This is a genomic window from Variovorax sp. dw_308 (genome assembly GCF_019207085.1).
Classification (GTDB): domain Bacteria; phylum Pseudomonadota; class Gammaproteobacteria; order Burkholderiales; family Burkholderiaceae_C; genus Variovorax.
This window is the reverse complement of the sequence record NZ_JAATOM010000015.1, coordinates 57,672-151,070: the sequence shown is the minus strand read 5'-3', so window position 1 is coordinate 151,070 and position 93,399 is coordinate 57,672. Positions and strand designations below refer to the sequence as shown.

81 protein-coding genes, 4 tRNA genes, 6 rRNA genes and 4 pseudogenes (1 of these 95 cut by a window edge) are annotated in these 93,399 nt (G+C 65.4%); 40 read left to right on the top strand and 55 right to left on the bottom strand.

The window, feature by feature from the left end; all coding sequences use genetic code 11:
• From HCU76_RS25060 to HCU76_RS25015, 10 genes are all read right to left on the bottom strand, one after another.
• The coding region (locus tag HCU76_RS25060) for a VTT domain-containing protein (RefSeq protein ID WP_218510911.1) at positions 1–803 on the bottom strand (803 nt) is incomplete at its 3' end.
• Between the two features lie 31 nt (positions 804–834).
• Positions 835–1,680: a DUF3047 domain-containing protein gene (locus tag HCU76_RS25055; RefSeq protein WP_213957435.1), complete on the bottom strand. Its 846-nt coding sequence runs from the start codon at positions 1,678–1,680 to the stop codon at positions 835–837.
• Between the two features lie 231 nt (positions 1,681–1,911).
• Positions 1,912–2,316 carry a YchJ family protein gene (locus tag HCU76_RS25050; RefSeq protein WP_213957436.1) on the bottom strand — a complete coding sequence of 135 codons (405 nt, stop codon included), beginning with the start codon at positions 2,314–2,316 and terminating at the stop codon, positions 1,912–1,914.
• A gap of 321 nt (positions 2,317–2,637) precedes the next feature.
• Positions 2,638–3,768, bottom strand: coding sequence for an acyl-CoA dehydrogenase family protein (locus tag HCU76_RS25045; protein WP_213957437.1), 1,131 nt, complete (start codon positions 3,766–3,768; stop codon positions 2,638–2,640).
• A 58-nt stretch (positions 3,769–3,826) separates the two neighbouring features.
• Positions 3,827–4,456 carry a pyridoxamine 5'-phosphate oxidase family protein gene (locus HCU76_RS25040; RefSeq protein ID WP_213957438.1) on the bottom strand — a complete coding sequence of 210 codons (630 nt, stop codon included), beginning with the start codon at positions 4,454–4,456 and terminating at the stop codon, positions 3,827–3,829.
• A gap of 2 nt (positions 4,457–4,458) precedes the next feature.
• Complete coding sequence (locus HCU76_RS25035; RefSeq protein ID WP_213957439.1) at positions 4,459–5,715, bottom strand: glutamate carboxypeptidase; 1,257 nt, start codon at positions 5,713–5,715, stop codon at positions 4,459–4,461.
• A 64-nt stretch (positions 5,716–5,779) separates the two neighbouring features.
• On the bottom strand, positions 5,780–6,964 hold the full coding sequence (locus HCU76_RS25030; RefSeq protein WP_213957440.1) for an acetyl-CoA C-acyltransferase: 1,185 nt from the start codon (positions 6,962–6,964) through the stop codon (positions 5,780–5,782).
• A gap of 137 nt (positions 6,965–7,101) precedes the next feature.
• Positions 7,102–8,922 (bottom strand): bifunctional isocitrate dehydrogenase kinase/phosphatase, encoded by a 1,821-nt coding sequence (gene aceK / locus HCU76_RS25025; RefSeq protein ID WP_213957441.1) that lies wholly within the window; start codon positions 8,920–8,922, stop codon positions 7,102–7,104.
• Positions 8,923–8,928: 6 nt separating this feature from the next.
• Positions 8,929–9,660, bottom strand: coding sequence for a carbonate dehydratase (gene can, locus HCU76_RS25020; protein ID WP_218510910.1), 732 nt, complete (start codon positions 9,658–9,660; stop codon positions 8,929–8,931).
• Positions 9,661–9,717: 57 nt separating this feature from the next.
• Positions 9,718–10,122, bottom strand: a complete 405-nt coding sequence (locus HCU76_RS25015) for a MerR family DNA-binding transcriptional regulator (RefSeq protein ID WP_218510909.1) — start codon at positions 10,120–10,122, stop codon at positions 9,718–9,720.
• A gap of 101 nt (positions 10,123–10,223) precedes the next feature.
• Between HCU76_RS25015 and HCU76_RS25010 the strand changes: the two genes are divergently transcribed.
• The gene (locus HCU76_RS25010) at positions 10,224–11,288 is read left to right on the top strand and encodes an MBL fold metallo-hydrolase (RefSeq protein WP_218510908.1); all 1,065 of its coding nucleotides are present in this window, start codon (positions 10,224–10,226) and stop codon (positions 11,286–11,288) included.
• Between the two features lie 3 nt (positions 11,289–11,291).
• Positions 11,292–12,614 carry a leucine-rich repeat-containing protein kinase family protein gene (locus HCU76_RS25005; protein ID WP_218510907.1) on the top strand — a complete coding sequence of 441 codons (1,323 nt, stop codon included), beginning with the start codon at positions 11,292–11,294 and terminating at the stop codon, positions 12,612–12,614.
• On the opposite strand, the gene HCU76_RS25000 is transcribed toward HCU76_RS25005, so the two are convergent.
• Entirely contained in the window at positions 12,589–13,269 is a 681-nt protein-coding gene (locus HCU76_RS25000; protein WP_218510906.1) for a GNAT family N-acetyltransferase, read from the bottom strand. The genes HCU76_RS25005 and HCU76_RS25000 overlap by 26 nt on opposite strands.
• A gap of 177 nt (positions 13,270–13,446) precedes the next feature.
• Between HCU76_RS25000 and HCU76_RS24995 the strand changes: the two genes are divergently transcribed.
• From HCU76_RS24995 to HCU76_RS24985, 3 genes are read left to right on the top strand one after another with little or no spacing between them, the layout of a single operon-like run.
• Positions 13,447–14,109, top strand: coding sequence for a response regulator transcription factor (locus HCU76_RS24995; protein WP_256354422.1), 663 nt, complete (start codon positions 13,447–13,449; stop codon positions 14,107–14,109).
• 7 nt (positions 14,110–14,116) lie between these two features.
• Positions 14,117–15,907: a hybrid sensor histidine kinase/response regulator gene (locus HCU76_RS24990; RefSeq protein WP_213957447.1), complete on the top strand. Its 1,791-nt coding sequence runs from the start codon at positions 14,117–14,119 to the stop codon at positions 15,905–15,907.
• Between the two features lie 27 nt (positions 15,908–15,934).
• On the top strand, positions 15,935–16,705 hold the full coding sequence (locus HCU76_RS24985; RefSeq protein ID WP_213957448.1) for an SDR family oxidoreductase: 771 nt from the start codon (positions 15,935–15,937) through the stop codon (positions 16,703–16,705).
• A gap of 132 nt (positions 16,706–16,837) precedes the next feature.
• Here the strand turns inward: HCU76_RS24985 and HCU76_RS24980 are convergent, their stop codons facing one another.
• The 8 genes from HCU76_RS24980 to glyQ are packed head-to-tail and all read right to left on the bottom strand — an operon-like array spanning position 16,838 to position 23,517.
• Positions 16,838–17,572: an alpha/beta fold hydrolase gene (locus HCU76_RS24980; RefSeq protein WP_213957449.1), complete on the bottom strand. Its 735-nt coding sequence runs from the start codon at positions 17,570–17,572 to the stop codon at positions 16,838–16,840.
• 28 nt (positions 17,573–17,600) lie between these two features.
• Entirely contained in the window at positions 17,601–18,572 is a 972-nt protein-coding gene (locus HCU76_RS24975) for a M48 family metallopeptidase (protein ID WP_213957450.1), read from the bottom strand.
• Between the two features lie 29 nt (positions 18,573–18,601).
• Positions 18,602–19,336 carry a 1-acyl-sn-glycerol-3-phosphate acyltransferase gene (locus HCU76_RS24970; protein WP_213957451.1) on the bottom strand — a complete coding sequence of 245 codons (735 nt, stop codon included), beginning with the start codon at positions 19,334–19,336 and terminating at the stop codon, positions 18,602–18,604.
• A 30-nt stretch (positions 19,337–19,366) separates the two neighbouring features.
• Positions 19,367–19,957, bottom strand: a complete 591-nt coding sequence (gene gmhB, locus HCU76_RS24965; protein WP_213957452.1) for a D-glycero-beta-D-manno-heptose 1,7-bisphosphate 7-phosphatase — start codon at positions 19,955–19,957, stop codon at positions 19,367–19,369.
• Positions 19,954–20,115: a hypothetical protein gene (locus HCU76_RS24960; RefSeq protein ID WP_213957453.1), complete on the bottom strand. Its 162-nt coding sequence runs from the start codon at positions 20,113–20,115 to the stop codon at positions 19,954–19,956. Before HCU76_RS24960 ends, gmhB begins: the two co-directional genes overlap by 4 nt.
• Complete coding sequence (locus tag HCU76_RS24955; protein WP_213957454.1) at positions 20,112–20,444, bottom strand: hypothetical protein; 333 nt, start codon at positions 20,442–20,444, stop codon at positions 20,112–20,114. The genes HCU76_RS24960 and HCU76_RS24955 overlap by 4 nt, the downstream gene beginning before the upstream one ends.
• A 25-nt stretch (positions 20,445–20,469) precedes the next feature.
• Positions 20,470–22,602 (bottom strand): glycine--tRNA ligase subunit beta, encoded by a 2,133-nt coding sequence (gene glyS, locus HCU76_RS24950; RefSeq protein WP_213957455.1) that lies wholly within the window; start codon positions 22,600–22,602, stop codon positions 20,470–20,472.
• Positions 22,603–22,611: 9 nt separating this feature from the next.
• Positions 22,612–23,517 (bottom strand): glycine--tRNA ligase subunit alpha, encoded by a 906-nt coding sequence (gene glyQ, locus HCU76_RS24945; protein WP_213957456.1) that lies wholly within the window; start codon positions 23,515–23,517, stop codon positions 22,612–22,614.
• Between the two features lie 124 nt (positions 23,518–23,641).
• Between glyQ and HCU76_RS24940 the strand changes: the two genes are divergently transcribed.
• Together HCU76_RS24940 and HCU76_RS24935 are read left to right on the top strand one after the other, a co-directional pair.
• Positions 23,642–24,520: a bile acid:sodium symporter family protein gene (locus tag HCU76_RS24940; protein ID WP_218510904.1), complete on the top strand. Its 879-nt coding sequence runs from the start codon at positions 23,642–23,644 to the stop codon at positions 24,518–24,520.
• Positions 24,498–26,264, top strand: coding sequence for an amidohydrolase family protein (locus tag HCU76_RS24935; protein ID WP_213957458.1), 1,767 nt, complete (start codon positions 24,498–24,500; stop codon positions 26,262–26,264). The genes HCU76_RS24940 and HCU76_RS24935 overlap by 23 nt, the downstream gene beginning before the upstream one ends.
• 221 nt (positions 26,265–26,485) lie before the next feature.
• Here the strand turns inward: HCU76_RS24935 and lnt are convergent, their stop codons facing one another.
• The 4 genes from lnt to HCU76_RS24915 form a co-directional block, all read right to left on the bottom strand.
• Positions 26,486–28,066: an apolipoprotein N-acyltransferase gene (gene lnt / locus HCU76_RS24930; protein ID WP_218510903.1), complete on the bottom strand. Its 1,581-nt coding sequence runs from the start codon at positions 28,064–28,066 to the stop codon at positions 26,486–26,488.
• Positions 28,063–28,941 carry a transporter associated domain-containing protein gene (locus HCU76_RS24925; RefSeq protein WP_213957460.1) on the bottom strand — a complete coding sequence of 293 codons (879 nt, stop codon included), beginning with the start codon at positions 28,939–28,941 and terminating at the stop codon, positions 28,063–28,065. The genes lnt and HCU76_RS24925 overlap by 4 nt, the downstream gene beginning before the upstream one ends.
• A gap of 98 nt (positions 28,942–29,039) precedes the next feature.
• A complete protein-coding gene (locus HCU76_RS24920; RefSeq protein ID WP_218510902.1) occupies positions 29,040–29,768 on the bottom strand; it encodes a GNAT family N-acetyltransferase in 729 nt (242 codons plus the stop codon).
• A gap of 109 nt (positions 29,769–29,877) precedes the next feature.
• Positions 29,878–30,351: an Lrp/AsnC family transcriptional regulator gene (locus HCU76_RS24915; protein WP_213957462.1), complete on the bottom strand. Its 474-nt coding sequence runs from the start codon at positions 30,349–30,351 to the stop codon at positions 29,878–29,880.
• A 191-nt stretch (positions 30,352–30,542) separates the two neighbouring features.
• Here HCU76_RS24915 and HCU76_RS24910 point away from each other — a divergent pair, with 191 nt between their 5' ends.
• On the top strand, positions 30,543–30,734 hold the full coding sequence (locus HCU76_RS24910) for an ATP-binding protein (RefSeq protein WP_305729957.1): 192 nt from the start codon (positions 30,543–30,545) through the stop codon (positions 30,732–30,734).
• An 81-nt stretch (positions 30,735–30,815) separates the two neighbouring features.
• Here the strand turns inward: HCU76_RS24910 and HCU76_RS24905 are convergent.
• Positions 30,816–31,357: pseudogene (locus HCU76_RS24905) on the bottom strand (transposase); the annotation flags it as partial.
• Between the two features lie 63 nt (positions 31,358–31,420).
• Between HCU76_RS24905 and HCU76_RS24900 the strand changes: the two are divergent.
• Positions 31,421–31,540, top strand: a pseudogene (locus HCU76_RS24900) (transposase); the annotation flags it as partial.
• 102 nt (positions 31,541–31,642) lie between these two features.
• Positions 31,643–31,889 (top strand): annotated as a pseudogene (locus HCU76_RS24895) (transposase); the annotation flags it as partial.
• 233 nt (positions 31,890–32,122) lie between these two features.
• Here HCU76_RS24895 and HCU76_RS24890 read toward each other — a convergent pair.
• The 14 genes and pseudogenes from HCU76_RS24890 to HCU76_RS24830 form a co-directional block, all read right to left on the bottom strand.
• Positions 32,123–32,704: a plasmid pRiA4b ORF-3 family protein gene (locus HCU76_RS24890; protein WP_218510901.1), complete on the bottom strand. Its 582-nt coding sequence runs from the start codon at positions 32,702–32,704 to the stop codon at positions 32,123–32,125.
• Between the two features lie 2 nt (positions 32,705–32,706).
• Positions 32,707–34,269: an IS66 family transposase gene (locus HCU76_RS24885; protein ID WP_371319898.1), complete on the bottom strand. Its 1,563-nt coding sequence runs from the start codon at positions 34,267–34,269 to the stop codon at positions 32,707–32,709.
• A 106-nt stretch (positions 34,270–34,375) separates the two neighbouring features.
• Positions 34,376–34,720, bottom strand: a complete 345-nt coding sequence (tnpB, locus tag HCU76_RS36790) for an IS66 family insertion sequence element accessory protein TnpB (RefSeq protein WP_256354419.1) — start codon at positions 34,718–34,720, stop codon at positions 34,376–34,378.
• Between the two features lie 171 nt (positions 34,721–34,891).
• A pseudogene (locus HCU76_RS37270) lies at positions 34,892–35,044 on the bottom strand (transposase); the annotation flags it as partial.
• A 375-nt stretch (positions 35,045–35,419) separates the two neighbouring features.
• Positions 35,420–35,532, bottom strand: a 5S ribosomal RNA gene (gene rrf, locus HCU76_RS24875).
• A gap of 146 nt (positions 35,533–35,678) precedes the next feature.
• Positions 35,679–38,551: ribosomal RNA gene (locus HCU76_RS24870) — 23S ribosomal RNA — on the bottom strand.
• Positions 38,552–38,883: 332 nt separating this feature from the next.
• Positions 38,884–38,959, bottom strand: a tRNA-Ala gene (locus tag HCU76_RS24865).
• Between the two features lie 13 nt (positions 38,960–38,972).
• Positions 38,973–39,049: transfer RNA gene (locus HCU76_RS24860), tRNA-Ile, on the bottom strand.
• A 103-nt stretch (positions 39,050–39,152) separates the two neighbouring features.
• Positions 39,153–40,689: ribosomal RNA gene (locus HCU76_RS24855) — 16S ribosomal RNA — on the bottom strand.
• Positions 40,690–41,247: 558 nt separating this feature from the next.
• Positions 41,248–41,360, bottom strand: a 5S ribosomal RNA gene (gene rrf / locus HCU76_RS24850).
• Positions 41,361–41,506: 146 nt separating this feature from the next.
• Positions 41,507–44,379 (bottom strand): 23S ribosomal RNA (locus HCU76_RS24845).
• Positions 44,380–44,711: 332 nt separating this feature from the next.
• Positions 44,712–44,787: transfer RNA gene (locus tag HCU76_RS24840), tRNA-Ala, on the bottom strand.
• A 13-nt stretch (positions 44,788–44,800) separates the two neighbouring features.
• Positions 44,801–44,877 (bottom strand) — tRNA-Ile (locus HCU76_RS24835).
• A 103-nt stretch (positions 44,878–44,980) separates the two neighbouring features.
• A 16S ribosomal RNA gene (locus tag HCU76_RS24830) occupies positions 44,981–46,517 on the bottom strand.
• The 16S, 23S and 5S rRNA genes sit together here with 4 tRNA genes alongside, the layout of an rRNA operon.
• Before the next feature lie 707 nt (positions 46,518–47,224).
• Here HCU76_RS24830 and HCU76_RS24825 point away from each other — a divergent pair.
• Both HCU76_RS24825 and HCU76_RS24820 read left to right on the top strand, forming a co-directional pair.
• The gene (locus HCU76_RS24825; RefSeq protein ID WP_218510898.1) at positions 47,225–49,141 is read left to right on the top strand and encodes an ATP-binding cassette domain-containing protein; all 1,917 of its coding nucleotides are present in this window, start codon (positions 47,225–47,227) and stop codon (positions 49,139–49,141) included.
• Positions 49,142–49,219: 78 nt separating this feature from the next.
• Positions 49,220–50,980 (top strand): phospholipase D family protein, encoded by a 1,761-nt coding sequence (locus tag HCU76_RS24820; RefSeq protein ID WP_218510897.1) that lies wholly within the window; start codon positions 49,220–49,222, stop codon positions 50,978–50,980.
• A 197-nt stretch (positions 50,981–51,177) separates the two neighbouring features.
• Here the strand turns inward: HCU76_RS24820 and HCU76_RS24815 are convergent, their stop codons facing one another.
• From HCU76_RS24815 to HCU76_RS24805, 3 genes are read right to left on the bottom strand one after another with little or no spacing between them, the layout of a single operon-like run.
• Positions 51,178–52,146: a tripartite tricarboxylate transporter substrate binding protein gene (locus tag HCU76_RS24815; RefSeq protein WP_213958533.1), complete on the bottom strand. Its 969-nt coding sequence runs from the start codon at positions 52,144–52,146 to the stop codon at positions 51,178–51,180.
• 47 nt (positions 52,147–52,193) lie between these two features.
• On the bottom strand, positions 52,194–52,550 hold the full coding sequence (locus tag HCU76_RS24810) for a hypothetical protein (protein WP_218510896.1): 357 nt from the start codon (positions 52,548–52,550) through the stop codon (positions 52,194–52,196).
• Positions 52,547–53,959: an acyclic terpene utilization AtuA family protein gene (locus HCU76_RS24805; RefSeq protein ID WP_218510895.1), complete on the bottom strand. Its 1,413-nt coding sequence runs from the start codon at positions 53,957–53,959 to the stop codon at positions 52,547–52,549. Before HCU76_RS24805 ends, HCU76_RS24810 begins: the two co-directional genes overlap by 4 nt.
• A 94-nt stretch (positions 53,960–54,053) precedes the next feature.
• On the opposite strand from HCU76_RS24805, the gene HCU76_RS24800 reads away from it, so the two are divergent.
• The gene (locus HCU76_RS24800; RefSeq protein WP_218510894.1) at positions 54,054–54,968 is read left to right on the top strand and encodes a LysR family transcriptional regulator; all 915 of its coding nucleotides are present in this window, start codon (positions 54,054–54,056) and stop codon (positions 54,966–54,968) included.
• A 256-nt stretch (positions 54,969–55,224) separates the two neighbouring features.
• On the opposite strand, the gene HCU76_RS24795 is transcribed toward HCU76_RS24800, so the two are convergent.
• Complete coding sequence (locus HCU76_RS24795) at positions 55,225–56,640, bottom strand: PLP-dependent aminotransferase family protein (protein ID WP_213958537.1); 1,416 nt, start codon at positions 56,638–56,640, stop codon at positions 55,225–55,227.
• Positions 56,641–56,742: 102 nt separating this feature from the next.
• Here HCU76_RS24795 and HCU76_RS24790 point away from each other — a divergent pair, with 102 nt between their 5' ends.
• The 13 genes from HCU76_RS24790 to HCU76_RS24730 all read left to right on the top strand — a co-directional run bounded on the left by HCU76_RS24790 (position 56,743) and on the right by HCU76_RS24730 (position 67,230).
• Complete coding sequence (locus HCU76_RS24790) at positions 56,743–57,342, top strand: LysE family translocator (protein ID WP_213958538.1); 600 nt, start codon at positions 56,743–56,745, stop codon at positions 57,340–57,342.
• A complete protein-coding gene (locus HCU76_RS24785; protein WP_213958539.1) occupies positions 57,339–58,277 on the top strand; it encodes a DMT family transporter in 939 nt (312 codons plus the stop codon). The genes HCU76_RS24790 and HCU76_RS24785 overlap by 4 nt, the downstream gene beginning before the upstream one ends.
• The gene (locus tag HCU76_RS24780; protein ID WP_213958540.1) at positions 58,274–58,882 is read left to right on the top strand and encodes a LysE family translocator; all 609 of its coding nucleotides are present in this window, start codon (positions 58,274–58,276) and stop codon (positions 58,880–58,882) included. Before HCU76_RS24785 ends, HCU76_RS24780 begins: the two co-directional genes overlap by 4 nt.
• A gap of 26 nt (positions 58,883–58,908) precedes the next feature.
• Positions 58,909–60,135 (top strand): PLP-dependent aminotransferase family protein, encoded by a 1,227-nt coding sequence (locus HCU76_RS24775; protein WP_213958541.1) that lies wholly within the window; start codon positions 58,909–58,911, stop codon positions 60,133–60,135.
• Positions 60,136–60,157: 22 nt separating this feature from the next.
• On the top strand, positions 60,158–60,790 hold the full coding sequence (locus HCU76_RS24770; protein ID WP_218510893.1) for a DJ-1/PfpI family protein: 633 nt from the start codon (positions 60,158–60,160) through the stop codon (positions 60,788–60,790).
• Positions 60,791–60,803: 13 nt separating this feature from the next.
• Positions 60,804–60,947, top strand: coding sequence for a hypothetical protein (locus tag HCU76_RS24765; RefSeq protein WP_213958543.1), 144 nt, complete (start codon positions 60,804–60,806; stop codon positions 60,945–60,947).
• Between the two features lie 38 nt (positions 60,948–60,985).
• Positions 60,986–61,633 carry a glutathione S-transferase gene (locus HCU76_RS24760; protein WP_213958544.1) on the top strand — a complete coding sequence of 216 codons (648 nt, stop codon included), beginning with the start codon at positions 60,986–60,988 and terminating at the stop codon, positions 61,631–61,633.
• 7 nt (positions 61,634–61,640) lie between these two features.
• Positions 61,641–62,546: a PhzF family phenazine biosynthesis protein gene (locus tag HCU76_RS24755; RefSeq protein ID WP_218510892.1), complete on the top strand. Its 906-nt coding sequence runs from the start codon at positions 61,641–61,643 to the stop codon at positions 62,544–62,546.
• A 4-nt stretch (positions 62,547–62,550) separates the two neighbouring features.
• A complete protein-coding gene (locus HCU76_RS24750) occupies positions 62,551–63,258 on the top strand; it encodes a VOC family protein (protein ID WP_218510891.1) in 708 nt (235 codons plus the stop codon).
• A gap of 2 nt (positions 63,259–63,260) precedes the next feature.
• Complete coding sequence (locus tag HCU76_RS24745) at positions 63,261–63,893, top strand: LysE family translocator (protein ID WP_213958547.1); 633 nt, start codon at positions 63,261–63,263, stop codon at positions 63,891–63,893.
• On the top strand, positions 63,890–64,879 hold the full coding sequence (locus HCU76_RS24740; protein WP_213958548.1) for a threonine dehydratase: 990 nt from the start codon (positions 63,890–63,892) through the stop codon (positions 64,877–64,879). The genes HCU76_RS24745 and HCU76_RS24740 overlap by 4 nt, the downstream gene beginning before the upstream one ends.
• Before the next feature lie 248 nt (positions 64,880–65,127).
• Positions 65,128–65,802 (top strand): histidine phosphatase family protein, encoded by a 675-nt coding sequence (locus tag HCU76_RS24735; RefSeq protein ID WP_218510890.1) that lies wholly within the window; start codon positions 65,128–65,130, stop codon positions 65,800–65,802.
• A 45-nt stretch (positions 65,803–65,847) separates the two neighbouring features.
• Complete coding sequence (locus HCU76_RS24730; protein WP_218510889.1) at positions 65,848–67,230, top strand: L-serine ammonia-lyase; 1,383 nt, start codon at positions 65,848–65,850, stop codon at positions 67,228–67,230.
• Positions 67,231–67,352: 122 nt separating this feature from the next.
• Here HCU76_RS24730 and HCU76_RS24725 read toward each other — a convergent pair whose 3' ends face one another.
• The 3 genes from HCU76_RS24725 to HCU76_RS24715 form a co-directional block, all read right to left on the bottom strand.
• On the bottom strand, positions 67,353–67,634 hold the full coding sequence (locus tag HCU76_RS24725; RefSeq protein ID WP_213958551.1) for a DUF4124 domain-containing protein: 282 nt from the start codon (positions 67,632–67,634) through the stop codon (positions 67,353–67,355).
• A gap of 29 nt (positions 67,635–67,663) precedes the next feature.
• Positions 67,664–68,758, bottom strand: a complete 1,095-nt coding sequence (locus HCU76_RS24720) for an ABC transporter substrate-binding protein (RefSeq protein WP_256354418.1) — start codon at positions 68,756–68,758, stop codon at positions 67,664–67,666.
• A 216-nt stretch (positions 68,759–68,974) separates the two neighbouring features.
• Entirely contained in the window at positions 68,975–70,276 is a 1,302-nt protein-coding gene (locus HCU76_RS24715) for a D-amino acid dehydrogenase (RefSeq protein ID WP_218510888.1), read from the bottom strand.
• Positions 70,277–70,406: 130 nt separating this feature from the next.
• Between HCU76_RS24715 and HCU76_RS24710 the strand changes: the two genes are divergently transcribed.
• A complete protein-coding gene (locus HCU76_RS24710) occupies positions 70,407–70,874 on the top strand; it encodes a winged helix-turn-helix transcriptional regulator (protein WP_218510887.1) in 468 nt (155 codons plus the stop codon).
• A 192-nt stretch (positions 70,875–71,066) separates the two neighbouring features.
• Here the strand turns inward: HCU76_RS24710 and HCU76_RS24705 are convergent, their stop codons facing one another.
• From HCU76_RS24705 to HCU76_RS24695, 3 genes are read right to left on the bottom strand one after another with little or no spacing between them, the layout of a single operon-like run.
• The gene (locus HCU76_RS24705) at positions 71,067–71,390 is read right to left on the bottom strand and encodes a hypothetical protein (protein WP_213958622.1); all 324 of its coding nucleotides are present in this window, start codon (positions 71,388–71,390) and stop codon (positions 71,067–71,069) included.
• A 27-nt stretch (positions 71,391–71,417) separates the two neighbouring features.
• Positions 71,418–71,924, bottom strand: coding sequence for a hypothetical protein (locus HCU76_RS24700; RefSeq protein ID WP_213958556.1), 507 nt, complete (start codon positions 71,922–71,924; stop codon positions 71,418–71,420).
• Positions 71,925–71,969: 45 nt separating this feature from the next.
• Positions 71,970–72,221 (bottom strand): GlsB/YeaQ/YmgE family stress response membrane protein, encoded by a 252-nt coding sequence (locus HCU76_RS24695; RefSeq protein WP_213958557.1) that lies wholly within the window; start codon positions 72,219–72,221, stop codon positions 71,970–71,972.
• Positions 72,222–72,368: 147 nt separating this feature from the next.
• Here HCU76_RS24695 and HCU76_RS24690 point away from each other — a divergent pair, with 147 nt between their 5' ends.
• Positions 72,369–73,004: a YbhB/YbcL family Raf kinase inhibitor-like protein gene (locus tag HCU76_RS24690; RefSeq protein WP_218510886.1), complete on the top strand. Its 636-nt coding sequence runs from the start codon at positions 72,369–72,371 to the stop codon at positions 73,002–73,004.
• Between the two features lie 93 nt (positions 73,005–73,097).
• Here HCU76_RS24690 and HCU76_RS24685 read toward each other — a convergent pair whose 3' ends face one another.
• Both HCU76_RS24685 and HCU76_RS24680 read right to left on the bottom strand, forming a co-directional pair.
• Positions 73,098–73,841 (bottom strand): ProQ/FINO family protein, encoded by a 744-nt coding sequence (locus HCU76_RS24685; protein WP_213958559.1) that lies wholly within the window; start codon positions 73,839–73,841, stop codon positions 73,098–73,100.
• Positions 73,842–73,868: 27 nt separating this feature from the next.
• Positions 73,869–74,651, bottom strand: coding sequence for a GntR family transcriptional regulator (locus tag HCU76_RS24680; protein ID WP_218510885.1), 783 nt, complete (start codon positions 74,649–74,651; stop codon positions 73,869–73,871).
• 97 nt (positions 74,652–74,748) lie between these two features.
• Between HCU76_RS24680 and HCU76_RS24675 the strand changes: the two genes are divergently transcribed.
• The 5 genes from HCU76_RS24675 to HCU76_RS24655 all read left to right on the top strand — a co-directional run bounded on the left by HCU76_RS24675 (position 74,749) and on the right by HCU76_RS24655 (position 79,397).
• Entirely contained in the window at positions 74,749–75,621 is an 873-nt protein-coding gene (locus tag HCU76_RS24675; protein ID WP_218510884.1) for an oxaloacetate decarboxylase, read from the top strand.
• A 155-nt stretch (positions 75,622–75,776) separates the two neighbouring features.
• The gene (gene leuC / locus HCU76_RS24670; protein WP_218510883.1) at positions 75,777–77,207 is read left to right on the top strand and encodes a 3-isopropylmalate dehydratase large subunit; all 1,431 of its coding nucleotides are present in this window, start codon (positions 75,777–75,779) and stop codon (positions 77,205–77,207) included.
• A 2-nt stretch (positions 77,208–77,209) separates the two neighbouring features.
• Positions 77,210–77,842 (top strand): 3-isopropylmalate dehydratase small subunit, encoded by a 633-nt coding sequence (gene leuD / locus HCU76_RS24665; RefSeq protein WP_218510882.1) that lies wholly within the window; start codon positions 77,210–77,212, stop codon positions 77,840–77,842.
• Positions 77,839–78,417, top strand: coding sequence for a YbhB/YbcL family Raf kinase inhibitor-like protein (locus HCU76_RS24660; RefSeq protein ID WP_218510881.1), 579 nt, complete (start codon positions 77,839–77,841; stop codon positions 78,415–78,417). The genes leuD and HCU76_RS24660 overlap by 4 nt, the downstream gene beginning before the upstream one ends.
• Positions 78,414–79,397: a tripartite tricarboxylate transporter substrate binding protein gene (locus tag HCU76_RS24655; protein ID WP_213958564.1), complete on the top strand. Its 984-nt coding sequence runs from the start codon at positions 78,414–78,416 to the stop codon at positions 79,395–79,397. Before HCU76_RS24660 ends, HCU76_RS24655 begins: the two co-directional genes overlap by 4 nt.
• A gap of 45 nt (positions 79,398–79,442) precedes the next feature.
• Here the strand turns inward: HCU76_RS24655 and HCU76_RS24650 are convergent, their stop codons facing one another.
• Positions 79,443–80,267 (bottom strand): creatininase family protein, encoded by an 825-nt coding sequence (locus HCU76_RS24650; RefSeq protein WP_218510880.1) that lies wholly within the window; start codon positions 80,265–80,267, stop codon positions 79,443–79,445.
• Between the two features lie 155 nt (positions 80,268–80,422).
• Here HCU76_RS24650 and HCU76_RS24645 point away from each other — a divergent pair, with 155 nt between their 5' ends.
• Together HCU76_RS24645 and HCU76_RS24640 are read left to right on the top strand one after the other, a co-directional pair.
• Entirely contained in the window at positions 80,423–81,220 is a 798-nt protein-coding gene (locus tag HCU76_RS24645) for an SDR family oxidoreductase (RefSeq protein WP_218510879.1), read from the top strand.
• 11 nt (positions 81,221–81,231) lie between these two features.
• Positions 81,232–81,648 (top strand): VOC family protein, encoded by a 417-nt coding sequence (locus HCU76_RS24640; RefSeq protein ID WP_218510878.1) that lies wholly within the window; start codon positions 81,232–81,234, stop codon positions 81,646–81,648.
• On the opposite strand, the gene HCU76_RS24635 is transcribed toward HCU76_RS24640, so the two are convergent.
• The gene (locus tag HCU76_RS24635; RefSeq protein WP_256354417.1) at positions 81,609–82,118 is read right to left on the bottom strand and encodes an SET domain-containing protein; all 510 of its coding nucleotides are present in this window, start codon (positions 82,116–82,118) and stop codon (positions 81,609–81,611) included. The genes HCU76_RS24640 and HCU76_RS24635 overlap by 40 nt on opposite strands.
• Before the next feature lie 60 nt (positions 82,119–82,178).
• The gene (locus HCU76_RS24630) at positions 82,179–83,510 is read right to left on the bottom strand and encodes a sorbosone dehydrogenase family protein (RefSeq protein ID WP_218510877.1); all 1,332 of its coding nucleotides are present in this window, start codon (positions 83,508–83,510) and stop codon (positions 82,179–82,181) included.
• Between the two features lie 128 nt (positions 83,511–83,638).
• Here HCU76_RS24630 and HCU76_RS24625 point away from each other — a divergent pair, with 128 nt between their 5' ends.
• The 5 genes from HCU76_RS24625 (at position 83,639) to priA (ending at position 91,466) form a co-directional block, all read left to right on the top strand.
• Positions 83,639–84,379 carry an alanyl-tRNA editing protein gene (locus HCU76_RS24625; protein WP_218510876.1) on the top strand — a complete coding sequence of 247 codons (741 nt, stop codon included), beginning with the start codon at positions 83,639–83,641 and terminating at the stop codon, positions 84,377–84,379.
• Between the two features lie 54 nt (positions 84,380–84,433).
• Complete coding sequence (locus HCU76_RS24620; protein ID WP_218510875.1) at positions 84,434–86,644, top strand: protein-disulfide reductase DsbD; 2,211 nt, start codon at positions 84,434–84,436, stop codon at positions 86,642–86,644.
• Positions 86,645–86,769: 125 nt separating this feature from the next.
• Complete coding sequence (locus tag HCU76_RS24615; protein ID WP_213958577.1) at positions 86,770–87,465, top strand: redoxin domain-containing protein; 696 nt, start codon at positions 86,770–86,772, stop codon at positions 87,463–87,465.
• 293 nt (positions 87,466–87,758) lie between these two features.
• Positions 87,759–88,880 (top strand): uroporphyrinogen decarboxylase, encoded by a 1,122-nt coding sequence (gene hemE / locus HCU76_RS24610; protein WP_213958578.1) that lies wholly within the window; start codon positions 87,759–87,761, stop codon positions 88,878–88,880.
• A gap of 363 nt (positions 88,881–89,243) precedes the next feature.
• Positions 89,244–91,466 (top strand): primosomal protein N', encoded by a 2,223-nt coding sequence (gene priA, locus HCU76_RS24605; protein ID WP_218510874.1) that lies wholly within the window; start codon positions 89,244–89,246, stop codon positions 91,464–91,466.
• An 80-nt stretch (positions 91,467–91,546) separates the two neighbouring features.
• Here priA and HCU76_RS24600 read toward each other — a convergent pair whose 3' ends face one another.
• Both HCU76_RS24600 and HCU76_RS24595 read right to left on the bottom strand, forming a co-directional pair.
• Positions 91,547–92,767, bottom strand: a complete 1,221-nt coding sequence (locus tag HCU76_RS24600) for an OmpA family protein (RefSeq protein WP_213958580.1) — start codon at positions 92,765–92,767, stop codon at positions 91,547–91,549.
• On the bottom strand, positions 92,764–93,399 hold the 3' end of the coding sequence (locus HCU76_RS24595) for a serine/threonine-protein kinase (RefSeq protein WP_213958581.1). The gene runs 1,590 nt beyond the window's last position; the window shows 636 of its 2,226 coding nt (coding positions 1,591–2,226); its start codon lies beyond the right edge, outside the window — the gene reads right to left on this strand; it ends in the stop codon at positions 92,764–92,766. Before HCU76_RS24595 ends, HCU76_RS24600 begins: the two co-directional genes overlap by 4 nt.

The window sequence follows — 93,399 nt, the reverse complement described above, 5'->3', positions numbered from 1 at the left end:
TCGCAGAACACCACCAGTTCGCGCCCGTCCGCCAGGGGCCCGAGCCGTTGCGGCAAGTGCTTGAGTTCGATGCCGACCGCGCCCGGTATGGTCCGCGTGTCCAGCGCGCGAGCCGCTGCGCCGCGCACGTCGATCACCGACGGCGCACTGGCGCCGGCCAGCGCCGCGCGCAGCACATCGACCGCGATGTGCTCGATACCGTCCGCCGCCAGCGCGGCCCGGCGCAGGCGGTAGCGCCATGCCATGAACAGACCCAGCAGCGCGCCGCAGATCGCAGCCGCGGCAAGGCCGATCTCCGACAGCACCGCCAGCACGTCCTTGATGGCCGCATGGAAGACCACGCCGACCAGCAGGAAGCCCAGCGTCCAGATCAAGGCCCCCGCCGTCTCGTACGACAGGAAACGCGCATTCGACATGCCCAGCGCGCCGGCCATCGGCGGCGCCACCACCGACACGCCCGGCACGAACTTGGCGGCAACCAGCGACAGCCCACCCCAGCGGCCGAGGATCGATTCGCTGCGCTGCACGCAGGTGTCCGCCGAGAGCGATATGCGGCACAGCAGCCGCATCACCCGGTAGCCCCAGCGCCGCCCGGCCAGGAACCAGGCACCGTCGCCCAGGACGTTGCCGACCACGGCGGCCGCCGTCACCGCCGCGAAGGAGACCCCTCCGCCCACCGACAGCCCGCCCGCCACGATCAGGAACGGCACCGCCGGCACCGGCGCGCCCAGGCGAGCCGCGAGCGTGGCGAGGAACACCACGGCGGCGCCCTGGCTGGCGAGGAGTGCGAGGAGATCGTTCATGGTTCGGTACGGAAAAGCGGTTCGCCCGCGGTTATTCGGCTGCGCCCGGTGCCGGGGCCGACTTGGCGCCGACGATTTCCGCCGGCGCATTGGCGCGCAGGTCGATGTCGGAGAAGAAGGACAGGCCGTGGCCCTGCGTGTTGTCCGAATCCGCCGCCACCGCGACCGCCGCCACGTCCGGCACCGTCGTGCCCGCCTCGCGGCCGAAGGCGCGCCGGTAGTCCTCCAGCACATTGCGCTTCTCGCTCACCCAGCCGCCGGACGCGGTGGTGGGGCCGGACTGCAGCACCAGCATCTGCATGCGGTTGGTAAAGGCATTCACGAACTGGCTGCCCTTGGGCTCCCTGGCGTCCCAGACGTAGCAGAGGATCTCGGTCGGCACATCCTCCCCGCTCAGCGCGCGGGCCAGCTTCAACTGGGCGCGCTCGGTCACCGATAGCCTTTCCGACGGCAAGTTGAAGAACAGGCAGAGCTTGGCCGCGCTGTCGTCGCCGGATTTGGCATGGAGGTCGGTGCCCTGCACGAACTGCTCGACGCGCCAGCGCCAGGTCAACGTGGGATCGCGCTGCAGCGGAACCAGCGTGCGATGGACCAAGGTGCCGTAGGACTTGTCGGATTCCACCTTGAGCACGCGCTGGCTGCCCTGCTGCACTATTTCGAACCTGGTCGGCACCTTGTTCGGCAAGCCGCTGAAATGCCAGGGTGCGGGCGGCTGGTCGCCGATCGCGTTGGAGAACGCGCGGATCGATTCCTCCGCCTGCGCAAGGGCGGCGAACCCGATCAGGCACAAGGCTGCCGCCACCGCCGGCCCATGCCGCAGCCCCTGTTGCTGTTGCTGCCGCAGCGGGATACCGGAGGATCCTTCCGTGGAGAACATCGTGATGTGCCTTTCGAGTCTTGCTGCAAGGGTGGACCGGCAAGCGCGCAACGCGGCTGAATCACCGGAGCCTCAGAGTGTGCCGCTCGCGCACCCGGAGATAAATACGTCAGATGGAATCAGTCTGTCACCGCCTTGCGGACAATCGCGCGGCCTGCTCCTGAGTTGATAGCGCATCACGCAAGCCTGGCGCGCCGGGGCCGCTCTTTTGGCCACCCGTGCTCCAGCCCTTCAGCCCAGGTCGCCATCGACGTAAAACCAGCGCCCACCCTCGCGCACGAAGCGACTGTGCTCGACCAGCCGGCTCGCGCGGCCGGAGGCATCGCGCTGGCGCGCCACGAACTCGACCTCGGCATGCGCGTCATCGACCAGCCGCCGCGCCCGCACCTCCAGGCCGAGCCAGCGCGCGCCCGCATCGAAAGTCACCCGCGACGGCCGCCTGCTCGCGTGCCAGGTCGCCAGCAGGTAGTCGGCCCGCTCGCGCACGAAGGCCGTGTAGCGCGAGCGCATCAGCGATTCGGCATCCGGCGCGGGCGTGGCGTCGAAGTCGTCGAGGTAGCGGCCGCAGCACTGGGCGTAAGGCAAGGGCTGCTTGCGCGCATCGGCGAGGCCGCAAGGGCATGGAAGGTCGGCCATTGGGATGGATCGCGGTCAAAGGAAGCGATTCTGGCGCCGTCGCCGGCAGAGGACCACCGGCGTTGGCATCGACGTGGCGGATACCTATCATGTCCTTTTCAGGGGAACATCATCATTCGTCACGGCCGACGTCCCGGCCGCCCATGCCAGGGCAGTCGCTGCCGGCGCCAGGGGCTTGCGGCGCCATGTCCGTTGCCGGGACGGGGTGCTGGTCGAACTCTGCATGCCGGTCGGCCACCGAGGGGCCAAGCCAGCAGGCCCGCGCAAGGCCGAGCCGACCCGCTCCTCAGCCGAACTTTCCGCAGTCGTTCCCGGGCGGCGTCAGGCCAGCGCGCGCTGGATCAACAGCTTCTGGATGTCCGAGGTGCCCTCGTAGATCTGGCACACCCGCACGTCGCGGTAGATGCGCTCCAACGGGAAGTCGTTGACATAGCCATAGCCGCCCAGCGTCTGGATCGCGGCGCTGCACACCTTCTCGGCCATCTCGCTGGCAAACAGCTTGGCCATGGCGGCCTCCTTCAGGCAGGGCCGGCCGGCGTCGCGCAGGCTGGCCGCATGCCAGATGAGTTGCCGGGCCGCCTCCAGCTGAGTCGCGCATTCGGCCAGCCGGAAGCCCACCGCCTGCTGATCAAAGATGGCGCCGCCGAAAGCTTGCCGCTCCTTGGCATAGGCCAGCGCCACCTCGAAGGCGCTACGGGCCATGCCCACGCTTTGCGCGGCGATGCCGATGCGCCCGCCTTCCAGCGCGCCCAGGGCGATCTTGTAGCCCTCGCCCTCCTGGCCGACCAGGTTTTCCGACGGAATGCGGCAAGCGTCGAAATTGATCTGCGCCGTGTCGCTGCTGTGCTGGCCGAGCTTGTCCTCCAGCCGCGCCACGTTGTAGCCGGGCGCGTTGGTGGGCACGATGAAGGCGCTCATGCCCTTCTTGCCGGCGGCCTTGTCGGTCATGGCGATGACGATGGCCACCTGGCCGTTCTTGCCGCTGGTGATGAACTGCTTGACGCCGTCGATCACATAGCCATCGCCATCGCGCCTGGCCGTGGTGCGCAGGGACGATGCGTCGCTGCCGGCCTGCGGTTCCGTCAGGCAGAAGGCGCCGAGCATCTGGCCCTGCGCCAGCGGATGCAGCCACTGCTTCTTCTGCTGCGCGTTGCCGTAGCGCATGAGGATGGCGTTGACCGGGCAGTTGGTGACGCTGATGGCAGTGCTGGTGCCCCCATCGCCGGCGGCTATTTCCTCGAGCACGAGCGCGAGCGTGAGGTAGTCGAGTCCGGCGCCGCCGTCTTCCTCGGGCACGCAGATGCCGTACGCGCCGAGCGCGGCCAGGCCCTGGTGCACGGCCTTGGGGAAGCTGTGGTCGCGGTCCCACGTGGGCGCGTGCGGCCACAGCTCGGCTTGGGCAAAGTCGCGGACGGCGTCGCGGATGGCTTCCTGGTCGGGGGTCAGCAGCATGGCGTTGTATCTCGTGGTAGACCCGGAATCGGCAGCTGTGCCGAAACCAGGTTGTTGTTCAGGGCGCAGTCGTGCGCTCGTCGGCGAGTTGCGCACGGTAGCGCGCGAGCATCTCGGCTTGGGATTCAGGCGCTGCATCGGCGCGCATCTGGTCGTGGATCATCTGGCCCATCGTCGGCAATGCATCGCGCGCGGGCCAGGTGCGCGGCTGCCACAACTCGGAGCGCATGAAGGCCTTGGCGCAATGCAGGTACGCCTCCTGCACGCACACCTCGATCACGAGCTTCGGCCGCTGGCGTTCCTGCGCGAACAGGTCGACGAAGGCAGGTTCGTCACGCAGGCGCCCGGTGCCGTTGACCCGCAGCGTCTCGTCAACGCCCGGGACCATGAAAATCACGCCGATGCGCGGGTCGGCCAGCAGGTTCTCCAGCGTGTCGAGGCGGTTGTTGCCGCCGCTGTCGGGCAGCAGCAGGGTGGAAGCATCCGGCACCTTGACGAAGCCCGGTGCGCCACCGCGTGGCGACGCATCGAGCAGGCAGTCCGAGGTGCCCGCGCTCGCCACCACGCAGAACGGCGACAGTTCGATGAACCGCCTGCAATGCACGTCCAATTGCGCCAATTGCTTGCGCACGGCCCGTTCGCCCGGTGCGGCATACAAGGCGCGCAGTTCGGAGAGCGTGCCGATCATGCCTACTTGCCTTGCCCCAGGTCCATGATCATTCGTGCAGCCATGTAGAGCCGGCGCGGGATCGAATCGACCACCACGTATTCCGCCTTGTCGCTGTGATAGCCGAAGCCCGGCAGGCCCATGCTTTCGATCACCGGCCTGCCGGACAGCGACGCATAGGACGCGTCGGTGCCGCCGCCGGTGATCTTCTCGTCCACCTCGACCGTGCCACCGGCTTCCCTGTAGAAACCCACGGCCTTGTCGATGAGCTTCCGGCCACCCTCGCCGCCGTAGAACGCGGGGCGTCCGCGCGTGACGACGATCGAGACTTCGGCGCCCGGCACCTTCTTCTTCTGCGCGCGCTCTTCCAGCGTCTTCATCGCTGCTTCGAAATCTTCGTTGCGCGCGTAGCGCACGTCGGCGTTCACCGTCGCGCTTTCGGGAATGATGTTGTTGGCCGGGCCACCGCCCTTGATGATGGTCCAGTTGAAGCGCAGGCCCTTCGATTTGTCGTCCAGGTCCATGGTTCGCAGCACCAGGTCCGATGCCTCGACCACCGCGTTCACGCCAAGCTCGGGCGCGGCGCCGGCGTGCGAGGCCTTGCCCTTGACGTTGGCTTGCACGTAGGCGATGCCCGAGGTGCCGCTCGGGAACACCTCCGCTTCGGCCGGGCTGGGCTCGAAGGAGAGCACGTAGTCGGCCTGTTTCGCCTCTTCCTGGATGAGGTCGCGCGAGCCGAAGGAGCCCTTTTCCTCGTCGGTGTTGAACAGCACCGTGATGCTGCCGTAGTCGCGTACGCCGTAGGCCTTGAGCAGCTTGAGCGTGTGCAGGATGACGGCATTGCCGCCCTTGTCGTCCGCGATGCCGGGGCCGTAGGCCTTGTTGCCCTCGATGCGGAACGGCGCCTTGGCCAGCGTGCCCTTGGGGTACACGGTGTCCATGTGCGAGATCAGCAGCAGGTTCTTGCCGCCCTTGCCCTTGATCTTGCCGACGATGTTGTCGCCGACCACGAGGCCCGCGGACTTGCTCCGCGCGACGGTGAAGCCCAGGGCCTTGAGTTCCTCTTCGAGAAACCTGCCGGCGGCGGCGATGCCATCCGCGTCGCCCGTGCCGGTTTCGATGTTGACGAGTCTTTCCAGCGTCTTGAGCACGGCCGGCTGCTCGGCGGTGGCGGCGTCGAACAGCGCGTTGTCGCGCTTGGGTTGGGCAAGGGTGGCCGGGGCCAGGAAGGCCGAGGCAAGCACCATCGCCAGGGTGGTGCGGAAAAAGGTCGGGCGCACGGGATCTCCTCGCTCGTGAATCGTTGTCTGCACAAAGCCCCCTGCGCACAGGCGGCAGTCTGCCTCAAAGCACTTCGAGCGCCACGGCCGTGCCTTCGCCGCCGCCGATGCAAAGCGTGGCCACGCCGCGCTTCAGGCCGCGCGACTTCAGCGCATGGATCAGCGTGACCATGATGCGCGCGCCGCTGGCGCCGATCGGGTGGCCCAGCGCGCAGGCGCCGCCATGCACGTTGACGATGTCGTGCGAGACGCTGAGCTCATGCATCAGCGCCATCGGCACCACGGCAAAGGCCTCGTTGACTTCCCACAGGTCCACGTCCTTCACGCTCCAGCCGGTCTTCTTGAACAGCTTGCCCACGGCGCCCACCGGCGCGGTCGAGAACCATTCGGGCTGCTGTGCGTGCGTGGCATGGCCGACCAGGCGTGCAAGCGGCTTCGCGCCGATCTTCTTCGCATGCGACTCGGTCATCATCACCAGCGCGGCGGCGCCGTCGTTGATGGAGGAACTGGATGCGGCCGTGATGGTGCCGCCGTCTTTCTTGAACGCGGGCTTCAGCGTCTTGATCTTGTCGAGCTTGACCTTGCCAGGGCCTTCGTCGATCGAGACGACCGTGTCGCCACCGCGGCCCTTCACCGTGACCGGCGTGATCTCGTCCTTGAACAGCCCGGTGTCGGTCGCCTTCTTCGCGCGCTCGACGCTGGCGATGGCAAACGCATCCTGCTGCTCGCGCGTGAAGCTGTACTTGGCCGCGCAGTCCTCGCCGAAAGTGCCCATCGAGCGGCCCGGCTGGTACGCGTCTTCGAGGCCGTCAAGCATCATGTGGTCGAAGATCCGGTCGTGGCCCATGCGGTAGCCGCCGCGGCCCTTGAGCATGAGGTAGGGCGCATTGGTCATGCTCTCCATGCCGCCCGCGACCATCACATCGTGCGTGCCGGCCAGCAGCATGTCGTGCGCCATCATCGCGGCCTTCATGGCCGAGCCGCACATCTTGCTCAACGTGACTGCCCCCGCGCCGTCGGGCAGCCCGCCCTTGTAGGCCGCCTGCCGTGCCGGCGCCTGGCCCTGCCCCGCCATCAGGCAGTTGCCGAACAGCACCTCGCCGACCGAGTCCGGCGCAACGCCGGCGCGCTCGATGGCGGCCCTGATTGCCGCGCCGCCGAGGTCGTGCGCGGCCAATGAAGAAAAGTCGCCCTGGAAGCCGCCCATGGGGGTGCGCGCGGCGCCGACGATAACGATGGATTCAGACATAGACGGTCTCTTTCAAGGTTGGGAAATTGGCGCAGCCGAACGCACGGTCGCAAAGGTTTCGCAGAAGTCGCAAAAGGAATTCCGATTGGTCGTCTTCTGCGTTCGGCTATCCGTGTTCGGCTGTTCGTGTTCGAATTTCAAAAATACGGCGCGTGGCCATCGTGCTCGAATCGCTGCGCCTCGTCATAAGGGAAAACATCCAGCATCTGGCCCGCCTGGATGCGCTCCTTGTGGCTTTGCCAGAAGGCGGCATCCAGCAAGTCGGCATGGTGCGCCATGAATGCCTTGCGCACCGAATCGTTGCCCAGCAGGAACGGGCCGAAGGTCTCGGGGAACACGTCCTTCGGGCCGACGTTGTACCAGACCTCGCCACTCATCTCGTCTTCCTCGTTGCGTGGCGTGGGCACCTTGCGGAAGTTGCAGTCGGTGATGTATTCGATCTCGTCGTAGTCGTAGAAAACGACCTTGCCGTTGAGCGTGACACCGAAGTTTTTCCACAGCATGTCACCCGGAAAGATATTGGCCGCCACCATGTCCTTGATGGCGTTGCCGTATTCGGTCACCGCACGCTCCAGCTGGTCCCGGGCCCGCTTGCCCATGGTCGCGCTGTCGGGCGAGGCGATCTGGTCGAAGGCTTCCTGCAGGTAGATGTTGAGCGGGATCATCCGGCGCTCGATGTAGACGTGCTTGAGGACGACTTCCAGTTCCCCGTTGGCGTCGCGGTCCCCGATTTCCAGCTGGCTCGGCGCGAACTTCTCGATCTCCGCAATCAGGTCGGGCTCGAAGCGGTCCAGCGGGAAGCCAACGTCGCTGTACTCCAGCGTGTCGGCCATGCGACCCACGCGGTCGTGGTGCTTCACCAGCATGTACTTGCCCTTGATCTGCTCGCGCGTGGTTTCCTTCTGCGGCGGGTAGTAGTCCTTGATCACCTTGAACACGTACGGGAACGACGGCAGGTCGAACACCAGCATCACCATGCCCTTGATGCCGGGCGCGATGCGGAACTTGTCGCTCGAGTAGTTCAGGTGCGAGAGGAAGTCGCGGTAGAACAGCGTCTTGCCCTGCTTGGCCAGCCCGAGTGCGTTGTAGATCTCCGCGCGGGGCTTGCGCGGCATCAGCGATCGCAGGAACTGCACGTAGGCCGATGGCACTTCCATGTCGACCATGAAATAGGCGCGCGCAAAGCTGAACAGCATCTGCAGGTCGTCTTCGCCGAACAGCGCCGCGTCGACGTAGAAATGGCCCTTGCGGTCGTGCAGGATCGGCAGCGCGAAAGGCAGTTCGACGAAGCCGTTGATGATCTTGCCGACCAGGTACGCCCCCTTGTTGCGATAGAACAGGCCCGAGAGCACCTGCAGCTGGAAGTTGGCACGCAGCTTGACCTGGTGGAAGCGCCCGAGGATCGCGGCCGCCACGCGCTCCGCGTCGCGCCGCTTGTTGGCAAAGGTGCCCAGCAGCGCATAGTCCTCGATGATCCGCTCGACCGTGTCGGCCAGCCCCTCGTGCGTGGGGTAGTAGGCGCGGAAATGCGGCGCGCCGCGCGGCTCAATGTACTCGGTGCTGATTGCGGGCCGCACGAAGATGAAGTCGTTCTGGAAATACGCGCGGTGCAGGATCTTGGTCGTGACCGAGTTGAAGAAACTCTCGGCCAGTTCGGGCTGGTGATGGTTCACGAGCAGGCCGATGAAGTGCAGCTTGATCTGGTGCCACACGTCCATCGGCTGGTCGCCCGCCTTGAACTCCTTCTCCAGCCGGGCAACGGCCTCGTTCACCCGCAGGTCGTAGAACTCGATGCGCTCGCGCTGGGCGCGTTGCTGGCCATGCCAGTCCGCCGTTTCGAACCGATGCTTGGCCCGTGACGACTCCGCGCGAAACAGCCGGTAATGTCGGTTGAAGCCGTCGATCAGCGCCTTGGCGATGTCGTACGCGAGCGGGGAATCCAGACGTTGCGGGAACATTTGTTCTTATGCCTCCTTGGTGACCTCCGGATTGTGTGTGCCGTTGCCGTTCCCATTGCCGTTGCCGTTCCCATTCCCGTTGCCGGTCCACTTGTAGCGGATGCGCTGCACCGCGGCCTTGTACTGCGTCTCCAGCGGCTTGGTGTTGTCGGCCGTGATTCCCAGGTCCTGCAGCAGGCCGTCGTGCACGCCGAAGGCCCAGCCATGGATGCTCACGTTCTGGCCGCGGCTCCAGGCATCGACCATGACTGTGCTGACCGCCACGTTGACCACCTGTTCGGCCACGTTGAGCTCGCACAACGCATCGGCGCGCGACTCGGCCGGCACGGACTCCAGCAGCACGCGATGGCGGTCGCGCACGTCCTGGATATGCCGGATCCAGTTGTCGGCGATGCCGATGCGGGCGCCCTCCATGGCGGCCTGCACGCCGGAGCATCCATAGTGGCCGACCACCATGATGTGCTGCACCTTCAGGCGCTCGACCGCGAACTGGATCGCCGACAGCGCGTTCAGGTCGGAGTGCACCACGATGTTGGCCACATTGCGGTGCACGAACACCTCGCCGGGCTCCAGCCCGGTGATCTGGTTGGCCGGCACGCGGCTGTCGGAGCAGCCGATCCACATGTACTTGGGCGTCTGCTGCTTCACGAGGCTGGTGAAAAAGCCGGGGCGATCACGTTCCACCTGGGCGGCCCAGTGACGGTTGTGCGCGAAAAGGTCGGGGAGGTTGTCTGACATGGCGGATATTGTCCGATGAGCGTTAATGAACGGGATTGAACATTTCTTGCGGCCGGTTCATTCGGCCTTGGCCTTGAGCGCCCGGGCCAGGGTGGCGCGCGTCTTCTTCTCCTGCTCGCGCACCTCGTCGAGGTTGGCCTGCAACTCGGCGTGCCGACTCTCCAACTGTGCCCGGTGCGCGCCCAGCACGCCCAGGAATTTTTTGAGTTGCAGCACCGTGTCGCGCGGACTGTCGTACATGTCGAGGATGTCTTTCGCCTCGGTCAGGCTCAGGCCCAGGCGCTTGGCACGCAGGGTCAGCAAGAGGCGCGCCCGGTCGCGCGCGGTGTAGACGCGCTGCCGGCCGCCCGGGCCGCTGCGCATGGGCGCGAGCAGGCCCATGTCCTCGTAGAAACGGATGGCGCGCGTGGTCAGGTCGAATTCCCTGGCAAGGTCGCTGATGGTGAAGGTCTGCGGATCCATCCGGTCGAAGTGAGGGGCGTTGCGGGCGTGACAGCGCGATCAGGCGGCTGTCTCTACAATGGGCGATTCACCCATGACGTTTACGTAAACGTCAATCGTACATGAACTTGCTCGAACGCGAACTCCATTACCCCCTGGGCGACCTTCTGCCGGCCCCCGGCACCACCCACGAGGTCCTGCCCGGCGTGCGCTGGATCCGCATGGCGCTGCCCTTTGCGCTCGACCACATCAACCTCTGGCTGCTGCGCGACACCATCGATGGCGTCGAGGGCTGGACCGTCGTCGACTGCTGCATCGCGCACGACGCATCGCGCAAGCAATGGGAAGACATCTTCGCGACGCAGCTGGAGGGCCTACCGATCCTGCGCGTGATCGTCACGCACATGCATCCCGACCACATCGGCCTGGCCAGTTGGATCTGCGCGCGCTGGAACGCGCCGCTGTGGATCAGCTCCACCGACTACCACGTGGCGCGCTCGCTCACCAGCCCCGGCGCCAGCGACAGCCTGGCCGGGGGCGACGGCGCCGCCGACTTCTTCGCCGCGCATGGCATGACGGATCGCGAGGCCATCGCAAAGATCCGCGGCCGCAGCAACTACTACGCCAACATGGTGCCGGAGGTGCCCGACAGCTTCGTGCGCATGCTCGACGGCGACACGGTGCGCATCGGCGGCCGCGACTGGCAGTGCATCAGCGGCTACGGCCACGCGCCCGAGCACATCGCGCTGTATTGCGACGAGCTGCACGCGCTCATCGGCGGCGACATGATGCTGCCGCGCATCTCGACCAACGTGAGCGTGCATTCGGGCGAGCCGGATGCCAACCCGTTGCGCCTGTTCCTCGACAGCATCGAGCGTTTTCTCACCTTGCCAGAAGACACGCTGTGCCTGCCCTCGCACGGCAAACCTTTCACCGGCGTGCATCGCCGCGTCGGGCAGTTGCAGGAACACCACCGCGACCGGCTTGCCGAGATGCTGGCGGCCTGCACGGAGCGCCCGCACACCGCGGCCGAGGCGATGCCGATCATGTTCAAGCGCCCGCTCGACTTCCATCAAGTGACCTTTGCGATGGGCGAGACGGTGGCGCACCTGCACCTGCTGCGCTTCGCGGGGCAGCTCAGGCGCACGGTCGATGCACAGGGCGTCTACCGCTTCGGCGCTCCCTGAGCAGTGGCGAAGGGGCACACACTCGCCCAGTTCCGCAGCGGTGAACTGGCGGGCCACCGCGCGCTCGACCTCGTCTCCTGCGGGCTGACCGAGTTCCCGCGGGAGATCTTCGAACTGGCCGACACGCTCGAGGTGCTGAACCTCTCGGGCAATGCGCTGCAAACCCTGCCCGACGACCTGGGCCGGCTGCACCGCCTGCGCATCCTGTTCTGCTCCCAGAACCCCTTCACCGAATTGCCGGCGTCGCTCGGCGCGTGCCCAGCGTTGGAGATGATCGGCTTCAAGTCCTGCCGGATTCGCGACGTGTCCGCCGGCGCCCTGCCCGCACGGCTGCGCTGGCTGATCCTGACCGACAACGCCATCGAATCCTTGCCGGATGGCTGGAACCGCTTTCCACGCCTGCAGAAGCTGATGCTGGCCGGCAACCGCCTGCGTTCGCTGCCCGATGACATGGCCGACTGCCAGCGTCTCGAACTGCTGCGTATCTCGGCCAACCGATTCGAGCGCCTGCCGCACTGGCTGCTGCAAATGCCGCGGCTCGCCTGGCTGGCCTGCGCGGGCAATCCGTTCAGCGATGCCAACGAGGCCGCCGCACTGTCGCGGCAAGCGGTGCCGGTCATCGACTGGTCGCAACTCACGCTCGACGACCTGCTCGGCGAAGGCGCGTCCGGCGTCATTCACCGGGGCACGTGGCAGCGCGCGGCCGATGCGCACGAGGCGGTCGCGGTGAAGCTGTTCAAGGGCGCGGTGACCAGCGACGGCTGGCCGCACAGCGAGATGGCAGCCTGCATGGCGGCCGGCGAGAACGGCGGGCTGATCGCGGTGCATGGCCGCATCGCCCACCATCCCGAGGACGTCGAGGCCCTGGTGCTCGCGCTGGTGCCGCCGCATTTTCGCAACCTGGCCGGCCCGCCGAGCTTCCGATCGTGCACGCGCGACGTCTATGACGAGCACGCCCGCTGGCCGCTGTCCACGGCGCTGGCGATGGCACGGCAGGTGGCTTCAGCCGCCGCGCAAATGCATGCGCGCGGCATCCTGCACGGCGACCTCTACGGCCACAACATCCTCCACGACGGAACGGGCCAGGCGCTGCTCGGGGACTTCGGCGCGGCATCGTTTGTCGGTACCGGTGCGCAAGCCCCGGCCCTCGAGCGCATCGAGGTGCGTGCCTTCGGCTGCCTGCTGGAAGAACTGCTCGATCGCTGCATCGACGCGGACGAAGCCGCACTGGCGCCTTGGCGGGCGCTTCAGTCGCGCTGCCTGGAGGACACCGTCGCCCTGCGTCCCGACTTCGCCCAGGTCAGCGCTGCGTTGTCGACCTGCTGAAGGGTGCGTCCAAAGCGAGCGCGGTCTCCAGCCAGCGCAGCGCCCGCGCAAACGGGTTGGGCCGGGGCGCCGAGGCCCAGGCCAGCAAGGCACGCGGGCGTGTCTCGGCATGCACGATGTCGCCGTCGCTGCGATCGACCGCGCAGCAGAAGCGATGGCGCCGCATCAGCGCCAGCATCGGCGCGTTGTCGGCCAGCACGTCGCAGCGAATCCAGTTGACGCCGGCCATGCAGGCTGCATGGCTCAGGGCCTGCAGCGCCCATGTCGCGATGCCGCGGCGTTGCCAGGCATCGTCCACCATCAGCATGAACTCCGCGGACTGGCCATCGGGATCGATCAGGTAGCGCGCTTCCGCCACCAGGTGCTCGCGCCCGCCTTCATGCAGGGCCACCACCAACGCGAGATGGCGGCGGTAATCGATGCAGACGAGGCTCGCCAGCTCGTCAGCCGTGGCGGGCAGTTGCGCGTTGGGAAAGCGGTGTGAAAGCGAACGCTCCGACATCCGGTTGATCAACTCCGCCAGCAGCCGATTGTCCTGGGGCATCACTGGCCGCAGTGTCAAGCGATGGTCGCCATTGAACCGGCGCACGTCGATCAGGCTCGTCGGATATTGGCTGATCAGGTAGGAATCGACGAGGCCGGCTCTAGACCGCATGGGCGGTGGGGTTATAGGCCTGTCGGAACTCGAATTCATACCCAAGCATACGAGTGGCGTGCTGCAGTTTCCCCATCCATGGGGGCGTTGACAGTACGACCAAAGTATGAGTGAGCACTCGCACAATGCGAATCTGGTGAATACTGCGGTTGGGGGGATACAAAAATGAACTTGCTGATGGTCGACGACCACATGATGTTTTTGCAGGGCATGAAGAACCTGCTCAACGTACTGGTGCCCGAGCTTCGCGTCGAAACCACCGGTGACATGGCCCATGCGGTCCAGTTGGTGCAACTGACCGAGTTCGACGTCGTCTTGCTCGACTGGCACCTGAGCGATTGCGAAGGCACGGAATCGATCCGCTGGCTGCGCGACGCGGGATGCACGGCACGCATCGTGGTGCTGTCGGGCGAAACGAACGCCACCCTGATACGGCACTCGATCGAGCTCGGCGCCGCCGGCTTCATTCCCAAGAAATACAGTTCCGAGATGATGGTGGCAGCCCTCAGGCACGTGCTCGCGGGGCGCGTCTTCCTGCCATCCGAAACCTACCCGGCGCGCGGCATCGGTAGCGCAGCGGGCGCGGGCGCGCCAGCTGCGGCCAGCGGGCCTCATTCGGAAACGGCACTCGACCCCCGCCTGGCAGGGCTGACCGCGCGGCAGATGGCCGTGTACCGCGCCGCCACCCGGGGCCTGTCCAACAAGCTGATCGCGCGGCAGCTGGACATTGCCGAATCGACTGTCAAGGCGCATCTCAGTGCGGTCTACAGCGCGCTCGGCGTGCGCAATCGCACCGAGGCCGCCTACCAGGCATCGCGCGAGGGCATGCACATTGGTTGAGGTGCCAATGCACGACCCGATCCCTCGTGCGGAGCGGATCGAGCGTCGGATTGCCGAGCGGCGTGTCGAGTTGATGCTGCGCTACCTGAAGCGCTTGCCGGCGTTGTTCGTGGGTTACGTCATCCTGGCGGTGGTCGCCATGCGGCAAGGGCTGGTGGTGTGGCCATGGGTGTGGCTGGCCCTCACCGGCGTGATGATGTATTACCGCTGGACGTTGGCGCGCCGCGTGGAAAAGCAATCCGCGGTCGAGAAAGCCGCCGCCCTGCCCCGGCTCAACCGCGGATTCGCCTTGAGCGGGCTGGTGACCGCGCCGATCGTCCTGCTCGCCTACTCCGCTCCGAACGACGAGGCGCCCTTGCTCATGGGCATCATGCTGGTGACCGGCTGCACGGTGGCGGCCGCGTCGATGGCAGGCTCGGTGCCCGCCTTCCTGGGCTTGTGCACGCCGACATTCGGGCTCATCGCCGGCGGCTGGTTCCTGCGCGGCGGAACGCTGGGCATCTCGTTCGGCATCGGCGTCCTGATCATGTACGTGGTGCTGCTGGCCAGCGTGCGCGACCATGACCGCAACCTCAAGGAACTGATGGCGCTGGTGGAGGACAACGCCAAGCTCTCGGAGTCGGTCGAACTCGAGCGCGACCGCGCCGAGGCCGCCAGCGCCGCCAAGACGCGCTTCTTCGCCGCCGCCAGCCATGACCTGCGCCAGCCGCTGCACGCGCTGTCGATCAATGCGACCACGCTGGAGATCCTCGCGCAGCGCGGCAACGACGTCCTGCTCAAGGAAATCAGCCGCGGCATCGGCAGCGCGCTGCGCCAGAGCAGCGGCCTGCTGGACACCCTGCTCGACATCTCGCGGCTGGAAGCCCATTCGATCGAGCCCAGGCTCGCGGCGCACGACATCGGCACGCTGCTGCGCGCGGTGCATGACGAATACGCGGCGCTCGCGGCCCAGCAGAGCTTGCAGCTCCAGGTCGACCTGCCGGCGGAGACGCTCTGGTGCCTGACCGACAGCGACCAGCTCCTGCGCATCCTCGGCAACCTGGTCAACAACGCGATCAAGTTCACCGAACGCGGCGGCGTCACGCTCTCGGCCCGGCGCGGTCCGCGCGGGCATGTGCTGGTGCAGGTGGCGGACACCGGCTCCGGCATACCGCTCGACCAGCGCGAGCGCGTGTTCGAGGAGTTCTACCAGCTCGACAACACACCGCACGACCGTGCGCAGGGACTCGGCTTGGGCCTGGCGATCGTGCGGCGCACGGCGGCCCTGCTGAAGCACAAGCTCAGGCTGGACAGCATTCCGGGCCGCGGCACGACCTTCGAGCTTCGCATCGCATCCGCCATGCCGCCCAGCCAGCCGCCCGCGCGGGCGGCTGCGCGGGCGCGCCCGGCCGAGAGCCTGCCGCTCACGGTGCTGCTGATCGACGGCGAATCCGAAGGACTGGCCGCGCTGTGCACCTACCTCACCCAGCTGGGGTGGACGGTCGAGGGCGTGGAGAGCGGCGACCAGGCGGAACTGGCGCTGGCCAACGGCTACGTGCCCGATGTGCTGGTCATCGACTATCGACTGCGCGGCGAGACCGACCTCGACGTCATCGAGCGCGTGCGCCAGCGCCTGCCCGGCGTACCGGCCGTGATCGTCACAGGCGAGACCGCGCCCGAGCGCTTCGCCGACTTGTCGCGCGCCGCCGAACGCGTGCTGCACAAGCCCTTGAGCGGCGACGTGCTGGCGCGCACGCTGCAGGAAGTGGTGGCCCGCGCTGGCGCGTTGGTGACCGAGTCCGGCAGCGCCCGGTACTAAGCTGCGCGCTCTTTCCCGGAGCAACGCATGGACACCACACAACTCTTCTCACTCAAGGGCCGCACCGCCCTCATCACCGGCGGCTCGCGCGGCATCGGCCGCATGATCGCCGAGGGCTACCTGGCCCAAGGCGCCCGCGTCTACATCTCGGCGCGCAAGGCCGATGCCTGCGACCAGACGGCCAGGGAACTGTCGGCCTTCGGCCATTGCGTGTCCCTGCCCGCCGACGTGTCGACCGTCGAGGGTGCGCAGGCACTGGTCCAGGCCTATTCGAAGCATGAGAAGACGCTCGACATCCTGGTCAACAACGCCGGCGCCGCATGGGGCGCGCCGTACGACGACTTCCCCGAAAGCGGTTGGGACAAGGTCGTCGACCTGAACCTCAAGACGCCCTTCTTCCTGACGCAAGCGCTCACGCCGATGCTCAAGGCCGCCGCCACCGACCACCTGGCCAAGGTGATCAATATCGCGTCGATCGACGGCGTATCGGTCAACCCGCAGGAGACCTATTCGTACGCCGCCAGCAAGGCCGGCCTGATCCATCTCACCAAGCGCATGGCGCTGCGCCTGGCGCAGGAACGCATCGCGGTCAGCGCCATCGCCCCGGGCGCATTCGCTTCCAGCATGAACAAGGAAGCGCGCGACCACGCCGACGAGGTCAAGGGGCACATTCCCGCCGGCCGCATCGGCACGCCCGAGGACATGGCCGGCGCGGCGATCTACCTCGCGTCGCGCGCGGGCGACTATGTGATGGGGGCCACGCTGGTGGTAGACGGCGGCGTAGCCTGGGCTCGCTGACGAAGGTGTGAATCTTCCTGCTGCGGACGCCGATCTCGGGTTTGCGGCGCTCACCGCACGAGAGTGCGGTTCCGCTCCTCGACCCGAGCTCGGCGCCCTCGCTACGGAATCTTCACACCTTCGCGGCGCAAGTCAGGCAGCTTGAATTCCAAGAAGCATGTTGGCCGGTTCTCGTGGGGCCGAGATCATGGCGTCGTGGCCGGTCTTGAGTTCGCGGTAGTCCCATCCGGGCTGCGCCCTGGCGAACGCCGCGCTCGGTGCAACGTTGTCGTACAACGGATCGGTACAGCGGATATAGGTGGCGGGCACGCCATTGCCCACCGGGTGCGCCAGCGTCAGGCTCGTGAGGTAGGTCTTGAGCGGTTGCGGGGTGAGCCGGCGCTGCACCCAGTCCACGGTCGCATCGCCTTCGTGTTCGCGCGACAGGCCGAAATTGGTCGCCGGTGGTACCGGTGTGCAGAGGCCGCCGCTGAATGCGTCGGCGGCCGCGAGCCTGGCTTCCCGCACGTCCGGGGGAAAGCCGCTCATGATGCTCTTGCCCGACATCGGGATCAGCGAATCCAGGAACACGAGGTGGCGCAGGCGCCGCGGCATGCGCTCGGCCACGCCCACCACCGCGCAGCCACCGAAGCTGTGGCCAACCAGGAATACGTCCTCCAGTTCCTCCGCCTCGATCACGTTGGCGATGTCGTCGACATAGGTTTCCAGCGTGATGTCCGGGCTCAACAGGTGGCGCCGCTCGCCCAGGCCGGTCTGCGTCGGCGTCTGCGCCGCGTGGCCGGCAGCACGCAGATACGCCGCCACGTCGCGCCAGCACCAGCCGCCGTGCGATCCGCCGTGGACCAGGAGATAGGTTCGTTTTTCCATCGGGCGAGCATAGCCTCGGGAATGCGTTTCACGACCAGCGTGGGATCGTCTCGTCCTTGAGTTGCTTGCGCAGCACGCCGTAGTCCGGCACCACGCTCTCCACCGTCTCCCAGAAGCGCGGGCTGTGGTCCATCACGCGCAGATGACTCAGCTCGTGCGCGACCACGTAGTCGATCACCGGCAAGCGGAAATGAATCAGTCGCCAGTGCAGGCGGATCGCACCGTCGACGCTGGCGCTGCCCCAACGCGTCGAGGCATTCGAGAGCGACAGCTTGGTCCAGCGCACGCCGAGCCGTTGCGCGAAATGGTCGAGCCGCTCGATGAAGATGCGCCGCGCCTGCCGCGAGAGCCAGGCCTGCGCGGCATCGCGGATCTGCTCCGGCGTCGCGTTCTGCGCGAGCGCCATGCGCAAGGTCTTCGGCATCGCAGGGTCGCCAGCTTCGAGCACGGCGCCCACGCCCTTGAAACCATGGCGGGGGTCCAGTCGCACCACCACGGGCTCGCCGAGAAACGGAAAGCTCACGCCATCGCGCCATTCGATGCGCGCGGCTTCGAGCCGTGCATAGCGCTGGTCGGCTTCCGTGAGCTTGCGCAGGATCCAGGCGGACTTCTCCTGCAGCGCCGCGTCGACATCCCGCAATGCAACCCAGCGCGGCGCCCTCACCGACAGCCCCTGCGCACCGACCACGAAGCCGATCGTGCGGCGTTGGCCACGCGTGAACTCATAGGCCACGCGCGCATTGCCGAGCGTGGCCTCGCGCGTGGCCCGCGGGTGCACGAAGCGCGCCGGCGTGAGCGAATCGGCCAGCGATATTTCAGGCGCCGATGTGCGTGGTCCGGCATCGGCGGCGAGCGCAGCCGCGGCCTCTGGCGCCTCGGGAACCACCGGCGCGACCGGGCCGCGACGCGGGCCCTTCGGCTTCGACGGCGCGTTCGATCCGGACGCGTCCGTCGACAGTCCGTCGAACAGGTCCAGCGTGTATTGCAGCAGCCCGCGCATGCTTCAGGCCCCTGGCCTTTGGGCCCGTGTCATCGATACGCCTCGGGGTCCAGCCGGCGCATCTCGGCCTCGATCCAGGCTTCGACTTCGCGCATCAGCTCGTCGGGCTTGCGGCCCGCACTCGGGATCGCAGGCCCGATCGACACGTCGACGATGCCAGGCCGCTTGATGAAGGCCTTGCGGGGCCACACCTTGGCCGAGGTCACGGCGATCGGCACCACCGGCGCGCCGGTCTCGCAGGCCAGCCGCGTGCCGCCCGACTTGTAGGTACCCTTCTGCCCGCGCGGAATGCGCGTGCCCTCGGGGAACATGATGATCCAGATGCCTTGTTCGAGCAGCTTGCGTCCCTGGCTGACCACCTTGTTGAAGGCCTGCGCCCGCTGGCTGCGGTCGATGTGGATCATGTCGAGCCGCGCCATGGCCCAGCCGAAGAAGGGCACGTAGATCAGCTCCTTCTTGAAGACGAAGGCCAGCGGATGTGACATCAGCGTCGGCATCAGGAAAGTCTCATACGTCGACTGGTGCTTCACCAGCAGCACCGCGCCGGCGCGCTTGTCCTGCGGCAGGTTCTCCATGCCGGTGACGCGCGTCTCGATGCCGCAGATGACGCGCGCGCCGCCAATCGCCCAGCTGAGCCAGCGCACGGCCATCCACCAGAGCGGCTCGCCACGGCGCCAGATGGAGGCGACCACCATGATGAGGCCCCAGGGGATGACGGTGACGAGCATCCACAGCATGTGAACAACGGAACGAAGAAATGCCATGGAATCGGTCTACTTGTGCGATGGAAAAAGTCAGTCTTGTGGCGCCGCGAGCGCAGCCTTCGCTTCGCGCTCTTCGCGCGCCAGCAGGAAGTCGACGAAAGCCGCGAGGTCGTTGTGGACCTGCGTGCCGGGCGGGTACTCGGGCGGCAGCGGCAAGACGCCGCGGCACGCTTCGCCCATGCCGGTCAGCAGCAGGTGCGGCTCGCAACCCGCCGCAGCGCCGGCCTGCACGTCGCGCAGGCTGTCGCCCGCTGTCGGCACGCCATCGAGGTCGATGCCGTAGCGCTCGCCGATCTGCAGGAACAAGCCAGGCTTCGGCTTGCGGCAGGCGCAGTTCTCATCGGGGCTGTGCGGGCAATAGAACACCGCGTCGACCTTGCCGCCCACGGCGGCCAGCATCTTGTGCATCTTGGCGTGCATCTGGTTGAGCGAAGCCACGTCGAACAAGCCGCGACCGAGCCCCGACTGGTTCGACGCGATCACCACATGCCAGCCTGCATGGTTGAGCCGCGCAATCGCTTCGAGCGCGCTGGGCAAGGGCGTCCACTCGACCTCGCTCTTGACGAAGTCCTCGCGGTGCACGTTGATGGAGCCGTTGCGGTCGAGGATGACGAGCTTCATGGTGTGCCTTTGGCTTCGAGGGCGCGACGATCGATCCATGCGAGATGCGCATGTGGATACTTGGCGTCGTCCAACATGGCGACGCGCTCTCGCAGTGACGTTTCCTTTGCAATGGCGGCAGAGGCGCGCAATACATGTTCAAGCTCTTCGCGTGTCATGGCACAGCAACCTGCCCACGCGCGAGCTTGAGCAATCGCGCTCGCTCGTGCTGGTCGATCAGTCCACCCATTGGTGAAACACTGCGCATGAGCTGCCCGTGATCCGGCTCGGCAAGGGCCGGGTCTTCCAGCGCCTCGAAGCCATCATTGCCCAGCAGGTGTTCCCATTCGTTCCAGAGCAGATCGGAACGCGTTGCGCCGGTCTTCAGCCGCCAGCGTGCAATTGTGTCGAGCGCGCGTGTACGAAGCGCAGGGTCGCGACGCAACACTTGAATCGCCCTGCGATGCAGGGCGAGCGAAAACTGATCCAGTTGTTGCTGCCGGTTCATTGCAACGATTATTGAGCGCCGGACCTCACGACGCCAGCCGCTCCAGTTGCGCCACGCGGTTCATCGACTCGTGCAGCGACTTGAGCAGGCCCAGCCGGTTCAGCCGCAAGTCGGCCTGCTCGGCATTGACCATCACGCCATCGAAGAAGGCATCGACCGGCGCACGCAGCGCGGCGAGGCTTTGCAGCGACGCGGTGTAGTCGCCGGCGTCGAAGCGGGCGTCGGCCGTCGGGACGATCTGCTGCATCGCGGCGTGCAGCGCCTTCTCGGCGGGCTCCTGCAGCAAGGCCTCCGTCACAGGCGCGTCCGCCGATTCAGGCGACTTCTTCAGGATGTTGCCGATGCGCTTGTTGGCCGCGGCAAGCGCGGGCGCCTCGGGCAGCGCGGCGAAGGCGCGAACTGCGGCCAGCCGCTTTGGCAGGCTCGACCATTCGGTGAGCTTGCGCGCATACACCGCGGCATCGACCTCCGGCACCGAGTAGCCGGTGTCCTTGAGATAGCCCTTCAGGCGTTCGATGAGGAACTCGTCGAGTTCAACGGAAGGGTCCTTGGCCAGCAAGGGCCCGAAAGCCTGGAACGCCAGCCGCGTCAACTCATGGAAGTGCAGCGGCAGGGCACGCTCGACCAGCATGCGCACCACGCCCAGCGCATGACGACGCAGCGCGAACGGGTCGCGGTCGCCGGTCGGCAGGTTTCCGATGCCGAACATGCCGACCAGGGTTTCCAGCTTGTCGGCCAGCGCAACCACGATGCCCACGTTGCCGCGCGGCAGCGTGTCGCCGGCGAAGCGCGGCTTGTAGTGGTCTTCGATGGCATCGGCCACCGCAGCATCGAGGCCGTCGTGCAGCGCGTAGTAGCGGCCCATCGTGCCCTGCAGCTCGGGAAACTCGCCGACCATGTCGGTGACCAGGTCGGCCTTGGCAAGCTGCGCGGCCTGCACGGCTTGCTGCCCCAGCTTCGCATCGCCCAGCTTCGCCGCAATGGCCTGCGCGATGCGCATGACACGCTCGACGCGCTCGCCCTGCGTGCCCAGCTTGTTGTGATAGACCACCTTGCCCAGCGATTCCACGCGCAAGGCGAGCGTCTTCTTGCGGTCCTGGTCGAAGAAGAACTTGGCATCGGCCAGGCGCGGGCGGACCACGCGCTCGTTGCCCTGGATCACCGCGCTCGCGTCATCGGGCGTGATGTTGCTGACGACGAGGAACTTGTTGGTGAGCTTGTCCTGTGCATCGACCAGCGGGAAGTACTTCTGGTTGGCCTTCATCGTGAGGATCAGGCACTCCTGCGGCACTGCGAGGAACTCCTCCTCGAACGTGCAAGTGAGCACGTTGGGTCGCTCGACCAGCGCCGTCACTTCGTCGAGCAGCGCATCGTCTTCGATTGGTTTCGCGCCGCCGCCCACGTTCGCCGCCGCGGCACCGAGTTGCCGCGCGATCTCGCCACGGCGCGCATCGAAGCCCGCGATCACCGCGCCTTCATCGGCAAGTTGTCGCGCGTAGCTGTCCGCGTCGCGCAGCACGACCGGGTCGACCTTCGCCTCGAAGCGATGGCCGTGCGTGTCGCGGCCCGACGCCAGGCCGAGCGCCTCGACGTCAACGATGTCTGCGCCATGCAACGCGACGAGGCCATGCGCAGGCCGCACGAAGCTCACGCTGCTCCAGCCCGGCAGTTCGCAGCGGGTCTCGAGTTGATAGCTCATGACCTTGGGAATCGGCAGCTTCGCAATGGCTTCGGCCAGCGCCTTCTGCAAGCCCTCGGCCAGCGTCGCGCCCTTCACCGTGCTTTCGTAGAACAAGGCTTCAGCCTTGCCGTCCTGTGCGCGCTTGAGGCCCGCCACCGCCGAGGCGTCGGCACCCAGCGCGGTCAACTTCTTCAGCAATGCAGGCGTCGCGCCACCCGAGGCATCCAGCCCGACCGCCACCGGCATCAGCTTTTGCGAGACGGCCTTGTCGGCGGCTTGCGAGGCAATGTGCGTCACATGCGCTGCCAGCCTGCGCGGCGATGCAAACGCCGTCAGCACCGAGCCGCCACCCGCCAGCCCTTGCGCCACCAGTTGGTCGCGCAGCACGCCCGCGAATGCGTCGCCCAGCTTGCGCAAGGCCTTCGGCGGGAGTTCCTCGACGAACAGTTCGACCAGCAGGTTCTTGTTGTGATTCATGCTCATCGCTCAGGCAACCTTCTTCGGAATTTGCGCGACCCACTCGCGCGGTGCGAGCGGGAAGCCGAGCCGCTCGCGGCTCTCGTAATAACTTTGCGCAACGCTGCGCGCGAGGTTGCGGATGCGGCCGATGTAGGCCGCGCGCTCGGTCACGCTGATGGCGCCACGCGCGTCCAGCAGGTTGAAGCTGTGCGCCGCCTTGAGCACCTGCTCATAGGCGGGCAGTGCCAACTGTTGCTCCATCAGGTGCCTGGCCTGCTTCTCGTGCGCTGCGAAAGCGGTAAACAGGAAGTCGACATCGCTGTGCTCGAAGTTGTAGGTCGACTGCTCGACCTCGTTCTGCTTGTAGACATCGCCATAGCTGAGGCCATCGGTCCACGTGAGGTTGTAGACGTTGTCCACGCCCTGCAGATACATGGCGAGGCGCTCGAGCCCGTAGGTGATCTCGCCGGTCGCCGGCCTGCAATCGATGCCGCCGACCTGCTGGAAATAGGTGAACTGCGTGACTTCCATGCCGTTGAGCCAGACCTCCCAACCCAGGCCCCATGCACCGAGCGTCGGGTTCTCCCAGTCATCCTCGACAAAGCGGATGTCGTTCTTCTTCAGGTCGAAGCCCAGCGCTTCGAGGCTACCCAGGTACAACTCCAGGATGTTCGAAGGCGCGGGCTTGAGTACCACCTGGTATTGGTAGTAGTGCTGCATGCGGTTCGGGTTCTCGCCATAGCGGCCGTCCTTGGGACGGCGGCTCGGCTGCACATAGGCGGCCTTCCACGGCTCCGGTCCGAGCGCGCGCAGGAAAGTGGCCGTGTGCGATGTGCCCGCACCCACTTCCATGTCATAGGGCTGCAGCAACGCGCAGCCCTGGTCGGCCCAGTACGACTGCAATTTGAGAATGATTTGCTGGAAGGTCAACATGAGACTGGCCGGCGTAGTCCGGTCAAAGAGCACGAACGCGCGGACGAGGTCCGCGAAAGCCGGTGATTTTACGGGGGCGGGGCCGGCGCCGCGGCGGTTAGGCTCCCGGGCCCAGGAGATCGCTTTGAGCGCACAACAATTGATATTGAGCGTGGTCCTTGCCACGATGGTTTTTTCGGTCGCGCTGGAGCTGAAGGTCGATGACTTCAAGCGGGTTGCCCAGACGCCCCGCGCCGTCATCTGCGGATTGATTCCCCAGTTCATCCTCTTGCCGGTCGGCACGTGGGCGGCGACGCTCGCGCTCGACCTGCCGCCGGACATCGAGGTCGCGATGATCCTCGTCGCGGCCTGCCCCGGCGGCTCGCTCAGCAACGTCATCACGCACTTCGGCCGCGGCAACACGGCCTTGTCGGTGAGCGTGTCGGCAGTCGCCAGCGTCATCGCGCTGGTTGCCACGCCGTTCAATTTCAGCTGGATAGTCGCCAACAACCCGGCCACTGCGGGCTGGTTGCGCACGCTCTCCATCGACCCGTCCGACATCTGGGTGAGCCTGCTGCTGTTGCTCGCGATCCCGATGGCGCTGGGCCTGTCGCTGACGCACTTCAAGCCCGCGCTGTCGAAGAAGCTGCAGAAGCCACTGGCCAACTTCTCGCTCGTGGCGTTGCTGGCCTTCATCGTCATCGGCCTCATCGTGCAACGGCAGCTGCTCGCCATCGGCCTGCTGCCCTTGCTGGTCATCGTGATCCTGCACAACGCCAGCGGCCTGTTCTTCGGCTTCATCACCAGCGTCGCGATGCGCGTGAGCGAATACGATCGCCGCGCCGTGATGATCGAAGGCGGCATGCAGAATTCGGGCCTGGCGTTGGGCATCATCGCGGTCCAATTCAACAGTGACCTGGGCATGGTGCTGATCGCCAGCCTGTGGGGTATCTGGCACATCGTCAGCGGACTCTCGCTGGCATTCTTCTGGAGACGAAAAAATGCAGCACGACCTGCTTATTGAGAACGGCACGCTGGTCGACGGCACCGGCGCCGCCCCGTACACCGCCGACATCGCGGTGCGTGACGGCAAGATCGCGGCGATCAGCCGCACGCCTGGTGAACTCGCCGGCACCGCACGTGAAACCCTCGATGCCCAGGGCGCCTGGGTCACACCCGGCTTCATCGACATCCACACGCACTACGACGGCCAGGCCACCTGGGACGACTGCTTCTCCCCGAGCATCCATCACGGCGTCACCACCGTGGTGATGGGCAATTGCGGCGTCGGCTTCGCGCCCGTGCGGCCAGGCCACGAGGACGACCTCGTCAAGCTCATGGAAGGCGTCGAAGACATCCCCGGCGCCGCGCTGCACGAGGGCATCCGCTGGAACTGGGAAAGCTTCCCGCAGTACATGGACGCGCTGGCCGCCACGCCGCGCAGCCTCGACTATCTGGTGCAAGTCCCGCATGACCCGTTGCGCATGTACGTGATGGGCGAACGCGCGGTCGCACAGCAAGCCGCCACGCCGGAAGACATCGCGGCAATGCGCACACTGCTGCGTGAAGCGCTTGAAGCGGGCGCCGCCGGCTTCAGCACCGGCCGCAGCGACAACCACCGAACCTCCGACGGCCTCGAGACGCCCGCGTCCGAAGCCAGCGCCGCCGAACTGATCGGCATCGCCTCCGCCTTCGACGGCTTGCAACACGGCGTCGTGCAATGCGTGAGTGATTTCGACCTGCTGCGCGGCCCCGAGAACTTCGATCAGGAGTTCGCACTCGTCGAGCAGATGGCCCGCGCCTGCGGCCGCCCGCTGTCGATGACCTGGCTGCAGCGCGACCCCGGCGGGGAACAGTACCTCGCCATCCGCGATCGCGTCGAAGCTGGCGTGGCCCAAGGCCTGCCGCTCTACCTGCAGACCGCCGCGCGCGGCATCGGCGTCATCAACGGGCTCGACGCCAGCTTCCACCCTTTCATGGGCTTCCCGGGCTACAAGGAAATCGCGCACCTCCCGCTGGCCGAACGCGCGGCTGCGATGCGCGAGCCCGCACGCAAGGCGCGCATCCTCGGCGAGAAATCAGCACGGCTCGCCGGCGACGGCACGGCCATCCCGCCACTCGTCGACGAACTGCTGGCCCGCATCGACTTGATCAGCGGCCGGATGTTCCCGCTCGGCCCGTCGCCGGACTATGAACCCTCGGTAATGCAGAGTTTCCTCGTGCGCGCGAAGCAGGCCGGCATCAAGCCACTGGAGGCGCTCTACGACCACCTGTCCGGCGGCGACGGCGACCATCTCATCTACTTCCCGATCTTCAACTACAACGGCGGCTCGCTCGACGTGCTCGGCGAGATGCTGCAGCACCCGCGCGCGCTTGCGGGCCTGAGCGACTCGGGCGCGCACGTGGGCACCGTGTGCGACGCGAGCTTCACCACCTTCATGCTCACGCACTGGGCCCGCGACCGCGAGCAGGGCCGCCTGCCGCTCGAGACCGTCGTGCAGATGCTGACCCAGCGCAACGCCCGCTACCTCGGCCTGCAGGACCGTGGCACGCTTCAAGTCGGCATGCGAGCAGACCTGAACGTGATCGATCCGCAAGCGCTCGGTGTGGGCGCCCCCAAGCTCGTCGCCGACCTTCCGGCCGGCGGCAAGCGCTTCATGCAAAAGGCCACGGGCTACCGCGGCACCTGGGTTGCCGGCCAGGCGGTGCAGCGGGACGGCACGATCACCACCGCCCGGCCAGGACGCCTCGTGCGGCTCGGCGCCTGAGCTGACGAAGCAAGCGGCAACTGCCGTCGCCCGGCCCCTCGCTTCGATTCGGCTTCTCCATCTCGACGATGCAGCACGCGGCCGGCCAGGCGTAGCTCGGTCCGGCGAGCCTCGAAGCGCCTGAGGAAGCGATGTCGCCTTGCCCTGTGACTGCGTCTGCGTCGGGTAGCGAAAACCTGGCGGGGCGCGATCCTGCAGGCGCTGGAATCAATGCTGCCCGATCATCTCGATGGCCCCCTCAACGGCCGTCGCCGAAGCACACCAGGCAGCACTGTGATCGCGATCACGAGCATGGCCGCAAGCCACAACGGCACCAGGCCGAATCGCGAGACCCAGGCTGCATAGGGCGTGATGCCGTTCCGCCCTTCCACCGTCGCCACCAGCACACCGCGCGTGAGTCGCGGCAAGGATTGCGTCACCACGCCGTGGTGATCGATCACCGCCGTGGTGCCGGTGTTGGTGGCGCGCACCATCGGCCGCTGGAACTCCAGCGCGCGCATGCGCGAGATGGCCAGATGCTCGTCGATCGCCACCGAGTCACCGAACCACGCGATGTTGCTGACGTTCAGCAGGATGGTCGGCGCGAGCGCCTCATCGCGAAAGTTGGCCCCGATCTCCTCGCCGAACAAGTCCTCGTAGCAGATGTTCGGCGCGATGCGCTGCCCCAGCCACTCGAAAGACGGCTGCGCCAGTCCGCCGCGCGCGAAGTCGCCCAGCGGAATGCTCAGCATGTCGGTGAACCACCGGAACATGCCCGGCACGAATTCCCCGAATGGCACCAGGTGGTGCTTGTCATAGCGATAGGGCTCGGCCTGGCCGACCTTGAATCCAAGCACCGTGTTGGTGTAGCCGCGCCCGTCACCCATCGGCAAGCCGACAATCGCAGCTTGCGATCCGCTCCCGTAGCGCGACGCGATCGCAGGGAGATAGCCCGGCGGCAACTGGCTCGGGAGCAGGGGCAGCGCGGTCTCGGGCGTGACGACCAGCGAAGCGCTCGCATCGCGCAACTGCATGCCATACCAGTCCAATGCGGTGGCGATGCCGCCGCCGGGAATGAACTTTTCGTCCTGGGGAATGTTGCCCTGGAGCAATGCGATCTGCAGCGGGGGCGGCGGCGCTTTCGCCGCCCCCGCGGTGACGTCGGTCACACCCAGTGTGCCCAAGCCGCCCAGCATCAGCACCACGCCCGCCGGCGCCAGCCATGAGCCCTTGCCGCGATAGTCGAGCCGCAAGCATTGCGCCATCATTGCGGCAGCCAGCGCAGCGATCGCCACGATGCCGTACACACCGACCAGGGGTGCCAGCATCGCCAACGGCCCCTCGACATGCGCATAGCCGCCCGCTCCCCAGGGAAAGCCTGTGAACCAATAGCCACGAATCAGTTCGGCCACTGTCCAGAGCGCTGAGAAACTCACGGCCCGACACAACCAATGGCGGGGCCCCCAGCCGACAAACACGGAACACGCCACGGCGTAGTACAGCCCCAAGGCCGCTGCCAGCGCCAGCACCGCCAGCGCAGCGAGCGGGGCCGCCATGCCGCCGTAGGTGTGCATGGAGATGAAGAGCCACCAGAAATTGCCGCACAGCCACGCGGTGGCAAAGGCCCAGCCAAGACCGAAGCCCCTGCGCCACGGTTTCGGCGCCGCATCGAGTCGCAAGCCTTCCAGAAGCCACACCAATCCGGCCAAGGACAACAGTTGCAGCCACCAAAGCGGATGACCGCTCCACGGCCAGGCAATTGACGCGGCCTGCGCCGCACCTGCCAGCGCGAAAGCAAGCAAGCGAAGCAGCGTGGCGTTCAATCGGCCGCGTCGTCGCCGCGCGCCGGCGACACCTTGAACCAGCGCACCGCACCGCCCTTGGTGTGCAGCACGACGAAATCGAAACCGCCCAGCGCATGGTGCTCGCCCCGCTTTGGGACGTGACCCATCTCATGGGCGATCAGCCCGCCAATGGTGTCGAAATCCTCGCTCAACGCTTCCTCATCGAAAACGATGCCGAAGGCCTCGGCCACCCGCTCGATCGGCGTGTCGCCCGACACCCGGTAGGTGTGATCGGCCAGGCCGAAGATGTCGCCCTCTTCCTCGGCGATGTCGAACTCGTCCTCGATCTCGCCGACGATCTGCTCGAGCACATCCTCGATGGTGATCAGCCCGGCCACGCGGCCGAATTCGTCGATGGTGATCGCCAGGTGATTGCGGTTGCCGCGGAACTCGCGCAGCAGGTCATTGAGGCCCTTGCTCTCCGGCACGAAGGTCGCGGGCCGCAGGAGCGCGCGAACGTTCAATGCCGGCGCACGCTGCAGCTTGAGCAAGTCCTTCGCGAGCAGGATGCCGATGATGTTCTCCCGGTCGCCCTCGAAAACCGGAAAGCGCGAGTGCGCCGTGTCGATGACCACGTGAATCAGCGAATCGAGCGAGGCATCGATGTCCAGCAGGTCCATCCGCGGCGCTGCAACCATCACGTCTGCAGCCGTCATGTCAGCCATGCGCAGAACGCCTTCGAGCATCACGCGCGACTCTGCGCCGATCACGTCGTTGTCCTCCGCGTCGGCCAGTGTTTCGATCAGTTCGTCGCGCGAATCCGGCCCGGGATGGATGAATTCGGCCAGCTTTTGCAGAAAGCTTCGTTTGTCTTCCCGTTCAACGGGGGTGCGCTCAGGGTGAGGGTCGGCCACTGCGGGAGGGCGTAGTTGGGGAAGCGCAAGGATACCGGAAAGGGGAGCGCCTCCCGGGCATTGCAGCGCCGCTGGGGCGAATGCAACTGGTCGATCGACTATGGGGCGGCGTGGTCGCTCGCCGGTCGCCCGCCGCGTCGGATCTCCTGCATGACGTGCAGGAAGTTCCAGAACCGCTTGGCTCGGGTCTTGAGTTGGTAGTCGACTTCGCCAATGTTGTCGAGCGCGATCTCGGCCATGCGGCTGTCGAAGTCGGCCTTTGGCAACTCCAGATGCGCCTCGGCTTCCGAGCCCGTGCGCACGACCGTGGCGCCGGCATTGCGCGCGATCTTGATCATCGCTCCGTTTTCACTCAGGGCGTGAATGAAGAGCATACCAATGCCCTCGTTTCGCGCGGTCACGATGGTCCGTTCGAACAGGCGTGCGCCATAGCCGCGCCCACGGGCGTGCTTCGACACCGATCCGCCAAATTCGGCGCAATCCATCGGTTGGTCCGCAGGCGGGAACGCCAGGTGCGCCAGGGCGATGATCTCGAGCCGGCGGTTGTAGATGCCGAATATCTCGTCCCGGTCGAAGTCGAGCGCGTCGACATATCGCTGCACTTGCTCATCCGAAGCGGCATAGCCGAACCGCAGATAGCGGTCATGCAGGTCAAGGTCCAGCAAGTGCCGCGCGATGCGCTCGCGCTCACCCGGACCAATGGAACGTATGGGCACAAGGACCGGCTGCTGACCTGGGTCATCCGGCAGGCGGGGCTCAGTGGCAGGCACTTTGAAAAAAGAACCCGCGCCGAGCGACGCCTTGAATAGTGAACTTGCGTTGAGCATGGTTCCAATATAAGGGTTTTCCCCAATAATGGAAGTCGGACGCCATCGATAAGTGCCGATCCAGTGACGTATTACGAGGCATTGCGTGGAAAATATGCGAACAAGCCAGTTATACCGGGACCGCGGTCGTTGTCTTGACGCGATCGAGCACGAAGCTCGTCTTGCAGTCTTCCACGCTCGGGTGCTTGAGCAGGGTGTCCATGATGAAGCGGCTGTAGTGCGCCATGTCGGCGACGACAACGCGCATCAAATAGTCCATGTCGCCCGTCAACGCCGCGCATTCCACTACTTCCGGCCAGGTCTGGACGCTGGCGCGAAAGAGGTCCATCGGATTGCGCTTGTGACTTTCGGTGTGCTTCTCGAGCCTGACGTTGATATAGGCGGTGAGTCCCAAGCCTACGGATTCAGGCTTCACGAGCGCCACGTATCGGTCGATGACGCGACTTTCCTCAAGACGCTTGACCCGGCGCAAGACCGCGCTGGGCGAAAGGCTGACCTGTTCAGCAAGCTGCTCATAAGTCGCCCGCCCGTCTGCTTGCAGCGTGCGCAATATCAGGCGATCCAGCTTGTCGAGTGCCTCCATAGGCGGATTCTCACAGCTTTATTGCGCCTTCGGGTCGAAGTAGGCAAGGGAAGCCCGCTGCGCTGTGATGTGCTGCACAGGTGAGGTGGTTTCGTGCGCCTGATCGGCAATGGTCAGCTCTCCCCTTCTACTAGGAGATCAATCTACATCCGGCAGTTACCCTGTCCCCCCGAACCGATACGGGAGCCTGCATGAACTCATGGTCGAGCGGTACGAGAGTGCGCCGCCATGTGACCAGCAACCTTGATCTCATCGAATGGCACCAGGCCTTCCCGGCCAACAAGCTGCTGGCCAGCGCGACGCTCGATCGCATGCGCCACAACGCCTACTGCCTGGTGCTCGAGGGCAAGAGCTATCAGGCCCGCGTCAACTTCCGGCGGTGATCCGCCAGCGTCTTGCCAGTGAGTCTAAACCGCTCAAGCTTGAGACCTTCGATGGTGTCTTTCAACCTCGTTGGTCCGCGCTCAACAAACCGGTTTTCGAGCCCGAACTACATGAGCGCGAAGCTGCCGGGACGGGAGTCCCGCCAACTGCGAGCGCAAGTCCAGGCCGAGATGGGCGGAAAAAACCCGCAGCCGGGCAGGATCAGCCGCAGGCTGTGGCCCGCGCCGCACATCACCGCATGCAGCGCCTCACCCAGGGCGCCCTTGAGCGGACTTCGCGCGAGTCTGTCGTGCATCTTCATGTGCCCGCTCGCCGGGTCGATGGCGCTGCGCCTGTGGATCATCGCCTTGAGCGTTCGGGTGACGCTGCGCTTCTGGTCCGAGCGCAGGATGCGCACCCCCTCGATCTCCACACCCCGATAGCCCTTGTCCACGATGGCCGTTGTCGGCCCGCGCTCGGCCAGGATGCCCACCTGCTCCAGGGTCTCGGCCAGCGTGTGGCCGTCATAGGGGTTGCCCGGCATGGAGCGCATGTCCACCACCAACCCTTCCTTCAAGGTCGTCGCGATGCTCACCTTGACGCCGAACTCGTATGGGGTGCGTGCCTTGCCCTTGGAGATGCATGACCTTGCCCCCGAAAAACGTATCCCTTGCTGAGTGTTTCAATGCAAGCAAGGAGAACGGTAATGACGAAGACGATGAGAGCGCGCTACACGCTGGAGTTCAAGAAGGAGGCTGTGCGGCTGGTCGAAGGTGGCCAGAGCATCGCGGCGGCGGCGCGCACGTTGGGCCTGGTCGAGCAGACTGAGCTGGCCCCTTGTATGACAGGACACGGTCCATCGCTTATCTTTGAAGATAGGAGTAGGACTGTGAGTACGAATAGTAATACGGATACCGTCGAAGTGATCATGAGGGACCAGCGCCGCAGGCGCTGGTCCCTCGCGGAAAAGTCTGCGCTCGTCAAGCGCACCTACGAGCCGGGCATGAGCGTGTCGCTCGTGGCCCGCCCAGGAAGGCGTTGCGGCCAGCCTGCTGTTCCAGTGGCGCAAGCTCGAACGCCAGGGTGCGTTGATGGCCGTGTCCGCCGGCGAATCTGTGGTGCCGGCCTCTGAACTGGCCGCCGCACGCGCCGAGATTGCCAAGCTGCAGCGCGTACGTTGACCTCATCGATGAAGAGGTCGTCCGACCAAGCCATCCCGATCGCCTTGTCCAGGCGCTTGAGCAGTGCATTGAAGGTCTCGCCATCACGGCGCACGAGCATGGCCAGGCAGTTGCTTGCGTCGGCCGCTGTGGCAGCGCACTCGTGAGGCGGCAGCGCGCCGATGTTGATGTCACCACCATCGGCGATCAACGCCTCGATGTTCTTCGTCGCTTGCACCATGGCAGCGTCAGAGCTTGATCGCGGTCAGGCGGTCGTTGACCTCTGTGGAATCGAACGCCTTGGGATTCCAGGTCTCTTCACCGATCCATTCGGTCAAATTCTCGTGCTCCGGGTCTTCGGGATTGGCCATGGCCTGGACGAAGTCGGCATAGCCCGGAATGCCGCCGCAGTCCTCGGGCGGCGTCGCGCAGGCGCCGCCGACGCAGAACGGCAGGGGCAGCAGCGGATCCGGTGCGAGCTTCTTCTCGACCTTGATGCGGTGATCCCAGTAGTCTCCGAAGTCGTAGACGTAGCTCAGCGTCGACCGGTTCAGGGCGGTGGTCAGTCGCGTGCTCTCGCTGGTGATCGAGCCAGGATCGTCGTACAACGGATCGGGCGTTCCATAGCGCTCGCCGTCGCCGGCGATGAACTCGTGCAGGTGCGAGTGGCTCCATCCGAAGGCGGCCTGGATGACCAGATGAAGCTTGAGCAACGTGATCGTCTCGGGCACCAGCACGCGGCGCCAGACCTTAGGCTTCGTGCCGCGCAATTCGATGTGAAGTTGGAGGATTGCCGGGGACGTCTTGATCCTATGTACCTTGGTCGCCATGCTCAGGCTGCTTCTCGTTGGTCGCCGGCGCGTCGGCCGATGTTCCACGGCAGCAACTCGTCGATGCGGTTGATGGGATGGTCGGCAATTCGCGTCAGCACATCGCGCAGATAGGCCTCGGGATCGATCCCGTTGAGCTTGACCGTCTCCACAAGGCTGTAGATCGCCGCAGCGCGTTCGCCTCCCGCGTCCGACCCCATGAAGAGGTAATTCTTGCGGCCGAGACTGACGCCTCGCAGCGCGCGCTCGGCGGCATTGTTGTCGATCTCGATGCGGCCGTCGTCGACGTAGCGCGTCAGCGCCTTCCAGCGTGTGAGCGAGTAACCGATAGCCGCGGCGATCTCCGACTTCGCCGACACGCGGCCCACCATGGCGCTCAGCCAGGCGTGCAACTCGTCGAGCAACGGGCCTGCGCGTGCCTGGCGCTGTCGTCGTCGCTCGTCGGGCGGCTGGCCACGGATGTCGGCCTCGACAGCGTACAAGGCAGCGATGCGCTTGAGCGCCTGCTCGGCCACCGATCCCGGTGCTCGTCCCAGACTCAGGTGCAGATCCCACCACGGCCGTCTCGCATGAGCCCAGCAAGCGGCTTCCTTGACGCGGCCACTACCGTACAGCTTGCCCCAGCCACCGTAGGCGTCGGCCTGCAGGATGCCAGTAAAGTTCTTGAGGTGCGTCTGCGGGTGCTCGCCCTTGCGATCGGGAGAGTATTGGAACCAGACCGCCGGTGCGTCTTGGCTCGCTGCCGGGCGATCGTCTCGCACGTAGACCCACAGCCGCCCTGTCTTCGTGCGCCCGCGCCCCGGGTCGAGGACGCCCACCGGCGTGTCGTCGGCATGCACCTTCGCACCTGCCAGCGCGTAGCGCCCGAGTGCGGCTACCAGCGGGTCGAGCAACTCGTCGCCCTGGTCGACCCATCCGACCATCGTGGAGCGATCGATGCACACGCCGTCGCGGGCGTAGATGCCGCTCTGCCTGTACAGAGGGACGTGGTCGCAATACTTCGAGACCATGACATGCGCAAGGAGCCCCGGCCCGGCGACACCACGCGCGATCGGCCGGCTCGGCGCGGTGGCCTGGAAGATCGTCTCGCAGGCCACGCACGCAAGCTTCGGCCGCACATGGCGAATGACCTTGAAGCGCGAGGGCACGTACTCGAGTTGCTCGGAGACGTCGTGTCCGATCAGGCGAAGACGACCGCCGCAAGCGGTACAACCACAGGCCTGACCGTTTGCGTCATGGTGATCGGAGGTTGCTTCGGGCCGATACACCTGGGCCTCGCGCGGCAGGTGAGCAGGCAGCTTGCGATCGATCTCCGGCGCATTGGCGGCATCGGGCTCAGCCACAGCGATCGGCGTCGGGCGCTCATACAGTGGTTCGCCTTCCAGAAGAGCGATTTGAGGGTCATCGAACTGTTCGCTGGACGATCCGAAGCGCGCCCGAAGGCTGCGCATCAACTGCAGCTTGAGCTTGTCGACCATCAGCTTGAGGAACACCACTTCGGCATTTCTCTCCTCGACCACTCGCAGCAAACCTTCAACGGTATGGGGTGTAGTGGAGTCGTTGATCGGGGGCGTCACGTCATCTACTGTGCCCGGCCGGCGGCACGTCGAACATCGGTGCTACACCGGAGAAATTCTCATCCAGTAGGCGCGCTCGTTCGCGCGCCGGAAATCAAGCAGCCAGCAACGGCTCGTGCGTGCGCACCGGCATGCGCCAGTCGATGCCTTCGAGCAACATGGAGAGTTGCGCCGGCGTGAGCGAGACACCGGAGGCGGCCTGGGGCCAGACGAAACGACCGCGCTCGAGTCGCTTGGCAAGCAGCACCAGGCCCTGGCCATCGAACCACAGCAACTTCACGATGTCGCCGCGCTTGCCGCGGAAGACGAAGACGTGGCCGCAGAACGGATTGGTTGCGAGTGCCGTCTGCACCATGGCGGCCAGGCCGTCGAAGCCCTTCCTCATGTCCGTGTGACCGGCCGCGATCCACACGCGCGTGTTCGAGGGAAGACCGATCATGTGCGCCGCGCCAACGCGTCGAGCACGACGCCCGGCCGTTGCGCATCGACCTGACCAAGCAGGCGAACACGAACGCCGTGAATCTCGATCTCGATGACCTGCGGCTCCGAGGGCACCGCGCACGGCGGCGGCGTTCTCGCAAGGCGATGCTTGAAGCGTCACCTGCAACAACGCCGGTGCGGGGGCAGCGGCATGCCCGTGCATAACAATCCAACGACGCAACAGGTTCGCATTGACTCCGTGCGCCATGCCGGTGGCAGCCACCGAAGTCCCCGGCACCAGCCATTGTCGAACCAGCTGCGCCTTGAAATCGTCGGCGTACATGCGCTTGCAATTGCGGAGTATGCGCACCACGCCATGCGGCAGTTGGCCTGCGGGTTCTCTCTCGGTTGGGGTTTCCATGCTGCGTCCACTACTCAAGTCAGTGTGACCAAGGCAGCCGACTCGCCAACACCGCCAGCGGGTGGCGTAGGTCAATCATCTCGACCAGTCGGGGGCGGAAGAAATCGGGTGTGTCAAAGGGCTCGGGCATCGACGAAATTTCCCAGAAATCAATTCGATGTTCAACGCTTCCCGGGGGATTCGGTGCACCAGAAACGCCGTCAAGACCCAATGCTCATGCGGGCTGCGGGCCATTTGCAGGGCCGACTAATTAGAAAAGCCCAACCTCACTGAGGTTGGGCTTTCTGGGCTGTAAGAGCCTGACGATGACCTACTTTCACACGGGAACCCGCACTATCATCGGCGCTGAGTCGTTTCACTGTCCTGTTCGGGATGGGAAGGAGTGGGACCAACTCGCTATGGTCATCAGGCATAACTGGTTGCCTGGCTGATCACACGATCAACCAGGCGAATTCATAGAGTTTGGAATCAGCGCCCAATTGTCTTGGGCTGCTTTGAATGTACTTTGAATGCGTCAACTTGGCATAACACCCTGATTCGATTGAATCAAAGTTATAGGGTCAAGCCGCACGAGCAATTAGTATCAGTTAGCTTAACGCATTACTGCGCTTCCACACCTGACCTATCAACGTCCTGGTCTTGAACGACTCTTCAGGGGGCTCAAGGCCCCGGCAGATCTCATCTTGAAACGAGTTTCCCGCTTAGATGCTTTCAGCGGTTATCTCTTCCACACTTAGCTACTCGGCAATGCCACTGGCGTGACAACCGATACACCAGAGGTGTGTCCACTCCGGTCCTCTCGTACTAGGAGCAGGCTTCCTCAAATCTGCAGCGCCCACGGAAGATAGGGACCAAACTGTCTCACGACGTTTTAAACCCAGCTCACGTACCTCTTTAAATGGCGAACAGCCATACCCTTGGGACCGGCTACAGCCCCAGGATGAGATGAGCCGACATCGAGGTGCCAAACACCGCCGTCGATATGAACTCTTGGGCGGTATCAGCCTGTTATCCCCAGAGTACCTTTTATCCGTTGAGCGATGGCCCTTCCATACAGAACCACCGGATCACTATGTCCTGCTTTCGCATCTGCTCGACTTGTCAGTCTCGCAGTTAAGCACGCTTATGCCATTGCACTATCGTCACGATGTCCGACCGTAACTAGCGTACCTTCGAACTCCTCCGTTACGCTTTGGGAGGAGACCGCCCCAGTCAAACTGCCTACCATGCACTGTCCCCGATCCAGATAATGGACCTAGGTTAGAACCTCAAACACACCAGGGTGGTATTTCAACGTTGGCTCCACAAGATCTAGCGACCCTGCTTCAAAGCCTCCCACCTATCCTACACAGATCTGTTCAAAGTCCAATACAAAGCTACAGTAAAGGTTCATGGGGTCTTTCCGTCTTTCCGCGGGGAGATTGCATCATCACAAACATTTCAACTTCGCTGAGTCTCAGGAGGAGACAGTGTGGCCATCGTTACGCCATTCGTGCAGGTCGGAACTTACCCGACAAGGAATTTCGCTACCTTAGGACCGTTATAGTTACGGCCGCCGTTTACTGGGACTTCAATCAAGAGCTTGCACCCCATCATTTAATCTTCCAGCACCGGGCAGGCGTCACACCCTATACGTCCACTTTCGTGTTTGCAGAGTGCTGTGTTTTTAATAAACAGTCGCAGCCACCGATTTTTTGCAACCCATTCATGCTCCGTTGTTCACTTCACACTAATAGGGCACACCTTCTTCCGAAGTTACGGTGTCAATTTGCCGAGTTCCTTCTCCTGAGTTCTCTCAAGCGCCTTAGAATACTCATCTCGCGCACCAGTGTCGGTTTGCGGTACGGTCGTTGTTAGCTGAAGCTTAGTGGCTTTTCCTGGAACCTCGTTCAGTCACTTCACGGACAAGTCCGCTCGATCGATGGCCTCGGTATATGTGCACCGGATTTGCCTAATGCACGCCTACTTCCATCTAAACCGGGATATCCAACACCCGGATGACCTATTAAGATCCGTCCCCACATCGCACTAACAATCGGTACAGGAATATTGACCTGTTTCCCATCAGCTACGCATCTCTGCCTCGCCTTAGGGGCCGACTCACTCTACGCCGATGAACGTTGCGTAGAAAACCTTGCGCTTACGGCGAGGGGGCTTTTCACCCCCTTTAACGCTACTCATGTCAGCATTCGCACTTCTGATACCTCCAGCACGCTTTACAACGCACCTTCACAGGCTTACAGAACGCTCTCCTACCACTTGCAATAAATTGCAAATCCGCAGCTTCGGTAACTGGCTTAGCCCCGTTACATCTTCCGCGCAGGACGACTCGATCAGTGAGCTATTACGCTTTCTTTAAATGATGGCTGCTTCTAAGCCAACATCCTGACTGTTTTAGCCTTCCCACTTCGTTTCCCACTTAGCCAATTTTAGGGACCTTAGCTGGCGGTCTGGGTTGTTTCCCTCTTGAGTCCGGACGTTAGCACCCGGTGCTCTGTCTCCCAAGCTGTACTCATCGGTATTCGGAGTTTGCCTTGGTTTGGTAAGTCGCCATGACCCCCTAGCCAAAACAGTGCTCTACCCCCGATGGTAATACTTGAGGCACTACCTAAATAGTTTTCGGAGAGAACCAGCTATTTCCAAGTTTGTTTAGCCTTTCACCCCTATCCACAGCTCATCCGCTAGTTTTGCAACACTAGTCGGTTCGGACCTCCAGTACCTGTTACGGCACCTTCATCCTGGCCATGGATAGATCACTTGGTTTCGGGTCTACACCCAGCGACTGATCGCCCTATTCGGACTCGATTTCTCTACGGCTTCCCTATTCGGTTAACCTTGCCACTGAATGTAAGTCGCTGACCCATTATACAAAAGGTACGCAGTCACCCCTTTCGAGGCTCCTACTTTTTGTAAGCACGCGGTTTCAGGATCTATTTCACTCCCCTCCCGGGGTTCTTTTCGCCTTTCCCTCACGGTACTAGTTCACTATCGGTCAATGATGAGTATTTAGCCTTGGAGGATGGTCCCCCCATATTCAGACAGGATTTCTCGTGTCCCGCCCTACTTGTCGCAAGCTCAGTACCACACAGGTCATTTCACGTACGGGGCTATCACCCGCTATGGCCAGTCTTTCCAAACTGTTCCGTTATGTCTTGTGCTATCACTTGCAGGCTCTTCCGATTTCGCTCGCCACTACTTTCGGAATCTCGGTTGATGTCTTTTCCTCGAGCTACTGAGATGTTTCAGTTCACCCGGTTCGCCTCGCATGACTATGTATTCATCATGCGATACCTTTCGGTGGGTTTCCCCATTCGGAAATCTCCGGATCAAAGCTAATTTGCCAGCTCCCCGAAGCTTATCGCAGGCTATCACGTCCTTCGTCGCCTATCATTGCCAAGGCATCCACCACGTGCTCTTATTCACTTGACCCTATAACTTTGACTTCTCTTGCGAGAATCCAAAATCGTTTCAAGGAATTGCCAGGTCTCTCACCTGGCGCGTTATGCCGTACTTCCAATTATCGATCTGACTCGAAATTGAAGTTTCTTTTGACGCAATCAAAAATTCTATGTTGCTGATGGCACGGTCCGCACTAAACCTTTACGAATGTGCGGTTTCCATCAGCAACGCTGATTCGACTCTATGAATTTTTAAAGAACAGCCGATTGATCAAGAGATCTTGATCAACAACAAAACAGCCTCGTTAAAAGCCGCTTTGGTGTTGAACTGATAAGTGCCAGGTACTGGTTTCTGGCAATCTTTGGTGGAGGATGACGGGATCGAACCGACGACCCCCTGCTTGCAAAGCAGGTGCTCTCCCAGCTGAGCTAATCCCCCAGGATTAGATGGATGGTGGGTCTGGTTGGATTCGAACCAACGACCCCCGCCTTATCAAGACGGTGCTCTAACCAACTGAGCTACAGACCCAAGCCGGAACGCTTTGGACTCAAGCCTGTGCGCTCAAGTCGCTGGGCGACAACCTTCCAACAACCGATAAGTGTGGGCGTTCAAATGAACTTGCTGTTTCCAGAAAGGAGGTGATCCAGCCGCACCTTCCGATACGGCTACCTTGTTACGACTTCACCCCAGTCACGAACCCTGCCGTGGTAATCGCCCTCCTTGCGGTTAGGCTAACTACTTCTGGCAGAACCCGCTCCCATGGTGTGACGGGCGGTGTGTACAAGACCCGGGAACGTATTCACCGTGACATTCTGATCCACGATTACTAGCGATTCCGACTTCACGCAGTCGAGTTGCAGACTGCGATCCGGACTACGACTGGTTTTATGGGATTAGCTCCCCCTCGCGGGTTGGCAACCCTTTGTACCAGCCATTGTATGACGTGTGTAGCCCCACCTATAAGGGCCATGAGGACTTGACGTCATCCCCACCTTCCTCCGGTTTGTCACCGGCAGTCTCATTAGAGTGCCCAACTGAATGTAGCAACTAATGACAAGGGTTGCGCTCGTTGCGGGACTTAACCCAACATCTCACGACACGAGCTGACGACAGCCATGCAGCACCTGTGTTACGGCTCTCTTTCGAGCACTAAGCCATCTCTGGCAAATTCCGTACATGTCAAAGGTGGGTAAGGTTTTTCGCGTTGCATCGAATTAAACCACATCATCCACCGCTTGTGCGGGTCCCCGTCAATTCCTTTGAGTTTCAACCTTGCGGCCGTACTCCCCAGGCGGTCAACTTCACGCGTTAGCTTCGTTACTGAGTCAGTGAAGACCCAACAACCAGTTGACATCGTTTAGGGCGTGGACTACCAGGGTATCTAATCCTGTTTGCTCCCCACGCTTTCGTGCATGAGCGTCAGTACAGGTCCAGGGGATTGCCTTCGCCATCGGTGTTCCTCCGCATATCTACGCATTTCACTGCTACACGCGGAATTCCATCCCCCTCTACCGTACTCTAGCTATGCAGTCACAGATGCAGTTCCCAGGTTGAGCCCGGGGATTTCACAACTGTCTTACATAACCGCCTGCGCACGCTTTACGCCCAGTAATTCCGATTAACGCTTGCACCCTACGTATTACCGCGGCTGCTGGCACGTAGTTAGCCGGTGCTTATTCTTACGGTACCGTCATGATCCCCCTTTATTAAAAGGAGACTTTTCGTTCCGTACAAAAGCAGTTTACAACCCGAAGGCCTTCATCCTGCACGCGGCATGGCTGGATCAGGCTTGCGCCCATTGTCCAAAATTCCCCACTGCTGCCTCCCGTAGGAGTCTGGGCCGTGTCTCAGTCCCAGTGTGGCTGGTCGTCCTCTCAGACCAGCTACAGATCGTCGGCTTGGTGAGCCTTTACCCCACCAACTACCTAATCTGCCATCGGCCGCTCCATTCGCGCAAGGCCCTTGCGGGTCCCCTGCTTTCATCCGTAGATCGTATGCGGTATTAGCACAGCTTTCGCTGCGTTATCCCCCACGATTGGGCACGTTCCGATGTATTACTCACCCGTTCGCCACTCGCCGCCAGGATTGCTCCCGCGCTGCCGTTCGACTTGCATGTGTAAGGCATGCCGCCAGCGTTCAATCTGAGCCAGGATCAAACTCTATAGTTCGATCTTGATTTTTGCACCCCATCTCGCGATGAGGCAAAACTCATAAAAAAAGAAATTGAAGTGAACTTCACTTCTATTCTCATGAGCGTTTAAAGTCTTGCGACTTTGTTCCGAAGAACTTGGCAAGTTGCCTTCAAACGCCCACGCTTATCGGCTGTAAATTTTTAAGGATCCAGACTCGAAAACATCTCTGTCTTCTCGCCTTTTGCTTCGTTCGCTGCGATCAGCGAAGCCCGCCAGTCTAACACGATTTTTTAAGTTCGGTCAAACTTTTTTCGCTTCCTTCCACCCCTTCCGCATCCAACCGCTTGGCAGTCAGTGCTGAGGCCAGTTCAGCGAAGCCTTCGATTATGACTCGGTTTTTGCAACTTCGTCAAGTCCGAGGGACTTTTTCTTCTTACATCACGACCCCTGGGGTCGACCGCTTGAAGCCTCGTGACTTCCACAGTAGGGGCTTGGGACGCCTGCTGCTTCGTGCCACTTGGTTCGCACTTTTAGAGTGCTTACATAATTAGAAAAGCCCAACCTCACTGAGGTTGGGCTTTCTGGGCTGTAAGAGCCTGACGATGACCTACTTTCACACGGGAACCCGCACTATCATCGGCGCTGAGTCGTTTCACTGTCCTGTTCGGGATGGGAAGGAGTGGGACCAACTCGCTATGGTCATCAGGCATAACTGGTTGCCTGGCTGATCACACGATCAACCAGGCGAATTCATAGAGTTTGGAATCAGCGCCCAATTGTCTTGGGCTGCTTTGAATGTACTTTGAATGCGTCAACTTGGCATAACACCCTGATTCGATTGAATCAAAGTTATAGGGTCAAGCCGCACGAGCAATTAGTATCAGTTAGCTTAACGCATTACTGCGCTTCCACACCTGACCTATCAACGTCCTGGTCTTGAACGACTCTTCAGGGGGCTCAAGGCCCCGGCAGATCTCATCTTGAAACGAGTTTCCCGCTTAGATGCTTTCAGCGGTTATCTCTTCCACACTTAGCTACTCGGCAATGCCACTGGCGTGACAACCGATACACCAGAGGTGTGTCCACTCCGGTCCTCTCGTACTAGGAGCAGGCTTCCTCAAATCTGCAGCGCCCACGGAAGATAGGGACCAAACTGTCTCACGACGTTTTAAACCCAGCTCACGTACCTCTTTAAATGGCGAACAGCCATACCCTTGGGACCGGCTACAGCCCCAGGATGAGATGAGCCGACATCGAGGTGCCAAACACCGCCGTCGATATGAACTCTTGGGCGGTATCAGCCTGTTATCCCCAGAGTACCTTTTATCCGTTGAGCGATGGCCCTTCCATACAGAACCACCGGATCACTATGTCCTGCTTTCGCATCTGCTCGACTTGTCAGTCTCGCAGTTAAGCACGCTTATGCCATTGCACTATCGTCACGATGTCCGACCGTAACTAGCGTACCTTCGAACTCCTCCGTTACGCTTTGGGAGGAGACCGCCCCAGTCAAACTGCCTACCATGCACTGTCCCCGATCCAGATAATGGACCTAGGTTAGAACCTCAAACACACCAGGGTGGTATTTCAACGTTGGCTCCACAAGATCTAGCGACCCTGCTTCAAAGCCTCCCACCTATCCTACACAGATCTGTTCAAAGTCCAATACAAAGCTACAGTAAAGGTTCATGGGGTCTTTCCGTCTTTCCGCGGGGAGATTGCATCATCACAAACATTTCAACTTCGCTGAGTCTCAGGAGGAGACAGTGTGGCCATCGTTACGCCATTCGTGCAGGTCGGAACTTACCCGACAAGGAATTTCGCTACCTTAGGACCGTTATAGTTACGGCCGCCGTTTACTGGGACTTCAATCAAGAGCTTGCACCCCATCATTTAATCTTCCAGCACCGGGCAGGCGTCACACCCTATACGTCCACTTTCGTGTTTGCAGAGTGCTGTGTTTTTAATAAACAGTCGCAGCCACCGATTTTTTGCAACCCATTCATGCTCCGTTGTTCACTTCACACTAATAGGGCACACCTTCTTCCGAAGTTACGGTGTCAATTTGCCGAGTTCCTTCTCCTGAGTTCTCTCAAGCGCCTTAGAATACTCATCTCGCGCACCAGTGTCGGTTTGCGGTACGGTCGTTGTTAGCTGAAGCTTAGTGGCTTTTCCTGGAACCTCGTTCAGTCACTTCACGGACAAGTCCGCTCGATCGATGGCCTCGGTATATGTGCACCGGATTTGCCTAATGCACGCCTACTTCCATCTAAACCGGGATATCCAACACCCGGATGACCTATTAAGATCCGTCCCCACATCGCACTAACAATCGGTACAGGAATATTGACCTGTTTCCCATCAGCTACGCATCTCTGCCTCGCCTTAGGGGCCGACTCACTCTACGCCGATGAACGTTGCGTAGAAAACCTTGCGCTTACGGCGAGGGGGCTTTTCACCCCCTTTAACGCTACTCATGTCAGCATTCGCACTTCTGATACCTCCAGCACGCTTTACAACGCACCTTCACAGGCTTACAGAACGCTCTCCTACCACTTGCAATAAATTGCAAATCCGCAGCTTCGGTAACTGGCTTAGCCCCGTTACATCTTCCGCGCAGGACGACTCGATCAGTGAGCTATTACGCTTTCTTTAAATGATGGCTGCTTCTAAGCCAACATCCTGACTGTTTTAGCCTTCCCACTTCGTTTCCCACTTAGCCAATTTTAGGGACCTTAGCTGGCGGTCTGGGTTGTTTCCCTCTTGAGTCCGGACGTTAGCACCCGGTGCTCTGTCTCCCAAGCTGTACTCATCGGTATTCGGAGTTTGCCTTGGTTTGGTAAGTCGCCATGACCCCCTAGCCAAAACAGTGCTCTACCCCCGATGGTAATACTTGAGGCACTACCTAAATAGTTTTCGGAGAGAACCAGCTATTTCCAAGTTTGTTTAGCCTTTCACCCCTATCCACAGCTCATCCGCTAGTTTTGCAACACTAGTCGGTTCGGACCTCCAGTACCTGTTACGGCACCTTCATCCTGGCCATGGATAGATCACTTGGTTTCGGGTCTACACCCAGCGACTGATCGCCCTATTCGGACTCGATTTCTCTACGGCTTCCCTATTCGGTTAACCTTGCCACTGAATGTAAGTCGCTGACCCATTATACAAAAGGTACGCAGTCACCCCTTTCGAGGCTCCTACTTTTTGTAAGCACGCGGTTTCAGGATCTATTTCACTCCCCTCCCGGGGTTCTTTTCGCCTTTCCCTCACGGTACTAGTTCACTATCGGTCAATGATGAGTATTTAGCCTTGGAGGATGGTCCCCCCATATTCAGACAGGATTTCTCGTGTCCCGCCCTACTTGTCGCAAGCTCAGTACCACACAGGTCATTTCACGTACGGGGCTATCACCCGCTATGGCCAGTCTTTCCAAACTGTTCCGTTATGTCTTGTGCTATCACTTGCAGGCTCTTCCGATTTCGCTCGCCACTACTTTCGGAATCTCGGTTGATGTCTTTTCCTCGAGCTACTGAGATGTTTCAGTTCACCCGGTTCGCCTCGCATGACTATGTATTCATCATGCGATACCTTTCGGTGGGTTTCCCCATTCGGAAATCTCCGGATCAAAGCTAATTTGCCAGCTCCCCGAAGCTTATCGCAGGCTATCACGTCCTTCGTCGCCTATCATTGCCAAGGCATCCACCACGTGCTCTTATTCACTTGACCCTATAACTTTGACTTCTCTTGCGAGAATCCAAAATCGTTTCAAGGAATTGCCAGGTCTCTCACCTGGCGCGTTATGCCGTACTTCCAATTATCGATCTGACTCGAAATTGAAGTTTCTTTTGACGCAATCAAAAATTCTATGTTGCTGATGGCACGGTCCGCACTAAACCTTTACGAATGTGCGGTTTCCATCAGCAACGCTGATTCGACTCTATGAATTTTTAAAGAACAGCCGATTGATCAAGAGATCTTGATCAACAACAAAACAGCCTCGTTAAAAGCCGCTTTGGTGTTGAACTGATAAGTGCCAGGTACTGGTTTCTGGCAATCTTTGGTGGAGGATGACGGGATCGAACCGACGACCCCCTGCTTGCAAAGCAGGTGCTCTCCCAGCTGAGCTAATCCCCCAGGATTAGATGGATGGTGGGTCTGGTTGGATTCGAACCAACGACCCCCGCCTTATCAAGACGGTGCTCTAACCAACTGAGCTACAGACCCAAGCCGGAACGCTTTGGACTCAAGCCTGTGCGCTCAAGTCGCTGGGCGACAACCTTCCAACAACCGATAAGTGTGGGCGTTCAAATGAACTTGCTGTTTCCAGAAAGGAGGTGATCCAGCCGCACCTTCCGATACGGCTACCTTGTTACGACTTCACCCCAGTCACGAACCCTGCCGTGGTAATCGCCCTCCTTGCGGTTAGGCTAACTACTTCTGGCAGAACCCGCTCCCATGGTGTGACGGGCGGTGTGTACAAGACCCGGGAACGTATTCACCGTGACATTCTGATCCACGATTACTAGCGATTCCGACTTCACGCAGTCGAGTTGCAGACTGCGATCCGGACTACGACTGGTTTTATGGGATTAGCTCCCCCTCGCGGGTTGGCAACCCTTTGTACCAGCCATTGTATGACGTGTGTAGCCCCACCTATAAGGGCCATGAGGACTTGACGTCATCCCCACCTTCCTCCGGTTTGTCACCGGCAGTCTCATTAGAGTGCCCAACTGAATGTAGCAACTAATGACAAGGGTTGCGCTCGTTGCGGGACTTAACCCAACATCTCACGACACGAGCTGACGACAGCCATGCAGCACCTGTGTTACGGCTCTCTTTCGAGCACTAAGCCATCTCTGGCAAATTCCGTACATGTCAAAGGTGGGTAAGGTTTTTCGCGTTGCATCGAATTAAACCACATCATCCACCGCTTGTGCGGGTCCCCGTCAATTCCTTTGAGTTTCAACCTTGCGGCCGTACTCCCCAGGCGGTCAACTTCACGCGTTAGCTTCGTTACTGAGTCAGTGAAGACCCAACAACCAGTTGACATCGTTTAGGGCGTGGACTACCAGGGTATCTAATCCTGTTTGCTCCCCACGCTTTCGTGCATGAGCGTCAGTACAGGTCCAGGGGATTGCCTTCGCCATCGGTGTTCCTCCGCATATCTACGCATTTCACTGCTACACGCGGAATTCCATCCCCCTCTACCGTACTCTAGCTATGCAGTCACAGATGCAGTTCCCAGGTTGAGCCCGGGGATTTCACAACTGTCTTACATAACCGCCTGCGCACGCTTTACGCCCAGTAATTCCGATTAACGCTTGCACCCTACGTATTACCGCGGCTGCTGGCACGTAGTTAGCCGGTGCTTATTCTTACGGTACCGTCATGATCCCCCTTTATTAAAAGGAGACTTTTCGTTCCGTACAAAAGCAGTTTACAACCCGAAGGCCTTCATCCTGCACGCGGCATGGCTGGATCAGGCTTGCGCCCATTGTCCAAAATTCCCCACTGCTGCCTCCCGTAGGAGTCTGGGCCGTGTCTCAGTCCCAGTGTGGCTGGTCGTCCTCTCAGACCAGCTACAGATCGTCGGCTTGGTGAGCCTTTACCCCACCAACTACCTAATCTGCCATCGGCCGCTCCATTCGCGCAAGGCCCTTGCGGGTCCCCTGCTTTCATCCGTAGATCGTATGCGGTATTAGCACAGCTTTCGCTGCGTTATCCCCCACGATTGGGCACGTTCCGATGTATTACTCACCCGTTCGCCACTCGCCGCCAGGATTGCTCCCGCGCTGCCGTTCGACTTGCATGTGTAAGGCATGCCGCCAGCGTTCAATCTGAGCCAGGATCAAACTCTATAGTTCGATCTTGATTTTTGCACCCCATCTCGCGATGAGGCAAAACTCATAAAAAAAGAAATTGAAGTGAACTTCACTTCTATTCTCATGAGCGTTTAAAGTCTTGCGACTTTGTTCCGAAGAACTTGGCAAGTTGCCTTCAAACGCCCACGCTTATCGGCTGTAAATTTTTAAGGATCCAGACTCGAAAACATCTCTGTCTTCTCGCCTTTTGCTTCGTTCGCTGCGATCAGCGAAGCCCGCCAGTCTAACACGATTTTTTAAGTTCGGTCAAACTTTTTTCGCTTCCTTCCACCCCTTCCGCATCCAACCGCTTGGCAGTCAGTGCTGAGGCCAGTTCAGCGAAGCCTTCGATTATGACTCGGTTTTTGCAACTTCGTCAAGTCCGAGGGACTTTTTCTTGGCTTTTTGCAAACCGGCCTGGAGCCGTTCTGCTGATCCGCGGTTTGCGTTTCTAGCCGAGCCCACGAGTATATGCCATTTTATGCAGTGCGCAACCGCGGCTGCAAAAAATCACTAGCAAGTCCGGGTCTTGCGTCGCACACATCCTTTGCTCGGGGAGCAAGGAGCGCGCACTGTACTCCAGCGCAGTTGCTGCCTGCGTCCGGTGCGGCTCACTTATAGATAGAGAAGGGAGCGCAATCCAACCCATGTACGCCCCGCGTCGCTTGGGGGCATTAGGTGCAAGGGCTCCCCCGGATAATCGGCGTCACATGGCACTCATCACACTCCTCGACGCGCAACTCGCGTTCGGTCACGTCCCGCTGCTGGATCATGCGGACTTCTCGTTGCTCGAATCGGAGCGTATTGGCCTTATCGGGCGAAACGGTGCGGGCAAGTCCTCGATGCTCAAGATCCTCGGGGGGCTGGAGAAGGCGGACGATGGCACGCTGCAACTCCAGCAGAACCTGCGCGTCGCCTATGTGGCGCAAGAGCCTGCCCTGGACATGGAGGCCACCGTCTTCGCCGCGGCGAGCGAGGGCCTGGCGCATGTGATCGCCTCGCGCGAGATGTACTTGAATGCAGCGGAGGGAGCGGACCTGGACGCACTTCAGTCTGAAATAGAAGCCTACGACGCGTGGAACTGGGAGCAACGGGTGGAAGAGACGCTGCACCGTCTGCACCTGGACCCGGAGGCCCGTGTGGGGTCACTTTCCGGTGGTACGCGCAAACGTGTCGCCCTGGCCCAGGCGCTCGTGACCGCGCCCGATGTGCTGTTGCTGGACGAGCCGACCAACCATCTGGACCTCGATTCAATCGAATGGCTGGAGCAGTTGTTGATCGATTTCAAAGGCAGCGTGGTCACGATCACCCATGACCGGAGCTTCCTGAACCGCGTGGCGACCCGCATCATCGAACTCGATCGGGGCAAGCTGAGTTCGTACCCTGGCAATTTCGAGCAATACCTCCTGCAGAAGGAAGAGCAACTTGCGCAGGAGGCGGTGATCAACGCCAAGGCCGACAAGCTGCTTGCGCAGGAAGAGATCTGGATCCGAAAGGGTGTGGAGGCACGGCGCACGCGCAGCCAGAGCCGCATCAGCCGCTTGCAGGAGATGCGTGCGAGCCATGCGGCCCGTCGCAACGTGCAGGGCAGCGTCAACATGGACGTTGTTTCGGGACAGTCGAGCGGAAAGATCGTCGCGGAGCTGACGCATGCGTCCAAGTCCTTCGGCGCCAAGACCGTGGTCCGCGATTTCAGCAATACCATCCTGCGTGGCGACAAGGTGGGCCTGCTGGGGCCCAACGGCGCGGGCAAGACGACGCTGCTGAAGCTGATTCTTGGCGACCTGGAGCCGGACAGCGGCAAGGTTCGGCGTGGCACCAACATCGAGGTCGCCTATTTCGACCAGATGCGCGAGAAGCTCGACCTTGACGCGACGCTGGAGGACTTCATCAGCCCGGGCAGCGAGTGGATCGAGATCGGCAAGCAGCGCAAGCACGTGAAGAGCTACCTGAGCGATTTCCTGTTCTCGCCGGCGCGTGCCAACTCGCCGGTTCGATCGCTGAGCGGCGGCGAGCGCAACCGCTTGCTGCTGGCGCGCCTGTTCGCGCGACCGGCCAATGTGCTGGTGCTGGACGAGCCGACCAACGACCTGGACATCGACACGCTGGAGTTGCTGGAGGACCTGCTGCAGAACTACGACGGCACCGTGTTCCTGGTCAGCCATGACCGCACTTTCCTGGACAACGTGGTGACGAGCACCATTGCCTTCGAGGGCGACGGCAACTGGCGCGAATATGAAGGTGGCGTGCAGGACTGGCTGGTCCAGTCGAAGCGGGCGAGGGAGATCAACGCACAGCGTGCGGCCGCCGCGCTGACTCTCGCACCTGCAGTCGCCCCAGCACCTGCACCCGCTCCTGTGCCGGCGCCGGCTGCCGCGACAGCCGCGATGCCGCGCAGGAAGCTGAGCTACAAGGAGCAGCGCGAACTCGACGCCTTGCCGGGCCGGATCGCGGAGCTGGAAGGAGAGCAGAAGGAGATTGCCGAGTTGCTGGAACGTGATGGCGGCGCCATCTATTCGACGGAGGCCTCGCGGGCGGTGGAGCTTGGCGAGCGCCATGCGCACATCGACGACGAACTGATGGCGGCGCTGGAACGCTGGGAAGAATTGAGCGCCGCAGCCCGCTGAGGACGTTGAGTCTGTCTGACGCGGCGGCTCGCGGCTTCAGGCTATACACGGTGCCAATTCAACTTCGACTGGCACGCCATGCTTCGTCCACTGCGCTGGACCCTTGCCCTTCTCATTGCCATCGGCCTCTTGACGGCGGGAGGTTGCGCCGAGCTTCCAACGCAGGTCGACCGGCCGGTGTCGCATGCGCTGGCCTCCGCGGCAGGGACGCCGTTTGCGACGCTGGTGAGGCAGCGGCATGACGCGGCGAATGCCCGGTCCGATTCGGGCTTCCTGCTGCTCGATGGCCCGCAGGCTGCCTACGGCAGTCGGCTGGCCCTGGTGGACGGCGCGCAGAAGACGCTGGACCTGCAGTACTACGCCATCCATGCCGATGCGAGCACCCGCCGACTGATGCGGGCGGTGCGCGAGGCAGCGGCGCGCGGCGTCCGGGTGCGCATCCTCATCGATGACTTCCACAGCACCGGGCGCGATGCGCTGGTGCTGCAACTGGCCTACGTCGAGAACATCGAGGTGCGGCTGTTCAATCCGTTGGCCGGTGCGCGCGGTTCGACGATCGGGCGGCTGTTCAGTTCGATCGATGACGCATCGCGCATCCAGCAGCGCATGCACAACAAGCTGTTCCTTGCCGACAACGTGTTCGGCGTGGCGGGCGGGCGCAATCTGGGGGATGCGTATTTCGGCGTCGGGGAGAGCGGCAATTTCGTGGACCTCGACGTGCTGGCGGCCGGGCCGATCGTGCAGGACCTGTCGCGCAGCTTCGACACCTACTGGAACAACGAGCGCGCCTATCCGGTCCAGTCGCTGGTCAAGCGGGAGGAACTGGACAGGATCCGGGACGAGGCCCGGGCCGACGATGCCTCGAAGCCGGAGGCGGAGAAGCAACCAGCCGGGGCGCGGCGGGCCGTCGTCTGGGACGAGCAGCCGATCGACCTCGCGCAGGCCGACTTCACCTGGGCGCCGGCCGTGGTACTGGCCGACAAGCCCGGCAAGATCGCTTCCAGCGCCGAGGAAGCCGCCAGCGCGAGCCCCGCAGCAGCTCGCGCTTCCGGCAGGGAGGCAGTTGGACTGCAGGTCAGCCTGCCGGCCGGCGGGCAGCGCAAGGGCAACGACGCTTCTGGCAGTCGAGGGCAGGCGGCGATGCAGGACGTTGGCGGCGGGCGGCAGGCCACGGTGCAAGACGCGGCCCACGCCGCGGCAGGCGGCGACACGCTGGTCGAGGGCCTGCTGCAACTGATCGGCCAGGCGCAGAGCGACCTGCTGATCATCTCGCCCTACTTCGTGCCCGGACCGGACATCACGCAGGCGCTTTCGGCACTGCATGCGCGCGGCATCCGCGTGCGCGTGCTGACCAATTCGCTGGCTTCTAACGACGCGCCGGTCGCGCACGTCGGCTATGCGCGGCATCGGGAGGCGCTGCTGAAGCTGGGTGTCGATCTCTATGAATTGCGCAGCGAGCAGGCCGGCATCAACAGCGCCTTTGGCTCCTCGGGCTCCGTCACGGGTCAATCGCACTCGATGCTGCATTCCAAAGTGCTTGTGATGGACAAGCGGCTGGTGGTGATCGGGTCGATGAACCTGGACCTGCGTTCGCAGAAGCAGAACACCGAGGTGGCGTTGCTCATCGGCAGCCGCGGGCTGTCGGGCGATACCACTGAACTGATTGAAAAGACCTTGCGCGAAGGCGCGTGGCATGTGGAACTGGTCGATGGCCGCCTGACGTGGCGCGCGCCGCAGGGCAGCGGGCTTCAAGACACCACGACCGAGCCGGATGCCAGCCCCGGCCTCAGGCTGATGCTCAAGGTGATCGGGCCGCTGGCGCCGGACAGCATGCTGTGATGCGGCATTGCCGAGCAAAGCGCCATGCGCATGCCTGCGGCGAGCAGGTCATTGGACTGGCCGTCCATGCGGGTGGACTGGACGATGGTCAGCCAGCTCCGGGCGTCGGCCTGGCTGGTGAATGTGACAGCACTGCCGGTTGCAAGGCATGGGGCGGCTGCACCCAGCGCGAGGCGGGCGGTCTGGAGTTCATGAGGCTATTCGGCTTCGATGCCGGCCTCCTTCACGATGCTGCCCCACTTGCGCGATTCAGCGGCCTGAAACCTGGCCATATCCTCGGGCGTGTTGGTGAAGACCTCGGTGCCGGTCGGGTCGTAGAAGATGGTCCTGGCGGCCTCGCTCTTCGCGGCCTTGACGAGCAACTCGTTGAGGTGCTTGACGACGGCGGGCGGTGTCTTCGCGGGCGCATACGCGGCGAACCAGTAGCCCATCTCGTAGCCCTTGACGCCGGCCTCGGCGATGGTCGGCACATCGGGTGCAAGCGGCGAGCGCTTGCTGCCCGACACGCCGAGCGCACGCAGCTTGCCCGACTTGACCTGCGGCAGGCCGGTGGCCGTGTCGGTGATCATCATGCTGATCTGGCCGCCGAGCAGGTCGGTGACGGCGAGCGTGTTGCTCTTGTAAGGCACGTGCAGCAGCTTGATGCCGGCCATCTGCTGCAGCAACTCGCCGGCCATGCGGCTCGATGAACTGCCGCTGCCGAAGCTGTACTTGCCGGGCTCCTTCTTCGCCATCGCGACGAACTCGGCCACGGTCCTGGCCGGGAAGGACGGGTTCACGACCATGATCTGCCCGCCCTTGCCCAGGGCGGTGATGGGCGCGAAATCCTTGACCGGGTCGTAGGGCATCTTCTTGTACAGATGCTCGTTGGCCGCGTGCGTGGTGTTGGTGGTGATGAGCACCGTGTAGCCGTCGGGCGCGGCCTTGGCCACTTGCTGCGAAGCGATGAAGCCGCTGGCGCCGGCCTTGTTGTCGATGACCACCGGCTGCTTGGTCTCGGCGCTGACGCCGTTGCCGATGGCACGGGCGATCTGGTCGGTGGCAGTGCCGGCGGCGAAGGGGACGACGAAGGTGATGGGCTTGTCCGGGAAGGTGTCGGCCTGGGCCAGCGCGGGGGCAAGCGCCAGGGCGGCGATCGCGAGAGCGATTGAATGGATCGGGGTCATGGGTTTTGTCTCCGGATGGTTGGAAGTGGAATCTGATGGGGGTCTTTTCAGTCTTCGGCTGGGCCGGCGAGAAGATGCTGGAGCCCGGGCGGCACGCGGATCGGCATGTCGAGCAGCAGGAAGGACAGCGACTTGCCGTGCGTGTCGAGGTTCAGCGCATCGTTGACGCCGCCGTCGAGCACTGCGTCGAGCACGAAGTTCATGGCATGCAGCCTGGGCAGCACGAAGCGCAGCACGCGGCTGGGGGTGCGATGGCGGAATTGCGCGGCGACAGCCTCGGGCGTGACCTGTTCGACGAGCAACGGGAACAGCTCGGGGTGCCAGGCGATCACGCTGATGTTGGAGCGGTCGCCCTTGTCGCCGGTGCGGCCGTGTGCGGCCCTGTAAAGACGAACCGAGGTCATTGGATGCCTTTCGCACTGGGCGCCGTGGAGAGTGCGCCCTCCACCATCTCGAACCCAACCGGCACCGCCTCGCGCGGCAACAGGCACGAGATCGTGTTGAGCCGGGGCGTGAGCGTGCTGCGGACGCCGCCGCCCCCGGCCGGGCCGCAGGTGTAGAGGGCCATCACCTCACGGCCGAGGCGTTCGGCTTCGGCGCGGTCGTCGTGCGTGGCGGCGACGCGCAGGCGGATGTCGCGCGCGCCGCCATCGGGCGTGGCGGCGAGCGCGCGGCCCGCGTCGTCGGCCAGGATGCTGACGGCGCCGATGAGGTCGACGCGCAGCTTGAGGCTGCCCAAGCGGCTGCGCAGTACCTCGGCGGCCAGACGCGCACGCGCTTCGGCTCGCGGGCCGGCGTAGGAGATCTCTCCTTCGGCCAGCCATCCGCCTTCATGGCATACGTTGACCTTGTAGTGCGTCGGGCGAGCATGGCCGCGAACGCCCGTGAGCGCGACGCGGTCGGTGCCGGCGGCATGGACTTCGGCGTCGCCGATGTCGGCGATGACGTCGGGCGTGAGGTAGGCCTCGGGGTCGTGCACTTCGTAGAGCAGTTGCTCCTTGACCGTGGCCTCGGTGACGAAGCCGCCGGAGCCTTCGGACTTGCCGACGGTGCAGCTTCCGTCGGACTGGATTTCAGCGATCGGGAAGCCGACGTTTTCGAGCCCCGGCACATCCTTGAAGCCGGGGTCCGCGAAGTAGCCGCCGCAGACCTGCGCGCCGCATTCGAGCAGGTGGCCGGCCATCGTCGCGCGGCCGAGCTTCTCCCAATCGTCGGCGCGCCAGCCGAAGTGCGACATGGCCGGGCCGACAGCCAGCGACGGGTCGGCCACGCGGCCGCACACCACGATCTGCGCGCCGGCGTCGAGCGCGGCAGCGATGGGTTCTGCTCCGATGTAGGCGTTGGCGCTGACGATGCGCAGGCCGTCGATGCGCTCGCCGAGTTGCTCGCGCAGCAAGGCGCGTTGCTGCGGCGCGGAGAGGTCGTCGCCCTCGACCACGGCGATGCGCGGCAGGGGCGCGCCGAGTTCCCGGGCGATGCGTGCGATGTGCCGTGCGGCCGCGCGCGGGTTGGCTGCGCCAAAGTTGCTGACGATGCGGATGTCGTTTGCAAGGCAGCGCGCCAGCACCGGTCGCAGCATGGCGTCGAGCAGGGGCTCGTAGCCTGCATCGGGATCGGCACGGCGACGCAATTGCGCGAGCGCGAGGGTGCGTTCGGCCAGCGTCTCGAAGATGAGGAACGCGCGCTGCCCGGCGGGGCCGGCGGCGAGCCGGGCGATCAGCGTGTCGACCACGGGGCCGGCGGCATCGGTGCGGTCGCCTGAGAAGCCGGCGGCGCAACCGATCAGCAGCGGGGGCGGGTTGGTGGGGTTCATTCGGCTAATCGTCTCGTACGGAGGGTGAATGTAGGACGCGGGTCTTCATCCGTAAAATCGAATGTTCAGATCGATTCATCCAAATTACAGATCGATGGCCACCCCCGACCTTTCCACGCGACAACTGCGCGCGTTCGCCGCGCTGGCCGAGCAACGCAACTTCACGCGGGCGGCGCAGACCTGCCATTTGTCGCAGCCCGCGTTCAGTGCATTGATCCGCACGCTGGAAGAGACGCTCGGCGCACGCCTGTTCGACCGCGACACGCGCAGCGTTCAACTCACGCCCGAGGGCCGGCTGTTCGAAGCCTCGGCGCGGCGCCTGCTCGACGACATGCAAGGCGCGGTCGGCGAACTGGCAGATCACGTGGAGCGACGCAAGGGCCGTGTCAGCGTGGCTGCACTGCCCTCACTCGCGGCCGGCTGGTTGCCGGGCATCCTGGCCGAGTTCATGAAGGCGTGGCCCGGCATCACGGTCGAGTTGCACGATGCGTTGTCGGACGCATGCATTGCGCAGTTGCGCAGCCATCAGGCGGACTTCGCTCTGGCTGCGACAGGCGCGGGCGCCGCCTCGGCGAGCGACCTGCGCGGGCGCAAGTTGTGCAGCGATGGATTTCATCTCGTTTGCCAGAAGGACCATCCACTGGCCAAGGTGCCGAAGCTGACGGCCAGGCAGTTGGCACCGTGGCCCTTCATCCAGATGGCACGCAACAGCAGCGTGCGGCAGTCACTCGATGCGGCACTGCATCCGCTGCGGCTGAATGCGGTGTTCGAAGTGGAGCACCTGGCGACGGTGATGGGGCTGGTCGAGGCCGGGGTGGGGATCAGCGTGGTGCCGGCATTGACGCTGTTCCACTTCCGGCGCGAGACGCTGGTGACGCGGCCCCTGCCGGTGCCGGGGCTGACGCGGACGATCTATCTGGTGCAGCGGCGGGAGGGAAGCTTGTCTGTGGCTGCGCAGACGCTGCATGACTTGATCGTGGAGAGGATGGGGGCGTTGCGGTTTGAATGAACGCGAACGTGTCGAATGGTCCGAGTCAGCACACACCAAGCGCGGCATGCGGTGCGGCGCGGCCGACCCTTCCGCGCCTCCGAAGCGCGCAGCGTTTGGCGGGTCAGGGCCATGTGCTGTTTGAGCGAAGCGAGTTCACATGGACCCCGCCAAACGCGAGCACTGCAGGGGAGCCCCGAAGGGGCCGGCGCAGTAGGGTCGGCTGGGCCGTGCCGCGTGCCGGGCGCTCTCACCACTGGGCGCAAGGCAAGCAGCGTCACCCCCGCACCCGCCCGAACACCTTCCAGAACTCCGCATCCTGCGCCGTCGCGAAGTTGATCCGCATCAGCGTCGACGGCGGCCGTCGCGCGTGGAACAGCGAACCTGGCGCCAGCAAGTAGCCCTCATCCAGCATGCGCTGCGTCAACGCATCGGTATCGACACCGGTATCAACCCAGCCGAACAGCCCCGCCGGTTCCGACACGAACGTGCAGTCATGCGACAACGCCAGCTTCACCGTCCGCGCACGCGCCCCATCGAGCCGCACGCGAATGCGATCCGCATGCCGGCGCAGTTGCCCCTGGTCGATGCACCATGCCAACGCGCGCTCGAACAGCGCGGGCGTGGTCAAGGTCGCGAGCAGCTTGGTTTCGAGCAGGCCGCCCAGCAACCCCGGCGGCGCGGCCAGAAACCCGATGCGCCAGTTCGGCGCCAGGATCTTCGCGAAGCCGCTCACGTAGATCGTGCGCTGCAACCCGTCGAGCGCGCACAGCCGGGTTGCATGCTCGGGCGCGAGATGGCTGTAGGTGTCGTCCTCGACGATGTGGAAGTCGTGCTTGTTGGCCAGTTGCAGCACCCGGTGCGCGCTGCCCGGCGAGAGGCTGTAGCCGGTCGGGTTGTGCAGCACGCTCACGCTCACGAACAGCTTGGGCTTGTGCGCCTCGCAATACTTCGCCATCACCTCCAGGTCGGGCCCGTCGGCGCGGCGCGGCACCGGCAGGATGCGCATGCCGAGCGACTCCAGCCGCGCGAACTCGATGGCCCAGCCCGGCTCCTCGACCATCACCGGGTCGCCGGCGCGCAGCAGCGTGCGGCTCACGATGTCCAGCGCATGCGTGGCGCCGATGGTCGTGATGATCTGGTCGGGCGCGGCGGGCACGTTGATGCTCACCAGCTTCTGCGACAGGCTGCGGCGCAGGGCGGTGTCGCCCAGCGGTTCGCCGTATTGCAGCGACAGGTCCTGCAGCGCGCGTGTACTGGTCAGGCGGCGCAGCGAGGTCGGCATGAAGGTCGACTCCATCCAGTCCGGCGGAAACACGCCCATGCCGGGCTGCGGCTTGTCGCTCTGGCGGTGGAACATGCCACGGATCAGGGAACTGGCATCGGCCGGTACGCCTGAGGCCGGCAGCGGGCTCGCGATGGCATGGACGACCGGACCCGGCGTCCGGGCGTCCTGCCCCGCGGCCGAGTCGCGCACATAGAAACCACGCTGGCGTCGCGCCTCGACCAGGCCTTGCGCCAGCAGCTGGTCGTACGCTGCGACGACCGTGTGCGGGCTCACGCCCTGTTGCCGCGCGCACTCGCGCACCGAAGGCAGGCGCGCGCCGGGCGCGAGCAGGCGCGTGCGGATGCGTTCGGCAAAGCGGCCGGCCAACTGCTCGGTCAGCGACTGTGTGGAAGTTCTCGTCAGCATGCGCAGTTTTGATCTGTGTCGATGGATGAACCAATACAGAGCCAAATCATGTTCGCCAATCTGTATTGGTACTGTAATGGTCCTCAGTTTAGAGTCTGTGTCATGAACTGGCAAGAATTCACTGCGCTGCTGGTGTTGGCCACGGCGATGAGTTTTTCGCCCGGCCCGAACACCACGCTCTCCACCGCCCTCGCGGCCAACGGCGGCTTGCCGCGCGCGATGCGCTTCATCGTCGCCGTGCCGGTGGGCTGGACGCTGTTGCTCGCGTTGTGCGCGGCCGGCGTCGGCGCGCTGGTGACGGCCGCGCCCATGCTCCGGCTGGCCATCAAGGGCCTGGGCATCGCCTACCTGCTGTGGCTGGCTTTCAAGCTGAGCAACAGCGGCACGCTGGGCAGTGCCGATGGCAAGCAGCTTGACGTTGGCTTCGGTCAGGGCGTGATGCTGCAATTCCTCAACATCAAGGCCTGGCTGCTGGCACTCACGCTGGTGGCCGGATGGATCGCCGGCCGGCCCGACGCACTGAGTCGTTTTGCGATCGTCGCGCCGGTCATGCTGATGTATGCCTTTGCCAGCAACTTCGCCTATGCGCTGGTCGGCGCGCTGCTGCGGCAGTGGCTGGCGCACGGCAAGCGCCTTTTGTGGTTCAACCGCGCGATGGCGGCGGTGCTGGTGCTGACGGCTTTCTGGATGTTCGAGACATGAAGAAGATCAAGGACGAAACCCTCGGGATGTGGCTCGGCGTGCTGGGCGTGGCCTTCTTCGCGGTGACGCTGCCGATGACCCGGCTGGCCACGGGCACGGTCGATGCGCCGCAACTCTCGCCGTGGTTCGTGACGGTCGGCCGCGCGGCGCTGGCGGGCATGTTGTCGCTCGTGTTCCTGCTGGCCACGCGCTCGTCATTGCCGCAGCGCCACCAATGGAAGCCGCTGGGGATGGCGGTGCTGGGCAACTGCCTTGGCTTTCCCCTGCTGCTTGGCTATGCACTGCGCATGGTCACCGCGAGCCATGCGGCGGTGATCACGGCGCTGTTGCCGCTGGCGACGGCGGCCGTCGCCGCATGGGTGCTGCACCAGCGGGCGCGCTTCGGCTTCTGGGTGTGCGCTGTGCTCGGCAGCTTGCTGGTGGTCGCGTTCTCCATGCTGCGTGCGAGCCAGCATGGCAACGGCTTCGGGTTCGAATGGGCCGACCTGTTGCTGGTCGGCGCGGTGGTGGCGGCTTCCGTCGGATACGTCTATGGCGCACAGGTCACGCCGTCGCTGGGGGCCGAGCGGGTGATCTGCTGGGTGTGCGTGATGGCACTCCCGTTCAGTTTGCCGGCCACCCTGTTGCTGTGGCCGCAACAGCCGATAGCGACCTCGTCCTGGGCCGGCTTCGTCTATGTCGGCGTGTTTTCGATGTGGATTGGCTTCTTCGCCTGGTACCGCGGGCTGGCACTCGGCGGCGCGCTGCGGGTGAGCCAGACGCAACTGCTGCAGCCTTTCCTCTCGATCCTTGCCGCCGTGCCTTTGCTGGGCGAGGCGCTGGATGTCGTGACGCTGGGCTTCGCGGCTGCCGTCGTGGCGACGGTCGTGGTCGGCAAGAAGCTGTCGCAACCGCGTGCCGTTGCGCGCCCCGTCACCGCTGGAGGAACAGCATGACCACGGAAACCTGGCTGGCCTTCAGCCTCTTCGCCCTGGTGAGCTCGATCACGCCGGGCCCCAACAACACGATGATGCTGGCCTCCGGCGTCAACTTCGGCTTTGCCCGCTCGGTGCCGCACATGGTGGGCATCACCGTCGGCTTCTGCTTCATGATCCTGCTGATGGGCATGGGCCTGGGCGCGGTGTTCGAACGCTTTCCCGTGCTGTACACCGCCATGCGCTATGCCGGCGGCGCCTACATGCTCTACCTGGCCTGGAAGATCTTTCGCAGCCGCTCCGCGAGTGATGCGGTGCAGGACGGCGCGCCCGAGGTGCGGCCGATGGGCTTCACCGCGGCGGCGGCCTTCCAGTGGGTCAACCCCAAGGCCTGGGTGATGGCGCTCGGCGCAATCACCACCTATTTGCCAGCCGGCCATTCGCTGTGGCAACTTCTCGCCTTGACGGGCGTGATGGCGGTCATCAACATGCCAAGCACCGGCTCCTGGGCGCTGTTCGGCAGCAGCATGCGCCGCTACTTGCAGCAACCGGCCTTTCTTCGCGCCTTCAACACCGTCGCGGCCCTTGCGCTGGTCGCCTCGCTCTACCCTTTGCTCACCCACTGAATCCATATCACCGAACGGAGAACAACATGACAACCACCTGGAAACTGGCCACCCGCGCCGAGAAAATGAACCCTTCGGTGCTGCGCGAGATCCTCAAGGTCACCGAGCGCCCCGGCATCATCAGCCTGGCCGGCGGCCTGCCCTCGCCCAAGACCTTCCCGATCCAGGAATTCGCCGACGCCTGCGCCCACGTGCTGCACACCGACGGCCAGGCCGCGCTGCAATACGCCGCGAGCGAAGGCTACGGCCCGCTGCGCCAGGCAGTGGCCGACATGCTGCCGTGGAACGTCGACCCGGCGCAGGTGCTGATCACCACCGGCTCGCAGCAGGGCCTGGACCTGGTGGCCAAGGTGCTGCTCGATCCGGGCAGCCGCGTGCTGGTCGAGACGCCGACCTACCTCGGCGCGCTGCAGGCCTTCGCGCCGATGGAGCCGGTGCCGGTCAGCGTGGCCAGCGATGACGACGGCGTGATCGTCGATGACCTCGTGGCCCAGGCCCGGGGCAGTGCGGGGCAGGAGGCGGCGCGTTTCGTCTACCTGCTGCCCAACTTCCAGAACCCGACCGGCCGCACCATGACCGAGGCGCGTCGCCAGGCCGTGACGGAAGCTGCCGCAAAGGCCGGCCTGCCGATCGTGGAAGACAACCCCTACGGCGAACTCTGGTTCGACGAAGCCCCGCCGCTGCCGCTGGCCGCGCGCAACCCCGACGGCGTGATCTACCTCGGCTCCTTCTCGAAGGTGCTGGCGCCGGGCCTGCGCCTGGGCTTCCTGATCGCGCCGAAGGCGGTCTACCCCAAGCTGCTGCAGGCCAAGCAGGCGGTCGACCTGCACACGCCGATCTTCACGCAGCGCATGGTGTCGGCGGTGATGAAGGACAACTTCCTCGCGCGTCACGTGCCGACGATCCGCGCGCTCTACAAGCGCCAGCGCGATGCGATGGTCGCCGCGTTGAGGCGCGAGATGAAGGGCCTGGACGTGCAGTTCAACGTGCCCGTGGGCGGCATGTTCCTGTGGGCGCGCATGCCCGAGGGCATCGACACGGTGAAGCTGCTGCCGCGTGCGGTGGAACGCAACGTGGCCTTCGTGCCGGGCGCGCCTTTCTATGCAGGCCCGGGCGACTCGCGCACCATGCGCCTGTCGTTCGTGACGGCCAATGTCGACGAGATCGATACGGCCATCGCCGCGCTGGCGGCCACGGTCCGCGAGGAACTGGCGGCGCAGGCGAAGGCCCAGCCCGCAGCCGCCCTGGGCTGACCGACCTTCACAGGACTGAAGCATGCACATCGCCATCCTCACCTTCGACGGCTTCAACGAGCTCGACTCGTTCATTGCGCTGGGCATCCTCAACCGCGTGAAGAAGCCGGGCTGGCGCGTGACGCTGGCCGCGCCGACGCCGTCGGTCACGTCGATGAACGGCGTCACGGTGCAGATCGCTTCCTCGCTGCAGGAAGCCTGCGCGGCCGAGGCCGTGATCGCCGGCAGCGGCATGCGCACGCGCGAGGTCGCGGCCGACGCCGCGGTGATGTCCGCGCTGCGGCTCGACCCCTCGCGCCAGTTGATCGGCGCACAGTGCTCGGGCACTTTGCTGTTGGCGAAACTGGGCCTGCTCGGCAGCGTGCCGGCATGCACCGACCTCACCACCAAGCCGTGGGTTCAGGAAGCCGGCGTGCAGGTGCTGGAGCAGCCCTTCTTCGCCCGCGGCAACGTGGCGACGGCCGGCGGCTGCCTGTCGTCGACCTACCTGGCGGCCTGGCTCATCGCGCGGGCGGAAGGCGTCGACACGGCAGCCGCCGCCATCCACTACGTGGCGCCGGTCGGCGAGAAGGACGAATGGGTCGCGCGCACGCTGCGCAACATTGCGCCCTATCTGCCGACGAGCGCCGCTGCCGCGGACCTCGCGCTCACCTGACACGGCGGCCGACATGATCGACCTCGCGACTTGGGGCTTGTTCGGGGTCGCGGTGCTGGCACTGTTCGCGTCGCCGGGGCCGAACATGGCGTTGCTCGCGGCGGTGATGCTCGGGCTGGCCGTGCGCCTGCTCCTGCTCGACCGTCCCGCCCGCTGACCTTCTTGCCGACCTTCAAACCCGAAAGAACCGACGACATGCTCAACATCTGGGGCCGCATCACTTCGATCAACGTGCGCAAGGTGGTCTGGTGCGCGCAGGAACTGGGACTGGACTTCCAGCGCACCGAAGCCGGCGGCAAGTACGGCGTCGTGCAGACCCCCGAGTACCGCGCGCTCAACCCGAATGCGCTGGTGCCGGCCATCGACGACGGCGATGGCGACGACGCCTCGCATGTGAAGCTGTGGGAATCAAACGTGATCGTGCGCTACCTCTGCGCCAAGTATTCGTCCGGCCGGCTGTACCCGGAGCCGCTGCCCGAGCGCTTCGACGCGGAGCGCTGGATGGACTGGCAGCAGACCACCTTCAACCGGGCCAGCGCACCGGCTTTCGTGCAATGGGTGCGCACGGCGCCGGCCGATCGCAACCCGGACGTCATCGCGGCGTCTGTCCACGCCACCGAGCCGCTGTTCGCGATCCTCGATGCACACCTGGCCACGCGGCGCTTCATGCTCGGCGAGAGCTTCACCATGGCCGACATACCGCTGGGCTGCGAGGCGCACCGCTGGTTCGGACTGCCGCCGACCGAATACACGCGGCCGGCCTGGCCGCATGTCGAGCGCTGGTTCGGGGAACTGCGGTCGCGCTCCGGCTCGCGCGGTGTGCTGGACCTGGCGCTGGAGTGAAACCCACATGAAAACCCGTGCCTTCCAGCAAGTCGATGTCTTCACCGCCGTGGCGTACCGGGGCAACCCGGTGGCCGTGGTGCTCGATGGCAGCGATCTCGACGATGCCCAGTTCCAGCGCTTCGCGCAATGGACCAACCTGTCGGAGACCACCTTCCTGCTGCCGCCGACCGAGCCCGGCGCCGACTACCGCATCCGCATCTTCACGCCCGGCGGCGAGATGCCCTTTGCCGGCCATCCGACGCTCGGCAGTTGCCGTGCCTGGCTCAAGGCCGGCGGCAAGCCGAAGTCGACAGAGTTCATCGTGCAGCAGTGCGTGACCGGGCTGGTCACGATCCGCCGCGACGGCGCGCGCCTGGCCTTTGCCGCGCCGCCATTGAAGCGCACTGCGCCCAGCCCGACGATGCTGGCCAAGATCGCGCATGCGCTGGGCCTGAAGGCAGCGCAGATCCTGGCCGCGCAGCAACTGGACAACGGGTCGAACTGGTTGGGCCTGCTGCTGGACGAAGTCGACAGCGTGCTGGCGCTGGTGCCGGACCATCGCGCACTGAAGGAACTCGGCGTCAAGGTCGGCGTCGCCGCCATTGCGCAGGCACCCTCCCCCACGCAGTTGATCGCACGCTCGAACCGCGAGGCCAGGGCTTTCGGCGGCAGCGCCCAGGGCAGCGTCGACCTGGAGGTGCGCGCCTTCGCTGCCGCCACCGGCATCGAGGAAGACCCGGTCACCGGCAGCCTGAACGCCGGCCTCGCCCAGTGGCTCATCACCGACGGGCACATGCCCGAGCGCTACCTCGTCGGCCAGGGCCAGTGCCTCGGCCGCGACGGGCGCCTGAGCGTCGAGCGCGATGCCGAAGGCCGGATCTGGATCGGCGGCGACACGGTGGTGTGCATCGAGGGAGCGGTCACGCTCTGATGGCATGCGCCCTGCCGGCACGACCGCCCTGCTCGATCACCTCGTGATCGCCGCGCGCACGCTCGACGAAGGCGTGCAGTGGTGCGAGGCGACGCTGGGCGTCACGCCGGGGCCGGGCGGCGTGCATTCATTGATGGGCACGCACAACCGGCTGCTCAATGTCGCGTCGCTGGCCTTTCCCCTGGCCTACCTCGAGATCATCGCCATCGACCCCGAGCGGCGCCCCGCGCGCACGGGCAAGCTGCACCGCTGGTTCGACCTGGACGACCCGATGCTGCAACTGGCGCTGGCGCGCGGCGGCCCACAGCTCGTTCACCTCGTCGCGCGTGTGAGCAACGCCGCCGCGGCGGTGCATGCGCTGGCACACATGGCCACGCACATCGACCGCGGCCACCTCATCGAAGCCTCGCGCGACACCGCCGCCGGCCGGCTCGACTGGCGGATCACCGTGCGCGACGATGGCCAGCGCCTCTTCTACGGCGCCCTGCCGACGCTGATCCAGTGGGGGCCGGTGCACCCGATCGACACGATGCCGGCGTCGGGCCTCCAACTGCTCGGGCTGGCCGCTTCGCATCCGCGCGTGGACAGCCTGCGCAGTGCACTCGAGGCCATCGGCTTCGATGCGATGACCTTGAAGCAGGGACCGCCCAACCTCACCGCCACCTTGACCACGCCGCGCGGCGTGGTCACGCTCGAATCGAAAGGACACTGAACATGCTCGCCCTCCACGAACTCGCCTGGTTCGCACTCGCCTCCCTGCTGCTCGCACTCACGCCGGGGCCGAACATGATCTATTGCGTCTCGCGCACGCTGGTGCAGGGGCGGCGCGCTGGATTGATCTCCCTGGGCGGCGTGATGCTGGCCTTCCTGGTGCACCTGGTGGCCGCCGCGCTCGGACTCACCGCGGTGCTGCTCGCGGTGCCGCTGGCCTTCGATGCGATCCGCCTGGCCGGCGCGGCCTACCTGCTGTGGCTGGCCTGGCAAGCCGTCAAGCCCGGGGGCACCGCGCCCTTCGAGCCGCGCGCACTCCCGGCCGACCCGCCGGGCAAGTTGTTTCGCATGGGCTTCGTCACCAACCTGCTGAACCCCAAGGTCGCGATGTTCTACCTCTCGTTCTTTCCGCAGTTCATCCATCCCGACCGCGGCTCGGTGCTCTGGCAGAGCGCGCAGCTGGGCGCGGTGCAGATCCTCGGCAGCGGGTTGGTCAACAGCATGATGATCGTCTTCGCTGCGGCGATCACGGCAGTGCTGTCGCAAAGCTCGGGCTGGCTGCGTGCGCAACGCTACGTGATGGGCAGCGTGCTGGCCGCGCTCGCAGTGCGCGTCGCACTCACGGAGCGCAAATGAACTTCACACGCGAGGAGATCGAGGCCGCGCAAGCCACCGTCCATGCGGCCATGCCGCCCACGCCGCAGTACGTGTGGCCGCTGCTCGGCCAGCGGCTCGGCTGCACGCTCTGGGCCAAGCACGAGAACCACACGCCGGTTGGCGCCTTCAAGATTCGCGGCGGCCTTTGCTACCTCGAATCGCTGGCGCGCGAACAGCCCGGGGTGCGCCATGTGATCAGCGCCACGCGCGGCAACCACGGCCAGTCGATCGGCTTCGCGGCGCGACGCCACGGGCTGGCCGCCACCATCGTGGTGCCGCATGGCAATTCGGTCGAGAAGAACGCGGCCATGCGCGCGCTGGGCGTCACGCTCGTCGAGCATGGCGACGACTTCCAGGCCGCCTCCGAGCATGCGGCCCTGCTGGCCGAACGCGATGGCCTGCATCGCGTGCCCTCGTTCGCGCGCGAACTGGTGCGTGGCGTGGCCACATGCTGGGTCGAGTTCTTCGAGGCGGTGAAGCGCGCCGGCGATGTGCCCGACGTGCTGTTCGTGCCCATCGGCCTGGGCTCGGGCTTTGCGGCTGCGGCCGCGGCACGCGCGCATTGCAAGGTATCGACGCGGCTCATCGGCGTGGTTTCCGCGCATGCGACGGCGTATCGCGATTCCTTCCTTGCAGGCCACGCCGTCGATGCGCCCGTGACCACGCTGCTGGCCGATGGCATGGCCTGTCGAACGCCGGTGCCCGAGGCGCTCGAGATGTTGCGCCGCGAGGCCGAGGACGTGGTCACCGTCACTGACGGCGAAGTGGCGCAGGCCATGCGCGCCCTCTTCACCGACACGCACAACGTTGCCGAGGGCGCTGGCGCCGCAGCGCTCGCTGCAGCCATGCAGCAACGAGAACGCTGGCGCGGCAGGACGGTCGGCATTGCCGTGAGCGGTGGCAACGTCGATGCGCCGCTGTTCGCGAACGTGCTGACGATGCCCGCTCCAACCGGGAATATTTGACCCTTTGGCTCGGGCGTTTTTGCCTACGACTTAAGTTATATACCTGAACTAGTCCCTACAATATCTTTGCCGGACAGTGATTCGTGTCAAAACGAACCCTGGTTTTTTTCTCTACCTCCCTGGAAGAAAGCCGCCGGACTTCGCGGCCGCTTCGTGCGGCCGCTTTTTCTTTGGGGGTCGCAAAACGCTTTGCGAGCCGGTCGCAGCCGGGACAAGCACCCCGCCCGCCCTTTGCCAGAATCGTCGGCATGGGAACCCTCTACCTCGTGCGCCATGGGCAAGCTTCATTCGGCGCGGCCGACTACGACAACCTCAGCGAACTGGGCCACAAGCAGGCGGTGCGGCTCGGCGAATACTGGCGCGAGCGCGGCATGCAGTTCGACGCCGTCATCACCGGCACGCTCAAGCGCCATCGGCAAACCTGGGAAGGCATCGCAAAGGGGCTGGGCCTCGCCAACCAGGACGTGCTGCCGTGGCCCGGCCTCAACGAGTACGACAGCGAGGCGATCGTCGCGACCATCCACCCCGGCGAGCTGCCGAAGGCCGACACGCCAGAGTTGTACCGAAAGCACTTCCGCCTGCTGCGCGACGGCCTCAGCGCCTGGATGCAGGGCAAGACCGAGCCGGTCGGCATGCCGAACTACATCGACTTCCTCGCGGGCGTGACGACCGCGCTCGACCATGTGCGCGACAAGCACCACGGCGCGAAGGTGCTGGTGGTGTCGAGCGGCGGCCCAATCTCCACTGCCGTCGGCCATGTGCTCGGCACCAGCGCGGAGACCACCATCGAACTCAACCTGCGCATCCGCAACAGCTCGATCACCGAGTTCGCGTTCACGCCCAAGCGCCACATGCTCGTCACCTACAACACGCTTCCGCACCTTGACGGTCCGGCGTACGAGGACTGGATCACCTACTCCTGAAGACGTAGGTGCCGCGGCGGCCGAGGATGGGCGCATGATCGGCCGATGCTCTCCGCCTTCGACATCTTCAAGATCGGCATCGGCCCGTCGAGTTCGCACACCGTCGGCCCGATGCGCGCCGCGCAGCAGTTCGCCAGCAGCCTGGAACGCGATGGCCTCCTTGTCGACACGACCCATGTGCGTTGCGAGTTGTTCGGCTCGCTCGGCGCCACCGGCGCGGGCCACGCGACCGACCAGGGCGTGATCCTCGGCCTGTTCGGCGACACGCCGGACGGCGTCGACCCGGCCACCGTGCAGCCCCGGCTCGCGGCCTTGCGCAAGTCGGGCCAACTCCTGCTGCTGGGCCGGCATGCGATCGCTTTCGACAGGGTGCGCGACATCCCCTTCCTCGGCGAGCAGTCGATGCCCGAGCATCCGAATGCGATGCGCTTCACAGCGTCGGCGGCGGATGGCTCGACCCTGGCGCAGCGCTGCTATTTCTCGGTGGGCGGCGGCTTCGTGGTCGAGGGCGGCGCACATCCGGACGCGGTGCCCGAGGTCGCGCGCGACTGGCCCTGGCCCTTCCGCACCGGCGACGAACTGATGGCCCAGGCCAACGCCAGCGGCTTGTCGGTCGCGCAACTCATGATGGCCAACGAATGCGCCTGGCGCCCCGAGGCCGAGGCGCGCGCCGGACTGCTGCGCATCTGGGCCGTGATGCGCGAGTGCGTGCAGCGCGGCTTCGGCATCGACAACCCGATGGCGGCCTTGCCGCTGCCCGGGCCGCTGCGCATGCGCCGCCGCGCGCCTGAACTGCGGCGCGAACTCGATGCGCAACAGGGCGCGGCCGACCCGCTGGCAGCGATGGACTGGGTCAACGCATTTGCCATGGCGGTGAACGAGGAGAACGCGGCCGGCGGCCGGGTGGTCACGGCGCCGACCAACGGCGCCGCCGGCGTGGTGCCCGCGGTGATGCACTACTACACGCGCTTCGTGCCCGCGGCGAGCGACGACGGCATCGTCGACTTCCTGCTCACGGCGGCCGCGATCGGCATGCTCTACAAGGCCAACGCTTCGATTTCAGGGGCGGAGGTCGGCTGCCAGGGCGAAGTCGGCGTGGCATGCTCGATGGCGGCCGGCGCGCTGGCCGCCGTGATGGGCGGCACGCCCGCGCAGGTGGAGAACGCGGCCGAGATCGGCATGGAGCACAACCTCGGCCTGACCTGCGACCCGGTCGGCGGCATGGTGCAGATCCCCTGCGTCGAACGCAACGCGATGGGCGCGGTGAAGGCGATCAACGCGGCGCGGATGGCGCTGCGCGGCGACGGCAGCCACTATGTGTCGCTGGACGCGGTGATCCAGACCATGAAGCAGACCGGCGAGGACATGAAGTCGACCTACAAGGAGACTTCGCTGGGCGGGCTCGCGGTGAACGTCGTGGAGTGCTGAGCAGCCTCACTCGACCGCGGCCGCATCGCTCAACTCGCGCAACAAGTCCGAAGGCCACGCTCGTGAACGCACGCTTGAACGCGTGGCGCTTGCGTGAACCTGACCGGCCTTGCAGCCGAAGTTCAGCGCGTCTTGAGCGCGCCAGCGGCGTGCGCAGGCGCCTGCACCGAGACCGGTGTCACGTCCTGCCGGGCGCCCGCAGTCGTCGGCCGATAGGTCTCCTCTTTCCACCCCTTGGCCGAATTCACCGCGCCGAAGGATTTCTCGGCCCGAACGCCATTGCAGACGGTGTCGGAGAAAGTCACCTTGCCGTCGGCGTCGATGCAGCGATGAACGCCGGCCATCGCAGGCGCTGTGGCCAGCGCGAGCAGCGCGGCCAGGACGGGCATGGAATGCATGTTCATGGAAGAAGTCCTTGTCGGGAGGGTGTTCATCAACGCAGCACGCGGCCTTCGGCCGTGATGTAGACCAGGTCGACGGTGCGCGCCGTGTCGTGCAGGGGCGGTCGCAGGTTGACTCGAAAGCCGCCCACGTCGTAGTCGTTCATGCCCGTCATCGCTTTCTGCAGCACGGCCCGCGTGGGCGCGGGCCCGGCGCGGCGCACGGCCTCGGCGAGCGACTTGGCAGCAATGAAGCCTTCGAGTCCTTCGTACGAGGCGGTCTGGTCGGAGTCGGCCAGTGCCGCGAGGTATTCCTTGACGATCGGCGTGCGGCTGTTGTCGCGTGGGGCCGGCACCACCTGCGAAATGATCACGCCCCGGATGTCCTTGCCGAGCGCGGTGTAGAGCGGGTCGATGCCGACGACGGAAAAGGTCATCAGCGCGCTGCCGTAGCCGGCCTTGCGCATCTCGCGCACGAAAGCAGCGGTGGTCTGCGAGAGCGAGGCCTGCACCACCGCCTGCGGTTGTGCCTTCATCACGCTGGCAACGGCCTCCGCCACCTGGGTGCCCCCCGATGCCACTTTCGCCACGGCGACCGGCGGCGCCAGCTTGAGCTCGACCGCGGCGTCCTGCAGCGCCTGCAACGCCGCGCGGCCCATGGCGTCGTCGTCCACCACCACGGCGATGCGCTTCTGCCCCAGCGTGTCGCACTGACGCAGCATCGCGTAGGCCTCGTCGGCCATGCTCGGGCGGACGTGGAAGACGTGCCCGTGGGCCTTGTCGCGCAGCGCGTCGGCCGCTGCAAAGGGTGCGAAGAAGGGAGCGCCCTGCTTCTGTGCGACCGAGGCGCCGGCCTCCGCGCTGGCAGTGCCGACGAAGCCGAACAGCACATCCGCGCCCTCGGCCAGCAGCTTGGTGGCGTTGGCGCCGGCCTTGTCGGCGTTATAGGCGTCGTCTAGCTGCCGCAGTTCAATCGTGGGGCCGCCTGCAGTGGCAACGCGGTCGTTGTAGCCGCCCACGAACAGCTTGGCGCCGCCCGCAAAGGCCATGCCGATTTCGCTGGCCGCCCCCGTCATCGGGATGGACTGCCCGACGATCAGCTTGCCCGCCGCCGCGCCTCGCCTTGCGCCGGTGGTTTGCGCGTGCAAAGGGCCCGCCAGTCCCAGCAGCGCCCATGCGCCTGCTGCGTGGCCGAATCGTCTGCGCGAAGCCTGAAGAGACATTGAGAGACCTTTGCAACAATATTTTACAAAGGTGAATCATAGGACTTCCGATCGGCTCATGCCCCAAGCCGCGCGCATGTAACGACGACGGCAAACGTGCAGTTCAGCACGCTTCGAGCCGCCGGAGGGGCTCCGGCCGACTCAGGCCGTCGCGGGCGAAGGCGAGCGCATGCCGCGCGCGCCGGCGCGGGGACGTGCGTAGCGGTCGATGGCCAGCCCGTCGGTGCTGATCTCCGGCCGCTGCCCGGTCACCATGTCCGCGACCAGCTTGCCCGACCCGCAGGCCATGGTCCAGCCCAGCGTGCCGTGGCCGGTGTTCAGGAACAGGTTGGGGAATTGCGTGGCGCCGATAACCGGCGTGCCGTCCGGGGTCATGGGGCGCAGGCCGGTCCAGAACGATGCGCGCTTGACGTCGCCGCCGGGGAACAGGTCGTTGACCACGAGTTCCAGCGTGGCGCGGCGGCGCGGGTCGAGCCGCAGGTCGAAGCCGCCGAGTTCAGCCATGCCGCCCACGCGGATGCGGTCGTCGAAGCGGGTGACCGCGATCTTGTAGGTTTCGTCGAGCACGGTCGATTGCGGCGCGAATGCCGGATCGACCAGCGGCACCGTGAGCGAATAGCCCTTCACCGGATAGACCGGCAGGTCGAGGCCCAGTGGCGTCAGGAAGTCGCGCGAATAGCTGCCGAAGGCCAGCACGAAGCGGTCGGCGGTCAGCACCTGGCCGTCGACGCGCACGCCGGTGACGCGGCCGCCCTCCGTCACCAGGCCCTCCACCGACGGGCCGAAGCGGAAGTCCACGCCCAGGCCGCGCGCAAGCTCGCAGAGCGCATTGGTGAAGCGATGGCAGTCGCCGGTTTCGTCGTTCGGCAGGCGCAGGCCGCCGGTGAGCCGGTCGCGCGCCTGCGCCAGGCTGGGCTCCACCTGCGCCAGCTGGTCGCGGGTGAGCAGTTCGAAGGGCACGTTGCATTCCTTCAGCACCGCGACATCGCGCTGCACAGCGTCGAGCTGGGACTGCGTGCGGAACAGTTGCAGCGTGCCGCCGGTGCGCTGCTCGTACTGGATGCCGGTGTCGGCACGCAGTTGCTGCAGGCAGGCGCGGCTGTATTCGGCCACGCGCATCATCCGTTCCTTGTTGACCGCGTAGCGCTCGGGCGAGCAGTTGCGCAGCATCTGCGCCATCCATTGCAACTGGAACAGGCTGCCGTCGAGGCGGACCGCGAGCGGCGCATGCTTCTGGAACATCCACTTCATCGCCTTGAGCGGGATGCCGGGCGCGGCCCATGGCGTGGAATAGCCGGGCGACACCTGGCCCGCGTTGGCGAAGCTGGTTTCCAGCGCCGGGCCGGCCTGCCGGTCGAGCACCGTGACGCTCGCGCCCGAGCGGGCCAGGTAGTAGGCCGTGCTGACACCGATGACGCCGCCGCCCAAAACAATGACTTTCATTGCAGATCCCGAATGTGGTGAGGAATCCGGTAAATTTATGCGGCCTGCTGCCGCTGATTTGATTGAAATTTCTGCAAATTGCAGTGAATATTCCTGTGGCAGTTCCCGTTTCTGACCTGCTGGAAGTGAAATGACCGAACTCGACCGCATGGACCGCAAGATCCTCGACATCCTCCAGCGCGAGGGCCGCATTTCGATGACGGATCTGGCGCAGCAGATCGGGCTCTCCACCTCGCCCTGCTCGGAGCGCGTGAAGCGCATGGAACGCGCCGGCGTCATCACCGGCTACCACGCGCGCGTGTCGCCGCAGGCGCTGGGCAAGTCGCTGCTGGTGTTCGTGGAGATCACGCTTTCATCGAAATCCGCCGAGGTGTTCGACAAGGTGCGCGAGGAGTTGCTGCACGTGCCGGACGTGCAGGAATGCCACCTGGTCTCAGGCAGCTTCGACTACCTGGTGAAGGCGCGGCTCGGCGGCATGGACGAGTACCGCAGCCTGCTGGGCGACGTGCTGAAGAAACTGCCCGTGACGGCGCAGTCGCACAGCTATGTGGTGATGGAGGAGGTGAAGGAGAGCCTGTCGGTTCGGACGGATAGGTAGGGCGCCTGGGCAGGTTGCGCTCGGACAGAGGCTGTCGGAATGCGGACTTGGCCGTACGCGAAGGACGCGACGGTTTCGCGAAAGAACGCGAAAGGACTTCCAAAGAAATTTCTTGGCTTCTTTCGCGTCCTTTGCGTTCCTTCGCGCCCTTCGCGTACGGTCAAGTCCGATCCCGCAATCAGCGACCGTGGATCAGGCCTGCCAGACCCCATATCCCAGCGACCGCAACCGGATGCCGAGTTCGACCTCCATCAGCGCCGCATCGTCGCGCTTCATCGGGTTGTAGCGCTCGTACAGCGTGGGCAGCAGACGCAAGCCATGGTCGCGCACGAACACGTTGGCCTGGATGCCGGCCTTGTGCTTGTCGAAGCGGATGTCAGGGTCGAGCCCCGTCATGCCCACATAGACGAAGGGCTTGCCGAGTTGATAGTCCGGGTTGGCGCGGCGGAAGCGTCCGCTGTTCCAGACCTGGTCGTCCAGCTCGACGACGTAGACGTGATAGCGGGGCTTGCCCAGATCTCCCTCCCCGGCGCTTGCGCGCGCTCAGCCTCGGTCGCCGGCGTGCTCTTTCATCTTCGCCAGCGCCACCATCAAGGCGGCGCCGCCGAGCGTCTTGATCAGGCCCGAATGCTCGGCATAGAACTGGCTCACCTGGTCGACCACGCCCGGATGCGCCTGCTCGGCATGCGCGGCGATCTCGGTGACCTGCGCCGGCGAGAGCTGCGAAGCCTGGTCGGGCGTGATCTGGGTCTGGCCGGGCGCCAGCACGCGGCCCAGCGCGCCACCGGCAATCGCGGCGGCCGCGGCCGGGCCGAGCGTGGCGAGGATCTGGTTCAGCACGCCGGCCTGCTGGTTCGGCGACGAGTTGCCGAACATCTGGCCAACCATGTTGCCGAAGGGCGGCGTCTGGTCGGAACGCATCGCGGCCGCGAGGCCGGCGCCGACCTGGTCTGTCGTTGCGTGTTGCGTCACCTGGTCGAAATGCGCCTCGGCGTTGCCGCCGCTGCCCGCACCCGACATCACTTGTTGCAGGATGTCCAGCAATCCCATGATGTGCTCCTTTGGCCCCGGCAACATGCCGGGAGCCTGACATTCTCAGGCCTTGCGCTTGATCATGCCCCACACGAAAAGCAGCACGATCGCGCCGACCACCGACATTATGAATCCCGCGGTCTCGCCCGGGCCGTACCAGTGCAGGGCCTGCCCCAGGTAGGTGGCGCCCAGCGCGCCGGCAATGCCGATGATGGTGGTGAAGATGAAGCCGCCGGAGTCGTCGCCCGGCTTGAGCGCACGCGCGATCAGCCCCGCGATGAAGCCGATCAGGATGGTCCCGAGGAGTGAGAGCATGGATTCCCCCGTGAAAAGGTGGATGGATCGAGGTGCCGCCGACGGGCCGGGCCATGATAAGCCGCACCGGCCCCGAACGGACCGGGCAGGCGCACCGCGTCGAGGGCGTCCTACAACCGGTCGCGGCAAGCGGCGCTAAAAGGGTTCATGCTCGAAAAACTCCCCGACGCCATCGGCCATGCCCTGCAAGAGGTGCGCGCCGGGCTGGACCAGATCGTCTTCAACACGCTGGGCTTGCGCAGCGGCATGGCCACCATCGAGGTCAGCAGCCTGGCCTTTGCCGACCACGCCCCGATCCCCGCGCGCTACACCGCCGATGGCGAGGGCTGTTCGCCGCCGCTGGCCTGGCGCGGCCTGCCGACGGAAGCGACATCCGCGGTGCTCCTGGTGGAGGACGCCGATTCGCCGACGCCCCATCCGCTGGTCCATGCCATCGTCGTGGACCTGCCGGTGGCGGACGGCGCACTGGCCGAGGCTGCGATGCCCAGCACCGACGTGGCCGGCGTGGGCTTGCACATCGGCCGCAATTCCTGGCTGCAGGCCGCATGGCTCCCGCCCGATCCGCCACCCGGCCACGGCGTGCACCGCTACGCCTTCCAGGTGTTCGCACTGCGCGACGGCGAGGCGTTTTCGGAGACGCCGGGCCGCGATGAGGTGATCGACCGCCTGCGCGAGCGCGCCATCGCGAGCGGACTGCTGATCGGCACCTGCGAGCGGGCGGATACGTCGATCCAGGATCCACTCACGGAGACGGTCGCTTCGGTCACGCAGCTCGCTGGCTGAATTCACCCACCACGATGCGCCTGCGGCGCACCCTGCGGCCTGGCAAAAGCCAATTCCGCGGGTGCCCGCGTGCAGGCAGCGGGGTGGGACTGCTTACGCGTTCGGCAGCATGCGGCCGACTTCGCGCGGGTCGAGTCCGTACATCTCGGCGAATTCCGCCACCGTCTTGCCGCTGGCAGCGAAGGCGCGCTGCAGCGCCTCGCGCTTGGCCGTCTGCGCCGAGAGTTCGGCGAAGGCTTCGTCGGTGAGTTCGTTGCTGGCCGGGTCCTGGCTGCGCACGAGTGCCTGGTAGTCCTCGCGCGAGAGGCCCGACTTCTCGAAGGCATCGAGGATGCGCTTGCGCGTCTGCGGGCGCAGGTCGTCGCCGGTGCGGGCCTGGCGGCGCTTGAACACTTCGAGGATGGCGTGGTGCACGTGCTCCGGCGCTACGTCTTCCACCGGCTGGCCGTCGAGGCCGTGGCGCTTGTCGCCGGCAGCCACGCGCTCCAGGTATTTGGTCGAACGGGTGTGCAGCGCAAGCGCGACCTTGAGTTCGTCCTTCTTCAGCACCTCCGGGTGCTTTTCGAGCAGCGCCTGGAACACGCCGCGCTGCAGCGGCAGGAAGCGGGCGCCGAACAGGTCGGGATAGAGCCCGAACAGGGTTTCAAGCGCGGGGTGCGTCTTGCGCGGGCCCTTCTGCGCAGGCCTGCCTTGCTGGGGCTGTTGCTGCGGTTGTTGCTGTTGTTGCGAAGAGGGCTGTTGAGCGCCTTGCGCCTGCGGCGCGCGGCCAGCCGGGCGCGGATTGCGCTTCTTCCTGGGCGCGCGAGGCGCTTGGGGTTCGGGGGTGTCGGTCATCATGCGGCCCCGATTGTCGCCGCTCGCGCGTCACCGCACGTCGTGCACGAATTGGCCGGCGCTCAGGGTGTTGACCGTGTCGCCCGGAATGTCCATCAGGATGCGGCTGCGCTCGGGTGAAAGATAGGCCGTGAGGTGTTGCACCGGCCGCGCGTCGGCGTCGTGCATCACGCGCACCAGCTTGATCAGCGGCGCGCCGACCTCGGTCTTCAGCAGGCCGGCCCGCACCGGGTCGGCGGCCACCGCCGTGATCTCCTGCACCACGCGCCCGAACTTCACGCCCTGCGCCATCAGCAGTTCGTAGAGCGCCTGCTTGCGCAAGGCGGCCGGCGTCACGCGCTTGCCGAGCGGGGCCGGCACCCATGCGTCGGTGAGCATCACCGGCGTGCCGCTCATGCTGCGCAGGCGCAAGGCGTGCACGGCCTTCTCGCCGCGCTGGATCTGCAGCAAGGCCATCACGTCCATGGGCGGTTCGGCCTGCGCCACCTCGAGCACCTCGACATCGGTGTCCGTCGCCGTCTTGCGCAGGCTGTCGAGCACGGTGAGGCTGGGCGTCGTGCGCGCCACCGGCACATCGGCCCGCACGAAGGTGCCGAGCCCGTGGCGCCGCTCGACCAGCCCCAGCGCGGCCAGGTCGGCCAGCGCACGGCGCACGGTGATGCGCGAGACGCCGAAGCGCTCGCACAAGGTCTCTTCCTTCGGCAAGGCGCCGTCCGGAAAGAGGCCGCGCGAGATCTGGTCGCGCAACACGAGGAACAACTGGCGGTGCAGCGCCGTGCCCTTGGCGAGCGTGAAGGGGGGTGGGTCGGCCATGGTCTTCATGGGCGCCAGCATAGCTGCTTGACTTGTTGTTATGTTGTGATAGTCTTATAACAACTCAAGGCAAACCAGACAACCAGGAACTTCGACGATGAGCACGCACCCTTCGCTTCGCCAGCAACTCGCCGCCCCCGGCATGGTCATCGCCCCCGGCGCCTACGACGCCATCGGCGCCAGGCTGATCGAGCAGGCCGGGTTCCGGGCCGTGTACATGACCGGCGCCGGCACCTCGGCCGCGCGCGGCTTCCCCGATTTCGGCCTTCTCACCATGAGCGAGATGGTCGAGAACGCGGCCGTCATGGCGCGCGCCTGCAGCCTCCCGCTGATCGCCGATGCCGACACCGGCTACGGCAACGAACTGAACGTGACCCGCACCGTGCGCGAATACGAAGCGCGCGGTGTAGCCGCCATCCACATCGAGGACCAGGTCTCGCCCAAGCGCTGCGGCCACCTCGACGGCAAGCAGGTAATCCCGTGCGCGGAGTTCGTCTCGAAGATCCGCGCCGCCGTCGAGGCGCGCCGCACGAAGGACTTCCTCGTCATCGCCCGCACCGACGCGCGCGCGATGCACGACCTCGACGAGGCGGTCCGGCGCGCCAATGCGGCGCTCGAGGCGGGCGCCGACATGGCATTCGTCGAGGCCACGCAAACCGTCGAGGAGATCGCCGCCGTGCCGAAGCGCGTGCAGGGGCCGTGCCTCCTGAACGTGGTGCCGGGCGGCCGCACGCCGCTCATCGACCTGAGGGAGGCGGAGGCGATGGGCTACAAGCTCGCCATCCTCCCGGGCCTGATGCTCAAGGCCACCATCGAGGCCGGCGACGCGGCGCTGGCTGAACTCAAGGCCACGCACATGGCGCCGAAGGTCGCGCTGAGCGTGGCGCAGACCTTCCGGCGCTTCGGCGCCGACGAATGGGATGCGCTGCGCGCCCGCTTCAATGCCGGCGCAACGATGGAGGCGCGCTGAAATGGAACCCACCCCCGAATGCGCCTGCGGCGCTCCCCCTCAAGGGGGCGCACCCAGCGGCCCGGCAAAGCCGGTTCCACGGGTGCCCACGAACAAGCGGTGCTCACCCTCGTTTCATGCGCCGCGGCCACGCGAAAGCATTGTGGAAAACTGATATGACCGCCACCACCGCCGCTGCCTCCGTGCACCGGCCCCGCACGCTCTTCGACAAGCTCTGGGACGCGCACGTCGTCCGCGACCTCGGCAACGGCTGGGCGCTGCTGCACATCGACCGCCATCTGCTGCACGACCTGTCGGGCCCGCCGGCGCTCGGCGAAGTCGCGGCGCGCGGGCTGCGGCTGCACAACGCCGAATTGGTGTTCTCGACACCCGACCACGCCGTGTCCAGCCAGCCCGGCCGCGTGGCCACGACCTTCCCGCTTGGCGGCAAGCTGCACGCGGCGCTGCGGGAACGCAGCGCAGAGGCGGGTGTCCACATGTTCGATCTCGGCCAGCCGGGCCAGGGGATCGTGCATGTGATGGGGCCGGAACTCGGCATCGTGCTGCCTGGCCTCACGGTGATCTGCGGCGACAGCCATACCTGCACCAACGGTGGCCTCGGGGCGATGGCCTTCGGCGTTGGTTCCTCCGAGAGCACGCACGCGCTCGCGACACAGACGCTGCGCCAGCAGAAGCCAAGGCAGATGCGCATCCGCTGCGACGGCCGGCTGCGCGCGGGCGTCACGGCGAAGGACCTGGCGCTGCACATCATCGGCAAGCTCGGCGCCGCGGCCGGCGTCGGCTCGGCGATCGAATTCGCGGGGCCGGCCATCGATGCGATGGAGGTCGAGGGCCGCCTCACGCTGTGCAACCTGTCGGTGGAACTCGGCGCACGCTTCGGCATGGTCGCGCCCGATGCGCGCACCTTCGACTACCTGCGCGGCCGGCCGTTCGCGCCGCAGGGCGCGGACTTCGATGCGGCGGTCGCGCACTGGCGCACCTTGCCCGGCGATGCCGGCGCGGTGTTCGACCGCGAAGTCGTCATCGACGCCGCCGCGGTGCGCCCGACCATCACCTGGGGCACCAGCCCCGAGCACGCCATCGCCATCGACGGCCGCGTGCCCGACCCGCGCGACACCGCCGACGCCACGCAACGCGACACGCTGATCGCAGCGCTCGACTACATGGGGCTCAGCGCCGGCCAGGCCATCGCCGGCACGCCGATCGACTGGGTCTTCATCGGCTCCTGCGCCAACGCGCGGCTGTCGGACCTGCGCAAGGCGGCCGAGGTGGTGCGCGGGAAGCACGTTGCCGCGCGGGTCACGGCCTGGGTCGTGCCCGGGTCGGAAAACGTCAAGCGCGCCGCCGAGGCCGAGGGCCTGCGCGAGGTGTTCGAGGCCGCCGGCTTTGCGTGGCGCGAGCCCGGCTGCAGCATGTGCGTGGCCGCCAATGGCGAACAGGTGCCGCCGCGGCAACGCTCGGTGTCGACGTCCAACCGCAACTTCGTCGGGCGGCAAGGCCCGGGCGCGCGCACCCACCTCGCCAGCCCGGCGACGGCAGCCGCCTCGGCCATCGCCGGCGTCATCACCGACCTCGAAGCCCCCTGAACATGCAAGCCTTCACCACCCATACCGGTGCCGCCGCCAGCCTGCCGCGCGCCAACCTCGACACCGACGTCATCATCCGCATCGAGCGCCTGACCGCGTTGACGCGCGACCAGTTGGGGCGCTACGCCCTGGAGGCGCTTCGCTACCGGGACGACGGCAGCGAAGACCCCGCCTTCGTCTTCAACCAGCCGGCCTTTCGCGGTGCGCCGATCCTCCTGGCCGGCGACAACTTCGGCTGCGGCTCCTCGCGCGAGGGCGCCGTGTGGGCGCTGCGGGGCATGGGCGTGCGCTGCGTGATCGCGCCGAGCTTCGGCGACATCTTCTTCAACAACTGCCTCCAGAACGGCGTGCTGCCGATCCGCCTGCCGGCCGCCGACGTGCAGCGGCTGGCTCTGGCGTGCGCCGACGGCGCGCCGCTGACGGTGGACCTCGAGCAATGCACGTTGCTCACCGCGGACGGCAAGGTGACGCCCTTTGCCATCGATCCGCTGCGGCGCGAGGGCCTGCTGCAGGGTCTCGACGACATCGGCCTGACGCTGAAGGACGACGCGCTGATCCGCACATGGCAACAGGCGGATCGTGCACGCCGCCCCTGGGCCTGGCCCGTCGCGCGAAGCACGGAGCTTCCCCGATGAACCCCCTTGTGTTGCGCTGGATCGGCCTGCCGCTGCGCGGTCGCCGCGCGGGCGACGCCACACTGGCCTGCAACGACCCCGCGTTGGCGTCGTTGCCCGACACGCTCGCATTGCGCAGCGACTCTTTCACCCACAACGGCGCGCTGGACCTGCGCCAGGCCGGCGAAGGCGTCGGCGGCAACCTTTCGCCGGAACTGCACTGGAACCCGCTGCCGCCAAGCGCGACGAACTGGGCGCTGATCGTCGAAGACCCCGACGTGCCCTTGCGCCACGCGTACCTGCACGGCATCGCCACCGGGCCGGCCAGCGTGCGGCGCATGGCGGAAGGCGCGATGCCGGGCTATGCCGGCGCCCGGCCACTGCCCGGCCACGGCACCCATCGCTATGTGTTCCAGCTGTTCGCGCTGACACGCGCGCCCGGCACTGCGGCCACGCGCGAAGAACTCATGCCCCTGCTGCGCGGCAACGCCATCGCCTGCAGCCGTCTCGTCGGCCTGTTCGAACGCGATTGGCTGCGGGCGCGCCCCGTGCCGCCGAGCCCATCCCATTCCCACGAAACGGAGACAACCCGATGACCCGAAGACTTCAGCGATGGATTTCGCCCACTGGCGCGGCCTTGATGGCCAGCGCCCTGCTCGCCGCACCAGCCACGCATGCCCAGACCGCCTGGAAGCCCGACCGCCCGGTGACCCTGGTCGTGCCGTATTCGCCCGGCGGCGGCACCGATGCCACCGCGCGCGCCGTGTCGAAGCAGCTCGGCATCCTGTGGGGCCAGCCGGTGGTGGTCGAGAACCTGGCGGGTGCCGACGGCCTGATCGGCACCCGGCGCGTGATGGAGGCCAGGCCCGATGGCTACACCGTGCTGCTGCAGGTGCCCTCGATCGTGGTCACGCGCTACACGCCGGGCCTCAAGGGCATCGACCCGCTCGCGCGGCTCGAGCCGGTGACCGCCGTATCGCAATCGCCGGCCGCGATCGTGGCCAGCGCCAAGGTGCCGGCGAGGACGCTGGCCGAATTCATCGCCTACTGCAAGACGTCCGCGCAGCCCTGCTCGGTCGCCAGCGGGGAAAGCGTGTCGCGCATCTCGGCGCGGCAACTCGCGGCGGAAGCGGGCATCCCGAATCTGATCTTCGTCAACTACCGCGGCACCAGCCCGATCGTCGCCGACCTGCTGGCCAACAACGTGAACATGGCGTTCACCGGCATCACGGCCGCGCTGCCGCACTACAAGGCCGGCACGCTGAAGATCTTCGCTACCCAGGGCCACCAGCGTGCCGCCGCATTGCCCGAAGTGCCGACCTCGGCGGAGGCCGGGTATCCGCAGTTCCAGTCGGTCACGTGGTATGGCCTGTTCGCGCCGAAGGGCACGCCGGCACCGGTGCTGCAGGGCTACGCCACGGCACTGCGCGAAGCCGTGAAGGATGCCGACGTCAGGAAGGCCATCACCGCAGCGGGCGCCGAACCGGTCGTCAATTCGCCGGCCGAGTTTGCGATGCAGATCCGCGAGGAGAGCGAGCGTATGGGCGCGCTGGTGAAGCGCTATCCGCTGGAGTGACGCCTGAGCGTCAGCGCGTCGTCGATGAAGCCGGCGTAGCGCCCCTCACGCAGGATCAGCGCCCAGCACCGACAGCGGCAACGCGACCACTTCCGCGAGCAACAGCGCCAGCTGCCGCGCCGCCGCATCGACCACCCTGCGCCCCTTGTCCGCGCTGGCCGCAGCCGCATTGCCGGCGGCGCCCTGCGGGTTGTAGTCCTGCATGGCCCAGCCGAGCTTGGCGCTCTTGCCGTTGCCGAGGATGGCGTAGTCGGCGGCGCGCTGCTGCGACGCGGACTTGAAGTCCTGCAGCGCCCCGGTGCGCACCAGCGGGGCATGCAGCGCCAGCATCATCGAGGTCTCGATCTCGCCGGCGTGCACGCCGAAGCGGTGCTCCTGCGCACTGAACTGCGCGTCGACCTCGCCCAGCGGCAGGTTGAACCAGCTCACGCTGTAGACGATGAGGTCGTGCGCCTCGCGCAACTCGCGCGCCACGATGTCCATCGCGCCGACATGCCCGCCATGCGCGTTGAACAGCACCAGCTTGCGCACGCCCGCGCGCGCCACGCCGGCGCCGATGTCCTTCCACAGCCGCATCAGCGTCTCGGCCGACAGGGTGAGTGTGCCGGCGAAGCGCGCGTGCTCGGGGCTCAGGCCGATGGCCTGGGTTGGCAGGAACAGCACGGGCAGATCCTGCGGCAGTTGCGGCAAGGCAGCGGCGACGATGCCATCGACCAGGCAGGTGTCCACGCCCAGCGGCAGGTGCGGGCCATGCTGCTCCGTCGCGCCCAATGGCAGCACCGCCACCGTGCGCGCCGGGTCGAGCGCAGCGAAGTCGCGCGTCGTGAGCTCGGCCCAGAAGCGATGGGGCGCAGGGGTGGGGTCCGTCATGCGGCGGATCTTAGGCGACGCTGGCAAGCACCTTCAACGCGAGGGCTGTCGCGCGCCAGCGCTGCGGCGGCCGCGGCGGGCCGGTCGATGCGGCCGGCAGCAATGAGGGGGCATGCCATGTACGCGCAGTGCCATTTCAAGGTTCAATAGGCCCCATGGACCTCCAACTCACCCACCAACACGTTCTCATCACCGGCGGCAGCAAGGGCATCGGGCTGGCTTGCGCGCTGGGTTTCCTGCGCGAAGGCGCGCGCGTGAGCCTCGTGTCGCGCGAACTGGCCAACCTGCAGCGCGGCGAGCGCGAGCTGGTCGGGCAGTTCAGCGAGGCGGGCGGCCATGTGGCGCTGCATGCGGCGGACCTGCGGCAGCCGGCCGGCGCCCTCGCCGCGCTGGATGCGGCCGAGCTGAACTTCGGCCCGGTCGACGTGCTGGTCAACTCGGCCGGCGCCGCCAGGCGAACCGCGCCCGAAGACCTCGACGCAACGGCCTGGCACGAGGCCATGGACGCCAAGTACTTCACCTACATCCACATGCTCGACCCCGTCATCAAGCGCATGGGCCGGCGCGGTCGCGGCGCGATCGTCAACGTGATCGGTGCCGGCGGCAAGGTGGCCAGCCCGATCCACATGGCCGGGGGCGCTGCGAATGCCGCATTGATGCTGGTGAGCGCGGGCATGGCGGCGGCCTACGCGGCCAAGGGCGTGCGAGTGAATGCGGTGAACCCCGGCCTCACGCTCACCGCGCGGCTGCAGGAAGGGCTCATCGCAGACGCCAAGCTGCAGGGCATCGGCACCGATGAAGCATTGCAACGCGCCACGACACGCCTGCCGCTGGGCCGCATCGCCACGCCCGAGGAAATCGCGAATGCGGTGGTGTTCCTCGCCTCGCCCAAAGCCAGCTACATCACCGGCGCGGTGCTCGCGATGGATGGCGCGGTGACGCCGATGATCTGAAGGCGGCGGCGATGTTCTCGCACGTCTACGTCAGCGTCGGCGACTTCGAACGCGCACTGGCGTTTCACGGCGCGGTCATGGACGGCCTTGGCCTGGCGCTTCGCTTCTGCGAGCGCGACAAGCCCTGGGCCGGCTGGCACAGCGCCGGCGATTCGCGTCCGTTCTTCGTGATCTGCAAGCCCTTCGACGGGCAGCCGCACGACCCGGGCAACGGGCAGATGGTGGCCTTCGCAGCGGCGGACCGCGCCACCGTGCGCGCCGCGTACCAGTCGGCGCTGGCCCGTGGAGGCACCTGCGAGGGGCCGCCCGGCTTGCGACCGCAATATCACGCGAACTATTACGGTGCGTACTTTCGCGACCCGGATGGCAACAAGTTCTGCGTCGCGTGTCACGCGCCCGAGGACGAGGACTCCGGCGCCGCCTCCTGATCATTCGTGACTGGCGCCAGCATCGTTCCGCGGCAGCTCGGGGCGCCGCAGCGGCATGGATAGTCTTCCGGCGACGAGCCATCGTCGGCCGTCAGGCAGTAGTCGATGAACAGCTCCTCGCCCGCCTCGATCGGCTGCAGCGTCTGGAACTTGAGGATCAGCTTGCCCGCGTCGTCGTATTCCTCCACCGCCTCGCAGTTGGGTTCGCAAGAGTGGTTGAGATGCCGCGTCGCGTTGCCACCCTTGCCGCCGTCGATGGTCTCCTGGTTGGAGAGCGTGAACAGGTAGGTGAGCTGGTCGTTCCAATCCTTCGCCGCGATCTGCTTGGGCGTGTAGCGCCGGCCCTCGTAGAGGCCGATCAAGGCAAGGGCCGGCAGCGGCCGGGTTGCGAAGGCGCCGAGGCCATGCACCCCACTGGGTGAGACGCGGATGCAGGGGGTGGCGGAAGGATCGTGCTTGGACATTTGCATGGTTCTCGGGACATGCAAGTTTCGCGCACATTGCCCCACCCCAGAAGCTCGACCAATGGACTACTTGCCCTTCGACACCCGCCACACCGCATTGCCCACGTCGTCCGCCACCAGCAGCGCCCCAGACTTGTCGAGCGCGACGCCGACGGGCCGGCCCATGGCCTTCTCGTCCGCATCGAGGAAGCCGGTCAGGAAGTCCTTCGGCGGACCACTGGGCTTGCCGCCGATGAAAGGCACGAACACCACCTTGTAGCCCGACTTCGGCTTGCGGTTCCACGAGCCGTGCTCGCCGATGAAGGCGCCGTTGGCAAACTCGGGCGGCATCCGCGCATCGGAGAACGCCAGGCCCAGCGGCGCGACGTGGGTGCCGAGCGCATAGTCCGGTGCGATCGCCTTGGCCACGATATCGGGCCGCTGCGGCTGCACGCGCACGTCGACGACGCCGCCCCAGTAGCTCCAGGGCCAGCCATACGAGGCGCCATCCTTCACCGAGGTGAGGTAGTCGGGCACCAGGTCGCTGCCGATTTCGTCACGCTCGTTGACCACGGTCCACAGCGCCTGGGTCTCCGGCTCGAAGCGCATGCCGTTCGGGTTGCGCAGGCCGCTGGCAAACAGGCGCTTGGCCCCGGTCTTCGTGTCGACCTCCCAGATGGCAGCGCGACCCTCCTCGGCGGGCAGGCCGTTCTCGCCGATGTTGCTGTTGGAACCCACGCTCACGTAGAGCTTGCTGCCGTCCTGGTTGGCGACGACGTTCTTGGTCCAGTGGTGGTTGATGCCGGCCGGCAGGTCGGTCACCTTCACAGGCGCGGCGCTCGCAGTGGTCTGGCCGTCCGTGTACGGCACCTTGACCAAGGCATCGGCGTTGGCGATGAACAGCTCGTTGCCCACCAGGGCCATGCCAAAGGGCGACGTCAGCCCCTGCAGGAACACCGTGCGCACCTCCGCCACACCATCGCCGTCCGCGTCGCGCAGCAGGGTGATGCGGTTGGCGCTCGGCACCTCGGCGCCAGCGCGCTTCATGATGATCGACTGCGCCTTGCCCTTGACGCGGGCGACGAGGCCGTCGCCACCATCGTGCGCCCCTTCGGGCCTGGGCGGCTTGTTGCTCTCGGCCACGAGCACATCGCCATTGGGCAGCGTGTAGACCCAGCGCGGGTGGTCGAGGTTGCGCGCGAACGCCGCGACCTTGAAGCCGGGCTGCGCCGCGACCGGCCCCTGCGTGTCGGTCCAGCCGGTGGCGGTGGCCACGTTGACGGTGGGGAACATCGTCTTGTTCGGCGGCGGCAACTCGGGCCGCGTGCCCACGCCGGCCTCGAAGGGCAGCCTCGCGGTTTCGCCGCAGCCGGCCAGAAGCAATGCGGCAACGAGCAAGGAAAGTCGGGGTCGGGCCATGCGGTGTCTCCAGGAATGCGTGGGCGCAAGAGTGGAATGTCGGCGACGCGGCTCAGGGCGCCTGTCGGCTGCGGGCGCATTCTGGCGTGGTCGCACCCCGAAACGGCCGCGCCGCTACCATCGAGACCATGACCGACGACTTGTTCCGCACCGATGCCTACCTGCGCGAGTGCGAAGCGCGCATCCTGCGCATCGATGAATCCGGCATCGTGCTCGACCGCACGGTGTTCTATCCGCTCGGAGGCGGGCAGGCCGGCGACAGCGGCGGGCTGGCCCAGGCCGACGGCCGCATGCTGGCCATCGCCGACACGCGCAAGGCGAAGGACGCCGAGGGAAAGCCGACCGACGAGATCCTCCACGTGCCCGCGCCCGACCAGGCCGACCTGCTCGCCGCGCTGAAGCCGGGCGACACCGTCACTGCCCGCCTCGACTGGGAGCGCCGCCACAAGCTGATGCGCTTCCACACCTCGACGCACCTGCTGTGCCACCTGGTGCCGTGGCCGGTCAATGGCTGCTCGATCACGCCCGAGTACGCACGCCTCGATTTCCACATGACCGACCCGCTCGACAAGGACGCGCTGACCGCCGGCCTCGCGCGACTGGTCGGCGCAGCGCATCCGCTGGTGGTCGGCGCGATCACCGACGCGGAACTCGACGCCAACCCGGCCCTGGTCAAGAGCATGAGCGTGCAGCCGCCGCGCGGCACGGGGACGGTGCGCACCATCCGAATCGGCAGCGATGAGCAGATCGACTTCCAGCCCTGCGGCGGAACGCACGTGGCGAACACCGCGGAGATCGGCTCGGTGGTCGTCACGAAGATCGAGAAGAAAAGCGCCAGCAGCCGCCGCGTCGTGCTCGGCTGGGCCTGAACCCTGTCCGCACTTCCGGAACTTGCACGCCACAGCCCGGCTCCCATTGAGCGCATGATCCTTTCCCGCCTTTCCCTTGCCGCGCTGCTGGCGGCGTCTTTCATCGCCGCGACGCCGGCCGTGGCCCAGCTGGCGCCGAAGGTCGGCCCGGTGGTCACCACGCCCCACGTCCGGGCCGAACTGGTCGCGCAGGCGCCCGAGGGTATCGCTCCCGGCGCGCCGGTCCGCCTGGGCCTGCTGATCACGCACCAGCCCGAATGGCACACCTACTGGAAGAACGCCGGCGATTCCGGCCTGCCGACCGAGTTGGCCTTCACGCTGCCGGCCGGCATGAGCGCAGGCGACATCGCCTGGCCGGTGCCGAAGAAGATCCCGGTCGGCACCCTGGCCAACTACGGCTATGAAGGCACCGTCCTGCTGCCGGTGGCGGTGACCGTCGCGCCGGACTTCAAGCCGCCCGCTTCGCTGACCGGCGTGGCCGGCGCCGACATCCGGCTCAAGGCCTCCTGGCTGGTCTGCCGCAAGGAATGCATTCCCGAGGAAGGCGAGTTCGCGCTGTCGCTGCCGGTGCAGGGCTCGACCGCGCTGCACAGGGCCGACTTCGATGCCGCGCAGGCGGCCGAACCGGTGGCGCTCGGCAAGCCCGGCGTCGTCGAGGTGGTCGGCAACACGCTGAAGATCAGGATCGACGGCTTGCCGGCTGCCGCGCGCGGCAAGACGCTGGAGTTCTTCCCCGAGACCACCGACGTCATCCACACCGCCGCCGTCTCCGGCAAGGACTGGACGCAAGCCTGGCAAGGCGAGGCCTGGACTGCGACCGTTCCGCTGGCCGACCAGCGCAGCGCCAGCCCGACCGACCTGCCGATGGTCGTAGTGCTCGCCGAAGCCGACCGGCAAGCCGGCCAGCCGGTCGCCTGGCGCGCGGACGCGCCCGTTTCGGGCAAGTGGCCCACGCCGGCGCCGCGCGCCGAGGTGTCGCCCGCCCTGCAGGCCGCCCTGACCGCCAATACCGCGACCGCCCCGGCGCCGGCCGCGGCCCTCGCGCCGCCTTCGGCCAGTTTCTGGATGGCGCTGGCGGGCGCGCTGCTCGGCGGCCTGTTGTTGAACCTCATGCCCTGCGTGTTCCCGGTGCTGGCCATCAAGGTGCTGGGCTTCGCCCGGCAGGCCGGCGACCGCGGCGCGCACCGTCGGGCGGGCTTGGCCTACACGGCGGGCGTCATGGTGTCGATGCTGGCGCTGGGCGCCGCGATGCTCGCCCTGCGCGCGGCCGGCTCACAGCTCGGCTGGGGTTTCCAGCTCCAGTCGCCGGCCGTGGTGGCGGCGCTGGCCGCGCTGTTCACCGTGATCGGGCTCAACCTCGCCGGCGTGTTCGAGTTCGGCAGCATGGCGCCGTCGCGCATCCGGTCGGCCGAAGCCAGGCATCCGGTGACCAATGACTTCCTCTCGGGCGTGCTGGCCGTGGTGATCGCATCGCCCTGCAGCGCGCCTTTCATGGGCGCATCGCTGGGCCTCGCGATCGCCTTGCCGGCCGTGCAGGCACTGCTGCTGTTCGCCGCGCTGGGACTGGGTCTTGCCCTGCCTTACCTGCTCGCCGCCTTCGTGCCGGCGGTTGCGCGGCTCTTGCCCAAGCCCGGCCGGTGGATGCAGACGCTGCGCCGCCTGCTCGCCTTCCCGATGTTCGCAACCGTCGCCTGGCTGGTCTGGGTGCTGGGCCAGCAAAGCGGCATCGACGGCGCGGGCGCCCTGCTCGCCCTGCTGGTGTGCCTGGCCTCTGTGGTGTGGGCTTTCACGCTGCGAGGCCGTGCCCGTGCGATCGTTGCCACGCTGTTGGTCGCGGTCAGCGCCCTTCTGACGGGCGCGATCGGCCCCAACGTGCTGCAGGCCGTGGAGCCGATGACGCAGGCTTCGGCTGCTGCGCCCGGCGAGAGCGCCCGTTGGCAGAAGTGGTCGAGCGAACGCGTCGGCGAACTGCACGGCAGCGGGCGGCCGGTGTTCATCGATTTCACCGCCGCCTGGTGCGTCACCTGCCAGTACAACAAGCGAACGCTGGCCGATGTCGAATTGCTGGCGGACTTCGATGCCCGGAAAGTAGCGCTCCTGCGCGCCGACTGGACACGGCGCGACCCGGCCATCACCGCCGCGCTCGCGGCGCTGGGCCGCAACGGCGTGCCGGTCTACGTGCTGCAGGCGCCCGGCAAGGCGCCCGTGGTGCTGACGGAAATCCTCGGCAAGGACGAAGTGCGCGCGGCCTTGGCAGCGTTGTAGCCGCTGGCGCAGCGAGTCAAGCAGTGGCCCATCACCCCGCTGGTCTACGGGTTGTCACAACCACATGAATAAAACGTTCTAAGCTGCGGCCGTTGTTCAATTTTCACTCGGGAGACCCGCAGACGATGTCATCCCTTCCAGGCTCCATTTCCTCGCGCTCGGCCAGCGCCGCCCGACGCGCCCGCGCAGCCCTCGACCGCGCTTCCCGCCGCGCCATCATGGCTGCCGCGGTGGCCCTCGGCGCTACCTTGCTGATGGGCACCGGCGCCCATGCGGCGCCGTCCCTCGGCCAGCCAGCACCCGATTTCGTCGCCGTCGACACCGCCGGCAAGCAGCATCGGCTCTCGGATTTCGCCGGCACGTTCGTGGTGCTGGAATGGACCAACCCCGGCTGCCCCTTCGTTCGCAAGCACTACGGCAGCGGCAACATGCCGGCCACGCAGAAGGCGGCGACGGCCAAGGGGGCGGTCTGGCTTTCCGTCAACTCGACCGAGCGCGCCGCCAGCGACTACCTGAAACCGGCCGCGCTCGACAAATGGATGAAGGACCAGGGCGCCGCGCCCACCGCCGTGTTGATGGACGAGGACGGCGTGATCGGCCAGGCCTATGGCGCTCGCACGACGCCGCACCTGTTCATCATCGATCCCAAGGGCGTGCTCGTCTATGCGGGCGGCATCGACAGCATCGCGTCGTCGCGTGCGGACGATATCGCGCACGCCACCAACTACGTGAACCAGGCGCTCGGCGAGGCCTTCGGCGGAAAACCGATCTCGGCCGCGGCGACCCGGGCTTATGGCTGTTCGGTGAAATACAAGGCATGAAATAGGCCCAGCCCCGTGGCGCCGCGGGCGCTTCCCCCGAAGGGGGCGCACCCAGGGGCCCGGCAAAAAGCCGGTTCCCCGGGTGTCCAGGAACAGGCTTCGCTGTGCTCGCCCTGAGGGATTGATGCGTGGTCCGGGTTGGCCTCACGGGAAGCCGACAGGCGTTCCGCGTAGGCGAGCACCGGGGGCTTTTCGCGCGAGCCGGCGATGCGGGGCCTGGCGGCCTCTGCCGCATCCGCTTGCATTGCGCCACCTGGATCCGCCCCGGCGTGGCCGGCAGCGACAATGGGGCCATGCCTTTCGCCTCCCTGCAAAACGACACCTTCCTGCGCGCCTGCTGGCGACAGGCTACTGACCACACCCCCGTCTGGCTCATGCGCCAGGCCGGACGCTACCTGCCGGAATACCTGGCCACGCGGGCCAAGGCCGGCAGCTTCATGGGGCTGGCCACCAACGTCGACTACGCCACCGAGGTCACGCTGCAGCCGCTGGAGCGCTTTCCGCTACTGGATGCAGCCATCCTCTTCTCCGACATCCTGACCGTGCCGGATGCGATGGGCCTGGGCCTCTCGTTCGAAGCCGGCGAGGGCCCGCGCTTCGCCCGGCCGCTGCGCGACGAAGCCGCCATCGCGGCGCTCCGGGCGCCGGACCTCGACAAGCTGCGGTACGTGTTCGATGCCGTCACGTCGATCCGCCGCGCGCTCGACGGGCGCGTGCCGCTCATCGGCTTTTCCGGCAGCCCGTGGACCCTCGCCTGCTACATGGTCGAAGGGGCCGGCTCGAGCGACTACCGCTTGGTCAAGACGCTGATGTACAGCCGCCCCGAGCTGATGCACCAACTGCTCGCGGTGAATGCCGATGCGGTTGCGGCCTACCTCAATGCGCAGATCGATGCCGGCGCGCAAGCCGTGATGGTCTTCGACAGCTGGGGTGGCGTGCTCGCCGACGGCGCGTTCCAGGAATTCAGCCTTGCCTACACGGCACGCGTGCTGGCAGGCCTCAAGCGCAACGGTGTCGATGGCCAACCCGTGCCCCGCATCGTCTTTACCAAGGGCGGCGGCCTATGGCTCGACGCGATGCGCGGGCTGGACTGCGAGGTACTGGGCCTGGACTGGACCGTGAACCTGGCCCGCGCACGCGCGCTCGTCGGTGAAGGCGGCGCTGAGGCGAAGGCGCTGCAGGGGAATATCGATCCGAATGTGCTGTTCGCGCCGCCCGCCCGAATCGAGGCGGCGGTGGCCAAGGTCCTGCAGGATTTCGGCATGCCGCACACGGATCGCAGCACGACCGGGCCGACGCACATCTTCAACCTCGGCCACGGTATCAGCCAGTTCACGCCACCCGATCATGTCGCGGCGCTGGTGGGCGCCGTCCGCAGCCAATCCCGCGCAAGCAGGGCGGCGAACCGCCCCTGATTGTGTATAAATGTAACTCTGTCGTGTGCAATATTTGCGTTTGTCAAGCCACTTTCGGCGTCGGTGACAGACTTATGCACAAAAGATGTCTTGCGGTACGCGCCAGCGTCACTTCGATGTGGCACCTTGCTAGCAAAGCGATAGCACACGTAAGTTATTGATTTCTAAGGAAATTGCATTTTGCTTTTTTTGCAGGCATTCCAGTGAAAGCCTTGATTGACGTGGGTTTGGAGCGTGTCGGGCAGGGATATCAACAAAGTTATCCACACAATCGTTGGACACCGTGCAAAGCGCAAGAAAATCAACGACTTAACTCGTTTTGCTCCAAGCTTCTTTAAGAGCGCCCACGGCAGGCGCGCCGCCATGACGACAGACCCGGTCGATTCCGGAACTGGGGTTTCTCCTGCCCAGGACTCGCAGATTTGCAACACTTTGCAACACATCTGGCGGCTGGAGGCGGCCGTCCAGACTCCGGCGCACAGCGCGCTTGGAAACCTTTTGTCTTACGCAAGCACCGTGCCGCTGGCGCCGGGCACCCTGGTGCGGGTTCCCCTGGGCCGGCGCGAGGTGCTGGGCGTGGTCTGGGCGTGCGCGCAGCGGACTGACGACGAAGACGCGCGAGATCTCAAGGCCGTGGCCGGCGCGCTCGACGCCCTGCCGCCGCTGAACGACGGCTGGCGCGAGCTGGTGGCGTTCGCGGCGCGCTACTACCAGCGCTCGCTCGGCGAAGTCGCGCTGGCGGCACTCCCCCCGCAGTTGCGCGACCTCACGAGCCAGCAGCTCGCGCGGCGCCTGAAGCGCCGGGCAACGACAGAAGGAAGGCCTACTGCCACCGCTACCGCCGCTGCCACCGACACCGACACCAGTACCAGCACCAGCACCGGTCCGACCATCCTGAGCGCCGAACAAGCCGCCGCCCTGACCCGCTTCGAGGCGGAAAGCGGCCCCTTCCTGCTGTTCGGAAGCACCGGCAGCGGCAAGACCGAGGTCTACCTGCGCGCGGTGGCCGCCCTGCTCGCGCGTGACGACACGGCCCAGGCGCTGATCATGGTGCCCGAGATCAACCTCACGCCCCAACTCGAGGCGCGCGTGCGCGACCGCTTCGAGGCGCGCTTCGGCGCTGGCGCCGTGGTGTCGCTGCACAGCGGCATGACCAACCCGCAGCGCCTCGCGAGCTGGCTGGCGGCACATGCCGGGCAGGCTCGCATCGTCCTGGGCACGCGCATGGCGGTGTTCGCCTCGATGCCTTCATTGCGGCTGATCGTGGTCGACGAGGAACACGACCCCAGCTACAAGCAGCAGGAAGGCGCGCGCTATTCGGCGCGCGACCTGGCCGTGTGGCGCGGCCAGCGCGAAGGCGCCAAGGTCATCCTGGGTTCGGCCACCCCGTCGCTCGAAAGCTGGCACCACAGCCGTCCCGCCGAGGGTGTCGATCCGGGCGGTCGCTACGTGCGGCTGGCCATGCCGGGGCGCATCGGAGACGGCGCACTGCCGACGGTGCGCGGCGTCGACATGAACCTGCAGCCGCCGAAGACAGTGCTCTCGGGCGCGTTGCTGGACGCCATCGGGCAACGCATCGCGCGCGGCGAGCAGAGCATGGTGTTCCTGAACCGCCGCGGCTATGCGCCGGTGCTCGCCTGCGCCGATTGCGGCTGGAAGAGCGAATGCCCGCACTGCAGCGCCTACCGCGTATTCCACAAGATCGACCGCACGCTGCGCTGCCACCACTGCGGGTTCACAGAGCGGGTGCCCCGCGCCTGTCCCGCCTGCGGCAACCCCGACATCGCGCCCGTCGGACGCGGCACGGAGCGGCTGGAAGAACACCTGGCCGAGTTGTTCGCAACAGTGAAACGACCGGACGGCAGCGCCGTGCACATCGCGCGCATCGATGCCGACAGCACCCGCAAGCAAGGCGCGCTCGCGCAGCAGCTTGCCCAGGTGCACAGCGGCGAAGTGGATGTGCTGGTCGGAACACAGATGATCGCCAAGGGCCACGACTTCCGCCGCGTGACGCTGGTGGCGGCGGTCAATCCGGACGGGGCGCTGTTCTCCAGCGACTTCCGCGCGCCGGAGCGCCTGTTCAGCCTGTTGATGCAATCGGCAGGCCGCGCCGGCCGCGACGCGAACTATTTGGCGGCGCAAGGCAGCACGGCCGAGATGTGGATACAGACACATCACGGTGGCCACCCGCTGTTCCAGGCGCTCAGGCGACACGACTATCCGGCCTTCGCCAGGCAGCAACTCGACGAGCGGCGCGCCGCAGGCATGCCGCCTTTCGCGTTCCAGGCCCTGGTGCGTGCGGACGCCCGCACGCAACAGGCCGCGCAGGACTTCCTCCATGCGGCCAATGCCGCGGCAGACGCGCTGCCCCAGGCGGCGCAGGTGATGCGCTACCCGGCGGTGCCGCTCGCCATCCAGCGCGTGGCCAACGTGGAGCGCGCACAGATGCTGGTCGAAAGCGCGTCGCGCGTTGCGCTGCAGCGCTTCCTGGCCGACTGGCAACCGCTGCTGCACGCCCTGCGCCGGGAGCCGGTCGGCAAGGGCGTGATCCGCTGGCTGATCGACGTGGACCCCCACTCGATCTGAGCCTCCAGGGCCGGGCTACGCGGCGCGCCCCCGCGGGGAATCAAGTCGAGATCGCAGGCCACATCGACTTGAGCAAGGTACTAGCAAGGATTGACCTTGAACTCGACACGACGGTCCAGGGCGTCGACCGCGTTGTCGGTGCCGCTGCCGACGATGTTCTCGCGGTAGCCCTTGCCATCCGGCCTGGTGCGGTCGGCGAGCACCGCAGACTTGGCGATCAATTGCTCGCGGATGAAGGTGCCGCGCTGCAGCGACAGCGTGTCGTTGAATTCCTGCGAGCCCGTGCGGCTGGTGTGGCCAACCACGCTCATGCAGACCTTGGCCGCGGTGGCCTTGGTGGCCACCTGGTCCAGCCACATGCCGTATTGCCCGCTGACTGCCGGGTCCGGCCAGAACGCCGTGCTGCCCGGCGTGAACAGGAACTTCACGCCCAATTGCTTGGTGTCGATACCGTAGGAAACGACCTTGCCGAATGCGGCCTCGGCCTCCGGCATGCGGTTGAGCTTGACCAGCGAAAGATAGACGCCGGTCAGCACGCGCAACTGGTCACCTGCGGGGAGCGCCGCGGCGGCGCTGTACTGGGCCAGGGCGTCCGCGTAGCGGCCGGTGGCATAGGCCTCGGTGGCCGTGTTGATGGCGGGCGCCACCACGACGTGCTCCATGTAGTAAGGGTCGGCCTTCTCGCCGGGGAGCGTTGAAGTGGTGCGAACGTAGCCGTCGACCACCTTGTCCTTGGCCAGCACCGGGCTGTCTTGGTCGGCTGCGAGCGGCGTGCCGTCCAGGCCGTCGTCGCGCGCGATCGTGGTGGCTTGCGCCGCGACCTTGCCGTTGCGCAGTTCCGTCAGCGCCAGCTTGATCTGCACCGGCGTGCCGGGCTTGCCGACGGTGCGGACGACGGTGCCGGTCAACAGGTAGGTGGCCCTGGAAAGATTCAAGCCCTCGAAGGGAATCACTTCGACCGTGTCCTTCGCCACGCCCAGCCGCTCGATGACGCGCTTCTGCATGAGCTGCGTGGTCTCGGTCCGCGCGCCGCTCACGACGTCGATCATCGGGTCGACCATCACGGTGCGCCTGGGCTCCAGCCTGGACAGGAAGCTCGGCAGCGCGTGCGTCTGCGCCACCAGTGCGTCGGTCGCCTGCGCGATGGCCTGGTCGAACGGCTGCACCGCGCTGGAGGTGCTGGCCTTGGGTGCGGCGCAGCCGGCGAGGGCCAGCGACAGCAGCACGGCTGCCGATGTGAGCGCGACCTGCTGAGGGCGCACGGGGGTCCAGGTTGTGGTCTTGGTTTTGGTTTTGGTCATCTATGACATTCCCTTTTTAGAAAAGCGGTCTCCCCCGCATTGAGCGGGCCGAGCGAAGCGGATTGGAGGATTTCGGTGCAGCGCGCGCGGTTGGCCGCGCCTCTGGCAGGTCCGGCCTGCGCGACGTGCTCGGGCCGGCCAGGCGGGGGTGGGGCTGCGCCATGGGACGGCGCTGCGGGCGCTGCGGGCACGGCGGCGATAGCGGGCGAGTTGCCATGGCTGTCATCGCCAGCGAGTGGGGCGGCCGTCGCCGCATGGTTCGGCGCGACGGAGGTGGACCGCGCGCCGTCATGCGACGGCTTTGGCGAAGTCGCCGACGGTGCGGAAGCGGATGCTTGCGTGTGCGCCGCGGCTGGCGGCGCGGGTGCCGGCGGGCGCGCGGGGGCCGGCATCGGGGATGCGGAGGCGTGCGCCGGAGGTACTGCTGCTGGCGACGTGGGGATCCGGATCGGCTGTGTCGCTGCCGGGGCAGGCGTCGCTGCAAGGGGAACGGATGGCGCAGCCGGCGGTGCGGGTTTGGGTGCGGGTGTGCTGCGCGCCGGGGCGGTCGGCTGGAGCTTCGACACCATCGGCGGAGGCGTTGTCGAACCCAGTCCATAGCCGATGGCGGCCAGCATCAGCACGAAGGACAT

Coding starts and splice junctions, on each gene's coding strand:
- HCU76_RS24990 (WP_213957447.1), top strand. CDS start 14,117: ATGCACGACCCGATCCCTCGTGCGGAGCGGATCGAGCGTCGGATTGCC.
- HCU76_RS24675 (WP_218510884.1), top strand. CDS start 74,749: ATGAGCACGCACCCTTCGCTTCGCCAGCAACTCGCCGCCCCCGGCATG.
- leuC (WP_218510883.1), top strand. CDS start 75,777: ATGACCGCCACCACCGCCGCTGCCTCCGTGCACCGGCCCCGCACGCTC.
- HCU76_RS24755 (WP_218510892.1), top strand. CDS start 61,641: ATGAAAACCCGTGCCTTCCAGCAAGTCGATGTCTTCACCGCCGTGGCG.
- HCU76_RS24785 (WP_213958539.1), top strand. CDS start 57,339: ATGAAGAAGATCAAGGACGAAACCCTCGGGATGTGGCTCGGCGTGCTG.
- HCU76_RS24935 (WP_213957458.1), top strand. CDS start 24,498: ATGCAGCACGACCTGCTTATTGAGAACGGCACGCTGGTCGACGGCACC.
- HCU76_RS24650 (WP_218510880.1), bottom strand. CDS start 80,267: ATGACGGACCCCACCCCTGCGCCCCATCGCTTCTGGGCCGAGCTCACG.
- HCU76_RS24620 (WP_218510875.1), top strand. CDS start 84,434: ATGATCCTTTCCCGCCTTTCCCTTGCCGCGCTGCTGGCGGCGTCTTTC.
- HCU76_RS25045 (WP_213957437.1), bottom strand. CDS start 3,768: ATGCTGCTGACCCCCGACCAGGAAGCCATCCGCGACGCCGTCCGCGAC.
- HCU76_RS25050 (WP_213957436.1), bottom strand. CDS start 2,316: ATGGCCGACCTTCCATGCCCTTGCGGCCTCGCCGATGCGCGCAAGCAG.
- leuD (WP_218510882.1), top strand. CDS start 77,210: ATGCAAGCCTTCACCACCCATACCGGTGCCGCCGCCAGCCTGCCGCGC.
- HCU76_RS24760 (WP_213958544.1), top strand. CDS start 60,986: ATGCTCAACATCTGGGGCCGCATCACTTCGATCAACGTGCGCAAGGTG.
- HCU76_RS24920 (WP_218510902.1), bottom strand. CDS start 29,768: ATGCTCAACGCAAGTTCACTATTCAAGGCGTCGCTCGGCGCGGGTTCT.
- hemE (WP_213958578.1), top strand. CDS start 87,759: ATGCCTTTCGCCTCCCTGCAAAACGACACCTTCCTGCGCGCCTGCTGG.
- HCU76_RS24685 (WP_213958559.1), bottom strand. CDS start 73,841: ATGATGACCGACACCCCCGAACCCCAAGCGCCTCGCGCGCCCAGGAAG.
- HCU76_RS24660 (WP_218510881.1), top strand. CDS start 77,839: ATGAACCCCCTTGTGTTGCGCTGGATCGGCCTGCCGCTGCGCGGTCGC.
- HCU76_RS24740 (WP_213958548.1), top strand. CDS start 63,890: ATGAACTTCACACGCGAGGAGATCGAGGCCGCGCAAGCCACCGTCCAT.
- HCU76_RS24690 (WP_218510886.1), top strand. CDS start 72,369: ATGCTCGAAAAACTCCCCGACGCCATCGGCCATGCCCTGCAAGAGGTG.
- HCU76_RS24960 (WP_213957453.1), bottom strand. CDS start 20,115: ATGACACGCGAAGAGCTTGAACATGTATTGCGCGCCTCTGCCGCCATT.
- HCU76_RS24700 (WP_213958556.1), bottom strand. CDS start 71,924: ATGGGATTGCTGGACATCCTGCAACAAGTGATGTCGGGTGCGGGCAGC.
- HCU76_RS24735 (WP_218510890.1), top strand. CDS start 65,128: ATGGGAACCCTCTACCTCGTGCGCCATGGGCAAGCTTCATTCGGCGCG.
- glyS (WP_213957455.1), bottom strand. CDS start 22,602: ATGAATCACAACAAGAACCTGCTGGTCGAACTGTTCGTCGAGGAACTC.
- HCU76_RS24970 (WP_213957451.1), bottom strand. CDS start 19,336: ATGGCATTTCTTCGTTCCGTTGTTCACATGCTGTGGATGCTCGTCACC.
- HCU76_RS24825 (WP_218510898.1), top strand. CDS start 47,225: ATGGCACTCATCACACTCCTCGACGCGCAACTCGCGTTCGGTCACGTC.
- HCU76_RS24615 (WP_213958577.1), top strand. CDS start 86,770: ATGTCATCCCTTCCAGGCTCCATTTCCTCGCGCTCGGCCAGCGCCGCC.
- HCU76_RS24780 (WP_213958540.1), top strand. CDS start 58,274: ATGACCACGGAAACCTGGCTGGCCTTCAGCCTCTTCGCCCTGGTGAGC.
- HCU76_RS24795 (WP_213958537.1), bottom strand. CDS start 56,640: ATGCTGACGAGAACTTCCACACAGTCGCTGACCGAGCAGTTGGCCGGC.
- HCU76_RS24680 (WP_218510885.1), bottom strand. CDS start 74,651: ATGGCCGACCCACCCCCCTTCACGCTCGCCAAGGGCACGGCGCTGCAC.
- HCU76_RS24915 (WP_213957462.1), bottom strand. CDS start 30,351: ATGGAGGCACTCGACAAGCTGGATCGCCTGATATTGCGCACGCTGCAA.
- HCU76_RS24985 (WP_213957448.1), top strand. CDS start 15,935: ATGGACACCACACAACTCTTCTCACTCAAGGGCCGCACCGCCCTCATC.
- HCU76_RS25015 (WP_218510909.1), bottom strand. CDS start 10,122: ATGGATCCGCAGACCTTCACCATCAGCGACCTTGCCAGGGAATTCGAC.
- HCU76_RS24695 (WP_213958557.1), bottom strand. CDS start 72,221: ATGCTCTCACTCCTCGGGACCATCCTGATCGGCTTCATCGCGGGGCTG.
- HCU76_RS24815 (WP_213958533.1), bottom strand. CDS start 52,146: ATGACCCCGATCCATTCAATCGCTCTCGCGATCGCCGCCCTGGCGCTT.
- HCU76_RS24810 (WP_218510896.1), bottom strand. CDS start 52,550: ATGACCTCGGTTCGTCTTTACAGGGCCGCACACGGCCGCACCGGCGAC.
- aceK (WP_213957441.1), bottom strand. CDS start 8,922: ATGTTCCCGCAACGTCTGGATTCCCCGCTCGCGTACGACATCGCCAAG.
- tnpB (WP_256354419.1), bottom strand. CDS start 34,720: ATGATCGGTCTTCCCTCGAACACGCGCGTGTGGATCGCGGCCGGTCAC.
- HCU76_RS24980 (WP_213957449.1), bottom strand. CDS start 17,572: ATGGAAAAACGAACCTATCTCCTGGTCCACGGCGGATCGCACGGCGGC.
- HCU76_RS24790 (WP_213958538.1), top strand. CDS start 56,743: ATGAACTGGCAAGAATTCACTGCGCTGCTGGTGTTGGCCACGGCGATG.
- HCU76_RS24635 (WP_256354417.1), bottom strand. CDS start 82,118: ATGCAAATGTCCAAGCACGATCCTTCCGCCACCCCCTGCATCCGCGTC.
- HCU76_RS24770 (WP_218510893.1), top strand. CDS start 60,158: ATGCACATCGCCATCCTCACCTTCGACGGCTTCAACGAGCTCGACTCG.
- HCU76_RS24820 (WP_218510897.1), top strand. CDS start 49,220: ATGCTTCGTCCACTGCGCTGGACCCTTGCCCTTCTCATTGCCATCGGC.
- HCU76_RS24910 (WP_305729957.1), top strand. CDS start 30,543: ATGAACTCATGGTCGAGCGGTACGAGAGTGCGCCGCCATGTGACCAGC.
- HCU76_RS24725 (WP_213958551.1), bottom strand. CDS start 67,634: ATGAACATGCATTCCATGCCCGTCCTGGCCGCGCTGCTCGCGCTGGCC.
- HCU76_RS24630 (WP_218510877.1), bottom strand. CDS start 83,510: ATGGCCCGACCCCGACTTTCCTTGCTCGTTGCCGCATTGCTTCTGGCC.
- HCU76_RS24805 (WP_218510895.1), bottom strand. CDS start 53,959: ATGAACCCCACCAACCCGCCCCCGCTGCTGATCGGTTGCGCCGCCGGC.
- HCU76_RS24745 (WP_213958547.1), top strand. CDS start 63,261: ATGCTCGCCCTCCACGAACTCGCCTGGTTCGCACTCGCCTCCCTGCTG.
- HCU76_RS25010 (WP_218510908.1), top strand. CDS start 10,224: ATGAACTTGCTCGAACGCGAACTCCATTACCCCCTGGGCGACCTTCTG.
- HCU76_RS24600 (WP_213958580.1), bottom strand. CDS start 92,767: ATGACCAAAACCAAAACCAAGACCACAACCTGGACCCCCGTGCGCCCT.
- HCU76_RS24955 (WP_213957454.1), bottom strand. CDS start 20,444: ATGAACCGGCAGCAACAACTGGATCAGTTTTCGCTCGCCCTGCATCGC.
- HCU76_RS25030 (WP_213957440.1), bottom strand. CDS start 6,964: ATGTCTGAATCCATCGTTATCGTCGGCGCCGCGCGCACCCCCATGGGC.
- HCU76_RS24995 (WP_256354422.1), top strand. CDS start 13,447: ATGGTCGACGACCACATGATGTTTTTGCAGGGCATGAAGAACCTGCTC.
- HCU76_RS24625 (WP_218510876.1), top strand. CDS start 83,639: ATGACCGACGACTTGTTCCGCACCGATGCCTACCTGCGCGAGTGCGAA.
- HCU76_RS24655 (WP_213958564.1), top strand. CDS start 78,414: ATGACCCGAAGACTTCAGCGATGGATTTCGCCCACTGGCGCGGCCTTG.
- HCU76_RS24730 (WP_218510889.1), top strand. CDS start 65,848: ATGCTCTCCGCCTTCGACATCTTCAAGATCGGCATCGGCCCGTCGAGT.
- HCU76_RS24750 (WP_218510891.1), top strand. CDS start 62,551: ATGCGCCCTGCCGGCACGACCGCCCTGCTCGATCACCTCGTGATCGCC.
- priA (WP_218510874.1), top strand. CDS start 89,244: ATGACGACAGACCCGGTCGATTCCGGAACTGGGGTTTCTCCTGCCCAG.
- HCU76_RS24765 (WP_213958543.1), top strand. CDS start 60,804: ATGATCGACCTCGCGACTTGGGGCTTGTTCGGGGTCGCGGTGCTGGCA.
- HCU76_RS24975 (WP_213957450.1), bottom strand. CDS start 18,572: ATGCGCGGGCTGCTGCAATACACGCTGGACCTGTTCGACGGACTGTCG.
- HCU76_RS24890 (WP_218510901.1), bottom strand. CDS start 32,704: ATGGCGACCAAGGTACATAGGATCAAGACGTCCCCGGCAATCCTCCAA.
- HCU76_RS24715 (WP_218510888.1), bottom strand. CDS start 70,276: ATGAAAGTCATTGTTTTGGGCGGCGGCGTCATCGGTGTCAGCACGGCC.
- can (WP_218510910.1), bottom strand. CDS start 9,660: ATGTCAGACAACCTCCCCGACCTTTTCGCGCACAACCGTCACTGGGCC.
- HCU76_RS24710 (WP_218510887.1), top strand. CDS start 70,407: ATGACCGAACTCGACCGCATGGACCGCAAGATCCTCGACATCCTCCAG.
- HCU76_RS25055 (WP_213957435.1), bottom strand. CDS start 1,680: ATGTTCTCCACGGAAGGATCCTCCGGTATCCCGCTGCGGCAGCAACAG.
- HCU76_RS25000 (WP_218510906.1), bottom strand. CDS start 13,269: ATGCGGTCTAGAGCCGGCCTCGTCGATTCCTACCTGATCAGCCAATAT.
- glyQ (WP_213957456.1), bottom strand. CDS start 23,517: ATGTTGACCTTCCAGCAAATCATTCTCAAATTGCAGTCGTACTGGGCC.
- HCU76_RS24800 (WP_218510894.1), top strand. CDS start 54,054: ATGGCCACCCCCGACCTTTCCACGCGACAACTGCGCGCGTTCGCCGCG.
- HCU76_RS24640 (WP_218510878.1), top strand. CDS start 81,232: ATGTTCTCGCACGTCTACGTCAGCGTCGGCGACTTCGAACGCGCACTG.
- gmhB (WP_213957452.1), bottom strand. CDS start 19,957: ATGAAGCTCGTCATCCTCGACCGCAACGGCTCCATCAACGTGCACCGC.
- HCU76_RS24775 (WP_213958541.1), top strand. CDS start 58,909: ATGACAACCACCTGGAAACTGGCCACCCGCGCCGAGAAAATGAACCCT.
- HCU76_RS25040 (WP_213957438.1), bottom strand. CDS start 4,456: ATGATCGGCACGCTCTCCGAACTGCGCGCCTTGTATGCCGCACCGGGC.
- HCU76_RS24645 (WP_218510879.1), top strand. CDS start 80,423: ATGGACCTCCAACTCACCCACCAACACGTTCTCATCACCGGCGGCAGC.